The 105,806-nt window shown below is 43.7% G+C and carries 80 protein-coding genes and 1 tRNA gene (1 of these 81 only partly in view); 15 read left to right on the forward strand and 66 right to left on the reverse strand.

What is annotated here, in order from left to right:
- The 6 genes from G636_RS0101160 to G636_RS16775 all read right to left on the reverse strand — a co-directional run.
- On the reverse strand, positions 1 to 583 hold the 5' portion of the coding sequence (locus G636_RS0101160; protein ID WP_026506519.1) for a leucine-rich repeat protein. The gene continues 4,997 nt to the left of window position 1, outside the view; 583 of the gene's 5,580 nt are visible here — the first part of the coding sequence; the start codon lies at positions 581 to 583; its stop codon lies beyond the left edge, outside the window.
- 273 nt (positions 584 to 856) lie between these two features.
- A complete protein-coding gene (locus tag G636_RS0101165; RefSeq protein WP_035778376.1) occupies positions 857 to 2,413 on the reverse strand; it encodes an ATP-binding cassette domain-containing protein in 1,557 nt (518 codons plus the stop codon).
- 79 nt (positions 2,414 to 2,492) lie between these two features.
- On the reverse strand, positions 2,493 to 3,479 hold the full coding sequence (fliB, locus tag G636_RS0101170) for a flagellin lysine-N-methylase (protein ID WP_026506521.1): 987 nt from the start codon (positions 3,477 to 3,479) through the stop codon (positions 2,493 to 2,495).
- 19 nt (positions 3,480 to 3,498) lie between these two features.
- Positions 3,499 to 4,059 carry an NUDIX hydrolase gene (locus G636_RS0101175; RefSeq protein ID WP_026506522.1) on the reverse strand — a complete coding sequence of 187 codons (561 nt, stop codon included), beginning with the start codon at positions 4,057 to 4,059 and terminating at the stop codon, positions 3,499 to 3,501.
- Between the two features lie 42 nt (positions 4,060 to 4,101).
- Entirely contained in the window at positions 4,102 to 5,244 is a 1,143-nt protein-coding gene (locus G636_RS0101180; protein ID WP_026506523.1) for a serine hydrolase domain-containing protein, read from the reverse strand.
- Between the two features lie 111 nt (positions 5,245 to 5,355).
- Positions 5,356 to 7,332 carry a Na/Pi cotransporter family protein gene (locus tag G636_RS16775; RefSeq protein WP_081668207.1) on the reverse strand — a complete coding sequence of 659 codons (1,977 nt, stop codon included), beginning with the start codon at positions 7,330 to 7,332 and terminating at the stop codon, positions 5,356 to 5,358.
- A gap of 291 nt (positions 7,333 to 7,623) precedes the next feature.
- Here G636_RS16775 and G636_RS0101190 point away from each other — a divergent pair, with 291 nt between their 5' ends.
- Positions 7,624 to 8,970 carry an MATE family efflux transporter gene (locus G636_RS0101190; protein ID WP_026506524.1) on the forward strand — a complete coding sequence of 449 codons (1,347 nt, stop codon included), beginning with the start codon at positions 7,624 to 7,626 and terminating at the stop codon, positions 8,968 to 8,970.
- A gap of 48 nt (positions 8,971 to 9,018) precedes the next feature.
- Here G636_RS0101190 and G636_RS0101195 read toward each other — a convergent pair whose 3' ends face one another.
- The 9 genes from G636_RS0101195 to G636_RS19840 form a co-directional block, all read right to left on the reverse strand.
- Positions 9,019 to 10,782, reverse strand: coding sequence for a class I mannose-6-phosphate isomerase (locus tag G636_RS0101195; RefSeq protein WP_026506525.1), 1,764 nt, complete (start codon positions 10,780 to 10,782; stop codon positions 9,019 to 9,021).
- A gap of 92 nt (positions 10,783 to 10,874) precedes the next feature.
- Positions 10,875 to 11,597 (reverse strand): GntR family transcriptional regulator, encoded by a 723-nt coding sequence (locus G636_RS0101200; RefSeq protein ID WP_035778377.1) that lies wholly within the window; start codon positions 11,595 to 11,597, stop codon positions 10,875 to 10,877.
- A 47-nt stretch (positions 11,598 to 11,644) separates the two neighbouring features.
- Positions 11,645 to 12,556 (reverse strand): ROK family protein, encoded by a 912-nt coding sequence (locus tag G636_RS0101205; protein WP_051226375.1) that lies wholly within the window; start codon positions 12,554 to 12,556, stop codon positions 11,645 to 11,647.
- Positions 12,546 to 15,017 carry a hypothetical protein gene (locus G636_RS0101210; protein ID WP_026506528.1) on the reverse strand — a complete coding sequence of 824 codons (2,472 nt, stop codon included), beginning with the start codon at positions 15,015 to 15,017 and terminating at the stop codon, positions 12,546 to 12,548. The genes G636_RS0101205 and G636_RS0101210 overlap by 11 nt, the downstream gene beginning before the upstream one ends.
- A 53-nt stretch (positions 15,018 to 15,070) precedes the next feature.
- Positions 15,071 to 15,886, reverse strand: coding sequence for a carbohydrate ABC transporter permease (locus tag G636_RS0101215; protein ID WP_026506529.1), 816 nt, complete (start codon positions 15,884 to 15,886; stop codon positions 15,071 to 15,073).
- An 11-nt stretch (positions 15,887 to 15,897) separates the two neighbouring features.
- Positions 15,898 to 16,824 carry a carbohydrate ABC transporter permease gene (locus G636_RS0101220; RefSeq protein WP_196802996.1) on the reverse strand — a complete coding sequence of 309 codons (927 nt, stop codon included), beginning with the start codon at positions 16,822 to 16,824 and terminating at the stop codon, positions 15,898 to 15,900.
- A 107-nt stretch (positions 16,825 to 16,931) separates the two neighbouring features.
- Positions 16,932 to 18,212, reverse strand: coding sequence for an ABC transporter substrate-binding protein (locus G636_RS16780; RefSeq protein ID WP_035778380.1), 1,281 nt, complete (start codon positions 18,210 to 18,212; stop codon positions 16,932 to 16,934).
- A gap of 187 nt (positions 18,213 to 18,399) precedes the next feature.
- Positions 18,400 to 18,945 (reverse strand): RNA 2'-phosphotransferase, encoded by a 546-nt coding sequence (locus G636_RS0101230; RefSeq protein WP_026506531.1) that lies wholly within the window; start codon positions 18,943 to 18,945, stop codon positions 18,400 to 18,402.
- A 22-nt stretch (positions 18,946 to 18,967) separates the two neighbouring features.
- On the reverse strand, positions 18,968 to 19,519 hold the full coding sequence (locus tag G636_RS19840) for a helix-turn-helix domain-containing protein (RefSeq protein WP_081668209.1): 552 nt from the start codon (positions 19,517 to 19,519) through the stop codon (positions 18,968 to 18,970).
- 225 nt (positions 19,520 to 19,744) lie between these two features.
- Here G636_RS19840 and G636_RS0101240 point away from each other — a divergent pair, with 225 nt between their 5' ends.
- Genes G636_RS0101240 through G636_RS0101250 form a run of 3 tightly spaced genes read left to right on the forward strand, consistent with a single transcriptional unit; the run spans position 19,745 to position 21,358 of the window.
- Positions 19,745 to 20,443: a DUF4417 domain-containing protein gene (locus G636_RS0101240; RefSeq protein WP_026506532.1), complete on the forward strand. Its 699-nt coding sequence runs from the start codon at positions 19,745 to 19,747 to the stop codon at positions 20,441 to 20,443.
- Positions 20,430 to 20,894: a hypothetical protein gene (locus tag G636_RS0101245; protein ID WP_026506533.1), complete on the forward strand. Its 465-nt coding sequence runs from the start codon at positions 20,430 to 20,432 to the stop codon at positions 20,892 to 20,894. Before G636_RS0101240 ends, G636_RS0101245 begins: the two co-directional genes overlap by 14 nt.
- A 5-nt stretch (positions 20,895 to 20,899) precedes the next feature.
- Positions 20,900 to 21,358, forward strand: a complete 459-nt coding sequence (locus G636_RS0101250; protein WP_026506534.1) for a hypothetical protein — start codon at positions 20,900 to 20,902, stop codon at positions 21,356 to 21,358.
- 80 nt (positions 21,359 to 21,438) lie between these two features.
- On the opposite strand, the gene G636_RS0101255 is transcribed toward G636_RS0101250, so the two are convergent.
- From G636_RS0101255 to G636_RS0101315, 14 genes are all read right to left on the reverse strand, one after another.
- Positions 21,439 to 22,164 (reverse strand): hypothetical protein, encoded by a 726-nt coding sequence (locus G636_RS0101255; protein WP_026506535.1) that lies wholly within the window; start codon positions 22,162 to 22,164, stop codon positions 21,439 to 21,441.
- Between the two features lie 174 nt (positions 22,165 to 22,338).
- Positions 22,339 to 22,782 (reverse strand): GNAT family N-acetyltransferase, encoded by a 444-nt coding sequence (locus G636_RS0101260; protein ID WP_035778382.1) that lies wholly within the window; start codon positions 22,780 to 22,782, stop codon positions 22,339 to 22,341.
- Between the two features lie 93 nt (positions 22,783 to 22,875).
- Positions 22,876 to 23,937 carry a DUF3795 domain-containing protein gene (locus G636_RS21030; protein WP_081668210.1) on the reverse strand — a complete coding sequence of 354 codons (1,062 nt, stop codon included), beginning with the start codon at positions 23,935 to 23,937 and terminating at the stop codon, positions 22,876 to 22,878.
- A gap of 345 nt (positions 23,938 to 24,282) precedes the next feature.
- Positions 24,283 to 24,492, reverse strand: a complete 210-nt coding sequence (locus G636_RS0101270) for a hypothetical protein (protein WP_026506537.1) — start codon at positions 24,490 to 24,492, stop codon at positions 24,283 to 24,285.
- 35 nt (positions 24,493 to 24,527) lie between these two features.
- Positions 24,528 to 24,725 (reverse strand): hypothetical protein, encoded by a 198-nt coding sequence (locus G636_RS0101275; protein WP_242826895.1) that lies wholly within the window; start codon positions 24,723 to 24,725, stop codon positions 24,528 to 24,530.
- Between the two features lie 555 nt (positions 24,726 to 25,280).
- Complete coding sequence (locus tag G636_RS0101280; protein ID WP_196802997.1) at positions 25,281 to 26,108, reverse strand: sensor histidine kinase; 828 nt, start codon at positions 26,106 to 26,108, stop codon at positions 25,281 to 25,283.
- Positions 26,109 to 26,179: 71 nt separating this feature from the next.
- The gene (locus G636_RS0101285; RefSeq protein ID WP_026506540.1) at positions 26,180 to 27,355 is read right to left on the reverse strand and encodes an erythromycin esterase family protein; all 1,176 of its coding nucleotides are present in this window, start codon (positions 27,353 to 27,355) and stop codon (positions 26,180 to 26,182) included.
- 130 nt (positions 27,356 to 27,485) lie between these two features.
- Positions 27,486 to 28,229 carry an ABC transporter permease gene (locus G636_RS0101290; RefSeq protein WP_026506541.1) on the reverse strand — a complete coding sequence of 248 codons (744 nt, stop codon included), beginning with the start codon at positions 28,227 to 28,229 and terminating at the stop codon, positions 27,486 to 27,488.
- A gap of 32 nt (positions 28,230 to 28,261) precedes the next feature.
- Positions 28,262 to 29,080 carry a hypothetical protein gene (locus tag G636_RS0101295; protein ID WP_196803003.1) on the reverse strand — a complete coding sequence of 273 codons (819 nt, stop codon included), beginning with the start codon at positions 29,078 to 29,080 and terminating at the stop codon, positions 28,262 to 28,264.
- On the reverse strand, positions 29,007 to 29,936 hold the full coding sequence (locus G636_RS0101300) for an ATP-binding cassette domain-containing protein (protein ID WP_026506543.1): 930 nt from the start codon (positions 29,934 to 29,936) through the stop codon (positions 29,007 to 29,009). The genes G636_RS0101295 and G636_RS0101300 overlap by 74 nt, the downstream gene beginning before the upstream one ends.
- 120 nt (positions 29,937 to 30,056) lie before the next feature.
- Complete coding sequence (locus tag G636_RS0101305; protein WP_026506544.1) at positions 30,057 to 30,743, reverse strand: response regulator transcription factor; 687 nt, start codon at positions 30,741 to 30,743, stop codon at positions 30,057 to 30,059.
- Between the two features lie 123 nt (positions 30,744 to 30,866).
- Positions 30,867 to 31,088, reverse strand: a complete 222-nt coding sequence (locus G636_RS21240) for a Fic family protein (protein ID WP_442855987.1) — start codon at positions 31,086 to 31,088, stop codon at positions 30,867 to 30,869.
- Entirely contained in the window at positions 31,079 to 32,539 is a 1,461-nt protein-coding gene (locus tag G636_RS0101310) for an AAA family ATPase (protein WP_026506545.1), read from the reverse strand. The genes G636_RS21240 and G636_RS0101310 overlap by 10 nt, the downstream gene beginning before the upstream one ends.
- A gap of 312 nt (positions 32,540 to 32,851) precedes the next feature.
- A complete protein-coding gene (locus tag G636_RS0101315; protein ID WP_026506546.1) occupies positions 32,852 to 33,382 on the reverse strand; it encodes a peptidylprolyl isomerase in 531 nt (176 codons plus the stop codon).
- Between the two features lie 244 nt (positions 33,383 to 33,626).
- On the opposite strand from G636_RS0101315, the gene G636_RS19190 reads away from it, so the two are divergent.
- Positions 33,627 to 34,583 carry a GNAT family N-acetyltransferase gene (locus G636_RS19190; RefSeq protein ID WP_051226376.1) on the forward strand — a complete coding sequence of 319 codons (957 nt, stop codon included), beginning with the start codon at positions 33,627 to 33,629 and terminating at the stop codon, positions 34,581 to 34,583.
- Between the two features lie 49 nt (positions 34,584 to 34,632).
- A complete protein-coding gene (gene glpK, locus G636_RS0101325) occupies positions 34,633 to 36,135 on the forward strand; it encodes a glycerol kinase GlpK (protein ID WP_035778387.1) in 1,503 nt (500 codons plus the stop codon).
- 119 nt (positions 36,136 to 36,254) lie between these two features.
- On the opposite strand, the gene G636_RS0101330 is transcribed toward glpK, so the two are convergent.
- The 12 genes from G636_RS0101330 to G636_RS0101385 form a co-directional block, all read right to left on the reverse strand.
- Positions 36,255 to 37,154: a diacylglycerol/lipid kinase family protein gene (locus G636_RS0101330; protein WP_026506548.1), complete on the reverse strand. Its 900-nt coding sequence runs from the start codon at positions 37,152 to 37,154 to the stop codon at positions 36,255 to 36,257.
- Positions 37,155 to 37,163: 9 nt separating this feature from the next.
- Positions 37,164 to 37,430: an HPr family phosphocarrier protein gene (locus tag G636_RS0101335; protein WP_026506549.1), complete on the reverse strand. Its 267-nt coding sequence runs from the start codon at positions 37,428 to 37,430 to the stop codon at positions 37,164 to 37,166.
- Between the two features lie 16 nt (positions 37,431 to 37,446).
- Positions 37,447 to 38,463 carry a DNA-binding protein WhiA gene (gene whiA, locus G636_RS0101340; RefSeq protein WP_330363875.1) on the reverse strand — a complete coding sequence of 339 codons (1,017 nt, stop codon included), beginning with the start codon at positions 38,461 to 38,463 and terminating at the stop codon, positions 37,447 to 37,449.
- Positions 38,414 to 39,283 (reverse strand): RNase adapter RapZ, encoded by an 870-nt coding sequence (gene rapZ, locus G636_RS0101345; protein ID WP_026506551.1) that lies wholly within the window; start codon positions 39,281 to 39,283, stop codon positions 38,414 to 38,416. The genes whiA and rapZ overlap by 50 nt, the downstream gene beginning before the upstream one ends.
- A 43-nt stretch (positions 39,284 to 39,326) precedes the next feature.
- A complete protein-coding gene (gene murB, locus G636_RS0101350; protein ID WP_026506552.1) occupies positions 39,327 to 40,238 on the reverse strand; it encodes a UDP-N-acetylmuramate dehydrogenase in 912 nt (303 codons plus the stop codon).
- A gap of 121 nt (positions 40,239 to 40,359) precedes the next feature.
- On the reverse strand, positions 40,360 to 41,295 hold the full coding sequence (locus G636_RS0101355; protein ID WP_035778389.1) for an ROK family glucokinase: 936 nt from the start codon (positions 41,293 to 41,295) through the stop codon (positions 40,360 to 40,362).
- Positions 41,296 to 41,355: 60 nt separating this feature from the next.
- On the reverse strand, positions 41,356 to 42,300 hold the full coding sequence (gene hprK / locus G636_RS0101360) for an HPr(Ser) kinase/phosphatase (protein WP_026506554.1): 945 nt from the start codon (positions 42,298 to 42,300) through the stop codon (positions 41,356 to 41,358).
- Between the two features lie 145 nt (positions 42,301 to 42,445).
- Positions 42,446 to 44,320, reverse strand: coding sequence for an excinuclease ABC subunit UvrC (gene uvrC, locus G636_RS0101365; RefSeq protein ID WP_026506555.1), 1,875 nt, complete (start codon positions 44,318 to 44,320; stop codon positions 42,446 to 42,448).
- A 13-nt stretch (positions 44,321 to 44,333) separates the two neighbouring features.
- Positions 44,334 to 46,646 carry an ATP-dependent zinc metalloprotease FtsH gene (ftsH, locus tag G636_RS0101370; protein WP_026506556.1) on the reverse strand — a complete coding sequence of 771 codons (2,313 nt, stop codon included), beginning with the start codon at positions 46,644 to 46,646 and terminating at the stop codon, positions 44,334 to 44,336.
- 245 nt (positions 46,647 to 46,891) lie between these two features.
- Entirely contained in the window at positions 46,892 to 47,062 is a 171-nt protein-coding gene (locus G636_RS20440) for a DUF6472 family protein (protein ID WP_196802998.1), read from the reverse strand.
- 34 nt (positions 47,063 to 47,096) lie between these two features.
- Positions 47,097 to 48,803 carry an ASKHA domain-containing protein gene (locus G636_RS0101380; RefSeq protein WP_081668212.1) on the reverse strand — a complete coding sequence of 569 codons (1,707 nt, stop codon included), beginning with the start codon at positions 48,801 to 48,803 and terminating at the stop codon, positions 47,097 to 47,099.
- Between the two features lie 135 nt (positions 48,804 to 48,938).
- Positions 48,939 to 49,142 (reverse strand): AraC family transcriptional regulator, encoded by a 204-nt coding sequence (locus tag G636_RS0101385; protein WP_026506558.1) that lies wholly within the window; start codon positions 49,140 to 49,142, stop codon positions 48,939 to 48,941.
- Positions 49,143 to 49,498: 356 nt separating this feature from the next.
- Between G636_RS0101385 and G636_RS0101390 the strand changes: the two genes are divergently transcribed.
- Both G636_RS0101390 and G636_RS0101395 read left to right on the forward strand, forming a co-directional pair.
- Entirely contained in the window at positions 49,499 to 51,226 is a 1,728-nt protein-coding gene (locus tag G636_RS0101390; RefSeq protein ID WP_026506559.1) for a methyl-accepting chemotaxis protein, read from the forward strand.
- A gap of 59 nt (positions 51,227 to 51,285) precedes the next feature.
- A complete protein-coding gene (locus G636_RS0101395) occupies positions 51,286 to 53,295 on the forward strand; it encodes a methyl-accepting chemotaxis protein (RefSeq protein ID WP_026506560.1) in 2,010 nt (669 codons plus the stop codon).
- A 56-nt stretch (positions 53,296 to 53,351) separates the two neighbouring features.
- Here the strand turns inward: G636_RS0101395 and G636_RS0101400 are convergent, their stop codons facing one another.
- The gene (locus G636_RS0101400) at positions 53,352 to 54,677 is read right to left on the reverse strand and encodes an MFS transporter (protein ID WP_051226377.1); all 1,326 of its coding nucleotides are present in this window, start codon (positions 54,675 to 54,677) and stop codon (positions 53,352 to 53,354) included.
- A gap of 132 nt (positions 54,678 to 54,809) precedes the next feature.
- Between G636_RS0101400 and G636_RS16800 the strand changes: the two genes are divergently transcribed.
- Both G636_RS16800 and G636_RS0101410 read left to right on the forward strand, forming a co-directional pair.
- A complete protein-coding gene (locus G636_RS16800) occupies positions 54,810 to 56,054 on the forward strand; it encodes a putative glycoside hydrolase (protein WP_051226378.1) in 1,245 nt (414 codons plus the stop codon).
- A gap of 60 nt (positions 56,055 to 56,114) precedes the next feature.
- Positions 56,115 to 57,959, forward strand: a complete 1,845-nt coding sequence (locus G636_RS0101410) for an RsiV family protein (RefSeq protein WP_026506562.1) — start codon at positions 56,115 to 56,117, stop codon at positions 57,957 to 57,959.
- Positions 57,960 to 57,979: 20 nt separating this feature from the next.
- Here the strand turns inward: G636_RS0101410 and G636_RS0101415 are convergent, their stop codons facing one another.
- The 5 genes from G636_RS0101415 to G636_RS0101440 form a co-directional block, all read right to left on the reverse strand.
- Positions 57,980 to 58,540 (reverse strand): DUF3592 domain-containing protein, encoded by a 561-nt coding sequence (locus G636_RS0101415; RefSeq protein WP_155832286.1) that lies wholly within the window; start codon positions 58,538 to 58,540, stop codon positions 57,980 to 57,982.
- 111 nt (positions 58,541 to 58,651) lie between these two features.
- Positions 58,652 to 60,283: a hypothetical protein gene (locus tag G636_RS19195; protein ID WP_026506564.1), complete on the reverse strand. Its 1,632-nt coding sequence runs from the start codon at positions 60,281 to 60,283 to the stop codon at positions 58,652 to 58,654.
- Between the two features lie 207 nt (positions 60,284 to 60,490).
- On the reverse strand, positions 60,491 to 68,650 hold the full coding sequence (locus tag G636_RS16810) for a hypothetical protein (RefSeq protein WP_035778392.1): 8,160 nt from the start codon (positions 68,648 to 68,650) through the stop codon (positions 60,491 to 60,493).
- 640 nt (positions 68,651 to 69,290) lie between these two features.
- On the reverse strand, positions 69,291 to 70,709 hold the full coding sequence (locus tag G636_RS0101435; protein WP_026506565.1) for an AAA family ATPase: 1,419 nt from the start codon (positions 70,707 to 70,709) through the stop codon (positions 69,291 to 69,293).
- 155 nt (positions 70,710 to 70,864) lie between these two features.
- Complete coding sequence (locus G636_RS0101440) at positions 70,865 to 73,360, reverse strand: InlB B-repeat-containing protein (protein WP_026506566.1); 2,496 nt, start codon at positions 73,358 to 73,360, stop codon at positions 70,865 to 70,867.
- A 300-nt stretch (positions 73,361 to 73,660) separates the two neighbouring features.
- Here G636_RS0101440 and G636_RS0101445 point away from each other — a divergent pair, with 300 nt between their 5' ends.
- Complete coding sequence (locus G636_RS0101445) at positions 73,661 to 73,912, forward strand: type II toxin-antitoxin system RelB/DinJ family antitoxin (protein WP_026506567.1); 252 nt, start codon at positions 73,661 to 73,663, stop codon at positions 73,910 to 73,912.
- Positions 73,913 to 73,954: 42 nt separating this feature from the next.
- Here the strand turns inward: G636_RS0101445 and G636_RS19200 are convergent, their stop codons facing one another.
- A complete protein-coding gene (locus tag G636_RS19200; protein WP_051226379.1) occupies positions 73,955 to 74,353 on the reverse strand; it encodes a nucleotidyl transferase AbiEii/AbiGii toxin family protein in 399 nt (132 codons plus the stop codon).
- A gap of 381 nt (positions 74,354 to 74,734) precedes the next feature.
- Here G636_RS19200 and G636_RS0101455 point away from each other — a divergent pair, with 381 nt between their 5' ends.
- Positions 74,735 to 76,174 carry an AAA family ATPase gene (locus tag G636_RS0101455; protein WP_026506569.1) on the forward strand — a complete coding sequence of 480 codons (1,440 nt, stop codon included), beginning with the start codon at positions 74,735 to 74,737 and terminating at the stop codon, positions 76,172 to 76,174.
- A gap of 188 nt (positions 76,175 to 76,362) precedes the next feature.
- Here G636_RS0101455 and G636_RS16815 read toward each other — a convergent pair whose 3' ends face one another.
- Positions 76,363 to 76,704 carry a hypothetical protein gene (locus tag G636_RS16815; protein ID WP_035778489.1) on the reverse strand — a complete coding sequence of 114 codons (342 nt, stop codon included), beginning with the start codon at positions 76,702 to 76,704 and terminating at the stop codon, positions 76,363 to 76,365.
- A gap of 5 nt (positions 76,705 to 76,709) precedes the next feature.
- A complete protein-coding gene (locus G636_RS0101465) occupies positions 76,710 to 77,252 on the reverse strand; it encodes a type IV toxin-antitoxin system AbiEi family antitoxin domain-containing protein (protein ID WP_026506570.1) in 543 nt (180 codons plus the stop codon).
- A gap of 263 nt (positions 77,253 to 77,515) precedes the next feature.
- Between G636_RS0101465 and G636_RS0101470 the strand changes: the two genes are divergently transcribed.
- A complete protein-coding gene (locus G636_RS0101470; RefSeq protein ID WP_026506571.1) occupies positions 77,516 to 77,842 on the forward strand; it encodes a hypothetical protein in 327 nt (108 codons plus the stop codon).
- Positions 77,843 to 77,961: 119 nt separating this feature from the next.
- Here the strand turns inward: G636_RS0101470 and G636_RS0101475 are convergent, their stop codons facing one another.
- Entirely contained in the window at positions 77,962 to 83,925 is a 5,964-nt protein-coding gene (locus G636_RS0101475) for an InlB B-repeat-containing protein (protein WP_026506572.1), read from the reverse strand.
- A gap of 367 nt (positions 83,926 to 84,292) precedes the next feature.
- A tRNA-Lys gene (locus G636_RS0101485) sits at positions 84,293 to 84,365 on the reverse strand.
- Positions 84,366 to 84,694: 329 nt separating this feature from the next.
- Here G636_RS0101485 and G636_RS16820 point away from each other — a divergent pair.
- Positions 84,695 to 85,285, forward strand: coding sequence for a TetR/AcrR family transcriptional regulator (locus tag G636_RS16820; RefSeq protein ID WP_035778395.1), 591 nt, complete (start codon positions 84,695 to 84,697; stop codon positions 85,283 to 85,285).
- An 83-nt stretch (positions 85,286 to 85,368) separates the two neighbouring features.
- Here G636_RS16820 and G636_RS0101495 read toward each other — a convergent pair whose 3' ends face one another.
- The 3 genes from G636_RS0101495 to G636_RS0101505 all read right to left on the reverse strand — a co-directional run bounded on the left by G636_RS0101495 (position 85,369) and on the right by G636_RS0101505 (position 91,147).
- Positions 85,369 to 85,758 (reverse strand): metal-dependent transcriptional regulator, encoded by a 390-nt coding sequence (locus G636_RS0101495; protein ID WP_026506574.1) that lies wholly within the window; start codon positions 85,756 to 85,758, stop codon positions 85,369 to 85,371.
- 252 nt (positions 85,759 to 86,010) lie between these two features.
- Positions 86,011 to 89,742, reverse strand: coding sequence for a cellulase family glycosylhydrolase (locus G636_RS0101500; RefSeq protein WP_026506575.1), 3,732 nt, complete (start codon positions 89,740 to 89,742; stop codon positions 86,011 to 86,013).
- Positions 89,743 to 89,827: 85 nt separating this feature from the next.
- Entirely contained in the window at positions 89,828 to 91,147 is a 1,320-nt protein-coding gene (locus tag G636_RS0101505) for a glycoside hydrolase family 30 protein (protein WP_026506576.1), read from the reverse strand.
- 298 nt (positions 91,148 to 91,445) lie between these two features.
- Between G636_RS0101505 and G636_RS0101510 the strand changes: the two genes are divergently transcribed.
- Positions 91,446 to 92,303, forward strand: coding sequence for an AraC family transcriptional regulator (locus G636_RS0101510; protein ID WP_026506577.1), 858 nt, complete (start codon positions 91,446 to 91,448; stop codon positions 92,301 to 92,303).
- 214 nt (positions 92,304 to 92,517) lie between these two features.
- Here G636_RS0101510 and pyk read toward each other — a convergent pair whose 3' ends face one another.
- From pyk to G636_RS0101565, 11 genes are all read right to left on the reverse strand, one after another.
- Positions 92,518 to 93,930, reverse strand: coding sequence for a pyruvate kinase (gene pyk, locus G636_RS0101515; protein ID WP_026506578.1), 1,413 nt, complete (start codon positions 93,928 to 93,930; stop codon positions 92,518 to 92,520).
- Between the two features lie 74 nt (positions 93,931 to 94,004).
- Positions 94,005 to 94,652: an ABC transporter ATP-binding protein gene (locus tag G636_RS0101520; RefSeq protein WP_026506579.1), complete on the reverse strand. Its 648-nt coding sequence runs from the start codon at positions 94,650 to 94,652 to the stop codon at positions 94,005 to 94,007.
- 1 nt (position 94,653) lies between these two features.
- Positions 94,654 to 96,834 carry a DUF1430 domain-containing protein gene (locus G636_RS0101525; protein WP_026506580.1) on the reverse strand — a complete coding sequence of 727 codons (2,181 nt, stop codon included), beginning with the start codon at positions 96,832 to 96,834 and terminating at the stop codon, positions 94,654 to 94,656.
- 147 nt (positions 96,835 to 96,981) lie between these two features.
- Positions 96,982 to 97,392, reverse strand: coding sequence for a hypothetical protein (locus G636_RS0101530; protein WP_026506581.1), 411 nt, complete (start codon positions 97,390 to 97,392; stop codon positions 96,982 to 96,984).
- Positions 97,393 to 97,553: 161 nt separating this feature from the next.
- On the reverse strand, positions 97,554 to 98,753 hold the full coding sequence (locus G636_RS0101535; RefSeq protein WP_196802999.1) for a sensor histidine kinase: 1,200 nt from the start codon (positions 98,751 to 98,753) through the stop codon (positions 97,554 to 97,556).
- 91 nt (positions 98,754 to 98,844) lie between these two features.
- Positions 98,845 to 99,555, reverse strand: a complete 711-nt coding sequence (locus G636_RS0101540; protein WP_026506583.1) for a LytR/AlgR family response regulator transcription factor — start codon at positions 99,553 to 99,555, stop codon at positions 98,845 to 98,847.
- A gap of 110 nt (positions 99,556 to 99,665) precedes the next feature.
- Complete coding sequence (locus G636_RS16825; RefSeq protein ID WP_035778398.1) at positions 99,666 to 99,848, reverse strand: hypothetical protein; 183 nt, start codon at positions 99,846 to 99,848, stop codon at positions 99,666 to 99,668.
- A gap of 4 nt (positions 99,849 to 99,852) precedes the next feature.
- Positions 99,853 to 101,379, reverse strand: a complete 1,527-nt coding sequence (locus tag G636_RS0101550; RefSeq protein WP_026506584.1) for a flotillin family protein — start codon at positions 101,377 to 101,379, stop codon at positions 99,853 to 99,855.
- Between the two features lie 434 nt (positions 101,380 to 101,813).
- Positions 101,814 to 102,749, reverse strand: coding sequence for a cysteine synthase A (gene cysK / locus G636_RS0101555; protein ID WP_026506585.1), 936 nt, complete (start codon positions 102,747 to 102,749; stop codon positions 101,814 to 101,816).
- Between the two features lie 169 nt (positions 102,750 to 102,918).
- Entirely contained in the window at positions 102,919 to 104,298 is a 1,380-nt protein-coding gene (locus tag G636_RS0101560; protein ID WP_196803000.1) for an MATE family efflux transporter, read from the reverse strand.
- A 30-nt stretch (positions 104,299 to 104,328) separates the two neighbouring features.
- Complete coding sequence (locus G636_RS0101565; RefSeq protein WP_026506587.1) at positions 104,329 to 105,411, reverse strand: GGDEF domain-containing protein; 1,083 nt, start codon at positions 105,409 to 105,411, stop codon at positions 104,329 to 104,331.
- Positions 105,412 to 105,806 lie beyond the last annotated feature (395 nt).

Raw genomic sequence — 105,806 nt, forward strand, 5'->3', positions numbered from 1 at the left:
TATCATAGGACCAGGAGGCCTTCTGGCCGCAAGCACCGGAATGATCTGTTTCGCTGACAGCCATAAGGGCCGCGTCAGTGTCCGCATCTTCCATCCCTCTTACAGCGTCAAACTCTGCCTCATCAGCAGATATCTTTGAAGGGATGGCGTCACCTTCTTCCGAATCTGCTTCAGGAAGTTTTTCTTCATCAGGATCAGCGATATCAGGTTCAGTGATATCTTCGCCCCCTCTTTCCTCCCCGCCTTCGGGATCGGTCATATCCCCGGAATCTTCGGAATCGTCCTTATCCTGATCACCATCCTGATTGGAAGGCTGACCTCCCTCTCCTTCGATCACTTCCTGATCTGACGGCTGATGATCTTCATCAGGGCTGTCGCTCACGGGTGTGTCTTCATCTATATCCTCACCTTCAAGCACATCTCCCTGCAGATCCGGGCAGTCACTCCATGCTGCCATATCACTCTCTATGACAGTCTCATAAGGACTATAACCTGCTGCATAAACCTGTGATGGACACAATGCATCCAAAAAAAGCACAGCGCTGAAAAGACCCGGCGCCATGCGTTTCAAAATCTTTTTCATACCTTTCCTCTTCCCTCTTTTTAGATATTACCCCTTAATGCTGAGCATTTTAGCGAAATTTTCAATGTGGTTTTTCACACAATTACCTAAAGACTATAGCATAAGAGCTTGCAAAAAGAAACTAAAACTAACAGAAGAGTTTTCACAGACATATAAAAAGATAATATGCACTCAGTAATCACCGGGTACATATTACCTTTGATTTAGCAGATTTTCCCCTTCATGACTTGAGGGCTTCTTTATCCTTGTTAAGTGATATATCAGCCGCTTATTCTATAACTCAACAACCTTATTTGCATATTCCCGAGGCAAGTCATCATGTGAAATAATAACTACCATCTTACCTCTATTATCACTTAATATTTGCTCTAACAATTGTCTTCCGCTTCTCTTGTCTAAATTACTTGTTATTTCATCGAGGATCAACAAATCGGAATTGTCAATCAAAAGTCTTGCAGCACCAATTCTCTGCTTTTCTCCGCCTGATAAATTTGCACCCTTATCCATGATAAGTGTATTCATTGTTTTGTTTGATAATATAGGGCCTAGTATATTACTGTTTAGCAACTTTTCTTCCCTTATAGCGTTATAAGCATGATTAAGGAATATATTATCACGCAGAGTCCCATTTATTATAGGAATATTCTGAGACAGATAACTAATATGTTGTCTAAGACTTTCATTTGAATATTGTGATATAGGAATGTTGTTGATTTTTATTCCATCATTTACGCGAAACTTTACCAGATCCTTTACCAATGTACTCTTTCCTTTTCCGCTATCTCCGCGTATCCATATAACATCCCCCGGCTGTATCGAGATGTTAATATTTTCCGAAAGAATACGATTCGCTATACGTAGTATCGGAATATCCACTTCAACAGATTCTACAGAATCCATTTTTTCTGTTCCAGTATCTTCTTTAGCAGCGTCCAATTCCATCTCAAATTTGCTAGATACAAGATAGTTTTGTTTACTCAGATTTGCATCTGCTATAGCATTAACACTTCTAAAGTATGTTGGAAATACTATAGAAATAAGGATCATCTGCATTATAGCTGAATCGGTATGCAGATAATTAATAACAACTACACACAATATGGCTGTTTGAATAATGCCATTAAATGATTGAATAGCCTGAGACATACCCTGTGCAAAAGTATTGATGTCAGCCATAGCTTTATACATACGATCAATAGAAGGCTGCATCTGTTTAATAATAATATCATGATTTCCACACTGTTTTACATAATCTGTAGAATCTACATAGGATACTATTTCCTGAAAACCCTGAGCTGATTCACGTTGCAATATTTCTGAACGTTTCCGTAATTCACTGTTCAGGAATCGATAGCCTAAATAATTAACCGGTACAACAGCTGCCATCATAATAGCTACCGGGATACTATTGCAAGCCATAATTACAAGGAGCACGGTTACAATCAAGGCATTTCCCCATATCGCAATATAACTACCTGTCATAAATCCATATATATTATTAACTGCCTCTTGAATCAGTTCTATTAAATTAGTCATTCCATTCTTTTGAATGTAATCATAATTGGTATCAAATAGTTTTCTAAGCAGTTTTTTAAAATTGTTAACATTGTACTGCCTGGCATATCTCTCACGCAGATATGTAATTGTTAGCTGAAGAACAGCAGACGCCAAGAGAATCAATAATAGTATTGTAAGTTTTCCAACTGAAACATTTTCCCCCAAATTAATCCAATGATTGATCAACACCGGGCATATGAGAGCAGTAACAGATGAAACCAATAAGAGAAAAAGTGTTGCAAGAAAAAATATTTTATACTCTTTATTATTCATTACCGTCACCTCAAGTAATAATCTCATCAAATAACTTCTCAATTCCAAGTCTGTCATATCTTTCAAAATAATTATCCATTTATTTCCTCATGGCTATAATATTATGGTCAAAACGCGTCTGATTAGTGAACCTGAAAAAGCGGGCAAGCATATCTATCAGGCCATCCTCTCCCATGGAAGACTCATAGCATTTATTGATCAGCTGAAGCAAAAGCGTCGTTTCTGCACTTATGATATATGCCGTTTCTGAAGCTCTGACCTCTCCTTCCAGATAAGGGAGCTGCCTGTAGAAGACTTCATTTATCATCATCTTAGATAGATAGAAATCAAAGTCCGGCATGACACCAAGGACATCTTCAAGGCCGTGCCCCTTTTCCATATTATCTAAAGTTGCCAGACAAATGTCTGTCAGATCTTCATAAACATCTGACATTAATTCCACGAATTTTTCTAATATCTCAGGCGTAAAAGAAGGAGCATTAAAGCGCTGGGAAATAATAGATATTTTTTCTGACAAAGATATATCCCTTCTGCCCAGGCATTCAAAGATCTCGCCCTGAATACGACTGAAGTAGTCTGTATCAATGTTTTCATCCGTATCTTCCCTGACATCCAGATCAAATGTCAGTTCTCTGCTTGTATATTCATAGTTTCTGTCGTCACACAAGAGGTAAATAGTCTCTTCACAGCCCAGGGACATGGCTGCCCTTGGTCCCACTATGAATCTAGGGCTCCTGGGGAAATACCTGCATACCAGGCTAAGAGCATCCTCGCCCCTTTCTCTCTGGAGCATGCAATAGCCATCAGGCATCAGCAGCCTGCAATCGCCGTGATAATCATGAGCGATACAGGCATACCTATAGGGATCAGGGTCAGGCAGAATTTTCAGGGCCAGGTCCAGCTTATCTCTCAGCTCCGGCGAAGTCTCCATACCCATCATTCGAAAGTATTCATCCCTGCTGATATTGATATCCAGCCCCACACAACAAGTATGCCTGCAGTCTCCGCACCTGCAGGCAAATTCATCATAGTAATATGGAACTGTAAACACTTCATTGATCTTCATTAAAGCTTCTATTCTCCGTTTATTCTCTTGACCACATATAGGCATATGCCTGTGTCCTGGCTGCAAAAGGATATTTCTTTAGAAGTTCTCTCACTTCCTCTTTGGTATACCAGCCGGGGACTATCTCTTCAACGTTTGAAGTGCTCTTTTTGAACTCTCCACGTGCAGTTCCTACCACGCACACATTTACTTCATTAGAAAACCCAACTGCGCTGTAGGATCTGCCAATCCTGTCATCTATGGATACCAGCTCCAGACCGGTCTCTTCCCTGAGCTCCCTGGCTGCTGCCTCTTCGGGAGTCTCACCGGGATCTATGAGGCCTGCGGGAAAATTATATATCCAGCTATCCACTGCCAGCCTGTATTCCCTGTCAATGAGGAGCCTCTCATGGGCCTCATCTTCCATGATGAGCACCACTGCATCAGGAGTGTTGTTATGAAGCTCGTCAGCGGTCGTCAGATCGGGATTTCTGCTTATGATCTCATAGGTCTTGGCCTCGTGGTCCTCAGTTTCATAATGCAGGTCGTAACGGGTAATGAAATGTCCTGCCTCTTTTTTCTCTATAGACTGTAATTTCATATGATCCTTCCTCTTATGTAATACAAATATCAGCAAGCTCTCTTACAATGTCCCATATACAATCTGCTTAAGCGCTCTGATCAGGCCCTCGTCAGCGCCGCCGTCCTGCTGCTGCATGTAGATGATCACCAGATCTTCGGTAGGATCTACCAGGAAGTAGGTGCCAGCTTCACCGCTGCATTCATAGGCTCCCACAGAAGCAGATGAAGATGCTGCTGCAGGATCCAGCAGGATGTTAAAATAGCTGCCAAAGCCGTAACCAGCCTTGCCATACCTCTCAAGCAGCTCGCTCCCCAGCTGATTGCCTGTCATAAAGGCGTGAGTCCTGCGGCCTATTAGCTCTTTGCCATGAAAAGCGCCTCTGTTTAGGAGCATCTGGCAGAAATGAGCATAATCCTCCATTGTGGAATAAAGGCCTATCCCTCCGGATTCGTACCAGGGAGGGCTGACAGGATCCTCCATGCCGTAGCGCTCAAGGGTTCTGGTATCGGCCCTGGTCACCTTGCCTCCATTACCGGGCTTTCCCATCATCACAGCCTGTCTGTAGGCCTGATCTCCTCTGATGTAGAAGCCTGTATCTGTCATATTGAGGTTTGCAAAGATCTCATCTCCCATAAACTGCGACAGACTCTGACCTGTGATAGCCTCAATGACCGCTCCCAGAACATCAGCTGACAGGCCATAGTGTACATCTGTTCCCGGATCAAACATCAGAAAGCTTTCAGCAAACTTACTGACCACATCTATATCGTTTTTGAGTATACCGGATCTCTTCTGGATGCGGACTTCCCTGTGGCACCTGGTCATGGACTGGCCGGCTTCACCATAATCTCCCGGCAGCACTATGCCGGATGTCATATTGAGGAGGTTTCTGATCAGTATGGGACTGGCAACCGGGCGCACGCCCTCAGGACTGGCCACCTTGCAATCTGCAAACGCAGGCAAAAAGTCAGCAACAGGTGCAAGCAGGTCCAGTTCGCCCCTTTCATAGAGTATCATGGCTGCCAGGGCAGTAACGGGCTTGGTCATGGACATGAGGCGGTAGATACTGTCTTTTCTGTCCATGGCAAAATTATTCTCATATACCCTTCGGCCGTTATGCTCCACTATGATGGATGCCCATGCTGCTGCACCCAGTCTCTTCTCCATGAGAGAATCTATTCTGGATAGTTTACGGATGTTCATGCTGATCCTTCCTTTTACATCATTCTAGCCAATAGCACGAATACTTAAACATATACACGATAGTGGCGCCAAAAGACTTATCACTTCCGGCGCCATTTTATCACTTATTCTTTATTTCTGCTTTTTCTTTTTGCCGCCCTTTGACTTGGATTTCTTTGGCTTTTTGGGCTCTTCCTCTGTCTGGGATGCAGGCTCTTCTTCGTCCTCTACCGCTTCATCAATGGCATTTATATCAAAGAGTACCGGATGGTCTTCTCTGAAGCTGCTATCCACCTTATCCTCTTCCTCAAGATCACTCTTTTTCATTTTAGGAAGACGATATTTATTTTCAAAATAGTATACAGCCTGTTCGAAGGCCTGATTCTTTTCCGCACGTACCATTTCCAGATATTCGTGGGTATCAAAGCCGTCCTCGGCCACCTGGATCAGGGCTACCGCGATATTGGAGCAGTGATCTGCGATACGCTCATAATCCGTACCGATATCTGAAAGGTCAAAGCCCAAATCTATAGTACACTTGCCCTTACGCAGCCTTCTGATATGGCGGCGCTTCACTTCCATATGGATGCCGTCTATGACCTCTTCCAACGGTTCAACAGACTTAGCCAGCTTGGTATCATTATTTTCAAATGCTGTAAAAGTGGTACCTACAATCTCAGATACGGCTCTTCCAAAGATATCTATCTCTTCCTGAGCCTTGGCTGAGAACTGCCTGTTATTCTCATGCATGCGGCGGACTACCTGCACAATGTTGAGCGCGTGGTCTGAAATACGCTCAATATCACTTATAGAATGCAGGAGTATGGACAACACCTGATTGTCCTTGTTGGCCAGATGATGGGTGTTGACCTTCATCAGGTAGGTATCCAGCTGATCTTCGTAGCGGTCTACCTCTTTTTCCATATGCTCTACTTCCTGAGCCTTCTCTTCGTCAAAGGCCTTGATCAGCTCTATAGCCTGGAAAAGAGCTCTCACAGTGATATCCTTCATGGCTACTGTAGCAAGTCTTGCCTGCTCCAGAGCGAAGGGAGGATTGGCCAGGAATCTGTCGTCCAGAGTGGTGATGCCTGCATTCTCCTCCATCTCCTGCTGCTCCCTCTCGTCAATGGGGATGGTCTTAAGGGCCATAGCCACAAAGAGTCCCGAGAAAGGAACCATGAGAGGTGAAGCCACCAGGTTGACCAGGGTATGTATGATAGCAGGTCCTGCATAGGATGCCATATTATCAAGGAATGCGAAATGTACAAAAGCGTTGATGGCATAGAAGCCTACCATGAAGGTACCGGCCTTTAAGAGGTTGAAGTAGAGGTGCATCAGAGCCGCTCTCTTACCGTTCTTACCGGCTCCCACAGATGATAGGATGGCTGTGATACAGGTACCAACCTCAGCACCCATTACTACAGGTATCACCATGCCGTAGGTCATCATGCCCTTGCCGGCAAAGGCCTGCACGATACCGATAGTACCTGCAGATGACTGGATGATCATAGTAAAAGCCACGCCCACTACAAAGCCGATGATAGGATTGGAAAAGCTCCTGAGGAAATTAACAAAGCCCTGATTCTCCTTAAGCGGCGCTACAGCTTCACTCATCATGCTCATTCCGAACATCAGGACTGCAAAGCCCACCATGACCGTACCTATATTCTTCTTTTTCTCCGATTTGGAAAACATAAAGAGAGCCACACCAGCCAGTGCCAGGAAAGGCGTGAATGATGCGGGCTTTAAGAGATTGGTAAAAAAGTTACCACCCTCAATGCCATTTAGTGACAGGATCCAGGCTGTAACTGTGGTACCAAGATTGGCACCCAGGATCACGTTAACAGACTGGGCCAGACGCATGATGCCTGAATTAACAAGGCCGACTACCATGACTGTAGATGCAGAAGAGGACTGAACTACCGCGGTGATCGCTATGCCAAAAAAATAGGCCAGCCAGCGATTACTGGTGACTTTGGCAAGTGTACTCTCGAGTCTGCCGCCTGCAGCCTTGGTCAGGCCCCCGCTCATAACGTTCATTCCATAAAGGAACAAAGCCAGGCCGCCCACTACACCTGCGATCAGTTCAAACAATTCTGTTGTATTCATTTTCGTTTTTTCTCCATGCTGTATTCATCAGCATAATAACCAAAAATCATTATTGCTTCACCATAATAATATCCGAAGCAATTGTAAAAAGCAACATCATTGCTATCTGTATTGTTATTTAATATACCAAAAAAATAAAAATTTTTACTTTACGCAGAGGGCTTTTATTCCGAGATATAAAGAGTATGATATGACGTAAGAGTCATAATTCATTACGATCTGAGCCCACTCAAGATCGGATATGAATTAATGACCCACCAAACATGAGCAAGTAGCACAGGGAGGATCTTCATGGACAGATCAATGACTTCAGGGCGCCCAATGGGCATTATTATCAGATTTGTGATACCGATCTTTCTGGGTTTTATCTTCCAGCAGTTCTATAACATGGTGGATTCTGTTATCGTGGGCAGATTTGTCAGCCCCAATGCGCTTGCAGCAGTAGGCTCTACAGGTACCATCATGTTCATGATCATGGGCCTGGCCAACGGTATGACCACAGGCTATACGGTCCTCATCAGCCAGAGATTTGGCGCGGGAGATATGAATGGCACCAGGAAGGCCTTTGTCAATGCCATACTCCTGAGCATCATATCCACAGTTGTCATCACTGTCATCGCCCTGGCGCTCATGCATCCTATCCTCAGGATCATGAACACTCCCGATGATATCTATCATGATGCCTACGCCTATATCTCAACCATCTGCGCAGGCAGCCTTGCACTTATCGCCTACAACCTCCTGGCATCATCCCTCAGGGCCATCGGCGACAGCAAGACCCCTCTCTATTTCCTGATCATAGCAGCACTCCTGAACATCGTGCTGGACCTGACCTTTATCATAGGTCTCCACATGGGCACCTTTGGCGCAGCTCTGGCCACAGATCTGTCCCAGGGCGTATCTGCGCTGCTCTGCATCATATATATCTATAGAAGAGTTAATATACTTAAGCCGCAAAAAAGAGACTGGAGACTTGATTCCCATTACTCTAAGCTCCAGCTGGGCATCGGCATTCCCATGGCACTTCAGTTTGGCATCACCGCTTCCGGTACCATGGTCATGCAGTCATCCATCAATATATACGGTTCCACTGCTGTGGGCGGTTTTACAGCGGCAGGCAAGGTGGTCAATCTCATGACTGCAGGCTTTCCTTCCATTGGCCAGACCATGGCAGCTTATGTAGGTCAGAACTACGGAGCAGGAGATCTTGAGAGAGTACACAAGGGCACCAATGACGCCCTGCTCCTATCTGTCATCTATTCAGTACTGATGGCTGTCCTCTCCTTTACCATGCTGCCCTATATCATCAGCTTCTTCTTTGACAGCGGTGTGGACCTTGGCGCATACCTGCCCTATTCCAGAGCCTATGTAAATGTTGCGGCTCCTTTCTATATTACACTAGGCATGATCTTTATCTACAGAAATGCCATGCAATCCTGCGGCTACAGTATGACTTCCCTGGCTCTGGGCGTTATGGAGCTGGCTGCCAGATTTGCCACAGCCTTTATCTCCATGAAGATCGGCAGTTTTCAGCTGGCTGTTGCAGGTGACGGAACAGCCTGGGTTACCACAGGAATTCTTGCTTTTGTGATGTTCCAGGTGATCATTACCAAGCTAAAGAAAAATGCTGCGAATTGATGCAAAGGGGAGTTTTCAATAAGTCATTGAAAACTCCCCTTTATTCATTCACTTCCTGATCGACGCCATCACGACCTTCACATCATCCGCCAATGGCACCAATCTGAATCTTCCCACCGATGCAGGGATGATAAAGGTCTCTGCATAGTGTACGGTCAGAGGCGGGAAGCTGTTGTCTATACTTTCTATGACAGCTTCTCTTCCGCTTACCAGATTGGCCTGGATCACAGAATCATCGCATTCCACTTCAAGAGGCGCTTCCAGGCTGTAGCGCATCACTTCTATGGGCTCTCTGCTATGAAGGCCTGTCCTCTCTACCTTGTAGCCTTCGCCCTCTGCTACTGTCATTTCCTGATGCACCAGCTGGTCATATACATAGTCTGTATCCCTGTCCCACTGGATATTCCTAAGGCCATGCTCCACATGGATGGGCCTTGGCAATCCGTCCAGTCCCAGTCTGTCCCAGTCCCAGAGCTTAAAGGTGAATATATAGGGAGTAGCGCTGATCTCCAGCACCATGCAGCCTGCTCCTGAGCAGTGCACTGTGCCTGCAGGGATGAGTAGATGGTCGTGTTTTTTCACAGGGACCTTATTTACATAGTTTTCTGCGGGAAAAGATATGCTGCCCTTCTCAGCCGCCCTCAGATCACGGGCCATGGCAGCCTTGTCCACATCCTTTTTGACTCCCAGATATACATAATTGTCCTTGTCTTCATCCACATCCAGGATGTAATAGCTCTCGTCCTGGGTATAATGCATGCCAAATTTGTCCTGGATATATTCGGTCAGAGGATGGACCTGGAGAGATAGATTTTCGCCCCCTATGGTATCGAGAAAGTCAAACCTGATGGGAAATTCCGCGCCGTATCTGCCATGTACTCTCTCCCCAAGTAAGGGTCTTGGACAGTATAGAGTGATATCCATTGCAGGAAACTGGACTATAGTATCTCCAAATCCCAGGTTCAGCGCATTTTCTTCAGGTACGCCATCAAAGCACCAGGCCAGGTTCTGCTGATCCCTGCCTACTCCCAGCTTGTCCTGCATCCAGTGGCCGCCCCATACTCCGGGGTCAAAATAGGGCTCCAGGCGAAATGGCCTTGCTGCCACTTTTCTAATGGCCTCTCTGAAGGCTTCACCCGCAACCATAGAAGGAACGCCCATGATATGGGAATCAATGAGATAATCCATATCCTCAAAATGCTCCCTTTTGTACCTGTCAGCAAGTCTCCATTCTATGAAGTAGCCTATCTTGTACTTGGTTAGAAACGGAGCATCTGTATTGCTGCAGTTCCAATTGGGCATACCCTTTCTGTATCTGAGCTGAGTCTCCCACCTGGACATATCGCAGTATACGTGGATATCAGCCCTGGCAAAGAGCTCTGTGGCAAAGCCAATAAGTATGATAGGGCCCCTCTCTTTTGCTATCCTCTCACGAAGCAGAGCTGCGGCTTCACTGTCATAGAGCGACTGTACGTTTTTGTGGCAGATCACACCAAAGACTCTGTCGTCTGTTATAAAGTCTTCAAATTCCTTCATCCTGACTTTTTCGGGCTTTGCAGCGGTCTCCACATCTATGATGGTATCTGCGCCAAGCTCCCTTGCCATAGAGAGAATCTCCTCTTTATATACCCCGGGATAGAGATCAAAGGATATGATCAGATTGTCTCTACCTGTATCTTTGCATTTCCCGGATATAGCGCTCTTTAATTCCTCTATTATCCTGTCTCTCCCCCCAAAAGCCTGATCATCATAGCCTTCCAGTCTTGTGACAGGGGCAGGATCGTAATTATTATAGCTGGTGATTTTATTCATATGCATCCCTAAACAAAATGATCAAATTGACAATACATTGTTTCATTTCAAACTAATATGCTTTTTCTAATGTTATTTCTAATGCTTTTTAATCATAAGTCTACTGAATACTTGTATCTGTTGCCCGGATAGTAGCAGATGGAATATTCGAATATCTCATCATTGGGCAGGAAGGTCTTGCGGGTCCTTATGAAAATAGGCATGTCAGCACCTATCTGCAGCATCTTCCTGACTTTATCACTGGGAAGAGCAGCTTCCAGGGTGTCATTACCCCTGACTATGCTGATATTGTAGGTATCACGGAGAAACTTATAGAGAGATTCCTTGTAATATTTGCAGTCAAGGGGAAGATCGATGAGCTTCTTGAGATAGGTCACCGTATATACCAGAGGCTTGCCCTCTACGTTGCGGACTCTCTCCAGCCTGTAGCAGTTATCTGTCCTTAGTATCCCCAGGGCCAGCGCGGTCTTGGTATCGGGACTTATGAGCTCCATTTTGCAATAGGAGGTCTCCATGGTGATGTCATGCTTTTTCATCTCATCTGTAAAGCTGATGACATTGGAGATAGCTTCGCTTATCTTCTCATAAGAGACCACAGTGCCTATACCCCTTGCCCTGGTGATATAGCCCTGCTGGGTCAGCGCAGAGAGAGCCTGCCTGGTGGTCACTCTGGAGATATCGTATTTCTCCATGTATTCCTTTTCAGAAGGAAGGATATCCCCTTTAACATATTTGCCGCTTTCTATCTCTGTTCTGATCAGATCTTCCAACTGCAGATATAAGGGTGCAGCTCCTTTTTCTCTGTTTAGTTTCATCAGGCAATGTCCCCTTTTCTTTTTTATCCTATTTTGCAGATAACGTTTTAGATGACCTTTGCAGCATCTTCCGAGTCTTTCAGCTTTGCAAGCAGCCCCTGCATGGCAGCTCTTGAAGTGTCGGGTTCAGGTATTATTTTGATATTATCAGTATATAGCCTTTTTTCCAACTCTTTCCCCCAAAAAGCATAGCTTCCTGATATCTTGCCCCCAACCAGCAGAGCCTCCGGCTTAAAGCTATCTATAAAAGGCATAATGGCTTTTGCGACATCATGTCCAAAGGCTCTGTATACGCTAAGAGCACCTTCATCCCCTTCAAGGCACCTGTTATAAAGCTCCAGGCCGTCCACTTCTTCACCTATGATCTCCCCAGACAGCTTTAGCAGTCCTCTGGCAGATAGATAATCGTCTATGATGCTGTTCTTAAAAGGTGTATCGTAGATCCAGCCATTTGCAGGGACGCCCTCTGCAGCATCCCTTATCACCCTGCCATCTCTGATAAAGGCAGAACCTGCTCCCGTGCCCAGGCAGAGGCAGATGATGCTCTTACAGCCTGCTGCCGCGCCGCTCTTATAGCTTCCCAGCGCGCAGGCTTCCACATCATGGAGAAATAGCATTGGGATATGAGCCATAGCAGGATCTATACGGGATAGCTCCTCTTTAAAAGACAGGCCATAGATATCATCATATTTGCCAAGGCCCTTCATCAGGCTGATCCCCCTCTCATAATCAAAGGGCCCGGGCATGGCATAGCCAATCCCTCTGATCACATCATCAGCCTGTAGCTCTGTAATGATATTATAAAAATTTCTAAATATCACTTCTGTGCTTTCTCCGGATCTGGAAGGGTATTCACTGTAACGCATCATCTTGCCTGACCCTATATCCCAGGCGCCTGCCTTGATGCCTGTGCCGCCCACATCCAGAACTATATATAGCCCTGTCATATCAATCTGCATATCCTGTTATGATCCCTTCATCCTCACATACACAGCTATTGAATACATCTGCTACAGAGCTGCCTTCATCTACTATCAGACTGTAGCGAAACTCGTAAAAGCCTGCCAGGTCCACCTTGAAATTGGTCTCCCAAAAATTGTTCATGGGCCAGGAGTAAACCATGGCACTGTTCCTGGCTTTATCAGGAGCCTTGCAGAGCTCAATCCTGCGAGCCTTTAGGTCTCCCAGCGCAGCAAGGGGCACATCCTTAGAGATGACTGCCACTGTCTTTCCTAGCGACTTCCAGGCCAGTGCGTTCCTTATGAGATAGAAATCCTGGCAGGTCCCCGGCAGTTGGTCTATACCGGGCCTTATGATGCAGCCTGTCTTATTCAGATAGAATTCTCCATCGTTACCTGCCGTAAAGGGAAGTGCTATATAGAGATTCTCCGGCTCCCATTTGCTCTCCTTATGGATCCTTACGTTGAACTCAAGCTTAGGAAGAGACCTATAGACTTTTAGAAATACAGTATATATTCCCGTTCCTTCAAGGTCATATTCAAGTTCTAAAGCGGTATATACAGGGCCATCTTCTACTATCTTTTTCCCCTTTAGCCTGCTGTAGTATCTGTGCGTAGAGCAGTTCTTGCGGTTCCTGCCCATGCGCCTTCTCACATCGCAGGGATCTGTATCTATATCAGTGATCTCATAGACACCGGAGAAGGGAGCCAGATCCGAATCAGCTCTTAGAAGCTCTGTATTATCCCTGTTCCAAATGATGCTGTTTATTCCCTTTGTATCATCAATAGATATTGTATAGAAGCTGCTATCTATCCTGTACTCATCTCTGCGCTGATCCTGCAATATATCTTCTATTCCGTCCGCGCCTATATGAGCATGATTTCTAATAGTATTTTCTATATCATCATTCTCACCAGCCAGATGTATCTCTGCATGGATAGTCTCATTAGGAGCCAGATCCACTTCAACTTCTACCATGGTGGCTCTGGCTATTCTCTTCACCTGGCTCTTTAACACTTCTCCTGTAGCAGAGTTAGTCACTACTATGGGCATGGAAGGCTCAAAGCTTACACCGTCTACAAATTCCCAAAATTCTATATAGAGATAGCAGCTGGTCTTCATCCTCCTATTGTGGGGATTGATGATGATATAGTGCTGAGGCTTGTCCTGCCTTACAGATACTTCCCCCCGCTCTGCCAGGATATCATCAAGGCCCTTGGATACCTGTGTATTGGCATTGGTAGCATAGGCAGTCTTCTTGTATTCCAGGGACTCTACCATGCTATCCCAAGGCTGGGATACGCTGCTGGAATAGCCCCAGGTATGCTCTGCATAGAGCATGAGATCACGGGCTGCCTGCAGCATATCCTCACGGCTGTATATCCTGCCTTTAGGATCAAGCTTTTTGCACAGGTCATATTTCCGGGCGGCATCGCGGTATACCTTGACAGCTGCAGGTGTAGAGCCTACGCCGTCTGCCCACCAGTCTGTGAAGTCCCCTTTATAAACAGGTATATCCTTGCAGCGCTTCTTAACTTCTGCAAAAAAGTCTTCTAAAGTGACCATTCTGAATCTGACCCTGCCCTCAAAAGCTTCAGTCAACTTGTGGGCCCTTCTTGTGATCTCAAGATTCGGAGGAGCATTGTCAGTGATAGCTCCGGATACCATAAAGGGTACCAGGTCGTAGGGATATTCCTCTTTTTCCAGATTCTCAAGATAGCGTCCGATACGGGTAATGGCTATCTCCATCTCCCTCTCTTCTACCTTGTCTGCATCCCTTCCTGTTATGGAATTGGCCCTGAGCCCTGCCGTGAACTCATCATGGAAGGTATAATCAGAGCCTGCGTGAGGCACCAGGAACATCTCATTGCCCACATGATAGTGATCCCCGTTCCACATCAATATCCGCTCACCTGACTCTGTCTCCCAGTAGTAAGGGCAGGTCTTCTTAAACAGCGGGAACATACCGTGATGAGGATGGAGCGCAGTATAGAAATATCTAAGGCCGTGCCTGTACAAGACCTCCGGATAGCCCCAGGAGAGCCCATTGATATCAGCACTCATACCGGCTGTGATAGGATGTCCAATCCTTTTGCCATAGCCTTCAACCTCCTCCATTACATCATCGAAAGCCGCCTCTGAAGTGAGATCTGTCATATTCAGATAGTTGCCTGACAGTCCTATTTCCCCGCTGGCAACATAGGCCTCAAATCTGCTAATGAGATCCTCGTCTGCCATCTTATAGAACTGCTCCACCTGCCAGTAATTCTCACACTGCCATACGAAGCCCTCATAGTCCGGATCCTGCGACCTGTGAGCCTTGTCAAGAAGCTCTATAGCCTGCCTGATATAGTCGTAATGGTACCTTGTGATCTTGTCCTGCCTTTCTGTATATCCTATGTCAGTATGGCTATGATGGATCAGATATACGTCCCAGGTCTTCTTTAGATTATTTTTCACATTTTCCTCCTTGCTCTGCTGCTGCAGAGCATATATTTTTATACTATTTCTATCTATTTGGACATGTATGCAAATCCCTTTTGGAACTTGTCATTAAGCAGGAAAAAGAGTATCAGCGTCGGCAGCGATGAAGCGATACATGCCACAAAGAGCGCCGGAGGATTGCCTCCTCCCATAATGGACAGACTGGCCATGATAGGACGGGTCTGGGCAGACTTGGTAAAGGTCAGCCCGAACATCAGATCATTCCAGCACCAGGTAAACTGTGACAAAAATACTATTGATACAGGCGCCGCGGACATGGGAAGGAATATCCTAGAGAGGATCATAAATTCCGATGCCCCTTCTATCCTGGCTGATTCGCACAGTTCCTTATCTATCCCCAAAAAGAAATTTCTAAATACAAACATACTGTAAGGTATGCATATGGCACTGTAAAAAAGGATCATACCTATACGTGTATTATAAAGTCCAAGCTTCTGATATGCCTTAAATATTGGGATCAGATATACCTGAAAGGGAAAAACCGTTCCGCAATATATCATTATGAACCAGAAGAACTTGTGCCTGATATTCAAATGTGTCAGGCCATATGCTGCAAACATAGCTATTATCACTGCAAGGACTGCTCCGCTAAGGGCATAGAGCAGAGTAACAGACATGGACTGAAGCACCCTGCTTGTGACCAGCGCCTTTAGATTAGCCATGAGATTATTGCCCTTTGGAAGGAGCCACAAGGATCCCAGGTTATATTCCTGTTTGGTCTTAAATACATTTAGAAAAACAAAAAATACAGGAGATATCCATATCAATGATAATACAGAAAGGATCAGATTGAATATGATCTTTGTTTTTTTGCCTGTTTTCAATTCCTCACCCCCTATTCTTCCCTGAATGTATTCCTGAGATTAAAGTAGGACACTATGAGTATGACCACTGTCAGCACTATAGCTACAGCTGCACCTCTTCCGTAGCGGTTGTAGATAAAGCTCTCCTCATACATGGTCAGTGCCAACGTCTCCGAAGACCTGTAGGGTCCGCCCTTGGTCATGACCCAGATGCCATCAAATACTTTAAAGCTGTTCACCAGGGACATGAGGAGTATGACTATGATAGTAGGCCTTATCAGCGGCAGTACCACTTTGGTATAGAGCTTTACAGGTCCCACTCCGTCTATCATAGCTGCCTCTATGGGAGACAGGTCCACATTTCTAAATGCAGCAACATACAATACCAGGTTCAGTCCTATGCCCTGCCATATACCTGTGAGTATCATCACAAAGGTATTAACATAAGGCACTGCCAGCCAGTCCTTAACCATCTCGGGATGTCCCAGCTGCCCCAACAGATAAGGTATCCCATAGGTAGAGAGCAGTGTAGCCATGATCACGCCGCTGACCGTAGCCGATATCGCAGTTGGAAAATAGAAAAAATTCGTAAATAATTTGGCAAAAGAGCTCTTAGTGATCATGATCGCCAAAAGCAGGGGAAGCAGCACTGATATCACCAGCGAAGATACTACCCAGATAAGAGTATTACCCACAGAGATCATGAAATTACTATCCCCAAATAGTGCCAGATAATTATCTATCCGGCAAAATTCCATCTTATTGACACCATCCCAGTTATTAAAGCTGAGCATCAGGGTGTATAGGATAGAGCTGATAAAAAAGACCGCCACAAGGATAACCGCAGGTGCTATATACATATAGTCCCTTATAACAGTCCATCTCTTCTTATGGATATGGCTATCGGCAACAGGAACATTATCCAGCCGAAGACGAGGTGCAGATGCAGTATTATTCACTTTTTCCTCCAGTTATAAATACTCACGGGGGCCGTACTACAGATCACTCGCACGCAGCTCGCGATAGCAGCAAAACCCCCGTGTCAGATGAATAAGTATATTAGTTATTAGTTGCCAAATACTTCATCTGCCTTTTGCTGGATCACAGGCAGTATATCGTCTGCACCGGCAGCCCTTGTCTCAAATTTCATAAGCTCATCCAATGCCACATCCCTGATGGAATCATCAGTATTTTCGTAATAGCGCAGCATCAGTTCATATTTGCTATCATCCTGAGTCAGCCTTACCATCTCATTGGCAGTAGCATTTTCGCTGACTACCTGGCTGGTGCAGAGGAAACCTGTAACATTGGTAAATACTGTCTGGTTGTCCTTGGTATACCAGCTCTTTAATACCTCTTTGGCAGCTTCCTTGTCATCACTGCCCTTTGCTACGCACAGAGGAGCTATCTCAAAAAAGATGATGCTCTTGCCTCCATTCATGGGAGGCACTACAAATACGCTCATATCCACCTCGGGCTCCATGCCATAGTCACCTGTCAGAGTCTTGCATTCATAGTTGGGCTCCAGCATCATGGCTACTGTGCCGTTTGCCAGGGATTTGTCCATATCTGAGATCTGCATGGGTTCTGAGAAATAGCCCTTTTCGATCATGTCCTGCCAGATATGCATTACATTTACGACCTTCTCATCTGTGTATGCTATGGAGCCGTCACATACGCCCTGATATAGAGCAGGGTCGTAAGCAGCCAGCATAGCCTGGAACCAGATAAAGCCTGCCCATCCATCATTTTTGAGAGCAATGGGTGTGATCCCCTTGGACTTTAATACTTCGCATACAGCAAGCAGCTCATCAAAGGTCGTTGGCACCTCAAGGCCATTGTCTGCAAATACATTCTTGTTATAGATGATCATGTTGTAGATGATACTGTACGGCACTGCATATACCTTGCCATCCAGCGACAGTGATTCCTTGACGCTATCTGCAACCCCATTAGGTACTACGTACTCATCCCATATATCCGTCAGATCCTCCAGATTGCCGCTGCCTGCCAGAGTCATGAGCTGAGGTCCGCTCCACCAGGTGAATAGTCCCGGAGCATCCGCAGTAGTCACGGACTGCTGAAGCGCTGTCTGATAGGATGCTGTGTCCGGATATGCCACGCAGGATACGTCCACGCCGCTAAGGGATGAGATGCTGCCCATCAGTTCATCTATAGCTTCCTGATCTGTATTGTTTAACTTATCATTCCAAAATTCTACCGCCCCTGTCTTGGCACCCAGCACTTCTCCTTCACCGGCGCCATCTTTACCAGCAGATCCGCAGCCTGCCATGGTTCCAAATAGCAGCGCAGTCCCCAGGAATAGAGCTAATAATTTCCTTCTCATTAATTATCCCCTCTTTTCTGTATTAAGTTGTTGTTTCAAAGATGGTATACCGCTCTTTTTAAATGTTATAACATTATAATATTACGATATTTCAGAGCGTCAATCTCTTTTGAGAAGATAATTCATTTTCATGATTATGCTTAAAACGTTTTGTTCACTGTGTATACCCTGCGAAGCAAAAGATTAATCAAAAAGGGGTCCCCATTTTCTCCAAATACTTTACTGGAACCTCTTTAGTCAGCCACACACCATTTACAGACAAAAAAAATTCTATTCCAGCACGGTACATATCACCACTATTGACTTTATAAACAATCGGAGTGCCATGGCGTCTTCCTACACTTAGAGCGGTTTCAACGTCTTGAGATAGATGCACATATAATCTAGATTTGGGAACCAATCCTTGCTCGTCGATGGATTCTTCATTTTTTTTACCGCTACCATGGTAGAGGTTTTCTGGTGGTTCAGTTTTCTTTAGTTCAACATCCACCGGAATAGAATGACCCTGATTGGCACGTATTAAAGTATGGTCTTCATTGAAACAATACCTATTTTTGTTATCTGTCTTCACGATATCTTCCAACTCTTCTACGCTTAAAGGCATAGTTTTAGAAACTCCCGCAATCAAATCATCAACGTTAGCCCAACCATGCTCATCAATCGAAATACCAATGACTTCTGGTTTATGGCGAAGAATCAAACTTATGAATTTGCTTATTTCTTCTTTCTTCACTGTTTTTTATCCCTGCTCCTGCCTATAGGCACTTTGCATTCTTAATTGATAGTTGTTGTATTTCCCTATCTCTCCGTTCCGATGCAGCTTTATCATCATCTATTTTGTCAATCTCGTTTCCTGCCTTTTCAAGAAGCATTTCCAAAAATGCTTCTTGATCTGGGTAAAGATCGATAGTATTTTTATACTCAAGCAAATTATTGTATAGACGACTGAATGCATTTAAATATCTGGTTATATATAGCTTTGAGTATCCTTCCCTATTACCAGATGAACCTATTATAGATTGATCAAATAAGTATTTGAAACAATTGACAATTTTTCTCCCTTTTTTTGCAGGCCTTGTTATAATAGCATTTTCCTCAGACCCAAAATACAAACTATCTATACTTACATCTAACGCTCTAGAAATATTCGCTATTGTGTCAAGGCTTGGCATTTTCTTTCCATTTTCATAAGCACTAATAACTGTATTTGTTGTAAAACAGTCATTAGCAAGTTCCATTTGTGTCATTTTCTTCTTTATTCTTGCCTTCTTTATATTACTTCCGATGAACACTTTTATATCTTCCATAAATTCTGTTCTCCTATAATTGTTATTCATATAGTCAATACAACTTAACTGCTTTTATAAATATTATACTTTGATATAACCATATTACTACGACCTATAACTAAAGTAAACCACAGAAAATTTACTATTCGTAAACATTACTTCTATTACCTGTGGCTTCTTTATTTCCTTCCTTTTGTAAATAATTTAATCATAAATTTCTTACATATGAGGGGGGCTAACAAAATGATTCCCGGAAAAAGAAAAGCAATTATCGACGATGGTATGAATCCCGAACTGATCAAAGGTGCAGAACTAGATGGAATATTACAAATCCCTAAAATAAAAGCTCCAGATTATATATTCATTCCAGATAGACTTATACCATATACCAAGCTGAGCAAAGACAAGATTTATAGAAACACCGCTGTCGTATTCTATGAAAAAGACACAAACTTTTCTGAAATACTAATAAATCCTGACGCCGCGCTGAAATCACTTGCCCCTATAAATGCTTTTATCACACCAGATCCTTCCCTATATAGAAACGCTCCACTTCCCGTTCAAATCACTAATGTTTATCGCAACAGAGCAATCGGATTCTATGCGCAGGTTCATGGTTTTTATGTTATTCCAAATATACGATGGGGAACAGAAGAAACGTACACTACAAAGGTACTTCCAGAAAAAATAGCTTTTCTTGGTGTCCCCAAGCATAGCATAGTAGCCATTGGTTCATATGGTTGCATTCAAACAAAGAATGATAAATATCATTTCAAGGCAGGCCTTGAGGAAATGCTTGTTGAGCTTGAACCCAAAGATGTATTGGTATATGGAGCAATGCCTTCTAATGTGTTTAGTGATTATGAACGCGACACTAACTTTCATCATTATGACGATTGGCTTTCATGTATTAAAAAGGGGGACAACTATGGGAAGCGGTGATTATGGTCCATACGGAAAATCTCAGCCTTTCTCCTCTACATATCATGTAGTTAAGAGCATGCTGAAGCAAGATAAAGAAAAAGGTATATACAATGGATATTACCAGAAAAACCCTACTGCAAATAAGCTCGTCGACATGATTAACGGTAACTATATTGGCAATAAGCATAATACAATCGATATGCCTTATGTAATAGCTAAAAATGGTGATATTATAGTTGGTAAAAGAAACGGTAATGGAAAAGATGGCTTGCCAACCCCTCATCCCACTCTCATAGGTGGAAAAGATCCCGAAGTAATCATGGCTGGCATAGTACATATTCATGGGGGAAAGATTGCCTCATACGATTCAAACAGCGGACATTTCAAACCAAATAGTAAATCAATGGCAGCTGCGGAAGCAGCTTTTTCAAAACTACCTAACAAGCTTTTTAAAAAGAAAAGAGGATAATCATTATGATTGACAAATCAAGTATCCATGAAATAACCAATTATCTGTTTCAATGTGATTATTTTGATGATAATTTCGATCCCGACGGAGATGAACAACACTTGGATAAAGCATATGAATTATTTCAGAAATTTATTTGGGATGATATTATTGTTGAATGGAATAAGTATCTTTTTGAAAACTGCCATACATCTGACGAAGTGATCAATTATGCTAACCTGTTTATCTATTATGAAGCAGCATCAAAGTATAATCCTGAACCTTATACTTTTCTGGGTTACTTATACGCTCATGTTGATTTAGACAAAGAGTGGGATAAGGCCGGAGATTTATTTGACAGCATTGCCATAGAAATGCTTGGAGCACAAAATCTAATAGACTTAATGGAGGATCCATATTATAGCCCATTAAAAGATGAGAGGATCCTTAAATCCGTTGACTATTGGAAAAATAGACAAACATGATAATCAATATTTAACGGCCTATATCTATCAAATAAAGAAATCTTCTTATAGTTCACGATAGAGGACTAGTTTCCGTTTCATTAAACTCCGATTAGCAGGATTGCTTCTCCAAGACCATTATTGCCACAGTCTTTTAGGATATCCGCAGGCTTCTTGTAGGTTCTCATTTTGCCATGGATATTATGGACCTGAAGTCTTCCTTTTTTACCCTTAGTGACTGTGATGAAATGGACACCGTCCCCCAGCTTATGACGGTTGTTGAGTACGGTTATGATCACAGCCTTGTGTTCTTTGCAGAGCTTTTCCAGTCTGAACTTATTACTCTCTGCTTTGCAGGCTATGCCCCTTTTCTTAAAGAATCTCAGGATAGCATAAGGGGATGTTCCCAGGTCTCCTGCCATGGCTATGCCGTTCTTCTCAAAGATACTGATCAGATCAGGCATATAGGGCTTACCCGGCTTTCCCTGCTCATTTAAGCCCAGGGCATTAAGGGCATTATAAACAGCGATCACACCGCAGCCATTATAGTCCATGGCATTTACGCCGTATCGCATATCTTTAAAAGAGCTCTGGTTATCTATAAATCCGCCCTTCTTATCTATTTCTTCCAGGTGCCTGCCCCAATTTGTGAAGTTGTGAGCATGATTTCTGTCTCTTACGCTCCCCGGCCACTGCAGGTGAAACTTCTTATCACCAAGCCCCGGCAGACTTATAAGGAGCCCGGTTCTTCCCCTGAAGGGTCTAAAGCCATAGAAGGTCAAAACAAGTATTTTTCTGATCTTTTCGCCAATTAACAATTTGTTCATAATTTATTCCGAGTACGTTTACCGCCCATCATCTTTATGTCACAGAAATTCGATACGATATATATGTCAGATGAAGCAATTACCAACAAAACTTTTTCATAATAATGCCGGGTGAGTGGGGACTCATCCGGCATCCTCCCTTTTATGGAGAGTTTTTTGCCATTTGATATCTATTTATTCAACGGTCCATGCAGTCCAATCGATATGATTGTACTGCATCACATCATCGGCATACTTCATTCCCAGTTTCTCATAAAAAGGCACCGCTTTGTCATTTGCTATAAGATAAACAGCAATGTCTTTCTCGCCGCCTGCCAGCTCATGAGCTTTCTTCATAAGCCTGGTGGCAATGCCCTGCCTCTCATAATCACGGTCCACTCCCAGATCCGTAATGTATAGCCAGTAGCAATAATCTGTAAGTCCAAACAGCACACCCACCGCAAGTCCGTTCTCATTCCTTGCAACAAGGCTTATAGACACGTTATTTACCAGTTTGGCAATTCTATCCTCAAATCGCTCCTTAGGATACTGTGAGCCAAGATCGGTACGCTTTAGGAAATCCACATATTCCTTTGCTGTGATGCGCTCTTCGTTGATCACTATCTTTGCTGAATCCATTATCGATCCTCGTATTTATCGGGTTTATGCGTGTTGTATAGATGCATTTCAAGTGTCGCTTTAATATTTACGCTTTTTCTATCATATCATAAATCAGCCATAGCTGTTTTCTTCAAGGAGCTTTAATCCCTCATCCAGGTCATACCCAAGTATTTCCTGAATCTTCTGAAAATCATACTTCTTATGCAGATTATCAAGAACGGCTACCAATTCCTTCTTACCATGCTTACGAATGAACATTGCCATCGCTTTCACTGCATTTGCATCACTTCCATTTGAATAAAAGCCTATCATACAGCCTGCCAGATTATCACAATCATAACAGCCATCCAGGTCTTTTTCCTTACAGCACGCAGCATTGGGGCAAGTTCTGTCAGGACAGCAGGTCGCGTAGGAACAAGTATTATAGGATGTCCTACAACCGCCACACCATTCTTTCAAAAAGCAATGATTACAGGAAAGGCCACAGTATGCTACGGGATCTACGCCTTTCCTTGCCTTACGACAAAGCTCGTTCTTAATACGACACATTGCTTCGACGTGCATGATCCAGTGTCTGGAGAAAGGCATCTGAATCAGTCCTTTAATATCCTTTCCGCACCAATAATCGATCAGCCAGAATGCATCTTCATCCTTACTAACTGTTCTGGTTTCGATAATCCTTTCCCTGTCATCATCAGTAAACTTCCTCTTTAAGTCTTTGTATTGCAGATCTTTAAGCAGCTCATTTGTTGAATCCATCACTGCCCTGCAATAATCATACAAAGCTCTCACATCGAGTTTTGCAGAAAACTCCGCGTTTTCCTCTCCCTTCAGTTCATTGCCGGTGGTGATGATAGGACTGTTTATCCTGCGAAGCCATTCATCTGTAAAGAGGATTTGACTATCCTGAGATATCAGTGTATGTGCCACTATATCCTCAATCCGGAATATATGCCACAGGGAATACCCCAGAGTCTTGCTGTGATACCCCTTAGCTCCTGCAAAAGGCATCAGGTAAAAGGCTTCTTTCGGGTATGTATTCACTATTGATGTTATCTGACCAAAAAGATCTTCTCTTAGCTCAAGCAGTGCGATAATACCATCATCAAAGTTCTCTTTCTTTCCAATCAGAGATTGCATTTTCTTGTTTTTTTCTGACCATTCCTTATTCATATCGATTCCCCCCTTCAGCAGTGCATACATCTACACAGTAAGCCTTATGAAAACATCCCACTATTATTATTAAGCCTACCATGTAACACTAAAAAAGTCCTTACCCACACACATAATAGCCCAAATTTCGCTGAATCTATATGAAAACAAGCCCTTTGTTTTCTATACAAAAAAGAGCTGCAAACTCAGATAAAATCTAAGCTTACAGCCATACACATTACTGCCGGCGACCGGGATCGAACTTTCCTGCGCCTCTCAAACACAGATAGGAAGGAGGCTGGCGGTTTCACTTTATTTTCTGACCCCACTTTTGAACCTAGTTTCTGCACCAACTTGGTGCAGTATTTAATTTTTTGAATACTCTGAGTATTCGCTTATACCAGTGAGCATCTTAATAGCTTCAGCATCCCAAAAAGTATTCTCCCAGCGATAATAAACATCTTTTCGCTTTTTAAAGATTCTAAATGGTTTTTCTGAATTGTCGTAAATATGTAAAATGTCACATATCCGAACAAGCTCTGGAACTAGGGCCAAGGCTTTATCATATCTTGACAAAAACCATGACCTCTGGAAGCATGATTTTCTCCTTATCAGACATATTCCTTCCTCCCATCCGGATAGAGTAAATATGCCTTTTTTAAATCAGCATCATATCCTGATGTTGGAAGTCCTTTTATCTTTCTTATCTCTTCATCAATACGAATAGACTCAATAAATCTCTGAGTTAGTTCATCATCAGAGAGACCACATGTATAATCTAATTCATTTTTTTCTTTAATTTCACTCATATGATTTTACCCTCAAAATATAAGTGTTTTCTTTTCGGCATGCACCTAACTGGCTCGCGGTTGTCACACTAAACCCACCCATAGACTCCATGTATCCCCCTGCCAGTAGGGATTAACATTTCATAGCAACAGCTGCTCTAGTCATCTGTTTGTACTATCATCATACAGATTTTGAATATCAAATTCAACTGTATATCAACACTATAAAAATCATCAAAATTTTGGCACCAGCAGGTGCCAAATTATTATTATCATTTTGGAACTCACGAGTTCTAAATTAGGCAATTGTATCTGTCAATTGATAAGCATACTATAATAATGGTACAAAAAGTGGTTCATAAATATAATCGAAAAATCGCAAACCTAGATAAATTCTAAGTTTGCGACTCATCACATTACTGCCGGCGACCGGGATCGAACTCTAGGGAGCTGTGCAAATCCAGTAAGAAAGGGGTGTGTGGGTCTCGTCTTATTTTTTGAACCACTTTCTGAACCACTTTCTTATGGATCAAATCCGCTTCATTACTGAATAAAACATGCATATAAAGCACTTGTTTAAAAATCTAAAACAATGGTGATTTTTCCATTCTCATAGGTTGCATTAAGCCTCAAATCCATACGATCTGCGAACAGTTTTACGATGGAAAGCCCTAAACCAGTTGATTCTCTGCTTCCTGTCTCCACAGTAAAGAACCTGTCGAACAACTTATTAACATCAACATTAGAAAGCTTATCAGTGGAATTAGAAAAACTTAACACTCCCTCATCCGAAAGTTTTATCTCGAGATCTCCATCGCTGTATTTAAGCGCGTTACTCATTAAATTATTTAATATCCTCTCCACATAAGTGGGATAAAGATATCTTACTATTTTTTTCTCGGTGATATCTATATCAGGGCTTATACCTCTTGCCTTCAGAGACGGATAATAATTCATAAGGCAATCTTCAAGCATCCTGTTAATATTTACTTCCTGCCTGTCCTCTGTGATCTCACCACCTGTCATCAGTGAATATTCGAAAAGTTCCTCAGTAAGCTTTTTCATGTGGTCAGTTCTTCCTTGGATTACTGAAAGATATTTTTCCAACTCAGGACTTTTATCCAAACGCTGTGCGAGCTCCAGATATCCGCTAATGGCTGTCAATGGAGTTCGTAGATCATGTGATATGTTGGTTATAGCTTTCTTTATCTCCTGATCGCCATTCTCATATCTATTATAGGCACTCTGGAGCTTTTCAAGAGTATTATTCATTGAAGACGCCAGTTGCCTGATTCGCCTGTCTCTGCTTGAAACAGTAAGAAGGGTGTTGGTGTGAATCCGCGACCTCTCCTCGTAGTCCTCTTTCATTTCCTTTAAGGAAAGCCGCATAGCTATAATCTTCATTACCAAAAACACAATAATAATCAGGCATACAATCAACAGGTATTTCATAAAAACTCCAACGTATCAAATATTTAGGAATGAATTGGATCGATGGGTGTAACCTCGTAGTAAAGAATCATCGCATCGAATCTGTTGACAGGCACGAACTTACTTCGCTCCTGTTTGTAAAGATCCTGAATTGCTCCATATCCCTCCCCGGCAAAGCCACAGAAAATAAAGCTGTGGAGAGCTTTATATATACTACTATTTTCATCGGTTACTTTCGAGAAATCAAGACAATAAATTCCATTTTCAAAATACTTTGCCTGATAAGCCAGCGGATCATCACTGCAATAAAAATGGTCTGCCCTCTCATAGTTTTCATCGAAGGTTCCTGCAGTATGAATGTTCACATAGCCTTCATAAAAATCGGTTCCTATGCAGAAATAGCTGCCATCAAAGAGTCTGTCAATCTGATCTCCCATAGTCTCATCATCTTCACAGGGAAGGACACTCTTACCGCCTTTTCTGGTATGTCCACTGTGAGCTGTTATCACAACTTGGCTGTAACCTCTGTCCTCTTCAATCTTGGAATAATCAAGAAGATTCTCCGCCATCCTTAGATCTCTGTTATGATCGTTCTCCTGTGGAAAATGTTCATAATCCGGGGCATCAATATTAAGAACCACGCTCCTTACCACCATTCCAAGCTGCTTACACCTTAGATCATCCATAGAAAAAAGTCTCTCAGACATAGCTACAAACTTATCGCGTTCTCCCCCGTACTGCTCTTTGTCATAAATATCAAGTGGAAGAATAAAGCTCTTCTCCTCCTCAGTAATGAGGTCACTTCCAGCATTGATTGTCTCTTGTAAATATCTGATTGCAGTGTATCCACCCTGTATATCAACGCCGTAAAACATAAGGGACTCTTCATATGAAAGATTCTCATTATATTCTCTCATCCACTGAAGAAGACCTGCGATTTCTTCTGTATCATATATGGGATATGATTGCTTTCCAACAGCCTCTATAAGGTCTGCATCCTTATCATGAAGCGCATCATTTAGCATTGCTGCATCCCCCACTGACATCTCAAAGCAGATACATCTTCCATCACCCTCGGTAACAACCTTTTCAAGGACATCTCTTTTAACTGTCTGAAACTCACGATTTCCATGAGTAGCTTCTCCAATTCCAACGACCCTTGCAGCTACAGGAATCTTGAAATCTGCAAAGTTCTGTCCCACCTCTTCAATTCCTTCCATTTTTCTCTCAGGCGAAAATGCCTTTGTGTTTCTGATTCCTGCGAGAAAGCCAATAAAAATTATAGTCACTAAAATAATCGTAAAGAATATTGCTTTATATCGTCTCACTTTTCAATCCTTCCACCAAAACTTATTTCAGGTCTCTCTTTTCAAGTCCATGTACTGTCAAAAAAACCATAATCAGAATAACCACTGCGGAAATAATGATCTGCTGCGGTCTCCCGGGATTGATGTAATCGTCTGCTAGCCCTGTTCCTGTGAACCATTGGCCAAACACTGTCATGTTGTACACAACTATACCTATCTGCTTAGCTGTTCCCTTTAATACAAAAGCTATAAGTGCATTTCCAATCATTGTGCCATTATAGCTGACTTCCAGAATTAGGAAAGCGGCTATGCTAAGAACAACAACTTTAAGAATTCGAAAGCTGATAAGCATCATTGTTGCAATGTATCCACTAAGTGCAAAAACAAGAACGATGCTCAGAACAGCCATTTTCCCAAAGTCTCTTGCTCCGCCCAAGATTCCCCCAAGAAGATAAGAAGCCATCATGATTACAAGAGCAGTCAGATGTCCGAAAAGGTGACTGAAATAAACCTGTCTCTGTGAAAAGCCAGCTGCAATCTTGTTTCTGATAACGCCGTAGCGATATTCATGATTTGTGTAGAGTGGCACGAATATTGTAAAAAAAATCATCATTGCTATGCTTATGAAAAACATTCTTCTGTCAGGACCAAAATCTTCAAAGCGTCCCCTCATCCCTATCAAGTTAGCTGTAAAAACAAATGTTGCCAGGAAAGCAATGACACATCCTCCGATAAAAATGAAGTTTCCTGTTATTCTTTTCATATTTGCTTTATATAAATTGATCATTTCGCTTCTCTCCAAAAATAGTATTCATTTTTTTATTTCAATTCTTTTTTATTAAAAACAATAAGTCCTATCACTACCGAGAGTATCACCATGGCAAAGCACCCTATAATGTAGCTGCCAAAGTCATAATGAGGTCTCGTCATCAAATATGAGTAAGGGATATATTTGTCAACAAACCTGTAAACTGCAAGCTTTGCGCCGATAAGTGTACATGACCCTTTTTCCGGATAGAGCTTATCAAGAATGAATGAGTCCCAAACTTTCATGACGAATGCAAGAAGCAGTCCTATCACATAACAAAGTTTATTGCCTCCAAGCATCAATACAAGCGCTGTGGAAAAAGCTCCTATAGCCATACTTGTCATAGTGGTAACGAGCCAGTAATCAGCAACTTCAGGCACTGAATAATCGATAAAACCAGCGGTGAACAACATGGTAAAGATAGCAGATATAAGGAATGCAAATATCGTATATATGGCTCCCTGAAGCATTCCGCCACACACTGATGATAAAAAAACATCGGACCTTCTCACACCGGAAATAAGCTTGTTGCGTATACATCCGTTTGAAAACTCTCTGTCAGTTATAAAAAGTGTTGCAGCTGTTACAATAAAAGCTGCTATCCCAGTAAATACAAAGGAGATATCATCCGCATCCAATGCTGTTCCAACAATGAAGGCATAAAGGCATTTCATGAATATCAAGTAGAATCCCTGATAAATCACGATGGCCCAAAGTGCAATACGAAATGCCCGACTAAGTAATATACTTCTAGTATCAGCATACAGATTTCTGAACATTATCATTACCTCCAAGAAGTGAAAGATAAAACGCCTCGAGGCTTTCATCATGCTCCTGCATATTAATGATCTTACATCCGACCTTTTCGAAATCCTTTGCCATCTCAGAGAATGTAAGATCTGCAAAAACATCTGCAGTATTTGAATCAATAATCTTGTAATCGATTCTCTTTTCTTCCATAACCTTGGCCAGAAGCTTTACATCACTAACCTTCATACGGATAGATTTGCGACACTCGTCACCTAGTTCCTTGGCAGTCATCTGTCTTACTATGTGGCCATTGTCGATAAATCCATAATTAGTTGCAACCTTTGCTAGTTCATCAAGTATGTGACTTGAGATCAGGAAAGTGATTCCTCTTTCTCTATTGAGCTTTATAATTAGCTCTCTCACCTCGATGATTCCCTGCGGATCAAGTCCATTTATAGGCTCATCAAGAACCACAAAATCAGGACTTCCACAAAGCGCTACTCCAATTCCCAGACGCTGTCTCATACCAAGTGAAAAGTTTCTTGCCTTCTTTTTCCCTGTATCTGTAAGACCTACAATTTCAAGTATCTCATCGACACATTTATAATCAGGAAGTCCCAGCATTAAACACTGCTGAACAAGATTATCTCTTGCTGACATATCCAGATAGATTGCAGGTGACTCCACGACTGCCCCCATTCTACGTCTGGCCTTTGAGATATTCATATCTGTGAACTTTGTTCCCATAAGTTCATAGCTACCTGACGTTGGACGCTGAAGACCTGTCATAACTCTTATAAGTGTTGTCTTACCTGCTCCGTTCTTCCCAACAAAGCCATAAATTGCACCTTTAGGTATTTCCATATTCACATCGGAAAGTGCTGTGAACTTCCCGTAACTCTTGCTTATTCCATTAGCCTTAAAAACATATTCCATCGCCTTTTTCTCCTCGTAAAATACTTATATGTTGATATCTCGGATTGCCTGCGCAAATCTGATAAAAAAAAGATACCACCTTCTCGTCAAGAAAGTGGTATAGAAATCGTCAAGATATGGTCAAGATTCATTAAACTGGAATCCTATCCCATAAATTGCCTCAATATGGTCAATGCCATCAAGCTGTTGCAGCTTTTTTCTCACATTACTAACGTGCTGTTTTAACGACCTTTCTGTACAATCTGGTGTATCATCACTTATTCTGTCAAGAATAGTGTTCCTTCCAAGTGGTCTTCCAGCATTGCGCATCAGAATACCAAGAATTGCAGCCTCAGTTCTTGTGAGATTCGTCTCCTTGTCTCCTATAATAACCGACAAAAGACTCGTATCCAAAGTGATATTTCCTGTTCTGATTACATCTCCATCATCACAATTCACTCCGCTTTTTCCTGCCGATGCCAGGCGTAGGTGAGCCTCTATTCTTGCTAAAAGCTCCGAGATAGCAAAGGGCTTAGTCACATAATCGCAGGCACCTTTTTTCAAAAGCTCTATCTTACTGTCAAGATCAGACCTTGCGCTCATAACAATGGTCGGAATGTTGTCAATTCTTGAAATCAATTCATCACCAGAAAGACCGGGAAGCATCAAATCTAAGAGGATCAAATCAGGCTTTAGTTTTTCCAAAATCATAAGAGCTTCTGTACCTGAATATGCTCTATTAACTTCATACCCTTCTAATTCAAGCGCTTCCTGAAGCATATTCCCCACGTTTAAATCATCCTCAATTATCAATAAAGTACTACTCATTACTAGCTGTCAGTCCTCTCTTTTTATTCAGAAAGAATAGTTATTATCATAATACACAACTTGCATGGTGAGCTTGCACGGAACATGCATGCATGTTCCGTGCAAGTCGAATCATGCGAGCAATTATTCATGCCTAAAATACCTCTGTTTAGGACTCTGTGGCTTATCTGGAATAGTTAAATCAATTTTTCTTGCACTAATTAAAGGCAAAAGAACACTTAACCTAAAATGATCTCCAGATTTAAAGCCACAAAAATCCTGAAGTTCTTTCCTTGATCCGACTATTATCTCAGTTAATAATATAAAGCTATGCTCAACAAAATATCTACATTTGATTATCTGAATAAGTCATCACCTGTCACAATTGATTGAATATTTCCATAATATGAATTCTTCTCTACATCATAATTTGTAACTAGCGTAGAGTGAATAGCATATTTTGTTTTTGTAGCCTTCTGTAAATCAGCAATTTTTCTGCGCATAGCTTTATCAAACGCCAAATCAGGTACATAATCTGACTCTGAATATTTCATTTCACATACATTGATGACTTGATCTTTTCTAACTATAAGAAGATCAATTTGAGAGCCTAATAATCCTTTATCGGAATCTGAATCACACTTCCAAGAATTCACATCTGTCTTTACACCGGAAATTCCTAATGCATTTTTAATCTGGGCAACATGCTCAAGACACACCCTCTCAAATGCTATTCCTGCCCACGCATTTAATACCCCTGAATTGCTAGAATTTTCCCAATAATTTTCATCGGAAACATTGTCTTTCAAAAACCTATTATAAAAAAGTGTGTAATTATCAATTAGTTGATATAAAGCATTTTTACTCTCTGCTCCAAATGGCACATATTTCCTTATGAACCCGCAATTTTCAAGTTCCTTTAACTTCTTTGTAAGATCTCCGGAACTGGGAATTTTTGTCTTTTTGCAAATTTCATCCCTGGTAATTCCTTTATTAATACTACAAAGAGCCTCAATTATCTTAATGTACTGATCTGGTTTGTTAAATAAAGCCTTATATAGGTTATCATATTCGCCTTGTAACGAAGCTCCTTCCTTGAAAAACAATTCATCAATATTCTGCGGAAAACTTCTTCCTTTTTTAAGCAAGCTCCAATAATATGGCACTCCTCCAAGAATCATGTAACTCTGGATAATCTGATGCCTGGTAAAGAGTATCTTTTTTGTTTCCAAATATGCTTCACATTCTGCCAAAGTAAATGGTTTAAGTTTTATTTGACCAGTTAATCTATTGTGCAGTCCTCCTTTGGAATTTACAATATTGTCCATCATCCAATAGGTTGCCGAAGCACATACTATCAATATTACATCCTTTTCTTGACGTGCCGTTACCCATCCATTCCAGAAGTGCTCCAGTGCAGAAACCAATTCACTTCCTTTTGTATCCATCCATGATAATTCATCAATAAATATGACTTTTTTTCCATCTGCAGATTGTCCGATAAGTTCCTTCAAACAATCAAATGCGTCATACCAAGAGTTTAATTCTCTATCAGTGGAATAGCCTGATTCCGACAATGATTTTGAAAAAGCCTCTAGTTGAGCCTTTTTTCTCATATTTTTCTTTATTGAATTGCTACTAAGACCCGTATGCTGAAAAGTAAACTTATAGTCAAAGCTCTCCCTTATAAGAAATGTTTTTCCAACTCTTCTTCTGCCAAAAACAGCTACGAACTGTGACTCTTCTTCATCTAATAATTGCTGTAACTGTCTTTTTTCTTCGATTCGTCCTATCATTTTTAGTTCCCATTTTTCCAATTCTCTATTTTTTATCTATATTTGGAAATTATTCATATACCTATTGTAATAGGAGCTTATCGGATAAGTCAATAAAAATTTCCAAATCTATTTATAAAAAAGAGCTTTGGAAATTTTAATCGCAAAATTCTGTACTATCTTCTGCCAAAGTGAAATCAGCCCCAAATATTACTTGCCTTTATCTCACATTATTGTGCCAATTAAGGAAAAACAGAAAAAGCTGCAAACTCAGATAATATCTAAGTTTACAGCCATTTTATTACTGCCGGCGACCGGGATCGAACCGGTCGCTGCTATAATTTCAATTCCTTTTTATCTCTCAGGCAGCTTCTCGGGTTCGGGATAATCCACGCCAAAGGTCTCAACTGTAACAGTCTTCATAACCTGGGGCTTAACAGGTCTGTCGCTCCAGTCTGTCTCTGTCTCAGCAATAGCATTAACCACATCCATACCCTCTGTGATCTGTCCAAATGCAGCATAGTCTCCATCCAGATGAGGAGAGTTCTTGTGCATGATAAAGAACTGACTGCCTGCGCTGTCAGGGATCATAGTCCTTGCCATGGATAATACGCCGGGCTCGTGCCTTAGCTCATTGCTAAAGCCATTGGATGAAAACTCGCCCTTTATGCTGTATCCCGGGCCGCCCATACCAGTGCCGTCAGGATCTCCGCCCTGGAGCATGAAGCCCTTGATGACGCGGTGAAAGATCACGCCGTCATAAAAGCCCTTTTTGATAAGGGAGATGAAGTTGTTAACTGTGTTAGGTGCAATCTCAGGATAGAGCTCTGCCTTCATAACATCGCCGTTTTCCATGGTAATAGTAACAATAGGATTCTGTGCCATACTGTGTCCTTTCTGATTTTCACTATATTATTCATAGGGGATTTTTTTCCCCCGTTACTATTCTCTTTTTTAGAAAGCAAAAAGTCAAGAAAACATTTGAAGTGTAATGAAAAAGAAAAACCACTTCTGACGTGCGGTCAATAAGCACCATTAGTGTGTGATGATTAACAATCCCCGCTCCTATGTGATAAAATTATGATATTAGTATAGTTGTGACAGAAGTTTATGGTAATCAGGTAGAGTCATGCTAAGGAAAGTAGTATTTATTTTTCATTCCACTCCTTTGGAAGAGCTGGAAAATATGCAGGAAGAGATCAGGTATCTTAATGACAATCATCTGGAGGCTGAGATCATCTCATGCCAAAGGATACAGGATATCTATGCGCTCATGGCCGGGCAAACTCCCGGAGCAGGGCCCAAGAAGCCTCTGCCTGAGCAGTTCAAAGAAGATCTCTTTCTCTGTGATGACCCTTCTGACCTTAGTTTCTTGCAAAACGAAGGACTCTACACCTGCGGCATGATAAAAGATGCCGCGTCAGGCTCTTCATTTAAAAATAGCAGATACATATTCAGCGATGTGGACGATCTGGATGCAGATTCGCTGATAAAGGCCTGGCAGAGAGAGGCAGGGATCCCCTGGACCATCCTTGAGACAGACAGACTCATTATCAGAGAGACCACTCCCGAGGACCTGGACAGTCTCTACTATATCTATTCAGATCCTTCAATGACCCGATATATGGAAGGGCTCTTTCCAAACAGAGAGGATGAGCTGCGCTATCTAAATGATTATATCGAGAAGGTCTACCATTTCATGGGCTTTGGCGTATGGTCACTTATAGAAAAGTCCACAGGAGAGCTCATAGGGCGTGCAGGCTTTAGCAGCAGAAACGGCTTTGACAAGCCGGAGCTTGGCTTCTTTATAGGAGTGGACTGGCAGCGAAAGGGCTATGCCACAGAGAGCTGCAGTGCCATATTGGACTATGGCAGAAAGGTACTGGGCTTTGACAAGGTCCAGGCCCTGGTCAAGGAAGGCAACGATGTATCCGTTCATCTCCTTGAAAAGCTGGGCTTTAAGATGCAGGGCGTAGTCAGCATCGAAGAAGATATATACGGAGGCAGCTACAAGAATCAGGACCAGGTGAGCATCGTTCCTGAGAAAAAAGGTAATTACCTCTTATTAGATAAAAATCTCTTATGATATTGCAATAGATTCATTGTTGCTAAATAATTGCATAAAGGAGGCAGATATGACAGGCGGAAGCTATGTAATGGCACTGGACCAGGGAACCACCAGTTCCCGTTGTATCCTTTTTGACAAAGAGGGCTTTATCGTATCCATGGCCCAAAAGGAATTTAATCAGTATTATCCGCAGCCCGGCTGGGTAGAGCACAATCCCAGGGAGATATGGTCCTCACAGCTGGCAGTAGCCATAGAAGCCATGGCAAACGTAGGTGCCACCGCTGACAACATAGCTGCCATCGGTATCACCAATCAGCGTGAGACCACCATAGTATGGGACAGAGAAACAGGCGAACCCATATACAATGCCATCGTGTGGCAGTGCAGGCGTACAGCCGATCAGATCGAAGAGCTCAAAAAGGAAGGCTGGGACAGCCTCATAAAAGACCGCACAGGCCTGGTCCCTGATGCATATTTTAGTGCCACCAAGATCAGGTGGATACTAGACAATGTAGACGGTGCCAAGGTCATGGCAAGAGAAGGCAGGCTTGCCTTTGGCAATGTGGACAGCTGGCTGATCTGGAACCTGACCAAGGGCAAAATCCATGTGACAGACTATACCAATGCTTCCAGAACCATGCTTTTTGATATACACAGGTGCCAGTGGGACGAGGAACTGCTATCACTCTTTAAGATACCTATCTCTATGATGCCTGAGGTCAAGCCCTCCAGCTGCATCTACGGAGACAGCGATCCTTCCGTACTGGGCGGGCCCATCATGATAGGAGGAGCTGCGGGCGACCAGCAGGCAGCCCTCTTTGGACAGAACTGCTTTGAGCCGGGACAGGTGAAGAATACCTACGGCACAGGCGGCTTCCTCCTCATGAATACAGGTAGTGATGCCATAAGGTCAGAACACGGCCTTGTCACTACTATTGCTGCCAGCCTTGGTCCAAGGCCTGAATACGCCCTTGAGGGAAGCGTGTTTGTAGCAGGCGCATCCATACAATGGCTCAGGGATGAGATGAGGATGCTAAAGTCCTCTGCTGCATCTGAAGAATACGCAGATATGGTAGCTGATACGGCAGGAGTATATGTAGTACCTGCATTTACAGGAATGGGTGCTCCCTATTGGGACCCTTATGCCAGAGGCACCATCGTGGGCCTGAGCAGGGGCTGCAGAAAAGAGCACTTCGTAAGAGCCACACTGGAGTCTATCTGCTATCAGTCAGCAGATGTGATAAAGGCCATGGAAGAAGACGCAGCCTGCCCTCTTAAAGAGCTGAGAGTAGACGGCGGTGCCAGCGCCAATAACTTCCTCATGCAGTTCCAAAGTGATATCTGCGGTGTGACTGCTTACAGGCCCAAGTGCATAGAGACTACTGCTCTTGGAGCTGCATACCTTGCCGGTATCGCCACGGGCTACTGGAAGGACAAGGAAGACGTAGAGAGAAACTGGCAGCTTGGCAGAAAGTTTGAAGCAAGGATGGATGAAGCAAAGAGAGCTGAGCTATTGAAGGGCTGGCACAGGGCTGTGAGGGCCGCCATAGCTTGGAGTGAAGACATATAAGTGCATCCATGCACTTATGAGCATGTCATTATACTTCCTTGTATTGACGACATATAAGTGCATCCATGTATAGAAATGCATCAAAAAAGGAGGTCATTGACCTCCTTTTTGTATATCTTTTATTGATCCGGTACTTTGATAGTAATAGCTGCAGGAATGATACGAACATCAAGTCTCCTGTGATCTCCGCCAAACTCCCCGTCTCTGGTCCAGGGTATCATGTCCTCTGACTCAAATAGGACATGGCTGGTCTTGAAGCTGATCAGCCTATCGGAATCTATGCTGCCATCTCCAAGGAGGGCAGCAGCCAGATTGGCCAGCTCCAGGGGATTCCTGGGGGGCCTTATTAGAGTCACTTCAAATTCGCCATCGTCAAGGCCCACATCACGTCCTGTGATACCTGGGATGCCGCCTACCTGAGTGGCATTGGTGACCATGCCATATATGAAATCATCCTCTACGGAGATCTCATCGCTGGTAACCCTGAATCTGTAGGTCCTGATATCCTGGATCTCCCTTACGCTCTGCAAGAGGTATGCAGTATGGCCCAGGATGTTCTTGAGAGACTGGTCCGTACTGTAAGAAATATCGGTAAAGATGCCAAATGCCGCGCAGTATACAAAATAGTCATCATTCATGATGCCCATGTCACAGCGAAAATCCCTGCCTCCTGTGACTACTTCTGCAGCCCGGGGCATATATGACGGGATGCCAAGGGACTTGGCAAAATCATTGGTAGAGCCTGCAGGAACATATCCAATAGGGGTATCAATTCCGGACATCAAAATACCGGAAACGACCTCATCCAGGGTCCCGTCACCTCCGCTGCAGACTACCATATCGTAGTCCTCGCCTCTGTTTGCAACGCGACTTTCTCCGTCTCCTCTGCTCTGAGTGGGGTGAGCTACTACCTCATAGCCCGCCTTGGTAAAGTGATCGATCAGATCAAGGAGATGATTCCTGATTGTGGCCTTTCCGGCATGTGGATTATATACGAATAGCATCCTGGGATGAGTCATATCCGCCTCTTATGCGCTGGTCTTAGATCCCTCTAAAAAACCTGTCATATCGTCAACAGCTTCCTGCTCGTCAACGCCCTCTGCAAGGAGGGTGATGGATTCACCGTTTCCAAGATTCAAAGTCATCATACCCATAATGGACTTTGCATTAACCTTGCGGTTCTCGTACTCGATATGAATGGTGCTCTCATACTTACTGGCAACCTGTACAAGTTCTGCTACAGGACGTGCCTCAAGTCCGTGGGGAAGCTTGATTTCTACCAACTTCTTGATCATAAATACCTCCATTTGTCTAGCGGGCGCCGCCTCTTAAAGATTCAGCCAGTTCACTGAGTTTCCTAAGGCGATGATTAACTCCGGACTTTCCCACCGGGGGATTCAGGTAGCCGCCCAGCTCCTGCAGTGACGCGTCCGGATGCTCCAGTCTGGCTTCAGCCATATCCCTGAGAGCGTCACTAAGTCTCGAGAAGCCGTAATGCTTCTCTATATATCTGATGTCATCCACCTGCCTGCTGGCTGCATTCACCGTCTTGGTGATATTGGCCGCTTCACAGTTAACACGGCGGTTGACACTGTTTCTCATATCCTTGTATATCCTCATGTTCTCCAGCTCCATGAGACTCCTGTGAGCTTCCATCAGGCCCAGGAGATTCACAATCTCCTCGCCTTCCTTGAGGTATACAACATAATACTTCTTTCTCTGTACCATCCCGGCCCTGATATCAAAGGACTGCAATACTTCCATAATCTGCGCGGCCTGAGCGCTGCTGTCGCAGACATATTCCAGATGGTAGGACTTGCTGGGATCCGAGATAGATCCCACGCAGATGAACATCTCCCTGAGGAATGCTCTCCTGCAACATGGATTATGAAGTAAAAGAGGGCTCACAACAGCCTCGGGGATACTGAGGCTCTCCTTATTATCCAGCTGTTTAAGCGCCTTTAACACGGACTTTACCAGTTCCCTGTCTCTAAGTACAGGCCTGTATATACGTCCATCTCCATGTATTTCCGTTTCCGTCTCAAAAACGTCATTTTCTATATTAAAGGCTTTTTTTAATATTGTAAAGCATTTTCTGACAGCGTAGGGATTGGCACTCTGAAGGTAGATAGCGGCCTCGCCGCCGCTTTCAAGCTCTATCCAGCCCTCCATCCTAAGGATCACGGCAAGACCTGCCAGCAGGCAGTGCCTGGCTTTGCTGTCACGCTGCATCAGCTCTTCTTTGACTTCTCTGGAAAAAGACATAGGTTCTCCCCTATCACTTGGCACTGCGTCTCTCCACATCTCTGTGGGATATCCTGAGTCCATAGGAGCCCTTGTCATACATACGAGCAAAGAGCTCATTGGCAATGGTAACACTCCTGTGCTGGCCTCCGGTACATCCGATGGCTATCACCAGCTGATACTTGCCTTCCTTGATATATCCGGGGATCAGGAACTGCATCATGTCGGAGAGCTTGTCCACAAACTCGCCGCATTCAGGAAAGGATTTGACATATTCCTGTACCGGCTTGTCATTGCCGGTCATGGGGCGGAGATTCTCTATGTAATAGGGATTAGGCAGGAACCTGACATCAAAGACCAGGTCTGCATCTGCAGGAATCCCGTATTTAAAGCCAAAGGACAAAATAGTGATCATGAGGCTGCTGTAGCTGGCATTCTCCACAAAGATACGATCCAGCTCAGTCCTGAGCTCTCGGGTGAGAAGCTTGGAGGTATCTATGACATAATTTGCCTTGTCACGAAGGCCTGACAGTATCTCTCTCTCCCTCCTTATGCCATCCTCTATCCTGCCGTCCTGGGCAAGAGGATGTAGCCTTCTGGATTCCTTGTATCTCTTGACCAGCACCTTGTCTCCTGCTTCCAGGAAGAGAACCTCCACAGGAACATTCTTTTCCTTAAGCTTATCAATGATAGCGGGAACATCGCGAAAAGCTTCGCCGCCTCTCACATCCATGCCCAGCGCCACCTTCTCGATACCGCTGTCCGGAAGCAGGATCAATTCTATAAACTTCTCTATAAGCGAGATAGGAAGGTTGTCAACGCAGTAATAGCCTGCATCCTCCAGCATATGTATAGCTGTAGCCTTGCCTGATCCGCTCATTCCTGTAACTATAACAAATCGCATCTATGCTCCTTTTTGCCCTACCAGAGGCAGCAAGTGTGGATGATCACTCAAATTCACCCAGCAGTACCACCTCTGTTTCAAGCCTGATACCGCTCTTTTCCTCTACGCGGTCCTGCACCTGTCTGATGACCTGATATACATCATCTGCACTGGCACCGCCCTTATTGATCACAAAGCCTGCGTGCTTATCAGACACGGCAGCTGAGCCTACGCTAAAGCCCTTAAGGCCTGCCTCTTCTATGAGCTTGCCCGCATAGTTACCTGCAGGACGCTTAAAAGTGGAGCCTGCACTGGGATATTCCAGAGGCTGCTTGTCCCTTCGCCTTGCTGCGTAGTCTCCCATATCCTCTTTGATCAGCTCCCTATCTCCCATGGACAGGCAGAGGATCACGCTCACTACGATAAGCCCCAGCTTTCTCACAGCGCTGGATCTGTAGGAGAAATCCATCTGCTCATTAGACAGGCATACTCTCTTACCCTCAGGAGTGATGGCTTCTACCAGCTCCACTATGTCCTTCATCTCGCTCCCATAGGCTCCGGCATTCATGGTAACTCCGCCGCCTATGGAGCCGGGGATACCGGAGAGAGCCTCCATACCTGAGAGGCTGTGCTCCAGGGCTGCAGACGCTATCCTTGAGTTCATGGCTCCTGCTGCCGCAACTATCCTGTTGCCATCTACTGTCACCTCATCCATGGCAGAGGTAGATATGATCACGCCGTCATAGCCCTTGTCAGATACCAGGAGATTGCTGCCATTACCTGTGACATAATAGCTGATCTTCTCCTTCTTGAGAAAAGCGATGAGAGAGGCCAGAGCCTCTGCATCTGAAGGCCTGATAAAGTATTTGGCAGGCCCGCCAACTTTAAAAGTGGTGTGCCTGCTCATGGGTTCGTCAAAGAGGACCTGCTCTTTGTTGAAATTGCTATTTAGAAATTCTGTAAGTTTTGTATTCATCAGTAGCTTTCACATGTACGATACAAAGCGCATGTATGCACTTCTATGTCATGAATACAAGGATGTATTCTGACATGCTCAGAAGTGCATGGATGCACTTCTATGTCATAAAGTAGAAAAATCACGGATCGATAACCATCCTGGCTGCGCCGCAGATGCCTGCTTCGTTGCCAAGCTCTGCCAGTGCAAAAGGAGTATCCTTGCAACCCTTGAATACAAATTCTTCAAAAGAGGGCTTTAAGAGGTCAAAGAGCATGGATCCGCACTTGGAAACGCCGCCGCCCAGCACGATCACTTCAGGATTAAGAACAGATGCGCACAGTGCAAGGCCCTTACCCAGGTAATAGCCGTACTGCTTTGCGATCTCGCATGCCAGCTCATCTCCGTCCTTGGCTGCGTCAAAGATATTCTTGGCAGAGATCTCAGTATGTCTGAGCACGCTGTCCTTGTCAGAAGCTGCCAGCACTCTGTTAGCCAGAAGCACAGCTCCTGTAGCGGAAGCATACTGCTCAAAGCAGCCATGATTGCCGCAGCCGCAGGCCTCTTCTTCACCGTCTACCAGGTGCATATGTCCGATCTCGCCGCCGGAACCTGTTACGCCGTTTACGATCTTGCCATTTACAATGACACCGCCGCCTACGCCAGTGCCCAGAGTGACCATGAGCATATTCTTGTGGCCGCGTCCACCGCCCTTCCAGCATTCGCCAAGGGCTGCAACATTGGCATCATTGCCCGCCATAACAGGAAGCTTGACCATAGCGTGAAGCTCTTCCTTAAGTGAGAACCTGCCCCAACCAAGGTTAACTGCCTGGTGTACCACGCCCTTATCATCTACAGCTCCGGGTGCGCCTACGCCTACACCTGCGATATCGTTATCATTTAAGTTTTTCTCAGCGATCTTGGCTCTGATAGATGCTGCGATATCAGGAAGGATATTTACTCCCCCATCCTCTGTCCTGGTAGGGATCTCCCATGAATCCAGGATATTGCCATCCTGTGTAAGAAGACCCAGCTTTACTGTGGTTCCTCCGATGTCTACTCCAAATGCATATCTCATTATCTTTCCCCTTTTTTATTTATTTGCGCCCCTGCCCTCCGGGCCGGGGTAAATGCTCTATTACTCGTCATCATCCTCATCTTCAGGGTGCCTGAGCGAATTCTGTACACGGTTGTACAGCTCCTGGGCTGCATTGTAGCCCATCTTCTTTTGTCTGTGGTTAACCGCAGCTGATTCGCAGATAACAGCCAGGTTTCTGCCGGGTCTGATAGGGATCCTGTGGCAGACGATCCTGTTGCCAAGATACTCTGTATACTGCTCTTCCAGTCCCAGTCTGTCGTATTCTCTGTTCTTGTCCCAGTCTTCCAGTTTGATGACAAGGTCTACTGCCTTGCTGTCCCTGACGCTGGATACACCGTAGAGGGTCTTTACGTCTATGATACCGATACCCCTCAGTTCTATGAAATGTCTGGTGATGTCCGGTGCACTGCCCACCAACAGCTCATCACTTATCTTGCGCAGTTCTACCGAATCATCGGATACCAGACGGTGTCCTCTCTTGATCAGCTCCAGAGCAGCCTCTGATTTACCGATGCCGCTTTCTCCGGTGATCAGCACGCCTTCACCGTAGATATCGATGAGTACGCCGTGGATGACGATGCAGGGAGCCAGCTTCTCATTGAGATAACGGATGATCTCCGCCATCACTGCAGAAGTGGGCTTCTTGGTCATAAATACCGGCACCTGCTCCTCTCTTGCTATCTTGAGGAAGAGATTGTCAGGAACCAGCTCTCTGCAGAAAATGATAGCCGGAATGTCAAAAGAGAGAAAATCCCTGTAGGTCTTCTCCTTGACCTCATCTGACATGCTCATCATATAGGTATATTCAACGAATCCCACTATCTGAAGCCTGGTAGCTTCGAAGTGTTCAAAATATCCTGCCATCTGAAGCGCAGGTCTGTTGATATCGGGCTGATGGATCCTGATCTTGTCTATTTCCAGATCCGGAGTCAGGTTATCAAGTTTCATCCAATCAACCAATGTCTGAAGCTTTACACTTGCCATATTGATCCTCCATGGCGCACGCCTAAATCTATCATAGCTGCATATCCCATAGGGCTATTGCAGCAGTAGTACGGTTCTCCATTATCTTTATCGGAAATCCATACCATAATACTTTATCATAGGTAGGATTAGCTGTAAAACGTTTTCACTTGTGGAAAAAATCATATATTGACTGCGCTGTCTTCTCAGGTATACCGGGCACCCTCTTTAGATCATCAAGGCTGGCCTCTTTGATATCCGTGATGGATTCAAAGGCGCCCATGAGTATCTTGCGGCGCCCCGGTCCTACACCCGGGATATCATCAAGGGATGACTTCACCTGGGCCTTGCTGCGCAGGGATCTGTGATACTCTATGGCAAAACGGTGAGCCTCATCCTGTATCCTGGTGATCAGCTTAAAGCCCTCGCTGTTCTTGTCTATGGGCAGCTCTTCATTATTAAAATACAAGCCTCTGGTCCTGTGGAAATCATCCTTGACCATGCCGCAGACAGGGATATTTATACCCAGCTCGGAGAGGACATCAAGGCATATATTCACCTGGCCTCTGCCGCCGTCCATGAGTATGAGATCGGGGAACCTGGTAAAAGAGCCGTAGTCTGCATCTATCTGCCTGCGCTCCATATCCCTGCGCTCTTCAAGTCCGTGCATAAGGCGCCTTGTGAGGACCTCTTTCATACAGGCATAGTCATTGGGGCCGTCCACGGATTTGATGCGGAACTTGCGATAGTCGCTCTTCTTGGCCTTACCCTTTTCAAATACCACCATGGAGCCCACATTGGCAAAGCCCGAGATATTGGAGATATCATAGGCTTCCATACGGGACAGTCCCCTGATACCCAGTATCTGCTCGATCTCTTTGACTGCGCCTATGGTCCTGCCTTCTTCTCTCTTAATGCGCTCCTTGTCCTTGGATAAGAGGAGCCTAGCGTTTTCGGTGGCCAGCTCCATGAGCTTTTCTTTGTCGCCCCTCTCCGGAACCTTGATATACATGCGGCTTCCCTTGCGGGTACTGAGCCATTTCTCTATGATCTCCATATCCTCTATACGCACAGGGAGCATGAGTTCTCTGGGTACAAAGGGGGTACCTGCATAAAACTGTTTTACAAAGTCCAGGAGGATCTCCTCCTTGGGATTGCCTGACACGTGTGTCATATAGAAGTGTTCTCTGCCAATGAGCCTGCCATCTCTGACAAAGAATACCTGAATAATAGCATCGTTATCATCACAGGCGATAGCGATGATATCCTTATCATCCATGGCCTGGTCTGTCATCTTCTGCTTTTGGGCCACATTCCGAACATCATTAAGGAGATTCCTGTATTTGGCAGCCTGCTCAAATTGCATTTCATCCGAGGCTTTTAGCATCCTGTTTTCCAGATCTTTCATCACAGGAGCATAATTGCCTCCAAGGAAATCCAGAGCCCTGTCTATATGCTCTCTGTACTCCTCCTGACTCACCATGCCTGTGCAGGGCCCGCAGCACCTGTTCATGTGGAAGTTGAGGCAGGGCCTCTCCTTGCCAAAGTCTCTGGGAAGGGACCTGTTGCAGGTACGTAGTCCGTATATCTTGTTGATCAGGTCTATGGTAGACTTCACTGACTGGGCGCTGGTAAAGGGGCCAAAATACCTGCTGCCGTCCTTTTTCATCAACCTGGAAAAGAGGATCCTGGGATATGGATCCGTCACTGTTACCTTAATATAGGGATAGGTCTTGTCATCCTTGAGTAGGGTATTGTAGCGGGGCCTGTTCTCCTTTATAAGATTATTCTCCAGGACCAGGGCTTCCAGCTCTGAATCAGTGACTATGTATTCAAACCTGGCTATCTGCGCCACCATCTTGTCTATCCAGGGTCCCCGCCCTACGATAGTACGGAAATAAGACCGGACCCTGCTATGCAGGTTCACGGCCTTACCAACGTACATGATGGTGTCGTCCACATCACGCATTATATAGACTCCCGGCTTATTAGGGAGCTTTTTTAATTCTTCCTGAACATCAAAACGAGAGTTTTCTTCCATATCCTTTTATCAATCAGAACTTGTCATCTGATACATGTGAGAACCTGCCGCTGTGGGGATCATGCCTGTCCTCGGGCTTTTCACTATGCACTTCTCCTGTCAGGAGGTCCATGGGATCTTCGTCAGGAGCAGCCTCCTCATGCTGCTGGCCCTCAGATGTCTCTGCATCTGTCTGATCATCAATGGTTGCATTCTCTGCGAAAGCAGGAGCCTGAGTCTGCTCAGCAGCCTCTGCCTTACCATTCGCCTGATCTGCAGCTTGTGTTGCCTCACTGTTCTCCCAGGACTTTATAGTGGATTCCATATCAAGACTTGCAGTCCTTCTCTCGCTGTTGCCCTCTTCAGGAACATCTTCGCCTACCCTTGCTGACTCAGGGCGAGTAGCAAAGATACGGAGCCTGGGCTGCTTATCACCTTCACCGGGCTCGGGAAGATTCTCCACCTCACGGTAGATCCTCATGAATTCCTTGCCGGAGATGGTCTCCTTGCTGATCAGATACTCAGCCAGCTTGTCCATGGCAGGAAGATGAGCCTTTATGATCTCCTTGGCCTCTTCATAGCAGTCAGAGAGCATCTGCATCACTTCCTTGTCGATCTCGGCTGCTGTGCTCTCTGAGCAGTTCAGGACTCTTCTGCCATCCAGATATCTGTTCTGTATGGACTCCAGCTGCATCAGACCGAATCTGTCACTCATACCATACATAGTGATCATGGCCCTGGCTGTCTCTGTAGCCTTCTCTATATCATTGGATGCACCGTTTGTGACTGTGTTGAAGATGATCTCTTCTGCAGCTCTGCCGCCCAGAGTCACTACTATCTCGTCATGCATCTCGTCCTTGGTCATAAGGTTCTTTTCTTCTTCGGGTACCTGGAGCACGTAGCCCAGAGCGCCCATGGTCCTGGGTACGATGGTGATCTTCTGTACAGGCTCTGTATTACTCTGCACAGCTGATACCAGGGCATGACCCACTTCGTGGTAGGATACCACCTTGCGCTCCTCCTTGGAGAGGATGTGGTCCTTCTTTTCCTTGCCCACCAGCACCTGTTCAACAGCTTCCAAAAGGTCCTTCTGGGATACAAACTCTCTGCCGCCCTTGACTGCATTGATGGCTGCCTCGTTGATCATGTTGGCCAGGTCAGAGCCCACAGCGCCGCTGGTAGCCAGTGCGATCTCGTCCAGATCCACGCTCTCATCCATCTTGACATCCTTGGCATGTACCTTGAGGATCTCTACCCTGCCCTTGAGGTCGGGCTTCTCTACTACGATACGTCTGTCGAATCGTCCCGGACGAAGAAGGGCCTTGTCCAGGATCTCAGGTCTGTTGGTAGCGCCCAGGATCAGTACACCCTTGCTGGAATCAAAACCGTCCATCTCTGACAGGAGCTGGTTCAGAGTCTGTTCACGCTCTTCATTACCCCCGCCGTACTTGGAATCACGGCTGCGTCCGATGGCATCTATCTCATCTATGAAGATGATGCAGGGGGCATTCTTATTTGCTTCTGCAAAAAGATCCCTTACTCGGGATGCACCTACACCTACGTAGAGCTCTATGAAATCCGAGCCTGTCAGTGAATAGAAGGGAACGTGGGCTTCACCTGCAACAGCCTTGGCCAGCAGGGTCTTACCCGTTCCGGGAGGTCCCACCAGGAGGGCACCCTTGGGGAGCTTGGCTCCGATACCGGAATACTTGGCAGGATTGTGAAGGAAGTCTACCACTTCCACCAATGACTCTTTGGCCTCATCCTCACCTGCTACATCCTTAAAGGTGACACCGGTCTCCTTCTGTACGTATACCTTGGCGTTGGACTTGCCCACATTGAAAATGCCGCCTGAGCCCTTGGACATACGGTTAAAGAGGAAATTGAGGAAGAACATGAGCAGGACTACCGGCAGTACATAAGATACTATGAGCCCTATAACGTAGCCTGATGAATCCGGAACCTCGCCATTGTATTTTACCCCGGCCTTGTCAAGCTTGGACTGCAGCTGATCATCGGGGACTATACCTGTATAGAGCTTGGTCCTGCTGTTTATGGCGTCATTCTCATGGCCCTCCATCTTTGTAATGGCCTTTACGCCATCCTTGGTCAGAGTGATGTTGATCTGTTCACTGGTGATCTCCACCGACTCTACCTGCTTGTCCTCTAAAAGCTCCATGAACTCGTCGTATCTGATCTCCAGTGACGATGCGTTGGTAAAAAAACGCATGACATAGGACATGAGAAACATGCAGATCAGGGCTGCTATGAGCATGAGCATGAGATTCTGTCTCGGTGCTCCCTGCTGGTTCTGGCCCTGATTATTATTATTGTCTTTGTTATCCATATAACCTCCAAATAAGGCACCCTAACTGTGCGAAATGTCTAAAGATGATTATAGTTAAGAAAAGGCTATATTTCAATGAACATAGCCCTTCTATTTCCTAAACTTTTAATAACCAAAACACGCGTAATTATAAACAAATTATTATCTGCGATTAAATTGCGCACGTCCAAATGGTCTTCTATAATGATATTAAGGATCCGAAAGCAATTTTATAAAGTAGTCTTTGACACTCTATGACCAGCATCTCACATCTGGTGGCGCACTACTTTATACTCGTCATCACTGCGATAGTAAGGGCACGCCTTACTCTTCCTGGTCAAAAAATGATACATCTCATCCTCATCCAGATTGACCATGCAGCTATAGCTCTCATCCTCTTCATCATATACATAATTAGCACAGCTATCACATTCCATTTTGATCCTCCCTGTGAATTCTCACGACTGTTTGTCAGTCAGTTCCAAAAGTCATAGCCTCGTAATACAGTTCTTCAAATTTATGACCGGCAGCCAGCTCCAGCTCCGAGCTCCTGCTGATAAGTCTCTCGAGCCTGTAGGCAGCCGCGTCCTTATCCCTATTATAATCCAAAAGGTACTGAAGGCATCCCCCAAGTGAAGAATTGCCTATAGATCTGACTTCGCCGGCAGAAGCCATGATCTCCGCCGGGATCAGTCCTATGGGAGACAGGCGAGTCATGTCAAGTCCCGATCCAAAGCCACCTGCTATATAGATTCTCGCTCCTTTCAGCGACAGGCCGTCTTTTTCCCGAAGCTCTAAGGCCAAAGCCCTGACTCCGGTACTGATAGCTGCCTTGCCCAGCTGCAGCGCCCTGATATCCTTCTGACTAAAGACTATATCAGGTGTTGACGAGTCTCCACCTGCTCTCTTACATACGTGATAACCTGTGTCAAAATACTCTTTAGACAAAAGCCCTGTCTCATCGATGATCCCCTTTTGCAGAAGGAAAGCTGTCAGCTCCAGCACACCGCTGCCGCAGATGCCCACAGGCTCAGCACCCGCAATGGTAGTATATCCCTTATCGTCTATGTGGCATATGGCTCCCGGCACCGAGGGGCAGCCGCAGCTGATGCCACCGCCCTCAAATACAGGGCCTGCTGCCGCAGAGGTAGTCCTTATAATATCACCGTTTCCCGCAGCCATCTCTCCATTGGTACCAAGATCCAAAAACAGGAAGCTGTCCCCGGGATCTATCATATAGAGTCCCGCCACTATATCGGCTCCTATAAATGCTCCAAGCCCCGGAAGTATGGTGACAGGAATATCAGCTAAGAGATCGCCCCCAATGAGCTGCCTAAGAGTAAGTTCCTCCCTCTCCAGACTCACCGCTTTGTAAGGGTAACGGCCAAGGCCTGATACGTCATAGCCTCTAAGGAGATGGAGCATAGTGGTATTGCCTGCCACGACGCCCATACGTATATCTGCAGGATCTATACCGCTTCCAGCTATCGCCCTTGTAAGGAGCCCCCTTATATCCTCTTTGACAAGGCAAGAGAGCTCGACGGCATGCTCCCTTGCTGCATCAATCCTGGATATGACATCACTCCCGTATATCCTCTGGGAATTGGCAGCTGTATGGACAGTCAGCTTCCTACCGCTATGAAGGTCTGCTATGGCAAGAGCTATAGTGGTAGTACCTATGTCTATGGCAAGGCCAAGGGGCGACTTATGAGCTGCCCACATGTCATCGTCATGCTCCTTATTATCAGCAGCCCGTATTGGTGCCTCAGAACACTGAACAGATCTTCCATCTGCACCGATATTTACAGTATCTCCATCCGGCATATCATCCGGCGAATATATATCCTCACCATGCTCTATAACGATCTCGCAGTCATCCCACAGCAGCGCCTTGCAGGCCAGTCTCACTCCCCTGTCTATATCTTCCTGAGAAAGAACGGCCATATCTGCAGCAGAGGGCTTTGGCGCACCTGTAACAAAGCGCACCCTGCAGCCGCCGCACCAGCCTCTGCCGCCGCAGGGCATGCTCATGGATATGCCTTCTGATTTTAGGAGCCCGCTAAGAGAGCGCCCTTTTCTGACGCTATAGCTATGAGGACTATACATTCCCTGTGCAATAGTCCTTATTACGACTGATATTTGATTAGAATCTTTGTCCCTGGAATTTTTGGTCATCATAATAGCCGAGTCAATATGTGCCGGCGTTCACTAGTCGAAAACACATGTAAATTATCAAAAATGAGGATTGTCCCCTGTCATAATAAGGCAAGACAATCCTCATAATCAAGCATATAGTATCAATGTCAAGTCCAATCACTCCCCGCTCTTGGACAAACTTCTCAGGTAAGCATATACAGACGAGCCATACTCATCTATAAAAAAGCTCTGGAACTTCACCTGAGACATAGCAAAACGATCAGCAATCTCTCTAAGAGAAAAATCATCAACATGCTCCTGGAGATATTCCTGGATAGCATGGAGATCATCGCCGGATAAAGTAGGTACCTTATTGCTCATTTGCAAAACCCTCCTTGTGCCCCGTCGGTTACAAAAACCCTTCTCTGTTGTTATTCTATTGCCTTTCCCTCCTTTAATTGTACGGTATTACGTCTACCCTTGCAAGATAAATAAGTAGTTCCGCAGAAGTTATTTTCCACGTTGGCGATAGCCCATATCATACGCAAGAAACTGATAAATAGTCTCATCTTACAAAACATACAAAATGTAAAGAATTTAGAAAAATCTGACGATATATCATTGTGTGGATTCGCTATATATGCAGGTGTACAAAGCACAAATCGGATATCAGTGCTCTGCATCCATACACGTTCTGATACTGTCTGACCAATGATCATTTGGAATGGAGGCCTTTTATGAAAAACCTGAAAATCATTATGAAGCTCCTGCTCATCACAGTTCCTGTGGATCTTATTTTTCTGGGCTTTGCCATATATGCAGCCTTGGGTCTCAGGAGCATGGCTACAACTTCTATGGAAGTCTACTATGATGAGATTCATATGATATCCAACACATTGGTATCAGCAGACAGAGATATATATCAGGCACAGCTGGCAGTATCACAGGCCAGGGCGGGCTTGGAATCAGGCGCAGGCATTCCGGACGGGGCAGAGGCTGATTACAAGGACAATGCTGCTCAGACCCAGGATGCGATCACCAAGCTTGAAGAGCTTTTTGCCATGGATGATTTTCTCTATCATGATTATCCTGTAAACGGCATACAGTGCGACACGAGCCTTGCCGCATTCAAGTCCTCAATTGGCGACTGGATATCTGACAGTGACAGCGTCTTTGCAGGGAGCTCTGATATCGACTGGGATGCACAGGAGAGCCATTTCAAGGCGGCCAGATCCAATCTCAATGATATGGAGGATGTACTGGATGTATTCGGCGAGGAAACAGGCACAGAACTTCTAAAAGAAGTCAAGAAGAAGGCTATATGGATGCTGGCGGTAGCAATAGTCGTGCTCCTGGGCAGCTTCGTCCTCAATATATTCACCATCAGATATCTGCGTATCAATATCACCAAGGTCAAGGATTCACTGAGCACCATAGCTGACAATGATCTGACAACTCCTCCCGATGTCAGTGATGGCAGGGACGAGATTGGTGATCTCTCCAGAGCAGCAGGCAAGCTCTACAATAATCTACGCTCAGTAATAGGCGATATCAATGCATCCAGCGAAAGGGTGGCAGATTCTGGCAGGTCAATCCTGGATATAGCCCATGATGCAAATGAACAGGTCAGCATGATCAATAATTCCATAGGCGAAATGGCTACCACTGCCAATCAGCAGGCTGAGGACATCACCAACATAGCCGGAAATATGGCTGATATCAGTGATCTGGTAGATAAGAGCGGTACCTATTCCGACGAACTGGCAGAGGAGAGCAGCCGCATAGACGGCGTCACCAAGGAAGGCATGGAGGTGGTAAACGAGCTAATGGAGACCACAGATGAAACCATGAAGGCCTTTGATGACATTTTTGCACTGGTACAGAATATATCCGACAGCGTAGTCAAGATCGGCGATGCCTCACATCTCATATCCGACATAGCATCCCAGACCAACCTCCTGTCTCTGAACGCGTCCATAGAAGCTGCCAGAGCAGGAGAAGCAGGCAAGGGCTTTGCCGTAGTAGCCAGCGAGATCAGCCATCTGGCAGAGCAGTCTGCCCAGTCAGCTGAGACCATCAATCACATGATCGAAGAGCTGCAAAAGGCTGCAGGTCTTGCCAGCGACCAGGGCGAAGAAGTAAAGAAGCATGTAGATATCCAGAACGAGTGTGTCAAGAAGACTCAGGAGAAATTTGAAAACATCGTGGAATCTGTTGTCAACATGGACAGCCGTATTAAAAATATAGCAGGTGTCAACAAAGAAATGGGTATAAACTTTACCAACGTAAATGACCTGATCTCCAGTCTCTCTGCCGCTTCAGAAGAAAATGCAGCTAACTCTGAGGAGATATCCGCCACCACTGAAACTGTGGGCGAGAGCATGAACAATGTAAACGAGGCCAGCAAAGGCATCAACACAGAAGCAGACGCTCTGACCAAGGCCGTAGGAATCTTCCGCCTGTAATAGCGAGTCATTTGGGGACATGAGAGAAAGTCACTCACCCTTTAAGAAAGGAAAATGGCATGAACAAACGTAAATCGCTGAAGAACACCCTGCTCTTCAAGATCATTGCCTACGCTGCTATTGTGATACTGCTCATCACCTCCATCAACATCTGGCAGGAATACAGGAATATCACTTCACTGACCTATGATGTGCTGGCGGGCGAGTCCGTCACCTATTCCAGCGAGATCAGCGGATGGTGGAGCAAGATTGAGGAAAGAGTACAAAGGACTGCGGACATCATCAAGAATGTTCCCGGCATGTCAGCCGATAATACCCTTAATCTCCTGCTGATGCTGACTGCAAATGATCCGGATTCTCAGGATATCTATATAGCTTTTGGCAACGAGAATCTATTTCTGGACGGCTCGGGATGGGTCCCTGATTCTGATTTTGTCTTTACAGACAGAGTCTGGTATACAGGAGCCCTTAGTAAGAATGGCGATATATTCACATCTGATCCCTATCTGGATGCATCCACAGGCAATACCTGCCTGGCATGCTCTGTGATGGTAAGAGATGGCGTGGTACTAAGCGCTGATGTAAATTTTGGTAAAGTCACTGAGATGACAGATTCTTTTGAATCCATCTCTTCAGATACCAGATATTACATCATCAACAAGGACAGCGGCAAAGTCCTGGCCAGCAGTGAAAAGAACGCCATAGACGAAGTCATCACAAGCTCCTCGGATCCCGTTCTTGCAGGGCTCAGCAGCGTATTCTCAGGGATGGATACCTCTTCTACCACAGACGGAAGCAGGATAGCCACTGCAAGTACCGGCGCAGGCAAAATGATGTTTGCCGCCACAGACATAGAGGATACCAGCTGGGCAGTAGTCAGCGCAGTACCCTATTCCATAATAACAAGCAGCATAGTAAATGCTGTGGGGATCACCCTCTTATCAACCATTATCTGCCTGCTACTCCTGTCCATACTGATATACATCATAATCAGAGGAGCCATAAATCCTGTGACCAAGATCACAGAGAGCATCACCGAGATCAGTAGGGGCGACTTTACAGTCAATATCACACCCGAAGGCAACAACGAGATCACCACCCTTGCAGAAAGTCTCAATGATTACAAAGAAAAGATGCGCTCGACCATAAACAGTCTCACCGGCATAGCAGGATCCATGAACCGCAGAGCCGATGACTGTTATGACATATCCCATACTCTTGCAGATGCAAACAAGAATCAGAGCCAGTCCATCGAAAGACTAAATGGCACCCTGGGCAGCATGAACGGCTCCATAGAAGACATAGCCCATGCAGCAGATGCGCTGGCTATCACCAGCGGCGAGCTCTCGGGCAAGGCAGACGACGTCATGAAGCTCTGCTCCGAGACCCTGGATGCTTCCAGCACAGGCAAAGAAGAGATGGAGCTCATGACACGCAATGTAAATACCCTGGACACCACCATAGGCGAGCTGACAAGCCTCATAAAAGAGACAGCCAGATCCGTAGAAGAGATCACTGGCATCACGGAGACCATCAATGCCATCTCCAGCCAGACCAATCTATTGTCCCTCAATGCCTCTATTGAAGCAGCAAGAGCCGGCGAAGCAGGCAAGGGCTTTGCCATAGTAGCCACAGAGGTAGGCGTACTGGCCAATCAGTCCGCAGAAGCAACAGAGACCATCAGATCACTGGTAGAAGATATCACCAGAAATATAGAAAATATCAATGCCAAGGCAGATGCCGCCGGCAAGGATATGGAAGCCTGCATAAAGGGCGTGGAAGGCGCCAACAGCTCTTTTGACATCATATACGGCGATGTAGAAAAAGCTACAGACGGCATCCGCATCATCACAAGTGGTATAGAGAAGATCGACCAGGTTGCTTCTCAAAACGCAGCTTCCACCAAGGAGCAGGTAACAGACATCAACGAAGTGCTGAGCCTGAGCGACACCATCCTCCAGGAAGCAGGCAAGCTCAAGGTCGAGACCGACAATATCACCACTGTCTCCGAGAAGCTGGGCGGATATTCAAAAGAGATCAACAAAGACCTTTCAGCGTATACTGTTTAAAAAAGAGTCATGGGGACGTAACATCGATCAATCTGTTACGTCCCCATGACTCTCAATTACTTTGTTTTTTTAACAAGAACAAGGCTTAAAAGAAAAGCAATGATATACAGTGCTAATGTAAAGATCAAAACATTCTGATAGCCTACCGGATTAACCATAGAAACATTTCCAAGGGCATCTACAACTTCTTTATCGAATGCTCCGGTGTGATTAACAATATAGGTAGCTACCTGGTTTCCGGTAAGTCCGGCAAAGGCCCAGGCAGAAAGTGTAATGCCGTGAATTGCACTGATGCTGCCCATACCATAATGGTCAGACAACAGAGTCGGCACATTTGAGAATCCGCCTCCATATCCTGCATTTACAACAAAGATAAGTGCCAGCACAAGAAAAATGAGCATCGGATTACCGCTTCCATTTCGAATTCCACCGGTAATCATTACAAGTGCTGTAAAGGCTATGGAAAGAATAAAAATAAGCTTATATATGGTATTTCTGTCTTTCATAGTATCTGCCCATGCAGAGAATCCCAAACGTCCACCGGCATTGAATAAGGATGAAATAGTTGATATTATTCCGGCTGCACCTACCAGGCCAATACATTTAACAATGGATTTTTCCTGAGAGATGAGAGCCAGACCACAGGTGATATTAATATAAAACATGAGCCATATTCCTATATAGTTAGTAATAGGCTTTGTTTTTAACACCTGCATAATTTTGGGTTTCTGACTTTTATCCTGCGGCTCCACCCATCCGGCCGGCTTGGCCAGAAGAAGGTGTCCGACAAACATCATCACGCAGTATACAACGGCAAGAATCATAAACATTTTATATATTCCGCCTTCACCAAGCCCTGTGAGCATCGACTGCATGATTGGACTGGCAATAGCCTTGGCAGCACCAAAACCTGCTACTGCAAGTCCGGTGGCAAGTCCTTTTCGATCCTGAAACCAGAGCATCAGAGTCTTCACCGGTGAGAGATATCCGGTTCCGAGACCAATTCCCATGATGAGTCCATAACTGAGATAAATTCCTATTAAGGCTACAGGACTTCCCTTGTGCATACCGCCATATCGAATAAATACACCTGTCAAAAACATGCCGGCTGCAAAGCAGATTGTTGCTATAAGTGATGACTTGTGAATATCTTTTTCCACTATATTTCCAAGGAATGCAGCTGACATGCCAAGGAAGAATATTGCAAAGGAAAAAGCCCATTCTGTAGCGCTCTTAGAATGGCCTATATAATCAGCGACCTCCTGGCTGAAGATTGACCAGCAATATACTGTTCCAATACTGCAATGCAGCAGCAATGCTGGAATGGCGGCGCGTATCCATTTGTTATTACGCCATCCGGAGTTACTAATTGATTGTTCCATTATGTTATAATCCTTTCTGTATGTATCTTTTTGTGCAGAAGCAATTGTATATTATTATTCTGTATTAGTCCATGGTAAAGTTTGTTTTTTATAAGAAAGACGCAGAAAGAATATAGGAGCCATTCTTTTAGTATGTTCATTAATAGGATTAAGAAGTATAGTATAGATATAAAAAATTCGGAAGGAAACTATATAATCTCCAAAATCAAAAAGGCATCACAGCTTACTGCTATCGCTCTAATACTGGCATTGTCCGCAGGGCAAGGCGGCGCTGCCTTTGCAGCGGGAAATGGTAATAGTGCCACAAAAGCAGGCCAAGAGAGACATGACGCTTCCGCTTCAGCCGAAAATGAAAATGATGATAACAAGCCTATCCACGGGATCTATGTCAGTGCGTATGTGGCAGGCAGCACATCCATGATGGATGAGATCATAGAACATATAGATAAATGCGATATCAATGCAGTAGTGATAGATGTCAAGAATGACGAAGGCAATATAGTATTTGATATGGACTCTCCCCTGGTGGATGAGGCAGGCTCTGAGAATATACTCGTCAGGGATATGCCTGGGCTGATGGACAAGCTCCACGAGCACGGGATCTATGCTATCGCCAGGTGCGTAGCTTTCAGGGATCCCTATATAGATGAGGTAAAGCCCGATTGGATGCTCAAGGACGGAAACGGAGCTGTCTATACCGATGCCAAGGGCTTTAGCTGGATCGATCCCAGAAACAAGGAGGCAGGTGACTACCTGATAGAGGTGGCCGCGGGCTGCGGCAAGGCAGGCTTTGACGAAGTGCAGTTTGATTATGTGAGATATCCCACAGGCCTAAAGGAAGAGGACAGCGGCATTAACGGATATGTAAAGCGCCACGGTATCTCCAGCTTTGTAAGGAGAGCCCACCAGAGTCTCATCAGGGAAAATATCCCACTGTCCCTGGACCTCTTTGGCACAGTCATAGCTTCGGATATTGACAGGGATATCGTAGGGCAGGAATATGGGAGCCTGTCCATGAACTGTGAATACCTCTCCCCCATGATATACCCCTCCCACTATTATGACGGGAGCATGGGCCTGGACCATCCGGATCTCTACCCCTACGAGACCATAGATGGGGCGATGAAAAAGTCAGCTGAGGAACTAAAAAGGGTCAATCCCAAAGGAACGGGAAAACAAGCTGCAGTGAGACCCTGGCTCCAGGGCTTTACAGCTTCATATCTTAAGAAATACAGAAAATACGGCGCGGAAGAGATCAAGGCGCAGATACAGGCAGTAGCTGACAACGGCATAGATTCCTGGATCATATGGAATCCTTCCTGTAAATACCAGTGGGAAGCCTTCGAGAAAACACCACAAGCAGGGAGCAGTAATTAGAATTTCATCAGAATCACACCCCCAAGCAGGGCACTTAAACACAGCATAAGGAGGACTTAGATGAAAAAGAAACTGATATCATTATTTCTGATCACCACCCTTACCATGACATCAGCCTGCAGCGCAAAAGCTCCGGCAGATGGCAGTGATGCAGCAAAAGCTGATGCAAATAGCAGCCAGGACGGAGACGCAGCTGGTAACAGCGAAGAAGAAGATGGCAAAGCAGATGGCATCGAAGCAGGAGATAGTGATGCAGATGGCGCTTCATCTAAAGACGACGCAGATGGCGAAGCTGCAGAAGGCAGTACAGACGGCGAAGCAGCAGAAAGCGATGACAGCAAAGGTGGCTTAGAAGATGCAGATCGTCCTCTTCCTACTTACATAACAGTCAGAGACTTTTTTAGTGACTATTATGATGAAGACGGCTCCTATACAGAGCTCTACAAGGGAAGGGAGGAAGATCTCCTGTTATCTGCAGATTCCAAAGAGGATTATCCCCTTTTGTATGATGCATTATTCAGCAAATACATGGATACTCACAAGGAGAGAAAAAAGGCCGCAGAAGAAGAAATGGCGGAGTCCCGCGGTATGTACGAGGAAGACTACTTCATGGGCGCTTTTGAAAATACCAACAGCATATTTATAAAAAGAGCAGATGCCTCTGTTATAAGCTATGCCAGTAACGTATTCAAATATCTGGGCGGAGCTCACGGCAATGGCTGGCTGGAGCCTGCAAGCTATGACGTATCTACAGGCAAGGAGCTGGCCCTTAGTGATGTGATCAATATTGATAAAGATGAGCTGAACAAAATCCTCTATGATAAGATTTCTAATTACGGCGGCAATTTCTCCGACAAAGAGTACATGGATTCCTTTGGCGGACTGGAAGAAAACCTAAGTACCTATGCCTACAGCCTTGAGGAAGTAAGCGGCTCTGATGAATTATATTCCGTATACAACTGGTACCTGGGTTTTGACGGCATACATTTCTATTTTGCCCCCTATGCCCTGGCATCCTTTGCAGACGGAGACGTAGACGTAGTAATAGGATACAAGGAAAAGCCCGAGATATTTGAAGAAAAATATCTGCCTGATGCTCTAAGATCAGATTCTATGGGAGCACCTGAAGGCTATATAGAAAATCTGGGGCATCCTTTTGAAGAAAAAATGGATATAGACGGAGATGGCAAGGACGAACTAGTCACACTGGATACAAAATACGACGATGACTACAGCTATATCACAGGGGTGACAATTACTATCGACAATCAGTCTTACAAATATACCAATGACTGGTTCTACTGCGAAATAGAGGATCTGAGACTCTATCATGTAAGGACTGACGACCAGCGAGACTACCTCTATCTTCAGACAGGCGGCATGGATGACTACTGGACCTGGTCAGTATTTGATATAAACAAAGACAATCTGAAATTCATGGGAGACAGCTATTTTGGCAGTCATTATGAAGAAGTGGAAAACGGCGAGGAGTACCCTGCAAGCGGCATGCCTCAGCTCACAGATCCCGACAGGATGCTCTTTGGAGAGCACAGCGACATGCTGGGCACCTTTAGTGCATACGGCTATTGGAGAGTGGGCTCAGACGGCAATCCCGAGATCATAGACAGAAGGCGAAATGTGAACTACTACGGCGAAGGCGTGCGCTGCAAAAAGGAGATCAAATGCGATCTCATAAGCGCTGAGGGCGAGATCCTGGAGAAGGATATCACGCTAAAGGCCGGGGATGTGATCATGCCTGTATACTCAGACCTGGACAGCTACGTGGATTGCACTCTCTCTGACGGAAGGATGATAAGGCTGAATTACAGCGAGATTGGATACCCTGCAAAGATAGACGGCGTATCCGTAGATGACCTATTCGATAATCTAATGTACGCCGGGTAATCTATTCGACAAGCTGATATTCATCCAAAATACTGCATCCACGTGCCAATGCCCATAGCTACGAGGAAAAACAGAAGAAATGTGCAGCCAAAAAAGGAAGCCCAGATGCCGGTAACAAAATTGGCGGGGTGACCGGGATTGACATATATCTTGTAGTTCTCGCCGGGCCTGAACTTTTTGTCCCTGTATTCCACAGTGTTCTGAGAGAAATTGTGATAGGACTCGCCGTCATACTCATAGTCCATATATACTCTTGAGTATACACTGCCCCGCCTGGAATATACCGGTACATTGTCCTTTCGTTCCTTATAAGTGGCCCTAATGGTCCTTCTATAGATAAAGGGCTTTATCACTCCGGACAGGGCAAATGCCAGCATCATGAGATATACACATATTCCTATAAAGGCAACGGCCCATTCTATCCTGACCCAGCAGCACACTCCCAGAGCGCCGAATACCAGGGATAGAAATAGTGTGAATTTGGGTGCCATACTAAGCTCCGGTTTTATCACCGATGCATAGAAGATCACAAGCGCGATCGCTATAAACAATAATCCAATAAAAAACTGTTGCAGTTCCATACATACTCCTTACATCAATAAACTAATACATTTTAACTCAAAAAGGATCCTTTATCTATAAAACAGATAAAGGATCCAAAATGTTGCACATATAGGAATATTTACAGATTATTATCTCTCACTGCCGTAGATTGTGCCCTCTCCTGTGTACTGGGGTGCATCCACGGAGATGCTGCCGGTGTAACTGATCTTGCCGTCGGCGCCAAAGGTAAACCTCATGGTAGTGGCATAGGACTCGCCATTTTGATCCATGCTAAAGGAAGTGACGCCTGTGGCTTCGTTGTAATTGACCAGCATATCAGCTGTCATCAGGAAGTCAGGCAGGGCCTGAGTATCAGAAAAGCTCCCTTCATTATTCTTGCCAGTAACGGTAATGGTACCTGTCTCGGAAAATACCTTGCCCAGAAGCTCATCCCTTGTGGGGAACTCGCGGGCAGGAGCTGCAGGTTCGGGAGCAGGTTCGGGAGCGGGTTCCGCAGGAGCCTGGGCGGGAGCTTCTTCTGAGGCTTTTTCTTCAGACTTTGCTGTATCCTTATTATCTTTTGTTTCTTTATCCTTAGTTTCTTTATCCTTATTGTCTTTATCCTTATCCTTGTCCTTCTTATCCTCTTTTGCTGATTCCGCTATAGACTCATCTCCTACACTAAAACCCTTTAGCATGGCAGGAAGAATGCGCTTACTGGACTCACCTATGAGATAGGGCTCGCCGCAGCCAAAATAGTAATACTCATCATCAACGATGAACATATAGCAATAGAGGCTCATGGGCATAGGCAGATCTTCATCGGTCCATGTATTCTCAAAGCACAGGGCAGGATAACCTTCAAATTCAAAGGGCTCTTTGGTAATGATCTCATCTGCAGAATCCACATATTCTGATGCCAGATCAGCCAGATAATCCTCTTCGCTGATCTCGTCAAAAGCCTTGGTCACAGGCTCCACGTGGCCCATAATGATGGCCGGCATATCATCAGAGGTATAGTACATGAGGCTGTCATCCACCATCTTGCTGTCCCAGGAGGATGAATCCTTGAAGGTGAGCCTGCCGTAGGTCCTATCATTATCGAGCCTTGGATCTTCAAATCTGTAATCCAGCTGGGTCAGCCTGAAGCTGTTATCCACAGTCTCTATCCTGAAAGCGTAGTTATAATACTCCTTTGGCTGAAAAGCTATGGTCGGCATGCCCAGGTCCTTAGAAAAACCGGTATAGGTACCAAATACTCTTACCTTCTTGCCAACAAGCTCGCCGCACATAACGTAATAATAATCCGTACCTGCACTGCCCACGGACACCTGCCAGTCTCCTTCATCAGTGCTCAGGATCATATAGCGCTCCGAAAGCTTATAATCTGTGATCTTGCCTTCCAGCCAGATGAGATCCTGCATCCCGGCATCGCCGGACTCGCCGTATTTCTCGTAATCATCAGCCCTGGTAAATTCGTCGTCATAATATACCTTGCCTTCTTCTACTTCCTCTTCGGCCTCTTCCTCTTCCAGCTCTTCTTCTGTTTCAGCAGCTTCTGCTTCCTCTTCCAGAGGCTCTTCCTGCTCTTTGGCAGGCTCCCCAGTCTCTTCTATCTCCTCTTCTATCTCCTCTGCGACCTCCTCTGCGACCTCCTCAGAAGGAGCATTACCCGGCACCGCAGCATCTCTTCCTGCATCCGGTGCGTCCGACTCAGCACAGCCAGCAGCCGACAAGATCATTAGCATAGACAGCAATAATACAGATATCCTTCTTCTCATGATCATCCCTCCACACTACCCTTAAAAAATCTTAATCAAAACAGCTGTATTGCACAGATATATTTAATTATCGGCAGGATGGGGAGATATGATAAGGTAATGAGAAAGGAAACAAATTAAGAGGGCGCCAAGACAAAGTAGTCCCGGTGCCCTCTGTTTTAGCTATTTATAGCTTTTGGGTCTAATCTCAGAAGCCTTGACACATCATCAACCTGCGGGAGCAGGGGTGATCTGTCCGCCCTTAGGAGGCTTAACTGTGACTTTGACTGTTGCTCTTCCAGTTGTGCCATCCAGGTTCATCCAGCGATACTCGATCCAGCCCTGCATACCCTTATTGGGACTTGCTGTGTAAGCTGCATCATAGTCCTTAGGATCCATGACACAGGTGAGCTTGCCTACCGGAGTAGTAGTGCTGAATACTGTAGCAAACTTGTTGATCACGCCCTTGGAGTTGACACCAAGGAGTTTTCCTGTGAACCATGCGCTGGATGCTGCATTTGCCTTGGCAGGAACATCGCCTGCTGCTTCGGTATCAAAGAATACGATGTTGCTCATAGTCTTGAAACTGATATCAGCAGAGCTTGTAAACTTGCTGTAGCTTGTGGACTTGATGCTAACCTTGGCCTTAGGTGCAGCTGCTGCTTTAAGAGTAACTGTTGCAGTCTTGGTTATAGCAACACCTTCTGCGTCAACAGGTGTGACTGTAAACTTATGTTTACCAGTAGGAATATGATATGTTCCGTCAGCGTCTACATAATCCACAACAAACTGTCCCTTGGCATCTGTATGCATCTTGTATTCTGACTCGCCTACTTTTACAGCTCCGTTTCGTTCAAACAGATCATCATCCAAATATGCATCTGTTGTACTGATGATGACATCGGTATCTGCAACTGCAGTTCCGGACTTGGTCACAGTATATGTAACCTTGTTGACACTGCCTGCTGCCTCATAGGTATCAAGGCCAGGATAATACAGATCTGCAATTATCGTGCCCTTCTTATTGGTCTGCTTAGCAACGCCCTTCTTGGAATCATAGGAAGTGTCGTAGTAGTTAACAGCCGCAACCTTGATGGAAGCGGATACCTTAGCCAGCTTACTGTTAGTCAGGTTGATAGTCTGTGTTTCACCGGTCTTATTATCCTTGATCACAATCTTTGCATTATGGGCTGTAGGATTAAGGGTATAGATGGTGCCGGGATATCCTTCATCCATATCATATGTAGCTGTTGATACCTTCTTAAGTCCGGTAAACTTGGCTGTATGATCTATGAGACCTCCATTCCTGCCGCTGACAACCAGAGTCATATACTTGCCTGAAGCATAGTCATTGACAGAATTGAATGTTCCTTCGCTTGCGCCTCCTACCATATCGATAGGTCTGTGATCATAATCTGCCAGATACAGCTCAAGGTTCTCATCTGACTTGATATTAAACTTGACTGAATAGCTCTTCTTAGAGCCATCATTTAGTGTAGCCTTGATGCTCACATTCTTTACATTAGCCTTGGGAGCGTAGTAGCCAACTACCTTTCCATTGACTTTATAAGCCTTAAGACCGGATACCTTATACGTTACGTTCTCAGCATTAACCGGAGTCATATCAGCATAAAATGCCTGAGGATGCATTATTCCGCCCCACATGCTAAGTTCTGATGTAGCATAACTTTCGCCGTTCTTGAGCTCAACGTCGCCCATCTCGATATAAGCCGGTGCTTCTGCATTTCTCATATCATGCACTTTGACATAGGTTGTATCACAAGCTGCATCATTCTCACGTCCGGCATAATCTGCAGGAATAGCCTTGATGTAGAAGTCCAGTCCATCATCAGGGATCACTACATTCTTACCAATAGTTACAGTACCCTTCTTATTAATGGATACACCAGCTAATGTAAATGGAATAGTACCATATGCATTCTTGGTCAATGCCCAGGATACCTTCTTGGTAGGAAGAGGCTTGGTGTTAGGAGTATAAGTAACAGTGGCCTTAACAGTTGCGCTCTTTCCTGATGTCTTATATACAGTTGAAGGAGCTGTTACTGTAACACCTGTAATACCCTGAGCAATATTCAGAGTATACTTGCAGGTAACTTCTTTGCCCATAGGCTCAAGTGCATATGCAACAACGTTGAATTTACCAACAAGGCCGAATTCTCTAGGATTGAAGGTTATTACGTTGTCCTTCTCTGCCAGGAATCCCAGATCCTGTCCGGCTGTGATCTGACCTCTAAGCTCACCCTTTGTAGTCTGGATCTCTACCTTGGACAGTCTCTGAACGGGCATCTCGCTGCCATTTACTGCGTTGTACTTAACAGTGCCCAGTACAAAGTCTTCATCCATTGTATTATAGAGCTTCTTAGGAACAGACTTATTCTTGGTGAAGCTGATCTTGGTAGCAAACTTGCCGCCTACAACAGTTGCCAGTTCAGCATTTGTATAAGGGGTGGTGCTGACAGCAAACACTCCTCCGGTCTTTAGCTGTACCAGTTCGACAGTGGCTGTGTATGTCTGAGGATCTGCTGCTATTACGTTATCGTTGTCAACCAGGATCAGGTTATAGCTTGTTGCTGTTGCAGGAACAAGGATTTCGCTATGACTTGCAAATCCGGCAACCAGAGCTGTTCCTGTAGTAGTGTTATTTGCAGTTATCCTATAATACAGACCTTCTGTCTTGGTATCAAACTTACCTGTAGAATCCGATCCGTTAACTGCTGAGAAGTCAAATTTGATAGTATCAACACCGGCTGTAGCCTTGATCTTACTAAGGTCTGCGCCTGTTACCTGAGCTGTGCTTACTGTAAAGGCAATGCCTGTTGTTGTGAGTTCTGTTGTTACATTATGACTATCAAGCAGTTTAAGAGTGTAGAGGTTGTCCCGAGTGTAAATATAATCATCAGGATCCACTGTCAGTATCAGTGATTTACCATCAGCACTCTTTGCAACAGAAACATACTCTGAATCAAGGCCGCTAACTTTAGGCTTATAGCAATTCTTATCAAAGCCTGTTGCAGGTACTGTAAGATCGATCACTTTAGTAGTTCCGGGAGCCAGTACAAATTCCTCTGTACTCTTAAAGCCAATACCTGTTATAGGCTCGGAAACTTTTACCTTGAATGTATAGTCATATACAGGCTTTGCAGCTTCGCCCTCGCCTTCTGTAGCAAGTGACTTGATATTAACAGTAACCTCTTTGCCCTGTACCTGACTTGCCGTGCCTGAGAATACCTGATAGTATGCATCAGATAAAGCTACGCCAAATACTGCCTCTGTTACATCAACAGGCTCAGCCTCTGATGTTGCACCGGGAATAGTAGCTGTTATAGTAGTAGCTGCTGTTCCAAGGTTCTGAGCTGCCTCGCCTTTTACCAAAGTGATAGTCTGAGGAACATTGTAATAAGCGTCAATAGTAGCTCCATTTGCTATTTCGTTACCATCTGCCAAAAGTGCATAGCGAGATGTGGTAGTGGCAAATACGAAGTAGTACTTGTCCATATTGGAAATATTGACAAGAGCCTTGCCGCCGCTGACATTGACCTTATTAACAACCTTGCCTGTTGTACCGGCTGTAAGTTCACCATTCTCGATAGCCCAGCTCCTGAGTTCGCTAATAGTTGAGAACTCTTCCAGCTGGCTGGAAATAGCATCTTTGCTGACATAATATACACCGCCCAGATCATATCCGGTATCAGCTGTCAGCTCTACTGTTGCATTCCTGCCATAAGGTACAAGTGCATACTGGCCCCAATCATCATAGTCATAGTTATTCCAGTTCTCCGGATCTAATACTTCTCCGCCGACTTTAACCTTGACATCAGCACCACCGGCAACATCCATGTAGAGGTTCTGTTTCTGCTTGCCGCTTGACATAACCTTGGCTGTTATGGTGATAGTAGCGCCTTCAAAAGCAGCAGTTCTTACTACATCTTCCGGAAGCATCGCATATGAATATTCGGGAGGAGAAGTCCTGATATTCAATCTGCCCTTGTCAATTGTCTTCCCAGATTCTCCGCTGCCCTTGGTGACTTCATAAGTTGCAGCAGGATCCATCCTGTACTCTGTTACAGTATCAGGCTTAACCAACTCAAACTGCAGATTGTTATAGCTGGTACTTAAGTAATCGCTTGAACTGTAGGAGCTAAGGTATCCCACATAACCTGCTTTTTCGGGATGCTCACTGTCATAGACATCTCCCGCAAATTGCAAAGCAGTCGTAGGAAGCTTGGCTGTTGTGATAGTAGCCTCGAAATCAGCTGTAAGTGTACCCAGACGATAATGTGTGACCCCTGAATAATAATCGCCATTTACTTCTCCGGCAATCTCAGCGCCATCAGCTTCAAGTCTTGTAAATGTATAATACGAAGCCGGTGATTCAATATAAAAATCAGCTACAACAAAGCGTCCGGGATAACATGTTCCCTTAGCTAATGCAGGTGAAGTTTCAGTTGCAGCTGTCCAGCCAGCGCCGCCCCTTGATATTGTAGTTGTATTAAGTACAAGATCAGTACCGCCGTTTTCGGATAAATATTCCTCATAGGCTGCTTCGTCAGCAAATTCCATGTAGCTGACTGCTTCAATATCTTCGCTGTCAACTGTGAAGGTAATTTCAACAGGTTTAGGCTCAAGTGTAAGGCCAGAGATGTCATACTCTCTTGTCACTACACTTTCATCTGCATATGTTCTTTCAAGGCTGATCTTCGATCCTTCAGGAATTTCATTTCCTACATAGAGGAGGATCAGTCCATCAGAAGCATCTACAGGATATCTTGTTCCACTTACACTTACAACCGCGGTATCTGTTGTTGCTCCATCAACATGAAGGGCGAGGTAATGACCACTACTCATGTCTTCGCCCCAGGTGCCAGGATTCCATCCGTCAATAATATATTTCAGGCTTCCACTAATTGTATTGTCTGTAATCTCAACACCACTCTGGATATCAGCCAGAGTCTTGCCAAAGAAATCGGTATTCTCAGGAATAATTGTATTTGCAGCAAAACCGTCAAGTTCCAGTCCAGAAATATCATATTTCTTTACAACATCCGGTTTGCCATCATCATATTCTGCAGTAACTACAAGAGTACTTGCATCCTTGTTACCTATAAAGAATAGAGCTGTTTTATCCGGATCATTTGTAAGGTCGGCAGGGATACCTGTCGTTTCTCCATCCTTCTCAAATGAAGCAACCAGACTTGAAGGTGCCTTTCCGCTTGTCTGGACCTCAAATGACAGATAATAACCTGAGCTACGAGCGCTACCAAATCCGGCGAAGCCTGTAACCTCATACAATGTGCCTCTAATGTTTCCAATAGCGCCATTTTCGCCATCTGTAATTGTCAGAGTACTCTGAATTTCTTCAGGTGTCTTATTACCAAAAACTGATCCAAAATCAGCTACTGTAGGATTAACTACTTCAAAATCAGGCTCAGGCTCCGGTGCTAATGTCAGTCCGGAAACATCATATACTCTCTTCTCAACTGAGCCGTCTTCATATGTTACTTCAAGATTCAGCTTGCCATAAGGAGCTGCAAGTGATTCTTCATCAACTATGATCACAAGCTCTCTGTCGAGAAGGCCTGCTTCCAGCTCTGCTGATGTTGCATTTGTTGTATATGTTCCCTTGATTCCATACTTCAGCGACTTAGCATTAGGAACGTCTACATTAAGCGCAAGATAATGGCCGTTCTGCTCATCCTCATTGCCACTGAAATCCTCATAATCATAAACATATTTCAGTGTTCCTGTGATTGCAGCATCAGTTACTTCAACACCAGTCTGAAGATCTGAAGGTGCCTTACCAAGCAGATCCTGCTCACCCGAACCAAATGTTGCACTTGCTGCAAATCCTTCAAGTGTAAGGCCTGAGAGGTCATATAACCTTGGTTCTTCTTCTCCATACCAAACCTTAACCTTTTGCTCATCCTTATTTGTAACTCTTAAAACAATATCTCTGTCTGAGTCAAGAGTAACACCATTTTCCAAACTCGGATTAGCATAAGAAGGCACTATAGCAACCTTTGCAGGCTCACTGCCATTAACTTTAAGGTAAATATAGTGACCTGATTGCTCTGTTGCCTTGCTGCTAAAAGCAGTCCATCCAGTAATCGGCTTCAGAGTACCTGTAATCTTGTCTTCATTTATAGTAATACCACTTTGAATATTGTCCTTATCCTTTTCGAACACTTCATCAGCATCACCAGCGACAAGGCCGTATTCTACATAATCTTCCCATACTGCATAGAGTGTGAGAACGCCATTATCAAATGCGCTGGCACCAAGAGAGCTAATTGTTGCCTCATCTAATATTGTGGCTTCTGTTGCGTCTTCTGTCAGTGCCCAGCCTGTGAAAAACTTACCTTCATTTGTAAATGTGCATGCAGGAAGAGTAGCACCTTCTGTCATATCAGCTTCACGCATGATATCCATACTGCCGCTTCCGCCGTTAGCATCAAACTTGATAACCTTCTCAAGCTGCAGTGCTGAAAGGTCATAGATGTAGTAAACATCCTTATCGCCGCCAGCAAGTGCACCGGTCTCGTCTCCATCGCCGATATCTTCAGGCAGTTCATCGGCAAATACTTTTTTGATCACAAGTTTCTTGCCGGCAGGATTGCCCTTTATCTGCCAGATATTTACGAAGTCATTGTAATCTACCTGTCTCCATCCATAGGTCTTTCCTTCTTCGAGAGGTTCGCCATCGGATGTTGCAACATAGATCCTGGCCTGAGGGTCATTAACGAGCTCCATACCCTTCATGTACTTGTAATCAGAATTGATATGGAACGCAAGGAAATATCCGCCATCAGCTGCACCCCAATCAGGATAGCTTTCCTGATATTTTAATTTACCTGTAACTGTACCTGTTCCACCATAGCAGGAACCATCCTGGAATTCGCCATAGTCGAACAGCTTAGTTTCACTTGTAGGTACAGGATCAAATGTAAATGCAATATTACTCTGAAGGTCTGCAGCACTAGACTTGCCAAGCAGACTTGCTGCAGGAAGATTAGCAGAATCAGCATCAAGAGGTCCGCCTACATATCCTGCAACATTAAGAGTATATGTCTTAGTCTGGACTACATCATTCGAGTCATTATAAACCTTGAATGTGATCCTATCGCCATTTCTTGCCCAAGGCCTTACAAGCGCAAACTCTTTGACCTGTTCCTTAGTTCCTTCTGCGCCACCTTCCCAAGTTCTTGTTATGGTATATTCTTCAGGAACAGATGCCTTAAATGCCAGGAAATAACCTGTTGTATGGTTAGGATGCCAGCTTACATTGCCGTTCATCTCACCAGGATAGTTTCCTGTACTGTATTTAGGTGTGAAAGTGATAGTGCCAGCTGTATTATTAACAGTAACAGTTCCTGTATCAGTTGCAGCAGAATAAGTAGTAGCATACTCCATGCCTTCTACTGTCAGAACATTTTGCTGAATTACTGTGTATTCTGCGGTGAATACTGCTTCGTAACCGGAATTATACACAGTAGAATCATTTAGCCATTCTCCGTCAATTGTCAGAGTTCCCTCATCATCATCATAGACAACACTTTCTTCTGCGCCAGTGGGAGCAGTAAATGACCAAGCACCTGTATATCCTTCTCTTTCAGGCACTTCAGGAATATCAAATACCGCATCTTCGTTAGCGCCACTTGCAGGAGTGCCATCAGATGTCTTATTATAGTAAACTCCATCTACTGTACACTTTGCATTCTCGCCACACGGTGTATATACGTAACTGCCTTCTTCACCGCTTCTTGTGTAGTAACTTGATACGTCACTTCCCTCTATTGCTTCTTGACCAGGACTTAATCCTTCAGGATTAAAGGCCTCTTCGGAATCTACGGTATAGTACTGTGTAGCATCAAATTCCACAGGCTCATCTTCCAGAAGAGTGTAAATACCAGTTTCCGAGTTATAGCTATAGAAGGTACTCGCAGCAAATGGGTCTCCATCCTCTCCAGGAGAAAATTCTGCCATTACATAATCTGTATACGCTTCTTGATCATCATAAAGCTCTGCACTTTTATCTGTATATGTGCCTTCTCCTTTCAAATAAACATTATCGCCTAAAGAATCAGCAGACACAGCAGCTTCAGGCCTAGTCAACGCAGCCTCATTCACCTGTACGTATACAGGATCTGTTGCAGGCGTATACTGACTGATATTCTGGAATGGCAATTCTTCCAATCCCAACTGGTCTGCAGTATAAGGCTCACTTTCTTCATCTAAAAAAGAAAGCGTCACTTTGTGTTCTACCGGAGCCGCTTTAACTTCTATAGTCGGTCCGCTTGTCACCGCCGAAGTAAACGCCAGTGCTGCTGACAAGCCAAGACTCGTCAGCCTTCTAAAAAAGCCTTTCTTCATTAGGTTCTCCTTTCGTACAAACTGATAAAAGCGTTACACCAAGTTACTATATGAAAGCCCTAAACACCTCCTTTTTTTAGATTATTGACTGATAAAAGGGCACAAAAAATGCGCTACACTTTATATCGTCAGTTTTCTCTTGGCATTTAGTCTATTTTTGAATTATTATATTTAATATATTTTATTTAAATTATTTCACTTAAATTTATTTATCTTTACTGTTCTGAATGCAGCAAGAAAGGGCATTACAGTCTTATTCAATATTTAAATATGTCCAAAACAAAACAAAAAATTTTTTGGCGTTTCCTCTAAGCTCAGGCTCATTGTGGGATGTTGTATATCATAGATTTTGCAGGTGTACCTATTGAAGGCCAGGGATCATCAGCCCCAAATAATAGAGATAATGATCATAAGGAGAAATAGATTGCCGAAAGGCAGCAAGAAGTATGTACTTAGATATAGGCAAAACAACAAAAAGAGACTAACCGAAATCAATTTGGGCGAAATGGATTTCGGTTAGTCTCTGCACTAGTCATAAATCAAGTTTATGACTGAATAATTCAACTCCGCTGAATCTATCTTTTTTTACAAGATTAAGCGGAGTTGAATTTGTGGAATCAGTTTGCCACATCCCCTTGACTCACACAAAAAGGTCATCCATTGTAACTACTGATTGAATGTTTCCGGAATAACTATTATCGACAAGGCCATAACTAGTGATGATAGTAGGATATATGGCATATTTGGTTTTGCTGCTGAGCATCAAGTCGGATATCTTGTGCCTGATATCCCGGTCCACATCTCCGCTTATAGTATATTCGCTGGAAGAGTATTTCATCTCGCACAGATTGATAACCTGGTCATTTCTGACTATCAGTAGGTCAATCTGGGATCCGTGGATCCCGGCCTCCGGGTCAGCTTTGATATAACAGGAATTACTCTCCGTCTTTACCCCGGATATACCAAGCTTATTCTTGATCTGCATAATGTGTTCCAGGCATACACGCTCAAAAGCAAGCCCCTGCCAGGTATTGATCCTTGGGGTATTAATCTGACCGGACCAGAAATGCTCATCTGTCTGCCCATCTTCCATAAATTGATAATAGAATAGCGTGAAGTTATCTATAAGCTGATATACCGCATTTTTCTTTTTCATCCCAAAGGCGTTAAATTTTCTAATGAATCCACAGCTTTCCAATTCTTCCAGCTTCTTGGTCAGTTCACCGGAATTTGTCAGCTTCGTACTATATATTATTTCCTCTCTTGTCATACCAGCTTTTTTGCTGCCCAAGGCTTCGACTATCCTGATATATGCCTCAGGATGTCTGAATATAGAAGCATAGAGATATTTGAACTCATTTCTTAATGGCGCTTTTGGGGCAAATAATATCTTATCTATATTCTGTGAGATGCTCAGTCCCTTTTCCAAAAAGGTCCAATAATACGGCACACCTCCAAAGATCATATAGAATTGCAGAATCTGATTTCTGGAAAAAGCAAAGCCATTATATCGAACGAATTCCTCACATTCCGCAAGAGAAAAAGCTGTTAATGCTATCTCCTCCGTAAGTCTGTGGTATAGCCCGCCCTTATTATGTATGATATTAGAGAGCATCCAAGAGGTTGCTGAGGCGCATACTATCAATATGATATCTGTCCTTGCGGATGCCCAGCCATTCCAAAAGTTCTCCAAAGCAACCATCAGATCACTGTTCTGAGTATCCATCCAGGATAATTCATCTATGAAAATGATCTTCTTATTTTCTCTGGAAGCCCTGATCAGATCCTTCAAGTCCTCAAATGCCTCGAGCCAGTTCTTTCTGCTAGTGTCAGCGCTCCCTCCTGCATCCTTAATCGAAGCTTCAAAAGCAAATATCTGCTCCCTAAGACCTCCTGCTGATAATCCGGCATGCTGAAAGGTAAACCTGTAATTAAAAGCCTCTCTTATCAAATATGTCTTGCCAATCCTTCTGCGACCATACACTGCAATAAAATGGGATCTATCATCGTTAACTGCAGCATTCAGCATTTTAATCTCGGCATTTCTTCCTATTATCATATTATTCAACTCCGCTTAATCTCGATTAAAATATCACTTTAAGCAAATTTTACACCTAAACAACGGCATCAGCAACCTCATAAGCAAATTCAACTCCGCTTAATCTGCCTTTTTGACAAGATTAAGCGGAGTTGAATATAGTAAGATCTATTGACTCATTGCACATACAGGGTGATGGTTGCGCCATCCTTTGAAGGAATCAGGGGTTCGTATACATCGCACATCTTCTTGCCTTTTGCGTCATAACTGTAATCAGGTAACATCTGTCTACCTTCTTCATCGCGATAGACTATAGCATGAAAGAGCTGGTCTAGTTTCGCCTGATCTACGTCGTAGTACAGATATGTATCAAAAGGGGCAAAGGCTTTGGTGTATTTCTGGCCGTTATATTCAATGGTCTTACCATTCGGATTGATGACCAGCTTGAACCTGGTTGGTTTGAAGACAGGCCTCAAATCCAGGTCCATTATGTTTCCTGCTTTAATCTGGGTTACATATCCGGATTTATTTCTTTTTAGATATTTTCCCTCGTATTCTGATGTTGGCTCCCAGCCGCAGAATGTATAGTTAGGCAGCGACAGGGTGGGCAATTTGATAGTTTTATTGCATGCATAGTATCCACTGTCATCATAATCCGGTAGGTACTCTGTCAGATCCAGACTATCATAGAGCTTATTATTGCCGCATAGCAGAGTAGCCTTGGAATTATATGTAACACCATAATTACAGACATCCCATATACAATAGAGGGTTACTGAACCGGTCCTGCCGCCAAAGTACTCTTCATCTACAGCCTCATAACCATGTTTCGCTTTTGGATTAGTAGAGAAGAAGCGCATTTCATAGCCTCTTCTGCTAAATGCCTCTGGCAGCTCAACCATATATTCTATATAATCCAGAGCAAACGCAGTGGAGCCATCTATTGTATATAATCCAAAGAGCATCTTTTTCTTATATTGATAGCCATCGCAGCAAACGCCTTTGGCATTTGGATCTATATAAATTTTATAAACCTTAGGCATATACACTGCATAGAGATTGATGTCCATCTTGCAGCCGGCCTTTATGGAAGTGACTAGCCTTATTTTCTCATCGCCTGCTTTGACTGTTTTATATCCCAGGTATTCGGAGTCTTCGTCGGTTGCCCATCCCAGGAATTTATAGCCTTTTTTGCTAGCCTTGGGCAGGGTGACTTTCTTCTTGCCGCTGAATCTGGTAACAGCCTTGGTCAATGATCCGCCATCCGAAAAATAGCTTATCCTGTATATGTTCTTGGTCTTTTTGGTGACAGGATACAAGGTGAGATCGCTTTCACCTGTATAAAATCTCTTATAGCTCTTGGTGAGATTAAAATCTGCCTTGCCGCCCGGAGTCTTGGAAAAGCCTACCACCTCGGTATCGCATCCAAGCTGCTGGCTGATATAGTCTGCCGCAGCTGCGAAATTTATAGAATCAGTATAAAAATAGTAATTGTCCTCACCAAAGTTCGCAGGCTGCTCTAGCATAGTTCCATCTGCCTTAGCAAAATAGATACAAAAATCATTTTTGGTAAACTGTGCGTACAATGTAAGGGTGCCATAAAAGGGATATTCCGCATCAGGAGTCAGTGTGAGCAGCTCCCTATCATACCCTTGTTCTGCAAATTCGGAATCTGTATTATCGTAATAAGGCACCCATTCAGAAAAGTGGTATCCTTTCTTAGTGGGCTTAGGGAGCTTAATAGTTTCACCGGTTTTATATGTTGCAGGTGCGCTTTTTACCTTTCCGCCATTTAGTATATATTTGATCTTGTAGGTAATAGGAGAATATACAGCGTAGAGCTCTACCATATCGTTTTGCTTGCTTGTAAGATTCTTGATCTTATCTGTAGGCTTATAAGTTACTTCCTGACCGTTTACTGTGCCCTTCCACGCAGTGAGACGATAGCCATTGGGAGCGTCTGTGTATTTGGACAGATCAATAATCTCGTCGTACGCGACATACAGCATATCTCCACCTTCGCCATGCAGATCTAGATTATATTCAATAGGTGTCCACATAGCGTACAATTCCAGCTTATTGCAGACCCCCTTATTCATTTTGGCATGATCGGCCCACATTTCATATATACTATGTGCTTCAATCCAGTTATCTTCGTCTTCATATCCATATATGAGGCCCTTGCTGCTCTTCCAGCCCGAGAATATATAGCCCTTTCTGGTGAAAATGTCGCTAAAATAATCTAAACTATCATCCTTCGAGATCACAAGCTTCTTTGTAGCATCTTTTTTCTTTGGTCCAGCGTGGAAGATCACTGTAAGTCCGGCTGCGGGATAAGGATAAACATCATCTTCTTCATCCTCTTCACCTTCAGAGCCTTCTTCATTTTCTGTCTCTTCTTCGGTTTCCGTACCCTCTTCGCTGCCTGCAGCTATATCGTTATCTGATACAGTGGCTGACTCATCAAGCTCCTCAGACAATTCATTATCCGAAACAGTAGCAGACCAAGCCGCATCTGTGGACAATTCATTATCAGAGACAGTTTGGATAGCATCATACTCATTAGAAATTATTGCAAAAGGCGCTTGGGCCAGACAGCTGATCGCTGATGACGCGCCAATGACAAGTGACAGACAGATAGCACCGACACTTTTTAATAGATATTTTTTCATACTTCCCCCCTGTTAAATGATTAGTCAGAATACACGGATGTATTTCGACACGCTTTGAAGTGCAGGGATGCACTTGAGTGTCGCAAATACTAGTATATCCCTCATTTCATGCAGGGGTCAATGAGTCAAAACTAAACGTCCCTGGCGGATCTTGGTTTTATCCTATCATTTTTAACAAGCTCAAGCGGAGTTGAATATCGTAAGATTCGCCGGATCATACACAATGTATTGACAACGAATACACAGAGAATTACAATGATAACAGAAGAATAACTTTAGTGTTTTAAGGAGGCATGCTCTATGGCACAGATAAGTATGAGAATAGACGATAATGTTAAAAGAAAAGCTGAAATTGCGTGCGAGGCACTGGGAATGAACATGACAACCGCCATCAATCTGTATCTTGTAAAGTTAGGTAATGAAATGAGAATCCCATTTGAGGTATCAGTTGATCCATTTTATAATCCAGTAAATCAGAGTGTTCTTGAAAAATCCATACAACAACTCAATGCAGGCAAAGGAAAACAACACGACATTATAGAGGTGGACTAATAAATGAATAAAACATGGTCTGATATTGCCTGGGAGGATTATTTATATTGGCAAACAATTGTCCATCATGCTCAGCATAAGAGTCTTACCAAACCTACGAGGCCTTGTGAACAGGCTGACAGCATTATCCGTATCATGAACCAGCTCATATAGCATCTCGGTTTTATCTACATAGTAATTACCATGCTCCCTGATATCTCTAAAATCTGATTTGCCAACATCAACCTCTTCCTTCAGATAGTAAATATCAAACACATCTTTATATCTTGTGGAGCGGCTTCCGAATCTCACAAGTGATTTCAGTTTTTCAGTAATCATCTGATGTCTGGAATTAATCAAAAGGCTTACAGCGTCATCCTGGAATCCCACGTCAAAAGCATATTCTTCCTGTTCAAGCGTAAGGTCAGCATGAACACCTATATCCATCTTCAGAGAAAGCATTGTTCCCTCAACATCTTCGACAGTTAGTGTAATCCTCTCAAAAAAGCACTATTTTTAAGAATAGTATCTTTTTTATTTATGAACTAATAGAGATATATATGATAATAAATATAATATTATAATCAATTCTGTATGAAAAAAGCTTTCAAATCTAGTGGAGGTAATTACAAATACAAAAGCAGTCGTACGCGGGAAACTGCCTTGTATAGTGTCAAGAATATATAGTCGAAAGAAAGTAAAATTTCCAAATCGCATTATTATTATGACATTTGGAAAATATAAACTTGACAGGCGGGACACGCTTTTTTACAATTTATGTATGATTTATTTCCAAATGTACTTAATAATCTTATGTTTTGGAAAAAATGAGGTTTAAGCTGAATGATAGGACGAATCGAAGAGAAAAGACAATTGCGACAACTGTTAACCGCAGATGAGGCGCAATTTGTTGCAGTTTTCGGTAGACGAAGAATTGGAAAGACGTTTCTTATAAGAGAGAGTTTTGATTATAAGTTTACTTTTCAACATACTGGTCTCAGTAATAATTCAATAAAGAAAAATATGAGGAAAAAGACTCAGTTGGAAGCTTTTTCAAAATCGTTGAAAGATGCGGGTTTTTCTACTGATAGGACATTAAACTCATGGTATGATGCATTTGATTGCCTAAAAGAACTTATCAAGCAGTCTAAAGATACTAAGAAGGTAATATTTATTGACGAGTTATCTTGGATGGATACTAAAGGGAGTGAATTAATCTCTGCACTTGAGCACTTCTGGAATGGATGGGTAACTGCCCGCCCAGAAAAGGATGTTATTCTGGTGGTATGCGCTTCTGCAACGTATTGGATGATGGACAACATTGTTAATTCAAAAGGTGGTTTACACAATAGACTAACTGGACAAATAAAGCTAAAACCATTTACTTTGGCAGAATGCGAAGAGTATTTAAAAACGAAAAAGATATCTTTTAACCGACATCAGATTATTCAATGTTACATGATTCTTGGTGGCGTACCTTATTATTGGAGCCTGCTTAGTAAAGGAAAGAGCCTTTCGCAAAATATAGATGAGCTCTTTTTCAAAGAAGGAGCTTCATTACAGGACGAATATGACAACCTTTACAAGGCCCTTTTTAATAAACCAGATCAATATATTAAAATAATTGAGGCCCTTTGCAGCGTCAATAAAGGAATTACAAGGGAAGAAATTTGTAAAAAGACTAAGATTCCAAGTTCCGGAGATCTTACTAAAAAACTAAAGGAACTTGAAAATTGTGGTTTCATAAGAAAATATGTGCCATTTGGTGCAGAGAGTAAAAATGCGTTATATCAGCTTATTGATGGTTATACACTTTTTTATAATAGATTTTTAAGAGATAATGCATACGATGATAATTTTTGGAAGAACGCAACTAACTCCGGGCAAATAAATGCATGGACGGGAATCGCATTTGAAAGAGTCTGTCTTGAACATGTTTCCCAAATAAAAAAAGCATTAGGAATTTCAGGAGTTCAGACCAATGTAAATTCATGGAAATGTGAGGCAAATCCTGATAAAGGATTGTTGGGGTCTCAGATAGATCTTTTAATCATTAGAAAAGATCAAGTCATCAACGTATGTGAGATGAAGTATTCTGAGTCAGATTATGTGCCTGACCTGGCGTTTGATAAAGCTATGCGAAGGAAAATTGCAGATTTACAGCAGGCAACAAAAACAAAGTTTGCCATTCATTCTACATTGGTAACGACTTATGATGTGGAAGAAAATTCATATTATGGAAATATCCAATCCATTGTAACGGGTGAAGATTTATTCAGATGATGCATAAAGAAAAGAGACGGGTTTACAAAATCCGTCTCTTTACATTTTTAATTTCGTTTGCAGAAATATTTTTTATGCACGTTTTCAGGAACTTTTAAAAAAATTTTTTCCAGTTTCTTTTCGTCTTTTAGTTTGATTATATAATTTGATTATATGTAATCAAACCACTTTCCGCTTAATATAAGGCTTTACTGATATTTATTTCCTTTGTAATCCTGATGATTAAGCTCCGCAATATTGCCTGCAATACCAATCTTTAAACCATCAAGGTAATTCAGTTTTCCTATAAATCTTTTAATGGAATCATCCGAAAATGAATATCTTATAAAATCAAGGTCAAGATCCTGCGTAGCACGTCTGGCATTCTTAGAGATACTGCGCATTACGACACCGCCCTTAATTGTGGCATTTCTCCCCATTCCACTCTCTGCAATTGCTTTAAGCACTATATCCTGGCATAGCTTAGCTTCAGCATTAGCTTCACTATACCCCTCATCTTTAATTTTTACTACTTCATCATGTAAATTCATTTATATCAAAGGACCTCCATCTGTATCTGATTCATAATAATTTCGCCTTTATGGAACATGTAGGCATAATCTTCTACGAGTCCAAAATCCATCTCTTCGGTGATACGTCGATAATTTTGAATGATTTCTTTATAATAATCAAAAGGTATTTTGGACCTAAATCTCATCAATTCTACCAGCATACGTTCCCTATTATATATCCTGATGGATATATTATTGTATTGCATTTCTTCAATGCCCGCCTCAAAAATTTCATCTTTTAAAAAAGATTGTTTTACGCGACTATCTCTAATCCGGCTATCTTCCCTTTTTGTGGCAAGATGAAAATAATCGGGAATTACATCTGTAAGAGAGTGATAATAATATGCACTCTTATCAGTAAATACAGCTTTAGGATATTTGCTCATTATTACTTCAATATCTGATATATTACGCCTAGTAGAATATATTCCCTTTTCTTTCATGAAGATATTTCCACTAAGGATCTCTTTTTTGAGTCTATAGTCGCTCCCGTATTTATCTATACATTCATTGTATGTAAGAAGCATATCTACCCTCCTTTTTAAGCAAACATACACACGACATCATTCTTGTGTGTATGTTTACTTTAATTATAGGATATCTTCTGCTCACTCGCAACACAAATTTGAGTAAACATACACACGACACGCCTCTGGTGTGTATATTTACTTCAATAACATACCTCCCTAACTATACATTCTGCGGCTGGGAGCCAACATCAGAATACGAGGGAAAATATCTAAAAAGAAATAAATCCGGATATGTAACCCAGATTAAAGCAGGAAACATAATGGACCTGGATTTGAGGCCTGTCTTCAAACCAACCAGGTTCAAGCTGGTCATCAATCCGAATGGTAAGACCATTGAATATAACGGCCAGAAATACACCAAAGCCTTTGCCCCTTTTGATACATATCTGTACTACGATGTAGATCAGGCGAAACTAGACCAGCTCTTTCATGCTATAGTCTATTGCGATGAAGAGGGCGAACTTAGGCGTCCTGATTACAGCTACGACGCCAAAGGCCGAAATATGTGCGATGTATACGAACCCCTGATTCCTTCAAAGGATGGTGCAACTATTACTCTGTATGTACAACGGATTATCGAGGACTGAGTCAAGGGGACGTGAGTCAAGGGGACGTAACAAATTGACTCACTGATAGAAAAGAGGGCCCCGGGACAATTTGTCCCGGGGTCCTTCAAATTAATCAATTATCAGTTACTTGGAAAGCATTAAATACCGCCTGTTGTCCTTACAGACTTCATTACGCTCCAACCGCCTTCATAATCGGGCTTTCCGTCTTCAGACTGAGAATCTACAACTATAGGTCTTACTCTTACGTAGTACTCTTTACCGGCTGCTACAGGTGTGCCCTCTGCATTGCTTATAGTATACGGTCCGTCTGCATCATAATCTACAACTTTAGAATATGTAGCACCCTTTCTGAAGCTGATCGATGTTGAATACTCAATCTCATACTTGCACTGAGCATTGCCCTCGAACTTTACGTTAAAGCTTGTGGCTGCAGGTGTTCCGATCGTTACCTCAACATCTTCAGGTCTCTCCCAGATAGGATAGAATGTTACTGTTGAACCCTTCTTGGGATTGATGGATGTCTTGGTGATATCCTGCTTGCCAGCCTTGTCATAAGCATATCCTGTGCAGATATAGCCATTCTTCTCGACATTGATAACCTTATTGTTATTGTCGATGAACGCTACCTTCAGGGCTTCTGCATTGGCTTTAACAAAGATATTTCTGTTGTAGGAAATAGGATTCTCAAGACCATCACTATATGTGAAGCCTGTTGTGATCTTGTTTCCTGCTTCATATCTGTGTCCGCCGTTAGGATCAAATGCTGCTGTAACCTTTTCTGCCTTGAATATTGCACGGAGATTTACATCTGCATCATTGCCCTTCTTGATGACTGTTACATAATTGCCGCTCATGGTTACGCTCTGTTTATCAGCACCTGCATTGAGCAGTTCCCATCCTACAAATGTATATCCGGGAACACTGGGTTTTTCAAGTGTTACCTTCTTACCAAAGGTAAGGGCCTTATTCTTGTACAGAGCCTTCCATGCCTTGCTGACCTTAGTAGCGCTTTCAGGCTGCAGTGTAGCCTTCAGTGTATCGTATTCAGTGCCACTTGTGATCAGAACTTCGTTATCAAGGATTGCAAAAGCATCTATAGCCTTATTGACATGCTTGGTGTTGTTGAGTTCCCAGATAGCATATACTTTGACATTCTGCTTATTCTTGGTACCAAGTGTGCACATCTCAAGAGCTTCTGCAGCAGTATCTGTGAGCATCTTCTTGCCCTTCTTGTCGGCAGCAAAGCCTACGAATGTATATCCGTTCTTCTGCCATCCAAGACCTGCGATAGTCTCTGTCTGAGAAGCATTATACTCAACACTGTATGCCGCAGCCTTAGTTACTTCCTGGCCATCCTTTACTACATTACTGCCATTAGGATAGATCTTAACATTGAAGTTAACCTCTGCAAAATTAGCAGTTACTACGATATCACCCTTAGTGGTCTGTGCCTTGATAGCTTTGACCAGCTTCTTGGAAGTGGTATAAGTAGTGGTTGTATCTCCGTTAAGTGTCCAACCTGTGAACTTGTATCCGGGCCACTTAGGTGTCGGGAACTTACTTACGCTCTTAGCCTTATATGTCTTAGGATACTTCTGCTGGTCATTGGCATGGAGATTATCATACTCAATATTGTAAAGGTTGCTGGAACTCCAGAATACATATACCTTTACGATACCTTCTTCGCTGAGAACCGCATCTCCAAACTTGGTAGCAGAATAGTAGTTCTTAAGATTGAGATTCTTTGTATATTTGCCCTTGCTATTCTTCATGCGGATCTTGCTGGCTGCCTTGTCACCATTATTGCCTCTCTGAAGAGCAAGTGCTCCGGCTGCCAGGTTGACCTTCTGACCATATTTAGCCCTTTCGCCATATACATCGCTATAGAATACGCTTCTGGTCTCGTCGTCAGCATCGATGAATTCGATGTCATATTCAACAGGAACCCAGATAGCTGTAAGCTTAGCTTTGCCATAGCTTGCAGGATCTACGCTATAAACACCATTAGCATCAGCTGTTACTGTGACGTTTGCATTGGAGATTGTCCATCCGCCAAATGTATAACCCTTCTTGGTAGGTGTCTGAAGAGCTACGCCTGTACCTGTCTTATAGGACTTGGGCTCAGACTTCTTTACCTTGCCCTTCTTAAGGTCATAGCTAAGCTTGTAGCTGTTTGCTGCCCACTGGCCATAAAGAGTTACATTATCTTCCAGCTTGGTGATAGATGCATCAACTGCATATTTTGTGCCCTTGCCATCAGCCTGAGTATTGAAAGAGGACAGTGTATATCCGTTTCTCTTGAAAGGTGAACCATCTTCCTTGTTTGCTTCTGCAACAAATGCGCCAAGATCGAAGCTCTCATCATAAGGATGAGCACCTTCAAGAACTACTGTTTCAGCACCATCAATGTTCTGGTTGTAAGAAATGGATGCTGTGGAAACAGTATACTTTGCATACAGTGTAGCTGAGTAAAGCTTACCTGTTCTTCCTACGTTGAGGTATCCGGGGCCAAAGCCAGCAGCTGTAGAGATATTACTTGTATCATCATCCTTGTCAACATACCAATAATCAAATGTAAAGCCCTTCTTATAAGGATTAGGTATAGCAACAAATGATGTAATATCGTTAGTTGTGTAAGAAGAGATGCGATCTACGATCTTCTTCTTATCAGCAGCTGTTGAGATATTATCGGAAGCAAATACGCCGCCATTGGTATCGAGCTTAACGGAATATGTTTCAGGCTTCCACTCTGCTGTCAGCTTTACATAATCGTCGTTTGTAGTAGACAGACTCTGGAGCACATCTCCTGTCTTATAGGACTTGCCATTGGAGCACTTCCAGCCTGACAGTGTATATCCTACTCTTGTAAACTCTTCACCAGTCAGTGTATACTTGTCGCCTACCAGAAGTTCAGTAGTATAACCTGTATAGTAGTAGGACTTTGATCCATGGTTAACGGTTGCTGATGTGATTCCGCCAAGTACGTCAGTATCGATATCAGATACAGCAACACCGTCGCCTATATCAAAGATCACATTATAGCTTGCAACATCCCATTTAGCATAGAGCTTCATCTCAGCTGCGGGGATGAGCGCTGAAGTGATATCAACTTTGGTGCTAGGCTCAAGTGATGCGTCTACTGCTCCAGATGCTGTAAGAGCCCAGCCCTTAAATTCGTAACCTGCAGGAGCTGCAAAACCACATTCTTCATTGTCTGGTACAATTGCTGTGTCGCCTACAAATGTAGCCAGTGTAAAGGTCTGGTCTGCCCTAACATCTGTACCATAATTGCTGTTAAAGATAACAGACTTAGCTGCGCCCTTCCACCTAGCCTTCAGTGCCAAAGTGTTTCCTGTTAATACATTCTTATCTACTACTGTTGAAGCTGTTGCCTGATACTCTACGTCATCAACTGTATAGAACCATCCAACAAATGTAAAGTCGGTTGTTCCGGAGCTGACATACTCAGGAGTCTCAGTGAATCTCAGAACCTTGCCAAGTGATGTGCCGTAAGCTACAGTCTCATTTGCGCTGCCCTGATAACCGCCATTGTAATTGAATGCTACGGTTTCATTATCCGGTGTCCACTTAGCATAAACAGTGATGCCCTTCTGAATATCGGAATTGCTAACTGCCAGAGTCCAAGGGCCTGAACCTGTAAGGGGTTCTTCAAACTTGGAATCCTTATACCATCCGTTAAATGTGTAGAAGTCCTTAACGGGTGCATAGAAGGTAATAGTCTTGGGAGTTTCTCCGGTAACATCTGCAAGCACGTTTGCAGGGTTCTTGGAGTCATTGGTAGCGCCTTCAAGGCCCTTGTAAGTTACCGTATAATATCTACCTGTTGTCTTGGGTGTCCACTTAGCATAGAAGGTAATGCCTTCTGTATCTGTGGACTTGATGGTATATTCATATGCATTATCAACGCCTGTCTTAGCAGGAACAGCTTTCTTGAATTCCTTATCTGTATACCATCCGCCGAAGTCATAGTCAGCCTTAGTTACTTCTGCTTTAGTAAGGGTGATTGTTGCAGGAGTAGCTACACCGGCATTGTTTATAGTATATGTTGTAGAGCCATCTCTTGTTGAAATACCGCCGTTAAGTTCAAATTCATATGTATGTGTTTCAGCAGTCCATGTAGCTGTTACTGTGAAAGCTGTAGCGGGTATATCAGCTTTCTTGATAGTTACATTACCATCTTTATCAATTGTATTAGTTCCTGTTGCAATTGCCTCGGCATTATTGATCTTGAAACCTGCAAACTCATAGTTCACACGTGTAGGAGCTTTAACAACAAGATCTGCGCCATATGTAGCTTTGCCAGGTCTGTCTGTTGACCACTTTACAGGGTAAACAGTTGTGCTATCACTTGTCTCAGCATCTTTCCAAGTGATATTACTGCTTATAGGAGTGAGCTTTGCATATAATGAAAGTGCACCTGTCTTATTCTTGGTGTCAAATACGTACAATCCATCAGAATTCTTGGAAAGTGCATAAGCGCTCTCGAGAGAAGCTTCTGTGAACCATCCGCCAAACTCATATCCTGCTCCCAGTGTTGCAGATACAGATATTGCTGGAACAAGAACCTGTGTGGTTCCTGTAGCATATGTTGTTGCAACTCCGGTACCCTCGCCAACAATCTGAGTTGCCTCCAGATGAGTTGTTGCTCCGGCTTCGGATGTAGGATCAACTTTGAAATATTTAAGAGCATTGCTGTTTGCTGTAAGCTTTGCATACAGTTTCAGATTCTTAACGCCATCTGAACCTACTGTGCATTTTCCATCAGTGGTGTCATTGATTGTTAGTAATCCTGTTTTTGCACCTTCTGTATCAAATAATACAGCTGTATTATCCTTAGAATAATACCATCCATCAAATGTATATCCGGGTTTGGATATTGCAGGAAGCGTTATTGCTCCACCTTCAATTTCTGAATAACTGAATACTTTACCACCATCAGTGGTTCCGCCATTAATAGTTCCGTTAGCTGTATCATATTCAGGATAGAATGCTGTCTTACTGAATACTGAACCTTCAGGAGTTACATATGTGATCCTGTAGCGGTTGTCAGTATAAGCTGCCTGGAATACAGCATCAAAACCGTCCTCATAGTTTGCATCCAAGAATTCAGATGTGAAGCTTGCTACTTGTCCACTCTCTGTAGTAGCGATAGAAGCTCCTGCTTCTGCGTTCAGGAATACCCATCTTCCATCACTTCTACCGTTGACAGCGGGAACAGAAGGAAGTGTTACTGCATTTTCACCTGTTAAAGGGGCATTGGAAACAGCATCTTCATACTCTACCCAACCTGTTGAATCAACAGCAGCAGTTACTTCAGCGTAGTACTTACCGGATTGAGCATAGCTATCTGAAGTCAACGTATATACCAGTCCGTTTTGAGCATGCTCATACTTGCCTGATACTACTGTGCCATCTACATGTACATTAGTTATTGTTGCTTGTGTAGGTAAAGACCAAACAGATACTGCTTCAGGACCGGCCCCTTCGAAATCTTCTTGCGTAGCAAGTCTAAATGTATAGGGGCTTCCAGTAGTTCCTAAGCCTTCTCTTATGTATATACCCTCATATTCCCCGGGATCTTCAACTAAAGGCGTTTCAGTACCAGGGGTATAATACGTCATATTTGCTTGAGCTTCGCCAGAAGCTGTAATATACTCACCTTCTACCTCGGAATAATACTTGCCTGTTACGGAATCGCCAGTAATCGTTGCGGTAACAGGGAATTCTGTAGGAAGTCTGTAATATCTAGTTCCACTTGTGTAAGTGCCTTCGGCTGCCTCATAAGTATACGGACCTCCATCATCTCCGCTTCTTGTATAATATGCAGATACGTCTGTTCCAGCCACTTCATCTGAAGGAGATACTAACCCAACAGCAGTTGGCGCACCCGTAGGTGATAAGCTTTCACCATTTGCGTCATAAAAATGATAAGTCAGTTTATTCGCTGTTAATATTGGAGTCGGTGTTCCCGTTGGTGCCGCCTCCGCAAACCTTCCCGGCGTGCCGGGTACCCCCGAGGTGAATGCAAGCATTACTGCAAGTGCAGCACTGAGCACTCTACTTAGAGATCTTTTTCTCATATGGTTTTTCTCCTTTCGCAATATGCTTTTTCTCACCGGCCATCCTTGCCGGTGAAAACAACATGCTATAACTTGAAAAAAGATAACACTTACTGCTTTCCAGTCTACTGTGCGCTAATCCCGCGTTTAGTGAAGACTTGATTCCACCTCCTTTTGATATTTGACAAGCGCACAACATTTGATGATTGCTCTCTCTTTTTCGGTTAAATAAATTGAAATAGAAAGGGGCTGGCGTAAAAATATTTAACGAAAATTTTTTAATATTTTTAGCATTATGAACAATTGACTATTTTTATAGAAGATTGCACAAGAAAAAAACTCCTTATCACATCAGTGATAAGGAGCCTCATAAAATCAATATCTTTAGTGCGCTGCCAGGGTCTCGAACCCTGGACAACCTGATTAAGAGTCAGGTGCTCTACCAACTGAGCTAGCAGCGCATATATGTGAACGCCACCGCAGTGACGACAGTTATAATTTATACCACTTTTCCGAAACTAATGCAAGCCCTTTTTGGAATCTTTTTTTATAATAACATGCATTTTCTTTAGCGGACCCTTACACACTGACCTCTGTTTTTCCCTCCGTCCACGGAATCGCCATAAAGATCGCTTGTCTTTTATTATTTGTCAAAGCCTTATCAGAGTAGGCATCCAGCCATACCATGCAATCGTTTTATGTCAATAATTTTATATATAATTATTTAATCTATCCAAGTTTTGTAGTATTATTAATACATCTAATTATCTATAAAGCAAGGATGGATCCTATGTATAAAGGAAAAAATAAAACGGCGCTGTCTTCTCTTGAAAAGATCTCAACTGCCCTATATGAACTCCTGAAGACACATCCATACTCATCTATTTCAATCAGTTCTATATGCGAAAAAGCCGGGCTCTCCCGTCAAACCTTCTATTCATTGTTTGATAACAAGGATGAAGCAGCCTGTTATCTAATGGGAACTACCAGTAATTTCTTGCGCAGTGATTTATATCAAACCCGAGGCGATAACAGCCTGTGGGATATATGCGTAAGCTATGCTCATTTCCTCATTACTCACAAGGACCCACTGCATATACTCTTTATTGATAACAAGCTGGCCCCTCTCTTTTACAGATCAATTCGCGATGTCATAATAAACGATCCGAAAACGATCATACTTCTCAGAAATACTACAGACTCTCAGGAGCTTGCAGATCCGGAATTGTATGCCTCATACTGGGCATCCTGTCTAAGCGGTTTTGCAGCAACAGTCTACAGAAATTGGGACGATAGTATTAACGAGGCTCTTTTGGCCAAGAGGTTTTATTTCTACTTGTCCGGAGATTTTGCTAAAGGTCGTTTTAAAGAACTGCAATAAAAATAACCGGCGGCCATGAACCACCGGTTATACTTATGCCTTTTAGATCTGCTATAGCTCCATTATGTCATATATGAAAAAGATTATTTCCAGCTTGCGCAAAGCTTCTCAATGGCCCTGAAGGATTCCTCGCTGATATCATGCTCAATCCTGCAGGCATCTTCCCTTGCTATCTCCTCATCCACACCCATAGCCACAAAGAAGCTTGTAAGAGTCTTGTGCCTGGTGTAGATCTTCTCTGCTATCTCCTGGCCCTTATCTGTCAGAGTGATGAAGCCTGAATGGTTCATCTCCAGGTATCCGTTCTCTCTAAGGCGCTTCACAGCTATGCTGACACTGGGCTTGGTAACCGAGAGCATCTCTGCTATATCTACGCTTCGAATGTACCCGTTCTTTTCTTTTAACATGAGCATAGCCTCCAGATAGTCTTCTGCTGACTTTCCAAGGCTCTTATCTGCAAGCTTATCTGCCATAGCTTTCCTCCACACGCTATTTATCTATCTCATACACTTTCAGCCCCAAGGGACCTGCCTTAAAAAATTATAACATTTTAGCGATTCTATTACTATATCGAGAACTATATAAGTTCCACAGCTGGGCATCCCCGGTATTGTATGATCCAGATACTTAATCAATCTTTTTCATATAAAAAGGGTTATCTCCCGGCATTAGCAGGAAATAACCCTTTTATTGACCCTTACGGGTAAGAGAGCTCTATATCAGCATCAGTTAAAAAGATCTAAGATCCATTTTACAATAGTGATGATGGACAGAGGCTTAGCAGATGCAGTCTTGGACCATGCGGAGTTACCTACGCTGCTGACTGCTCTTACTCTGATATAGTAGGTCTTCTTGGATGACAGACCGGGTATCAGCTTATGATCTGTCTTGGCATTTTTGATAGTAAAGCTGCTGGTAGCAGATGCCTTGAAGTTCTTGTCAGTAGAGAGCTGTACTTCATAGCCTGCACCCTGATCAGGAAGTGCATTCCAGGTCACATCCAGCATGTAGAAGCCCTTTCCTACGGACTTCAGGCTTACAGCCTTAGGAGTGATGATAAACTGCTTGCTTACTACTGCCTCATACTGATCCTTGAAGGTCACTGTTACTGTAGCAGTGCCTACCTTCTTATTATTCTTTGCAGCTACTGTGTAATAATCTGCAGAGATCACATCGCCCTTAGCATCTACTGCTGTCACTGTAGGCACGATAGCCTTGCCTGTGTATACTACAGATTCTACAGAGAGTGTCACATCTGCGATGTGAGGGATAACTGTCTCAGAAGCTACTTCTCCGCAGAGGCTGCATACTTCTCTTACATATCCGTCCTCTGTAAGTGTAGCCTTAGCGGACTCTGTTACATATTCGTGCTCGCATACGGGCTCTACGGGTTCTTCAGGATCTTCAGGCTCCTCAGGATCTACAGGTGTGCCTGCATCCTCTGCTACTACGTCAATGTAGTCGTAGTTGAGCCAGTCGCCTGTCCATGTGCCGCCCAGTACCAGTCTGTTGTAGCCCTCTGTCAGCTCTACTGTGATATCTGTGTAGATCATGTGATCCCAGCCCTGATCCTTATTAGGAAGGTCAAATGCCACGCTGGGCTCGCCATTTATCTGGTATACAGCTGTCATATCAGCGCCGTTACCGTTAGCAGCTACTGTGATGGTGTATGTGCCTGCTTTATCTGCAAAGATACTGTAATCTCTGTAGTTGAGCTTCTTGGCAATGATGTCATCGCCTACGTTAAAGGAGCCTACTGTAGCGCCCATACCGCCTACGCCGTTATCATGGGCACGTCCTGAATAGAAATCCTGGTGCTCGGCTACAGGGTTGTTAGCAGACTTGCCGCCAAAGTCCTCTGCCTCGTATCTCTCTGCACCTGTCTCTTCTATTATAGTGATAGGAGTTACGGAGAAGTCTACAAATACCACTTCCTCGCCTTCAGCCGCTGCTGTATCAAGTGTAACTGTGTTCTCGCCTGCTGTAAGGCTTGCTGTTCCAAGCTCTGTTCTAAACTCAGGCTCTTCGCCGTCCTTCTTGTAGCCTACAAAATATCTATAGTCACCATCATAAAGAGCATCCAGACTAAGAGTAACAGCATCCTCAGATACGCTGAGCTTGTCGCCCTTGGTCCTGTCAAAGCCGCTGATGGGATCCGGAAAGCCGTCGGGAGCAATCATATCCTCTGTGTTGATGATATCGATGCAGTCGATATTAGCCCAGTTATCCTGGTTAAGGATAGTACCGGAGAGCTTGAAATCATTGAAGCCCTGCTCCAGATGGAGTACGAACTCAGACTTGTTCATCTCGTTCCAGGAAGCTCCTGCGTTATCAAGTGTCAGTGCTACATTCTCGCCGTCATTTAATCTGTATACAGCAACCATGCCATCAGCGCCGTTGCCGTTCCAGTGCCAGGTTACATTATAATCGCCGACCTTCTGTGCATAGATGGTGAAGTCAACATATTTCATGTTGGACCAATCCTCTGCTACTTCGTCCAGAGCGATATCGTTATTCAGGTTACCTACTGCCTTACCTGCTGAGAAGAATGTCTGTCCCTCAAGTGAGCAGTTGGTGTAGAAGAACTCACCCTCAAGTCTCAGAGTGCTGTCCTTAAGAGTTACATAGTGATTTGTAGTAGCGATATAGTCGATGTTCATCCAGCCGCTGCCAAGAGCACCGGAGATCTTTACTGTATTGTTTCCCTTTTCCAGGTTTACATATGCTACAACGTCATGCATAGCATCCCACTGACCATTAGCCATTCTGGGAACTGATACCAGCTGAGCTTCCTCTTCGCCTACCTTGACCAGAATCTCCTTGTCATCATCGCCGTTGTAGTGCATTACGATGGGATATGTACCCTTATCAGCTGCCTTAACAGTGAAAGTGAGGTAGTTGATATTGGACCAGTCATCAGCAACATTCTCAGCTGTAACATCTGTATTCATGTTGCCTGCTGCCTTGCCGCCTGAATAGAAGCTCTGCTCTTCAACCTTACCACCTGTGATAGTGCAGACATCCTCGTCCTCTGTCTCAAGCTTTTTCCAGCCGCTAAGGAAATCGCTCTCAGGCTCAGCTGTTACAGGATGAGTGCTGTTCTCATATGTAGGAGCTGCACACCACTTGCTGACTACTGCTGTCAGGCCTGTATTCTCGTTACCTGATACTGTATCTGAATTGCCCCAGAGCTCATCGATCTCATCATATTCAGCTTTGGAGATATCCAGTCCTTTATCCATATATTCAGGATGGTGGAAGAGGCCCCAGTTGCCATAGCCATTGATGGTCTTGTAGGTCCATGTGGTCCAGTTGAGACCATACTCTGTAAGGAGCTGCAGACCTTCATCCCATGCATCCAGGTTGTTAAAATAGCAGAACTCGCCCAGGTAGCTGGGTACATTGTAGCCTGCATTGCCGATGGCATTGGTCTTGTTCTCCATGTTAAGGATCTGGCCGCCGCCCAGGTTATCATAATCATCATAGAGATAGTTATGATACTCATACATTACATTTTCCCAGCCATATGCTGCAGGATCCGGAAGGTCTTCGGGATTCCAGGTAGCTTCCATGATCACTACGTGGTCGGGATCCTCTGCCCTTATCACATCATAAGCCTTGTCATAGATATCCCAGAGGATAGTATGGAGCTCATCTGCTGACTTGGATGAATTGTAACGGTATGTGCAGTAGGGCTCGTTAAGAAGGTCATATCCTGCTACATAAGGGTTGCCTTCGTATCTGTCTGCGATGGTCTTCCACAGGCTGTAGTAGAGCTCCTGATTGGCCTCTGCCTCATCGCCAAAGAAAAACTTGGAAGCGCCTTCCTTGTCATTCTTGCCATCTACACCAGAGTGATCACTTCCACTCTGTGAGCCGGGTGCGCCATGCATATCCAGTACTACGTAGATGCCATATTCTGCTGCTGTATTAACAAACCAGTCCAGACGCTTAAATGCCTCTGCATAGGGATCGTCAGCATTCTCATCATATCCGTAGTAATTGCCGTTCTCATCTACGATATTCCTCCACCAGAAAGGAAGACGGATGCAATTCATGCCGATCCTCTTCACATTGGCAAAGTCCTCTTCCTGCCAGTAATTCTCTTCCCAGGTATCAATGAGCTCTCTGGCCTTCTCTTCTCCAAAGCGCTCTGTCAGATTGTTGATGATAGTGGTCTGATCATAAACCGATGAGGATTCTCCGGACGGGGTCATCCAGAACTCCTGCAGAAGATAGCCTCCTGCATTGGTACCCCTAAGGTTGATGATGTCGCCCTTACCATAATCGGTTCTCAGATCCTTGCCGTCAGCCTTGATAAAAGGTGAGCTTTCAGAGCCCAAAGAAGCGTCCTCTGTCTCAGCCAGAGCTGACATGCCGGGAGCTGTCAGGGTCATTGCTGCAGACAGTGCAAATGCAAGTCCGCGTCTTAGCAATGTGCTAGTTTTTGCTTTCATTGTTTATTACCCTCCCATTTGTTAAAAATAGTTGCTTGCTGCCACCTATATCCCAACAAGCGGCAATATATATCAATCGCTCTCATCACCATACAAAAGTGACTATGGAGTGAGGCGCTGATGTATATTCAAAAGTCTCTCTTCCGTCATATCCTGTAAAGCTTACCTGGCTGTCAGATTCATTTAGGCATACCATGACCTTGCTGCCATCAGGATTGACAAAGCCTGTGCACTCAAGGTTCCTATTGTAACTAGATACCAGCGCGCGCCTTGCCCCCTTTTGCACAAAGCGGCTCAGTTGCTGTATGTAGTAGTAGGACAGCTTGGCATCCAGCCTCTTATCATCATCATTAAACATCACAGGTGCATCGCAGAAGTTGCCCACATGATTGGGGCCTCCCTGCTTATCAAGGAGTACATTCCAGTCGATGAAGGCATTGGCGCCCATCTTGAAATTGCCTATCATATCATGGGCATACATCTCTGCATGTCTTACGCTGCTATCTCCCTTAAATCTGGAATACTCTACGCAGCCCTCCGTGAAGATAAACTCTTTATCAGGGAATTCACTAATAGCCTGTTGCAGGGTCTCGAAATGGTCTCCTGTATACCAGTGGAAGGCCACGAAATCAATTACATCCCTTGCGCCCTCTACGCCAAAGCTCTCTCTTGCCCTGTCCAGGATCAGTTCCTTATTGTGATCCCAGATACCGATCTTCACATCGCTGTGACCTGCCTTTACAAGGGCGGGCTTTAAATGATCCCTTACAAATACTGCTTCCTCTGTAGCTGTATATACGCAGGAGTCCCAGGTCTGAGTGGCTGCAGGCTCATTCTGTACTGTGATATAGCTGATCCTGATGCCTTCCTTCTCATATTCTGTAACGAAGCGGACCATGACTTCTGCCCACATCTGTGCATATTCCTCTTTGAGCTTGCCGCCGTGGTTCATCTCGCCATTGGTCTTCATAAATGCCGGAGGTGACCAGGGTGAAGCCAGAAAGATCATATCGGGATTCCTCTTCAGCGCTGCCTTCACAAAGGGGATGATATACTTGCGGTCCCTGTCCATATTAAAAGAAGCCAGCTCTTTGTCATTCTCATCTTCTATATATGCGTAATTACCAAGAGCAAAGTCGCAGCTCTCTATATGGAGTCTGCAAAGGTTGTAATTACTGCTGTTCTCACCAAAATACAGATCCAGAAATTTCTCTTTCTGATCATCATCAAGCTGTGAATATGTATAGGCTGCTGCCTCAGTCAACGCTCCTCCGATACCCTTAATGGTCTGAAAAAGTGTATCAGGGTGCATCCTCACCTGCTGCATCTCTCCTGCAGATCCTACTGCGGTCTCAATGTCCACTGCTGTCATACGCCTCTTGTCGTCTGTTATATATGCTTTCATGCGTCCTCCTATGCTATTACCCCTTTACACCAAGTGAAATAATCTTATCAAATGAAGTCTGCAACATATAGGGGCATACTTGTGAATTAATAGGTCAATATTGCTTTTTTTCGAAGGATATTTTAAAATGGTCCATATTCGGGATTTTGGCGTATCTTAGAATGTTAAAACGTTTTTAACAAGAAAGATATATAATGTGTTTTTGGTATAAAATTGTTGAAAACCACTGTTATTAGCAAACTATTGACAACACTTGGCCGCGAAGTGCCAGCACAAGTTGCCAGAGCGAAGGTAGTGTATGGACAAATTGACTTTTGCCGGTCTTCGGCATGAAAAAGACAGAGTGTCAGAGGGGCTGGATATATTCTTCTGGATCTTCAATGATTCCAGTTCATATGTAGCCACACACTGGCACTCTGCCATAGAGATGATGTACATATTAGAAGGGGAAGTGGACATAACCGTAAACGGTAAAACGACCATCCTTCTCCCCGGAGACGTATATCTGGTGGACTCTGCCCTGCCTCATTCCACCAAGTCGCTAAAGGGCAACAAGGCTATCCTCATACAGATACCCTACCCTTTTTTGGCCAAATATATCCCTGATATAGACAACAGAAGATTCGGCTTTGACTGCCACAGTGACAACCCTATCATCAGGACCAAGATCCTGCAGCTCATCGGCATAATAGAGCAGATGCAGATAGTATTTGAGTTCAAGCCTGATGGGGAAATACTGCGTTTCACATCCCTGGTATTTGAGCTCCTCTTCCAGATCTATCACAACTTCTCAAGAGAAGTAAAATCCGCAGATCTCAGGAAGGAGTCCAAGACCTTCTCTCGGCTCCAGACGATCCTGGACTATCTGGACGAGCACTACGCATCTCCCATCACCCTGGATGAGATTGCAGGAGTGGCCTGCTTCCAAAAGGAATATTTCTGCCACTTCTTCAAAAAGAATATGGGCATCACCTACACCCGCTATCTAAACGACCTGCGCCTATCCAAGATCAGGGACGACCTGGTGGATACCGATCTGCCCCTGAAGGAAATATTAGAAAAGCACGGCTTTAGCAATTACAAGCTTTTCCGCAAGATGTTCGCCGAGACCTTCGGTTGCACTCCGGGGGTCTACCGCAAGACAGTGTCAAAGTGACGCGGAGGCTATATATATTCCAATTTTGGGACGCTCTCGCTCCATGCATCCTCGCAGCGGATGCTAAATTCGCAGCAATGCTGCTCATTAAGCACCGGCGGGATGCAAGGCCCCTTCATTTGGAATATATATAGCCTCCGCTGTCTTATGATCCTTACTATAGTGGGATCCACTCCAAAATACTCTGCCAGGACCTCGCGTTCCGCCCGCAGCCTCACACTGTCATAAGTTGTATGAGGTTGGTATTGCCGGGTGCACCGCCGGCCATACCGCCGGTCACCACGATATTATCACCGCGGGTAAGATTAAAGATCTGCTCTGCATTTACCAGGTCATTGGCGAACATCTCATCCATGCTGCCAAACTTCCTGGCCATGACAGGATAGACGCCCCAGCTAAGGTTGATCTTTCTCCATACCTTCTCAGTGGCAGCCATACCTATGATGTCCACAGGACAGCGGAAACGGCTGACCATGCGGGCTGTCAGCCCGCTCAGGGTATTGATTACGATGCAGCGGGCATTTACGTCAATGGCCATAGCACAGCTGGAGTGTGATACGGCATCCTGATTGTCTTTGATGACAAATTCAGTCTCCTTGAATCTCTTATCATAATGTATGTGCTCTTCGGTAAATGCCACGGTCTCAGCCATAGTCCTAACTGCTTCTACAGGATATTTGCCTGCTGCAGTCTCTCCGGAGAGCATCACAGCTGATGTACCGTCATATACAGCATTGGCCACGTCAGAGATCTCAGCCCTTGTAGGTCTGGGATTCTGGATCATGGACTCCAGCATCTCTGTAGCTGTGATGACCCTCTTACCCAGGAGGCGGCACTTCTGGATGAGATACTTCTGCACAGAGGGTACCTCGATACCGGGAATCTCAACACCCAGATCGCCCCTGGCTACCATGATGCCATCAGCCACTTCGCATATGGACTCAATATTGTCCACGCCTGAGCGGTTCTCGATCTTGGCTATGATCTCAATCTCCCTGCCGCCATTCCAGTCCAGGAAGTTTCTCAGGGATAGAATATCCTCTTTGGTAGAGACAAAAGAAGCAGCAATAAAATCAACATCATTTTCTATGCCCCAAAGGATATCATTCCTGTCATTCTCGCTAAGGAAGTCCTGCTTCATCACCTTTCCGGGGAAATTCATACTCTTCTTGTTAGAAAGAACTCCGCCGGATATAACAATGCATTTGGCTTCTGTAGCGCCAACGGTCTTTACTTCAAATACCACCAGGCCGTTATTGACCAGTATCCTGTCGCCGGGAGAGAGGTTATTCATCAGGTCCTTGTAGCTGACCGATACCCTGCTGTCATCACCTACTATATCTTCTGTAGTAAAAGTAAACTCAGCTCCATCTTCCACTGTCACCTTGCCATTTTCAAAGGTACCAATACGATACTCCGGTCCCTTGGTATCCAGCATGACAGCAATGGGAAGATTCATATCTTCTCTGACCTTTTTGACCAGGTCCAGCTTTCTCTTGTGTTCCTCATGGCTTCCGTGGGAAAAATTGAGCCTTGCGACATTCATGCCCATCTCGCACATCTGCCTGAGCACCTGCTCATTCTCACTTGCAGGTCCAATTGTACATACTATCTTTGTTTTTCTCATATGCAACCTCCATCTCTCATATCTTAGCACAAGTTGGGAGGCCGTGATAGCTGTCAGGCAGACTAAAGTTTGCATTATAGTTTTATCACCCGGTCGCAAGCCTCCATAACATGAGGATCGTGGGAAACCACCAGCACTGTCTTGCCATCATTATTAAAGCTGCGGAGCATAGAGATGACAGCATCCCTGTTATGTTCATCCAAGAATCCGGTGGGCTCATCAGCGAGCAAAAGGTCAAAATCCTTTAGATATCCCCTGGCTAGAGCAACTCTCTGCTGTTCCCCTCCGGAAAGCTGGTAGATCCTTGTATCAAGCGGCTTATCAAGCCCCACCTTATTCAATGCCACTTTTTTCATCTCTCCCTTTTCTCTCTTTGACAAGTTACTGTTCATCAGAGGAATCTCAAGGTTATAATCTATGCTTTCCCCTTCAACAAGAGCAAAATTCTGAAAGATATATAATAGCTTCTTTCTCAGATATTCTTTTCCAAGCTTTGATCTAATAGCCGGAATCTTTTCTCCGAAAAGATATATATCGCCCTCATCAGGTTTATCAAGCATCCCTATCATGTTGAGGAGCGTACTTTTTCCGCTGCCGCTTTCACCTGCTATACATACCATCTCACCTTTTGCCAGCTGCATGTCGAAATCGCGAAATATTATATTGTCCCCATAGCTCTTTGATACTTTCTTAAGCTCTACAACTCGTTCTGATCTATTCATATTACAGTCCTTTCAAAATTTCTGTCTGATGTTTTCTTTCCTGCATGTCCATAAAAGCAAGGATCAATATTATCTGAATAGCTGACATTGCAAAGCCCACCCATAGACTGAATATCAGATTCCCATGACTTAATAATAATCCATATACTGATGCTATTAGAAATATCAGTAACACTTTTAAAAGAATATAACTTCCATAAATCTTTCTTTTAGATAATCCAAACATATTTTTAATACAATAGTCTTTTTTATTCTTATCAAACACCAGAACGGTAGATTGATAAAGAATAAAGAAAACTATTAAAGCAGAAAGAATGTTTTCGATAATAAGTTTTATTGTCATAAAACGCAGCACCGCAACCTCTTCTGTATTTAGGTTATTAATGCTGACAAGCCTTGTAAAATTATCATCAAGACCGCACTCTTTAAGAAGTGGTTCAAGCGATTTATAAGTTTCTTTGCTGCTGCCGGCTATAGGCATCTTTCTAGGATCACTATACCCGTTTCCAAAGCTTCCTACTCTGCTTGTAATATAACTGTTATTTTCTGTCATCACATATATTATGGGATCTGTGATATCCATTGATACATTTTCATTAAATGAAAAGAGCTGCTGCCCCGTTGCTGCCCAAATAATCCTAATATCCGGAACCGGCATGGGATCATCGATTCCGCAAGCTTTTTCATATTCATAATCTGACTCTAAAATATCAGAATAATATTCTATTATTTCTCCTTCTATACTTCGCATAGAATCCGGAACTATAAATAGAGCATCCTTCTCATCTTCTGTAACAGTGATCATATTACCATCAATATCATACCAGTGAAAACAATCAAGATAATTGGGATTAACGTATGCGCAGCAGTCATAATCAGGATCTCCATTTAATTCAATGAATCCATCCTCATAATCTCCGGCGTCTATATATAATGCACCCATCTTATTTATCTCAGAATATAATTTTCCACCAATCGTGATATCTTTTGCTATCTCTTCCTCTTTGGTCAGATCGCTTCCGATCATCACAGGGCAAAAGACTCCATAATCTGAAGCAAGCTCCCAGTTCTTATTATTTTCAAGTTTTCTATTTGCTTCCTTTATATGTATATAAATACTTTCGCTATTACTTATTACCAAAAATAGAAAGATAACCTCAACCAATATTTGTAGAAGCAAAACTCCTCTTGTTCGTTTCTTCCCCTTAAGAGCCTGGGAAAAATCGGAAGTTTTATCAGATACTAAAAATGCGATAATGCAATAAATGATCATGGAGCAAATTGCGGGGAAGCATTTTTGAAATATTGCTGCAGCATAGGACACTTCAAATACAAAAGCAAACACAGCAGATGAGACTACTGCCAGTATAAAAAGAATACATAATGGCAGGGTGAACAATTTAATCAATATTCTCCGTCTGCGAATGCCCATCATTTTCAGTATAGATATTTCTGTATTACTCCTAAGTATGTAATACAATACTGTTATTCCCCAGAACAACGCAAGTGCCAGAAGAATTATTAAGTATATAGTAGTATCTGCATATGGAACAAAACTATCCGGCGATTTGGCTTCATATGTGTCAGTTGGCAGATCAAGCCCACATAGTTGTTCCATATTAGAAGAAAGAGCTTTTATAAAACTATCATAATCAGTGTTCTCTCCAAGCTCCACATAATACAATCCCGATGTCTTAAAGTCATCATATGACCTTCCAAGAGGATAGATATTAAGATCAATGCCAATCATGTGACTATATAAGTGTCCAATCTGATCATTGTCATCCGTTTTCATTGTGGATAAGAAACAAGAATAATCTATATCACGGGTATCATCCGGCGATATAGCTGTGCCTGATTCAAGCTTGCAATCAGCAATGTAATTGCTGAATTCATTTCCAAATAGAATGTATTTACAAAGAGTATATTTTCCCTCTTTTTCTCCTTCCTTAAAAAAAGCACGTATAATATTGCTGTCTGTATCTACGGCAGTATCAAGCAGAACCATAAAGAGAGCCTCGGGATCTTCTACTTCTTTTTTCTCCGGGATCATAAACGCTCTGCAATGATTTCTTTCTAAATTTCCATAGTTTATGATCATTTCATTTGATTTAGCAAATACAGCGAGAATTATTACTGACAGCAATAGTAAACCCGATAATATATTTACGATCTTTTTCACAATAAAATCCTCAATTCAGCTCATAAAATACAGCCTTATCATAGCAACGGCAATCATCAAAAAACATAGGCTCATCAACACAAGTGTTGACAAGCCTAGATCTAAAATTATCATCTCATATTATTGGTATTAGGCCATAAATCTTTTTTATTCTTCATCTGTTAGTACATTAACAAGTATAGGAGTATCACTAATTCTCTTGAATTCCAATGGCAATTCTTCATCGCCAAGTATCCCTTCTGTTAATATCACAGTATCATAGTTATCAAATACTCCCTGATATTTATTGCCATCATCATCTGATAATTTCAGAACAACCTTATCCTCTTCATAATCAAAAACAGCGTTTCCATAATACGCTTCTCTAAGCTGTCTATAGAGAACAAATCTATCATCACTTTGAATAGCCAGATAATAGGTTTCTTCCGATTTTTCGTCACCTGAACAATAGGTACCTACTACACTCTTTTGGGCTTCTCTCTGTGAATATATAAAAAAAACTAACGCAAATGCAGCAATCAAAAAGCAAGTCATGAACAAAATTATCCGCTTATTCATTATCATACTCCTTATAGCCAGCTCATCCAATTCGGAACGTTCACATAATACGTCATACTTTTTCTCCGGAGAATACAACTGTTTGACCACGTCAGTTTACCATAAGCATTATAGCTCTACAATAGGCATACCCGTAAACGGTCGTTTTCACTCGTTAACGGTCATACAGGAAGATAGATTTCCGCAGAGAAGATCCCATCCATTGATGTAAAATTGTATTCGCCATTATTCTTTTTTACAAGCTCGGTCACATTTTGAAGGCCGAATCCATGCTCTCGCTTTTGAGCTTTTGTCGTAACAGGAATTCCATTTTTATCAAACAGCAAATCTCCATCAAATGTATTCTTTATAATGATATTGATATATTTTTTGCCTGTAGATATTTTCACCTGAATATGCCCATCTCTTGTATTACCCGCTGCTCCCACTGCATTTCTCACGATGTTAGAGAGGATTATCCCCAGGTCTCTATCGTTAACTGATATCTTATCCGGAATCATCCCTATGACTTCAACTTCACAATCTGTCTTTTCAGGATTCAAATAATAATTGATCATGGCACTGGCAAGCTCATTACCAACATCATAAGTTTTACTGCTGATCCCAGATATTGCACCTGCCATCTCTTCCAGGTATTGTTTTAATTGTGCATACTCGCCTTTATCACAGTAATGAAGCAGTCCTACAAGATCAGCAATAATATCATGTCTGAACTTTCTGGTCTCTTCTTCTTTAGACAGCAGCAGCTGATAGTACTCTCTCTGCTGCTCTATCTGATCATCCAGCATTTCCTCACGGATCCTGAACTCGCAGGCCGAACTATAATAATATACAAAAACAAAGAGCAAAAGGATGATCGCAAAACTGCTCACTGATAAGAGCACACGTCCAACCAACTCGATCCGATTATCCTGAATTTGATAGACAATCAAAAACATAAAAAAAGATGTCATCATAATAAGAACCAATAGTATCAGATCAAATACAATCCACATACCTATGGTCATCCTAAAAGCACCTGTTTCAAATCTGCGTCCTATTGTAATGTAAATCAAGAGGGCAAAAATCACTAATGCACCTGAGACTACAAGGTTTACAACAAGCTCATTCTGCATATCATATGCACCTACGATGCTATATAATACGCCTTCAGCGATGGATACTATCATCCAATTGGCCAGACACATCAGTATTCCTTCGCTTAGCCTGACATCAAATAATAATAAAGTAAACAATATGCTTATAAATAGCGCCGTCGAAGCAGGTCCAATAAGGATATTATTAAAATCCAGTCCGGCAGCTATACCTGTAATAAAACCTGCCAGCAAAAATATGGCAGCGATAATATGCTTTTTTCCCATTTTCCTAAACTTTTGCCGAAAAAGCAGATAAAAGATGGACATCAACTCAAGAATAGTTGTAGCGTTATCAAGCATTACCAAAAACATATATTCATCTCCACTTCGTATCAAATATCATATATTTCCTGGTAAAATCCTTTTTTAGTCTTCTGGATACAGGTATCCTTTCACCCGTGGACATAATGACTGCATTATCTGCAATATCCTTGATTCTGTTAAAGTTCACAATATATGACCTATGACACTGACAGAATCTGACAGGATCCAGTAACTCCATCCACCCTGATAAGCTATTCTCACTCCTATAGTCAGTTTTTGCAGTATACACGCAGGTCTCTGAGCCATTCCCCTCTATATAGGTAATATTATCTGCTTCAATAAGCTGTTTTATCCCACTCTTATATACCTCAACGCTCTTCCCCGGACCACTCCTAATTATCAGATCATCCAGAGCAGCATATAATTCCTCACATTCTACCGGCTTTGATATAAACCTGAATGCCTCTATCTTAAATGCATCTTTAAATCTGTCTGTTCTTCCGGACAACATAATAATCTTATAGGATACTTCCAGCTTCCTTAGCTCATATCCCAGATCAATACCATCCATCCCCGGCATATCTATGTCAAGAAGAAGGCAATCCATATGAGATGTATTTTCAAGCACCTCTTTTGCAGATACAAAATGTATAAAGTCTATAGACAGATTCCTATCTGCTCCATACTTATCAACAAGTTCACTCATTAGTTCATGAACAGCATTGTCATCATCGCATATACCAATTGTAATTTTTTTATACATATTTCCTCCAAATATCACATATTATAATGGCAATCGCCACTCTTTGCAAAAGAGCAGCAAAAGACCCTGCAGGCCGTGATAACACTAGCCCACAGGGTCTAAACATTTCTTTAGATATGGATGCATACACCGATCATGACGGCTCCGAATACAAGCGGAAAGACTCCAAAGAGAATCTTCAAAGCTGTGATATCTATTATATACGAAATATATCCAAAGTATAGAGCATAATATGCGATCATAAGCACCGTAACGATTATCGGCGCTATCATCTTTTTAGCATGCTTGCTCATATGATCACTCCTTACTGTCTATATTCACGCTGATACCTTCACCTGAGAGGTTGATGTTCTTGTTGACCTTGGCATCATATGTTCCAGCTCTCATTATATCAGTAAAATCCACACCTGTCGCCTCGGACATGGTATCAAATACCTGTTTCATGACTACAGGAAGATTTGCTGAGATCTGGCCTGCACCTGTATTGCCATCACCGGTGCCATAGATATTGATCTTATCAATCTGAGAGAGAGGTTTTGCTATCTCAGCAGCCATCTGAGGCATGATCTTTATCATCATTTCTGCCATAGCAGCGCCGTTATACTTCTTGTAGGCCTCGGCCTTCTTTTCCATGGCTTCTGCTTCAGCGATACCCTTAGCCTTAATAGCTTCAGCTTCTGCTTTACCTCTTGCAGCGATACCTGCAGCTTCTGCGTCATATTTGGCCTTGATACCTGCAGCCTCCTGCTCGGCAGCATATTTCTCAGCTTCAGCCTTTGCCTTCTGAGCATCTGCTTCACGTTCCTGCTCGTACTTGGCAGCTTCTGCCTTCTTCTGTCTCTGTACCAGCTCTGCCTCGGCTTTTTTCTCAGCCTGATATTTCTCGGCATCTGCTCTCTTCTCGATCTCAGCTGCCAGCTCCTGCTGTTTTACTACTACTTCCTTTTGTTTCAGCTCAGCTTCACGCTCAGCCTTTGCAATCTGTGCATTTACAGTAGCTGTCTGAATGGATTTCTGCTGTTCCTGAGTCTGGATCTCATAAGCAGCATCAGCAATAGCACTTGCTGTATCAGCTTCCTTTTTGAGTTCTGCCTGCTTGATAGCCAGAGCGTTATTCTTTTCTGCGATCTCTGTCTGAGCAAGTACTCTGGCATCATTAGCAGCCTTATCGGCTTCAGCCCTTGCGATAGCTACGTCTCTGTCTGCCTGAGCTTTGGCAATTGCTGCATCCTTTTTGATCTTGGCGGTATTGTCCATACCCAGATCGCTGATCAGACCATTTTCATCTGTAACATTCTGAATATTGCAGGATAATATCTCAATACCCAGCTTATTCATGTCCTTGGAAGCTTTCTCCATAACCTGATCTGAGAAGCTGTCACGGTCTGTATTGATAGTCTTGAGAGCCAGTGTGCCGATGATCTCACGCATGTTACCCTGCAAGGAATCCTGCAGGTCCATTGTGATCTGCTCGGGAGTCTTATTCAGGAAGTTCTTGGCTGCCAGCTGTATAGCTTCAGGGCTGGTACCGATCCTCACCTTTGCTACGGCATCTACATTTACATTGATAAAATCGTTGGTAGGTACTGACTGTTCTGTCTTGATATCTACAGTCATCTGTCCCAGATAGAGCTTATCCACTCTTTCAAGAAAGGGTATCTTAACACCTGCACGTCCAATGAGTATCCTGGGAACCTTCCTCATTCCTGAAATGATATAAGCCTTGTCCGGCGGAGCCTTTACATATCCAATAGCTACGACAATAAGTAGAAAAATAATGATTACTGCAATTGCGATGATTAGTGAAATTACTCCTTGATCCATATGATCCTTCCTTTCCGGGGCTGCGCCCCAATGCGTTCACAGCGTCCTTTGACTCACACTTTGTTAATAAAAAAGACTTCTACCGTGAACAATTGTAGTTGTCACGATAAAAGTCTTGCGATTTAACCTGATACGGCCGGTTGTCTGGCGGCTGACGATCTCAGGTACGCGAATGCGAACCGCTACTCCCTTTTATCATAAAGCTGTTTGTATTTGCTTTATGCCTTTATTATATATTTATGTATTCTTTAGATATACATTAGTATTGGCAAATTATAGGATGTATTTTGCTCTATATGCTCAAAAGCCCCCGGCTTCACGCCAGGGGCTTTTGGGCAATAGTTTTATACGAAAGGATAATACAGATTCATGTTCTCATGAAGCACTAAGTAAATGCGTGTTTCTGAAAGATTATCAACTAATACATGCTTAAATCAGTCTGCAAACAAAGGAGTGGACAGATATCTGTCACCGGAATCGGGCAGGAGCACTACGATATTCTTGCCCTTATTCTCTTCCCTGGATGCGAGGATAGCTGCAGCCTTGAGAGCAGCGCCTGAAGATATACCTACAAGGATGCCTTCTGATACTGCAAATCTCTTGCCTTCTGCAAATGCATCATCATTTTCTATTGTGATCACTTCATCATATATCTTGGTATTGAGGGTATCAGGTACGAAACCTGCGCCGATGCCCTGGATCTTGTGAGGGCCTGCTGTACCCTGAGACAGCACCGGGCTGGATGCGGGCTCAACAGCCACGATCTTCACATCTGGATTCTGCTCTTTGAGATACTCGCCTACACCTGTGACTGTGCCGCCTGTACCAACGCCTGCTACAAAGATATCTACCTGGCCGTCTGTCTGCTTCCAGATCTCAGGACCGGTTGTGGATCTGTGGATAGCAGGGTTTGCAGGATTGACGAACTGTCCCAGGATCACCGCTCCCTCAATCTCCTGCTCCAGCTCCTGGGCCTTAGCAATAGCTCCCTTCATTCCCTTGGAGCCTTCTGTGAGTACTATCTCTGCGCCGTATGCCTTCAGGAGATTTCTCCTCTCTACGCTCATGGTATCAGGAAGTGTCAGAATAGCTCTATAGCCTTTGGCTGCAGCCACTGCTGCAAGTCCGATTCCTGTATTACCACTGGTAGGCTCGATAATGGTAGCTCCGGGCTTTAACTTTCCGCTCTTTTCTGCATCCTCGATCATATTCAGTGCTACTCTGTCCTTTACAGAGCCAGCAGGATTAAGGTATTCAAGCTTAGCAAGGATGGTTGCTCCTGTCACGCCTGCTGCCTTGCTATAGCCATTCAGCTTAAGTATAGGTGTTCCCCCAATGAGTTCTAATGCACTGTTTTTGATATCTGCCATTGTTTTTTCCTCCGCTTAATATCTTCTTTAACTTATGATCATCTATACCGGCACATCCGGTGGTGTCTGTCTTTTGATAATATGGATTATAGACCTTAGATTTTTTTTTGCAAAATAATTAGTTTTGATCAGCTGCGATAACTATAGCTTATAGCAAGTCAAATGCTCTCTAGACTGAGGTCAGGTTCCTGGCCCAAATGCCCGATCTGTATATAATAAAGCCTACCGCAACCTTGATAAGGTCTATAGCCTGGCAGCATGTAAACATGAGCCTGATATCCAGATTGGTAAATCTGGCCAGGACATATGCAAATGGGAATGCTATGACCCAGAGATATACACTGTCAAAGAGGAAGGTGACCACTGTCTTGCCACCGCTCCTGATAGTAAAGTATACCGCATGGAGAAATGCATGTATGGGCATAAAACATACTATGATCCTAATAAATGTGGCTGCAAGGCTCCGAACTTCCGCTGTAGTGTTGTACACTCCGGGAAATATCCCTGATACTGTAAACATCAGGAGACCGCCCAGCGCTGCAAAAAAGACCGCCATGGCAATGATCTTGACAGAGGTATCCTTGGCTTTGTCGATCTCTCCTGCCCCCAATTGCTGGCCTACAATGATAGCTATGGCATCGCCCATGGCTATAAACATGATATTGAAGATATTATAGATGGTGGACTGGATATTAAGCGCTGCCACCACCGCCAGACCTCTGTAGGAATAGCAGGTATTCACAGCTGCCATGCCTGCAGACCAGAGAGTCTCATTGAGCATCAGTGGCAGAGCAAGGACAAATACCCTGCCCAGCATCCTGCCGGGGATATGGAAATTGCTGTAGAGGCCCCTGATATAGGGATTACGATCCTCATGCCTGTGGGTCCATACGACAACATATATCATCTGAATATATCTGGATACAACGGTGGCATAAGCAGCACCTGCCACTCCCAGCACCGGAGCTCCAAACTTACCAAATATCAGGATATAGTTGAGTACCAGATTAATGAATACCGCTAGGACTGAAGCCCTCATAGGGACCTTGGTCTCACCTGACTCACGCAGCGTGGAGGAATAGGTCATCTCCAGCGCCATAGGCGGAAGGCCCAGGAGCATGACCTTAAGATAGGTCTGTCCATAGCGCAGGGTAGCTGCCAGATCGCCTTCCTGAGATCCTTCATGGAGATAGAGTGATATCAGAGGCTCTGCAAAATTAATAAAGATTGCGCAGGCGCCAATCAGAGCTATAAGGGAGAATACCAGCTTGATCCTGAATACCTCACCTACGCCCTTCATATTCTTCTGGCCAAAGAACTGCGCACCAAGTATACCCGCTCCGGACACAGTACCAAAGAGGCAGAGTATAAATACAAAAAGGAGCTGATTAACAATAGAGACACCACTCATCTGCTCGGTGCCTACTCTTCCTATCATGATATTATCCAGAAGATTGACGAAATTGCTGATACCGTTTTGTATCATTATAGGAAAAGCAATCGCCAGCACCTTCATATAGAATTCTTTACTTGCTATATACTTCTTCATAATTATATCCTTTGTATTTATGACTTTTTTCTAACGGCGATCCTTTCCGCTTTCAATATAATATTTCTCCTTATCAGCATACATAAGCTTATCAGCTTCCCTGGACATATCCAGGATGCTCTTCTCATCACCTTTTTCAAAACAGGAATAGCCAAGAGAGGTTGCCAGCTCCAGGCCATTGTCTCCGGACCATTTCTTCGTCGCCTCTCTATAATCAAATATAGCAGAATCTAACTCGTCAGCCTTCATATGAAGAAGAGCTGCAAACTCATCACCACCTATCCTGAACAGCTTGCCCTTGTCGCCAAAGCACTCCTCCAGGCAATCTGCTGTCCCTATTATGAGTTTGTCACCTGCTTCGTGGCCAAGATTGTCATTGGTTTCCTTTAGACTATTCACATCAATAGCCAGGTATACCAGATCCTCCGGCACTGCCTTCTTCAGGGCTTCTATTTCCGCATTATATGCCCTCCTGTTATAAAGGCCTGTCATGCCATCAATCCCTGCATTATCCTCTTCTTCGATTATTCTCTCCGCCAGCTTGAGCTTAAGGCGCAAAAAACTCACGCCAAGGACCAGTTGGAATATGAAAAATACAATAGTATTGATAGGAACACTCTGTATATCATGCATACCAATGATGATATAGAGCATTATAAGGTCAGCCGCCGTTGTGATAATGACATACATCTTTGGAACAATGAATATGCTGATAGGGAGCGCCAGAGAAAAGGTCATAAAGAGAGTGGGATCAGTGCTGCCTGTCAGAAGCGTGTCGTAGTAAGTTATCCCCAAAGACCACAAAAAGGCGATCATGGATATAATCGGATTGCTATAATTAAGGATCTGGTACCTCTTCCTGATATCTTTGGAAATCCAGTAGGTAAATAAAAAATAGCCAAAATTAGAAAAGAGATAAAATAGGTAGAATGACCTGTAAATGCCCAGATACTGACCGTATAAGGCTGAATTAATATAAGAGTACATCAGCATCAATATTTCCAGTATGCACACAATGATCATGGCTATAAAGGAAACATGAATTGATGAACTGTAGGTCGCGATCAATATACGATTCTTTTGCTTTCTGTTCTTGCCAATCTTCAGATCCATATGCACTCACCTTTATTTACACCTTGTCCGCTTGCCAGAAATGAGCCCTTGGGGACGGGGTCAATGTCATTTAGATAGTAAAAAACTTAAGAATAGTGTATCATTTAAGCCATGATAATTCCAAACACAATACAGCCAGTTCTCGGGTTTACGGTCAAAAATTCTATTTTTGAAAAAGGCAAACAGACAGTCTGGGGAGACTGCCTACTGAAAGGTATTAAGTTGTTTTGGGTTATCGGTAGAATAATGGTTCAGCTGATTGGCGGCGTATAATTCTTTTGAATTTACGCCCCGGTCGAACTGGTACTAAAAATCTATTAATCAATTTCTCGAGATCTTTTACCACTCCGATAACATAAAGGCGCACAAACTTCTGCATCTGCGTATGGTTAAAG

This window comes from Butyrivibrio sp. MC2013 (genome assembly GCF_000424585.1).
Taxonomy (GTDB): domain Bacteria; phylum Bacillota; class Clostridia; order Lachnospirales; family Lachnospiraceae; genus Butyrivibrio.

Excerpts from the sequence above, each read along its gene's own strand:
- G636_RS0101165 (WP_035778376.1), bottom strand. The coding sequence starts at position 2,413 with ATGAATAATAAAGAGTATAAAATATTTTTTCTTGCAACACTTTTTCTC.
- fliB (WP_026506521.1), bottom strand. The coding sequence starts at position 3,479 with ATGAAGATCAATGAAGTGTTTACAGTTCCATATTACTATGATGAATTT.
- G636_RS0101175 (WP_026506522.1), bottom strand. The coding sequence starts at position 4,059 with ATGAAATTACAGTCTATAGAGAAAAAAGAGGCAGGACATTTCATTACC.
- G636_RS0101180 (WP_026506523.1), bottom strand. The coding sequence starts at position 5,244 with ATGAACATCCGTAAACTATCCAGAATAGATTCTCTCATGGAGAAGAGA.
- G636_RS16775 (WP_081668207.1), bottom strand. The coding sequence starts at position 7,332 with ATGAATACAACAGAATTGTTTGAACTGATCGCAGGTGTAGTGGGCGGC.
- G636_RS0101190 (WP_026506524.1), top strand. The coding sequence starts at position 7,624 with ATGGACAGATCAATGACTTCAGGGCGCCCAATGGGCATTATTATCAGA.
- G636_RS0101195 (WP_026506525.1), bottom strand. The coding sequence starts at position 10,782 with ATGAATAAAATCACCAGCTATAATAATTACGATCCTGCCCCTGTCACA.
- G636_RS0101200 (WP_035778377.1), bottom strand. The coding sequence starts at position 11,597 with ATGAAACTAAACAGAGAAAAAGGAGCTGCACCCTTATATCTGCAGTTG.
- G636_RS0101205 (WP_051226375.1), bottom strand. The coding sequence starts at position 12,556 with ATGCAGATTGATATGACAGGGCTATATATAGTTCTGGATGTGGGCGGC.
- G636_RS16780 (WP_035778380.1), bottom strand. The coding sequence starts at position 18,212 with ATGAGAAGGAAATTATTAGCTCTATTCCTGGGGACTGCGCTGCTATTT.
- G636_RS19840 (WP_081668209.1), bottom strand. The coding sequence starts at position 19,519 with ATGGAAGATATAAAAGTGTTCATCGGAAGTAATATAAAGAAGGCAAGA.
- G636_RS0101240 (WP_026506532.1), top strand. The coding sequence starts at position 19,745 with ATGATTCCCGGAAAAAGAAAAGCAATTATCGACGATGGTATGAATCCC.
- G636_RS0101245 (WP_026506533.1), top strand. The coding sequence starts at position 20,430 with ATGGGAAGCGGTGATTATGGTCCATACGGAAAATCTCAGCCTTTCTCC.
- G636_RS0101250 (WP_026506534.1), top strand. The coding sequence starts at position 20,900 with ATGATTGACAAATCAAGTATCCATGAAATAACCAATTATCTGTTTCAA.
- G636_RS0101255 (WP_026506535.1), bottom strand. The coding sequence starts at position 22,164 with ATGAACAAATTGTTAATTGGCGAAAAGATCAGAAAAATACTTGTTTTG.
- G636_RS0101260 (WP_035778382.1), bottom strand. The coding sequence starts at position 22,782 with ATGGATTCAGCAAAGATAGTGATCAACGAAGAGCGCATCACAGCAAAG.
- G636_RS21030 (WP_081668210.1), bottom strand. The coding sequence starts at position 23,937 with ATGAATAAGGAATGGTCAGAAAAAAACAAGAAAATGCAATCTCTGATT.
- G636_RS0101275 (WP_242826895.1), bottom strand. The coding sequence starts at position 24,725 with ATGAGTGAAATTAAAGAAAAAAATGAATTAGATTATACATGTGGTCTC.
- G636_RS0101280 (WP_196802997.1), bottom strand. The coding sequence starts at position 26,108 with ATGAAGATTATAGCTATGCGGCTTTCCTTAAAGGAAATGAAAGAGGAC.
- G636_RS0101285 (WP_026506540.1), bottom strand. The coding sequence starts at position 27,355 with ATGGAAGGAATTGAAGAGGTGGGACAGAACTTTGCAGATTTCAAGATT.
- G636_RS0101290 (WP_026506541.1), bottom strand. The coding sequence starts at position 28,229 with ATGATCAATTTATATAAAGCAAATATGAAAAGAATAACAGGAAACTTC.
- G636_RS0101295 (WP_196803003.1), bottom strand. The coding sequence starts at position 29,080 with ATGATGAAAGCCTCGAGGCGTTTTATCTTTCACTTCTTGGAGGTAATG.
- G636_RS0101300 (WP_026506543.1), bottom strand. The coding sequence starts at position 29,936 with ATGGAATATGTTTTTAAGGCTAATGGAATAAGCAAGAGTTACGGGAAG.
- G636_RS0101305 (WP_026506544.1), bottom strand. The coding sequence starts at position 30,743 with ATGAGTAGTACTTTATTGATAATTGAGGATGATTTAAACGTGGGGAAT.
- G636_RS0101315 (WP_026506546.1), bottom strand. The coding sequence starts at position 33,382 with ATGGCACAGAATCCTATTGTTACTATTACCATGGAAAACGGCGATGTT.
- G636_RS19190 (WP_051226376.1), top strand. The coding sequence starts at position 33,627 with ATGCTAAGGAAAGTAGTATTTATTTTTCATTCCACTCCTTTGGAAGAG.
- glpK (WP_035778387.1), top strand. The coding sequence starts at position 34,633 with ATGACAGGCGGAAGCTATGTAATGGCACTGGACCAGGGAACCACCAGT.
- G636_RS0101330 (WP_026506548.1), bottom strand. The coding sequence starts at position 37,154 with ATGACTCATCCCAGGATGCTATTCGTATATAATCCACATGCCGGAAAG.
- G636_RS0101335 (WP_026506549.1), bottom strand. The coding sequence starts at position 37,430 with ATGATCAAGAAGTTGGTAGAAATCAAGCTTCCCCACGGACTTGAGGCA.
- whiA (WP_330363875.1), bottom strand. The coding sequence starts at position 38,463 with ATGGACTCAGGATATCCCACAGAGATGTGGAGAGACGCAGTGCCAAGT.
- rapZ (WP_026506551.1), bottom strand. The coding sequence starts at position 39,283 with ATGCGATTTGTTATAGTTACAGGAATGAGCGGATCAGGCAAGGCTACA.
- murB (WP_026506552.1), bottom strand. The coding sequence starts at position 40,238 with ATGAATACAAAACTTACAGAATTTCTAAATAGCAATTTCAACAAAGAG.
- G636_RS0101355 (WP_035778389.1), bottom strand. The coding sequence starts at position 41,295 with ATGAGATATGCATTTGGAGTAGACATCGGAGGAACCACAGTAAAGCTG.
- hprK (WP_026506554.1), bottom strand. The coding sequence starts at position 42,300 with ATGGCAAGTGTAAAGCTTCAGACATTGGTTGATTGGATGAAACTTGAT.
- uvrC (WP_026506555.1), bottom strand. The coding sequence starts at position 44,320 with ATGGAAGAAAACTCTCGTTTTGATGTTCAGGAAGAATTAAAAAAGCTC.
- ftsH (WP_026506556.1), bottom strand. The coding sequence starts at position 46,646 with ATGGATAACAAAGACAATAATAATAATCAGGGCCAGAACCAGCAGGGA.
- G636_RS20440 (WP_196802998.1), bottom strand. The coding sequence starts at position 47,062 with ATGGAATGTGATAGCTGTGCTAATTATGTATATGATGAAGAGGATGAG.
- G636_RS0101380 (WP_081668212.1), bottom strand. The coding sequence starts at position 48,803 with ATGATGACCAAAAATTCCAGGGACAAAGATTCTAATCAAATATCAGTC.
- G636_RS0101385 (WP_026506558.1), bottom strand. The coding sequence starts at position 49,142 with ATGAGCAATAAGGTACCTACTTTATCCGGCGATGATCTCCATGCTATC.
- G636_RS0101390 (WP_026506559.1), top strand. The coding sequence starts at position 49,499 with ATGAAAAACCTGAAAATCATTATGAAGCTCCTGCTCATCACAGTTCCT.
- G636_RS0101395 (WP_026506560.1), top strand. The coding sequence starts at position 51,286 with ATGAACAAACGTAAATCGCTGAAGAACACCCTGCTCTTCAAGATCATT.
- G636_RS0101400 (WP_051226377.1), bottom strand. The coding sequence starts at position 54,677 with ATGGAACAATCAATTAGTAACTCCGGATGGCGTAATAACAAATGGATA.
- G636_RS16800 (WP_051226378.1), top strand. The coding sequence starts at position 54,810 with ATGTTCATTAATAGGATTAAGAAGTATAGTATAGATATAAAAAATTCG.
- G636_RS0101410 (WP_026506562.1), top strand. The coding sequence starts at position 56,115 with ATGAAAAAGAAACTGATATCATTATTTCTGATCACCACCCTTACCATG.
- G636_RS0101415 (WP_155832286.1), bottom strand. The coding sequence starts at position 58,540 with ATGGAACTGCAACAGTTTTTTATTGGATTATTGTTTATAGCGATCGCG.
- G636_RS19195 (WP_026506564.1), bottom strand. The coding sequence starts at position 60,283 with ATGAGAAGAAGGATATCTGTATTATTGCTGTCTATGCTAATGATCTTG.
- G636_RS16810 (WP_035778392.1), bottom strand. The coding sequence starts at position 68,650 with ATGAAGAAAGGCTTTTTTAGAAGGCTGACGAGTCTTGGCTTGTCAGCA.
- G636_RS0101435 (WP_026506565.1), bottom strand. The coding sequence starts at position 70,709 with ATGATAATAGGAAGAAATGCCGAGATTAAAATGCTGAATGCTGCAGTT.
- G636_RS0101440 (WP_026506566.1), bottom strand. The coding sequence starts at position 73,360 with ATGAAAAAATATCTATTAAAAAGTGTCGGTGCTATCTGTCTGTCACTT.
- G636_RS0101445 (WP_026506567.1), top strand. The coding sequence starts at position 73,661 with ATGGCACAGATAAGTATGAGAATAGACGATAATGTTAAAAGAAAAGCT.
- G636_RS19200 (WP_051226379.1), bottom strand. The coding sequence starts at position 74,353 with ATGCTTTCTCTGAAGATGGATATAGGTGTTCATGCTGACCTTACGCTT.
- G636_RS0101455 (WP_026506569.1), top strand. The coding sequence starts at position 74,735 with ATGATAGGACGAATCGAAGAGAAAAGACAATTGCGACAACTGTTAACC.
- G636_RS16815 (WP_035778489.1), bottom strand. The coding sequence starts at position 76,704 with ATGAATTTACATGATGAAGTAGTAAAAATTAAAGATGAGGGGTATAGT.
- G636_RS0101465 (WP_026506570.1), bottom strand. The coding sequence starts at position 77,252 with ATGCTTCTTACATACAATGAATGTATAGATAAATACGGGAGCGACTAT.
- G636_RS0101470 (WP_026506571.1), top strand. The coding sequence starts at position 77,516 with ATGGACCTGGATTTGAGGCCTGTCTTCAAACCAACCAGGTTCAAGCTG.
- G636_RS0101475 (WP_026506572.1), bottom strand. The coding sequence starts at position 83,925 with ATGAGAAAAAGATCTCTAAGTAGAGTGCTCAGTGCTGCACTTGCAGTA.
- G636_RS16820 (WP_035778395.1), top strand. The coding sequence starts at position 84,695 with ATGTATAAAGGAAAAAATAAAACGGCGCTGTCTTCTCTTGAAAAGATC.
- G636_RS0101495 (WP_026506574.1), bottom strand. The coding sequence starts at position 85,758 with ATGGCAGATAAGCTTGCAGATAAGAGCCTTGGAAAGTCAGCAGAAGAC.
- G636_RS0101500 (WP_026506575.1), bottom strand. The coding sequence starts at position 89,742 with ATGAAAGCAAAAACTAGCACATTGCTAAGACGCGGACTTGCATTTGCA.
- G636_RS0101505 (WP_026506576.1), bottom strand. The coding sequence starts at position 91,147 with ATGAAAGCATATATAACAGACGACAAGAGGCGTATGACAGCAGTGGAC.
- G636_RS0101510 (WP_026506577.1), top strand. The coding sequence starts at position 91,446 with ATGGACAAATTGACTTTTGCCGGTCTTCGGCATGAAAAAGACAGAGTG.
- pyk (WP_026506578.1), bottom strand. The coding sequence starts at position 93,930 with ATGAGAAAAACAAAGATAGTATGTACAATTGGACCTGCAAGTGAGAAT.
- G636_RS0101520 (WP_026506579.1), bottom strand. The coding sequence starts at position 94,652 with ATGAATAGATCAGAACGAGTTGTAGAGCTTAAGAAAGTATCAAAGAGC.
- G636_RS0101530 (WP_026506581.1), bottom strand. The coding sequence starts at position 97,392 with ATGAATAAGCGGATAATTTTGTTCATGACTTGCTTTTTGATTGCTGCA.
- G636_RS0101535 (WP_196802999.1), bottom strand. The coding sequence starts at position 98,753 with ATGGGAAAAAAGCATATTATCGCTGCCATATTTTTGCTGGCAGGTTTT.
- G636_RS0101540 (WP_026506583.1), bottom strand. The coding sequence starts at position 99,555 with ATGTATAAAAAAATTACAATTGGTATATGCGATGATGACAATGCTGTT.
- G636_RS16825 (WP_035778398.1), bottom strand. The coding sequence starts at position 99,848 with ATGAGCAAGCATGCTAAAAAGATGATAGCGCCGATAATCGTTACGGTG.
- G636_RS0101550 (WP_026506584.1), bottom strand. The coding sequence starts at position 101,379 with ATGGATCAAGGAGTAATTTCACTAATCATCGCAATTGCAGTAATCATT.
- cysK (WP_026506585.1), bottom strand. The coding sequence starts at position 102,749 with ATGGCAGATATCAAAAACAGTGCATTAGAACTCATTGGGGGAACACCT.
- G636_RS0101560 (WP_196803000.1), bottom strand. The coding sequence starts at position 104,298 with ATGAAGAAGTATATAGCAAGTAAAGAATTCTATATGAAGGTGCTGGCG.
- G636_RS0101565 (WP_026506587.1), bottom strand. The coding sequence starts at position 105,411 with ATGGATCTGAAGATTGGCAAGAACAGAAAGCAAAAGAATCGTATATTG.